The organism is Paenibacillus sp. JJ1722 (assembly GCF_048282685.1).
Lineage (GTDB): Bacteria > Bacillota > Bacilli > Paenibacillales > Paenibacillaceae > Paenibacillus > Paenibacillus polymyxa_B.
Genome location: NZ_CP182500.1, coordinates 242,843 through 358,185, shown reverse-complemented (window position 1 = coordinate 358,185; position 115,343 = coordinate 242,843). Strand labels below are relative to the sequence as shown.

Here is a 115,343-nt window from a genome sequence, read left to right as displayed (position 1 = left end):
GGGTCTGTTCTATCTGCTGGCCTCCAAGTTTAACTGGAAGCGAAAAGCAGTAACACTGGTAGGATCAGCAGTTGTCCTCCTGATCGTATCGCTCTCCTGGGCAGTCGTAGTGGACTCCACTCCGGCAGATGAACGCCCTTATATGGGGAGTAGCGGTACGAACTCTGTGCTGAATTTGGCCTTTGGTTATAACGGCCTGTCCCGTCTGACAGGAGATCAGGGTACAGGTGGCAATCGTGGCGGTGAACGCACGGATCGGAACAATAACGCTACAACGAATAGCAGCGATACGAACACAGATCAAGCTCAGACGACTACAACATCGGACAGCACTACCACTACGGATGACTCTGGTGCCAACAACATGGCAGCAGGCGGATTCGGTGCAGGTGGTCAAATGCCGCCGGGTGGATTTGGCGGCAACGGACAAGGTGGTCCTGGAGACGGGCAAGGTGGCCAGGGTGGTCCAGGCGGTGGACCGGGAGGAAATTCCGGTGGCGGCATGTTCGGCACTGGCGAAAAAGGACCTTTGCGGTTGTTCCAATCTTCCCTGTCAGGTCAAGCCAGCTGGCTGCTTCCATTCGCATTGATTGCTTCCATCGGTCTGCTTGCAAGCATTCGACGTCGTAATATCACACAAAAACACAAAGAGGTCATCTTCTGGCTGGCCTGGTTGATTCCCGTAGCTGCGTTTTTCAGCGTAGCAGGATTCTTTCATCATTATTACCTGATTATGCTCGCGCCACCAATTGCAGCGCTCTTTGGAGCAGGATTCGTAGAATTGTGGAAGCAGTATCGTGAGCGTTCCAACTGGCTCTCCTGGCTGTTACCCGCAGCAGTATTGGCAACCTCGGTATTTAGCTGGTTTGTTTTGCAAAATTACAACGATACCATTGGCAGCGGCTGGTCCATCGCGGTATTGATCCTAGGGATCATCGGCACGGTGCTGCTGATAGTAGCACGAATGAAATCTGAGAAGTTCACAAGATTCGCCATCATTGCAAGTGTACTCGCTATGTTTATCGGTCCTGCATACTGGGCATTGACACCGATCATCTACGGGGGGAACAGCATGATTCCACAAGCCGGACCCACTCAATTTGGCGGTGGTGGTGGCGGAATGCCGGGCGGCAATGATCGCAATAGAGGTCAGAGCGCCAATGGACAACAAGCCGAAGGAACTCAAACGAATAACCAGACCAATAATGCAGAGAATTCCAGTCCTGATGGAAATACTTCAAGCACACAAACAAGTACAGACACGGAACAAAAATCTTCTACCCGTTCCAGAGGAATGGGGGGACCCAACGGTAGCCAAAGTTTAGATCAAAAAACGTTGAGCTACTTGCAAAAAAATAACACAGGTGAAACCTACCTTTTCGCAGCAAGTAATTATTCAACGGCTGCTCCTTACCTGGTCGAGGCCGGACAAAAAGTAATTATTATGAACGGTTTTGTATCTTCCGATCCAGTCTATACCGTCGATAAAATCAAGGCGCTGGTCGAAAGCGGCCAAGTGAAGTACTTCATGATTTCTGGTGGAGGTGGCGGACCAGACGGCGGTAACTCTGAAGTCACTGCATGGATCAAAGAACACGGCAAAGTGATTCCTACAGATGAATGGAAAACAACAACAGGCGAAACAAGTACAGACGTTAAAGCAACCGAGAGCGGAAGCGACACCACGAACAGCAATGCGAACGCCCAGGATGGTCAAGGTGGCCCTGGCGGAGACGAACGTGGCGGAAGCGGTACTTTATACGAAATCACATTATAAATGAGGAGGAACTACGAATGAGTGAACCCATCCGTTATTCCATAGTTATTCCGATGTACAACGAGGAAGCCGTTATTACGGAAACCTACCGGAGGCTGAAACAAGTTATGGGCTCGATGGGTGAGCCCTACGAGCTGATCTTCGTAAATGATGGAAGTTCGGACCGCAGCGTCCAATTGATCAAGGAATTCAGTCTCAGAGATGACACCATTGTATTGATTGATTTCTCTCGCAATTTTGGTCATCAGCTAGCGATTACTGCCGGGATGGATTATGCGGTGGGGGAGGCGGTCGTCGTCATTGACGCCGACCTCCAGGACCCGCCGGAACTGATTGTTGAGATGGCTAACAAGTGGAAGGAAGGCTATGAAGTGGTCTACGCCAAACGACTCAAACGCAATGGCGAGACTCGCTTCAAGAAATGGTCTGCCAGCCTCTTCTACCGTGTACTTAAAGCATCAACGGATATTAATATCCCGGTCGACACCGGGGACTTCCGCCTAATGGATCGCAAGGTCATAGAAGAATTGAAACGGCTACCGGAAAATAACCGATTCGTTCGTGGACTGGTCAGCTGGATCGGTTTCAAACAAACTGCTGTAGAATATGAGCGCGACGAGCGGCTCGCAGGCGAAACCAAATATCCGTTGAAACGAATGATCAAGCTCAGTCTGGACGGGATCACATCCTTTTCGATTAAACCGCTCAAGCTGGCAGGGTATATCGGTGCACTTCTATCCATGTCCGGCTTCCTGTATCTGATGTACGTACTGTTTCTCAACTTTTTCACCGACTCCTATGTGATGAAGGGCTGGTCGTCTATGATTAGCATCAGCCTGATCTTCGACGGGGTGATCCTGATCATTCTCGGTATTATGGGTGAATATGTTGGACGCATTTATGACGAAACCAAAGCACGTCCGCTTTACATTGTCCGTGAGCATCTGGGTGGACAATACGAAAACGGTCCGACGCATGCTATGAAAGTCCCTGAACCCCGTGACTCCCTGTACATGAAAGGAGCCCGTGAGAGCCTGATTTCGACAGGACGCACAGTGCGCGGCAACAGTGCGGTATATACCGGACCCAAATCCGGTCATGGAGCCTAACCCATGAAAAGTCGCATGGCCCAGCTGCTTCCTATGATCCGATTTGGCATCGTAGGTCTGGTGAATACGGGTGTAGATTATATCATTTTTATGCTGCTGGCTTGGGGCGGAGTGCCGGTCATTGTAGCGCAGGTCATTTCGTACAGCTGCGGCACAGCCAACAGTTATATTTTGAACAGCAAATGGACATTCAACAAACAACTATCAAACAACACTAATAAGGGTCAATTACCTAAATTCATCATCATTAACCTCATCGTATTGGGGATAACCTCCTTATTACTGCAAGTGCTTCACACTGGAACCGAGTTGCCACTTGCTTTAAGCAAGCTGATCGCGACTGCAGCCGGAATGATCATCAATTATATCGGGAGCCGATACTGGGTATTCGGTTCCCCATCCCGAAAGGAAAGTGAGTTTCTATGAGAAAAATTACAAAAGCTGTTATTCCAGCCGCCGGATTAGGAACCCGTTTTCTACCAGCTACGAAAGCTTTACCGAAAGAGATGCTTCCCATCGTAGACAAGCCGGCTATTCAATATATCGTAGAAGAAGCCATCAAGTCCGGAATTGAGAGCATCATTATCGTAACGGGGCGTAATAAAAAAGCCATCGAGGATCATTTTGACAAGTCTGTGGAGTTGGAGCAGGTACTGGAGAGCAAGGGTAAATATGATCTCCTACGTGAAGTTCAAAGCATCGGGGGTAAAGCAGTCATTCACTATATCCGTCAAAAAGAACCCCTCGGCTTGGGACACGCGGTAAGCTGCGCTCGTCAGTTCATTGGCGATGAGCCCTTTGCCGTGTTGCTGGGCGATGATATTATGAATTCCTCCATCCCGGCGATTCGTCAAATGATGGATGTTTACGAAGCGACTGGCAAGCAAGTGGTCGGCGTGCGCACAGTGGAAGAACAAGATGTGAGTAAATACGGCATTATTGACTCCACTCACCAGAACGGTCTCATTCACGAAGTCGGCGGACTTGTTGAAAAACCATCTCCGGCAGATGCCCCTTCGCGGCAGGCAGTCATTGGTCGGTATGTATTGGAGCCTTCCATTTTCTCCATATTGGAAAACCTGTCCACTGGAGCGGGCGGTGAATACCAATTGACGGATGCTCTTCATCAAGTAGCGTTGCAGAACCAACTGCTCGCATTAGAACTGGAAGGCACACGTTATGATATTGGAGATAAAGCTGGATATCTGGAAGCCGTGCTCCACATGGGTATGCAACGCGAAGATTTGCGTCCAATGCTTGACTCCATGATGCGCGAGTGGGCGCTTGCTTCAATGATAAAATAGGGGGATTTCCTCCCTCCGAAATCCGACGGGTGCTGTGAAATCACGAGAGTAGATGGATGAACATGTAAAATTGTACACTATAGGAGTACAGCAGCATTTGAGTCTACACGGCCGCCCGGTCGATACTAAGGAGGAAAAGAACCTATGATCCCTGAAGGAAATCTGCAAAGTAATGTGGATCGTTTCAACGGTTTTGCCGACAACTACGATCAGCACCGCCCGGAAGCACCGTCACTCGTCGTGGAAATCATCAGCCGCTATCTGGAGCGAAACGTAGAGCTAGTTGCCGATATTGGCTGCGGTACAGGACTTTCAACTTTCATATGGGAAAACGCCGCTCGGCAAATCGTCGGTATCGAGCCTAACCCGGACATGAGAGGAAAAGCGCAGCACAAGCTGGAGACGGCAGGAACGACAAGGGCAGGAACCATTTCCTTCAAAAGCGGGTTCTCCAACAACCTGCCCTTTGAGGACGGAACTGTAGACGTCATCACCTGCTCTCAATCCTTTCACTGGATGGACCCCGAGAGCACGCTTCAGGAAGCGGGCAGGGTCTTGGCTCAGGGCGGCGTGTTCGCGGCCTTTGACTGTGACTGGCCTCCGGTGCTGCAATGGCAGATAGAGCAAGCTTATACAGAGCTTATCACCAAAGCGGATACCCTTTTAGAGCAGGAAGCCCCAGTAGAGCAACAAGCTCATAAATGGAGCAAGAATCAGCATTTGGCTAATCTGCACCGCAGCGGACAATTCCGATATACCCGGGAGATTGTCTTCCATAACCGTGAGCAGTGTGACGCAGCTCGTTATACAGGGCTCGCTCTAAGCCAAGGGGGTATTCAAAGTCTCTTCAAACTTGGCAATCGAGCGCTTGACGTCGATATAGCCCGCTTCGTGAAGCTGGTAGAGAATCATTTTCAGAGCAGAACACTAGACATCCTGTTCAGCTATCGTATGCGGCTCGGCATCAAGTAGAAAGGAATCAAGGTCATCGTGGATGATACGCTCTTCGGCTTAGGGCAAAAAAGACTCTCCCTCGCCTCGTAAAAACGAGTGCGTACAGGAGAGTCTCTTTTGTTCAATAAATAGCCACAGTCATATCCTTGCAAACCCTTAGTCACAGTTCCAATGTGTCTTCGACTTAGGAAGAGCGAACAGCCAATAAGTGCGCCAACCGGTCAGGATAGTCCGTGATGATGCCGTTCACCCCGGCCTCCAGCAGACGCTTCATTTCTTCTGGCTCATTCACCGTCCATGGGTGGTAGACGACGCCTAATGCCAAAGCCTCTGATACAGCTTCTGGCGTAACAACTTGTTTGTAGGCATGGAGTGCTGTTACCCCGAATTGGGTTGCATACTCGGATGGACGAACCATAATTTCGATATACAGCGCCCCCGTCTTGATTTCAGGAGCAAGCTGCGCACAGAGCGCCAGCGATTCGTGATTGAAGCTGGATATGATTACCCGCTGTTCCAATCCAAAACGCTTCACGGCAGCAATGACCTCTTCCTCCATACCCGGATAGAGATAAATGCTGTTTTTCAACTCCAAATTAATAATTGTATTCGAGGACTGGGCTAGTTCCAGTAGCTCATCCAACATCGGGACCCGCTCACCTCGGAATTTCTCATCAAACCAACCGCCCGCATCCAGTTTATTTAATTCTTCCAGCGTAATATCCCTTACATCCAGTGAGCAACCTGTCGTACGCTCCAGCGACTCATCGTGAATCAGCACCAGATGCCCATCTTGGGTACGCTGCACATCCGTTTCTATACCTGTTGCTCCCAGTTCCAAGGCGTGGCGGAATGCCGCCATCGTATTCTCAGGACATACACCTGAAGCTCCGCGGTGTGCGAAATTAATCACCTTTTCGGTTACAGTCACAACATAACCCCTCCTGTCATTTCACAGGAACATTATACCTGCTCATTGTTTGGGCTGTATAAAATATTCGTCACAGCTACCACTTCTTCTATGCCGTTTGAACAATTTTCCCGATCCAATCGGAATAAAACGTATTCCCGTTCCGTCGATCAAAATCAGCCGCCGCTGACTCTGCCAGTGGCCTAAAATACGCAATGATTTCTGTCAATGTGCGATCCTCTTTACCCCATTCCAAGGAAGCCGGCAACCGGATCAATCGTTTTTCTCCCGAAGTATCCAACTTTTGTAGCAGACTCACCATCGTCGCGTAAAAATACATCTGCTCCAGCCCGCTCTCATAGTCTAGCGCCATATGTAGATGACGCTCTACCACTTCGATTCCTTGAATCGGATCAGCAACCGCCAGATATTCGATATGCTCCGCTATCGTTTTCAGGAAGTCGCGGTCATCCCGAATTAGGCGATAGCCTTTGCGATGATTGTCCTTTGCCTGATCAACCTCGCCTTGACGATAAAGCGGCAACAGCACCTGCGAGAGCGTCACATGTGGTACTTCTGCACATTTCATCCGTCCCGACAAAATCGGTTTTGCCACGGCAAGCGCCTGCTCGTTTTCTCCAGTCAAGTAATAGAACCGTACCATCTGGCTCTGCTCACAGGCCTCACAATCACTCATACTGTCCGACTCAATCAAGCGGAAGGTATCCAGATACCGCCGTGCTTCATCCAGTTCACCCATGTCCATCGCGATGCGGAACTTATAATAGTAATATGGACGCTCATTATACCCGTATTCGGCATAACGTCTGCGCATATCCTCCGCCAGATCTTCTATTTGAGTCTTCGATATATTGGAAAAGCTGCACACCTTCCCGAGTATCCATTTGTAATTCCACAACAGCTCATCTGCGTCGTATTCCTCTGGATTTTGATCAAATTGGCCCAACTGCCACGAAAAAGCAATCAGCGACTTCAATGGATATCCGTTAAAAATAGCGCAGTCTACAATCTCTCCCCGGATTTCATAAGCGAGTTCCTTCAATCCGGAAGTATCTGCCAAGCGAACTGCTTCTTCCAGAATCGCCAGCTTTGCCGCCCCTCCGGGCAGATCCTGCGCCTGCTCCATCAAATCATATATCGTATCTTCCATTTGGCTCCCCCTATAATTACGCAATTACGAATTTTGTCCGTTCCCTAATCCCCAATTGATAAAATGTAGTACACTCCGATTCATCAGTCCCAACTCACTGCGGTTCATCGGGTAGTGCCCCATCATAAGCGCATTCACATACATCATTTCTGTAGCAGCCGTGACCATCTGCGTATCGGTAGCTTCAAGAATCCGCGCCACCACTGGGTTGTTCAGATTAAAGTATAAGGTGGAATAACCCGAATTCTGCTGGACTCCTGCTTTCAGACTATCAAGCACATTGGAAAAAAGTGAGGTTGTCTCCTCAACCGTGTTTTCCATGGAGCGCAAGGTCAGTGCATCCTGAGAAATGGTATACAACACTGGCAAACTCGCAGGCTCAAAACGCTTCAACTCAGCGCGGCAACGCATCGGCTGCAAAGCAGCATCCATGACACGTAGCACACCGTAATAATTCTCGCGTTCTTCCTGTGTTAGCCCGGTAAATGAAAGAGATACTTCCTCAGGGCTAAGACGCTCTGTTTGTAGGTTAGAGTCAATCCAATGCAGCTTTTCCAAAATGTCTGAATCATAAATATAGCCGCCATTGATCACCAACATGGATTGCGCCGCCGCCACATGCGTAATCTGACGATACTCATCTACTGTCGATGTGTAATGCAGTGGACGTCCGTCCGCCTCTTGGATCAGTTCTTTCAGCTCACGCCGCCCAAATGTACTTTCGAAGGAAAACCAACGGTACATTATCCGCAAAAATTCATCATCCTCCACGGCGAGCGCCTTCATGGACAGCTCATGCAAACGAATCCAGTGCTGCAAGCGGTCTGGCTCATACTGCGCCATGCGTAGCAGTTCTTCCCGAATACAGGTACCCAGTTCAGAACGAACATCGTCAAGCTGCTCATTTTCATAAAAATACTCACGTGATGCCGTTGGTTGCAATTCATCTGTCCAAATTAGGCTTTTAATGAAGAATGCCCATTCCGGCAAAACATTTTCCGCCTTGTCCGACACCAGCATATGCTTCAGATACACCCGATGCAGCCGCTTGCTGTTCAGATTAACACTGCGAGGCAAAATGAATGCAATCCCGCCTGTTCTGCCTGATGCCGTCCGCAACGGTATAAAATCACTGAAGCGCTCGCCCATCAGGCGATAGCCTAAATCCAGCACCTCACTACGGCGACTCCGCAATTGTTCGGGATCCTGCATCCAGCTCGTCGATGGAAGATTGACGCGCTTGGTCTCCCCGTCTACAGACAGCATGACCGGATACGGCAGCAACGCACCATAATAGATTAAAGACTCCTCTACATGCGCTGGCTCATAATAAAACTCACTTCCCGGCTTGCAGCGCAAATAAATTTGCGTCCCTACAGGCAGCTCGGTTTCCAATCGACGAATCGTATACGTCCCATCCGGCTTCCCTCTCCATTCCATGGAGATGCCTTCCTTCACCGAGCGGGTCAACACTACAATTTCATCGCTCACCATAAAGCAGGATAGTAACCCAATCCCAAAGCGTCCGATAAACGAAGTCTCAGAAGCCAGCAAATCGGCTCCCTTCTTGGAAGACTGACCAATAATCGACAAAAAACGGTGAATGTCTTCTTCTGACAATCCAATGCCGTTATCCTGAATCATCAATACCTGATGCTCCCCAGAACCAGATAACTCCACGATGACTTTACCTTCATAGTCGTTACTCTCAGAAGCTGTATCTCCAAGAGCCTTGTCTTCTTTCAATACTTTACTTTCAGCAGCAACCTTCCGCAGCTCCTTGCGAGCCGTGATCGCATCTGTTGCATTTTGCAAAACCTCACGTATAAACACTCGTGGACTGCTATATAAATGATTGGCCAAAATATCAATCATACCGCCCAAGTTCACTTGAAAACGATATTGGTCTGTCTGACTCATACAGATCATTCCTTTCTCGAAATGCTACAATCATCATCTGGTTTTAAATAGACTGTCTTTTAAAGTATAACGTGGATTTAAGTCGGATTACACACCCTGCATTTCAGATATCAATACGTTGACAACGATATAACAGGGTCTTTTTTCACCTAGGAAGTCTGGAACTGGGTCTAATTAACTTCATAAAAATGTACGGAGTACGAGCACTTAGTGAATAAAGGTCATCTTTGTCTAGTTAAATTTAGTAATAAACATAATATTTATTTAAAATCCACCCTTCTCTTAGAAACCTATATCTATGGAGGGACAAATGGCTCATTTTACGCAAAAAGCTCGCATTGCCGCTCTTGTAATACTCTTACAAGAGAGAATGCGAGCTTATTTAGATACAGTCGAAGCTGTACCTTTTACAGAAAGGAATTAATGAGACTTAGCGAGACGGATAACGTTCCACGATGCTTTGCCCAAATGAGCTTTTACAATTCCGTCTTCAAGCTTGGCGTTGCCGCCGTTGTGAGGCGTAACTTTTTCACCGGCTGGACTGTTGGTCGCTTTAAGATCATCATGCTCCAATACAGTATGCTCGACAATGCGGTAGCCTTCAAAACTGCGTACATCTACTGTCAACTCCAGCGATTCAGACAAATGACGGTTCACTGCAAAGACAGTCAGTGCGTCTCCCTCTTCATCATAAACTACAGCGCTGTCCAGATAAGGAATGTCTGTGAAGTCCTTGGAATCGTATTTTTCCGAATCTACGACAGGCATCAGCGATACCCCACGACCATAACGGGAGGCATGCAGATACGGATAGAAAATCGTTTGTTTCCACGCCTTTCCGTTATTCTCGGTCATGATTGGCGCAATAACATTGACCAGTTGGGCGAGGCAAGCCATTTTCACACGATCCGCGTGGCGCAGGAACGTAATCAACATGCTGCCTACCAACAATGCATCCTCAAAGTTATAGATATCCTCAAGCTGCGGTGGTGCCACAGACCACGGATCAATTTTTTTGTCCGCATCATTGGAGTGATACCATACGTTCCATTCGTCAAAGCTGAGCATCATTTTTTTCTTGCTGCGTTTTTTTGCTTTGATATAGTCACAAGTCGAAATGACCGTATGAATAAAATGATCCATATCCATAGAGCGTGCCAGATAATTAGCCGTATCATTGTCATGATTGCCGTAGTATTGGTGCAAGGAAATATAGTCCGCTACCTCATAGGTATGATCCAGCGTGGTTGCTTCCCATTCTGGGAACGTCGGCATCGTAGAACTGGAGCTGCCACAGGATACAAGCTCAATGTCAGGATCGATCAGCTTCATGGCTTTTGCAGATTCTACAGCCAGACGACCATATTCTTCTGCTGTCTTGTGACCAATTTGCCATGGGCCATCCATCTCGTTACCAAGACACCAGGTTTTAATCTTATGTGGTTGCTCTACACCGTGACTACGACGTAGATCACTCCAATAGGAGCCACCTGTGTGGTTGCAATATTCCACCAGATTACGCGCAGCATCAATTCCGCGCGTACCCAGATTAACCGCCATCATGACTTCGGAACCTACATCCTTGGCCCACTTGAAAAATTCATTCGTACCCACTTCATTCGGCTCGACCGTTCTCCACGCCAGCTCCAACTGTCTAGGTCTGGACGCGACAGGGCCGACACCGTCCTCCCAATTGTAACCGGATACAAAGTTGCCTCCCGGATAGCGTATAATAGGAACATCAAGCTGTTTTACCAACTCTTTAACATCATTTCGGAAACCGCTTTCATCACTAGTTGAATGAGTAGGCTCGTAAATGCCGCCATATACGGCACGCCCGAGATGCTCTACAAAAGAGCCATAAATGCGTTTATCGACTTCAGCAATACGAAAAGATTTGTCTACAATCATCTTTGCTTTTACAGCTGCTGCCACCTAAACCATCCTCTCTGAATGCGAAAATAAAATCCGTTGTACCACCAAAACTAAGAAGCCGTTTTATTTACGGTTTTAATATAACACACCATATTTATCATAGTCAACATTATTATTAAATACTTAATATATTTATTAACGTTAATGATAAACGATAAGCAATTGGTTACGTACTTCAAAATATTTCGTTTTATAAACAAACTTATTGAGTGAATAACCACTTTGCTAAATAGTAATAGTTGTTCTGCTGTTCATATTTCCATTAGAGTAAACGGAGGTGCTTTTTTGAACGATAGCGTTTGTCTGAAAGCACCCTCCTAATTTTCGTACTATACACATAATAGCCCGATCATACTGCAATATTCACCTTCGCACCTGCAGTCTTAGCTTCGTCTTTAGCTGAGTCCATATAGGCATGGAGCTCTTGTTCAGTCCACCTCCTACCAACCTCTATACTTGCTTCCTTCTCATCCTTTGGTTCATCTCGATCTGTTATCGTAGGTTCCTTATTCACTGCTTCACTAATGCGCTCGTTAATGTTCAAGGAAATCCCCATAATTTTCCCATTAATACCTTCTGCCTTCTCACGCAAAGTAGCTGACCTTGCAGGGTTAGTATTTTCCCAACCCTTAGCTTCGCTTTTTAACGTAATTTGTGCCATTTTATTGATTCCTGAATTCTTTAACTCGTTGTTTGCTGACACAATACTATGCATCGTATAAGTGATTAGACTTTGCTTTTGCTCCTCTGCAGTCTTGTGCGTATATTGTTCCTTTTTACCTTCTTGAGCTTCTCTTTTACTTTCCTCATCCATGCTAAAAAGTTTTTTTTGTTCTTCCATTAATTGTTTCTGAATGTTCTCGTCAATTTGTTGAATCTGCATATCTATCTTTTCCATTTCAGCTTTTACAGCCTCCGGACCGAGGCCACGTTTTAGAGCATTACTTATATAGTCCGAACGCCTCTCCATCAAATTTTGCTTTTGCTCTGTTAATTTTTGAATAACCTTGTTTTGCGGCTTACCTATACTCTTCCTTTCAGTCTGACTGGAAATGGGATGCCGTAGTTCAAGTCGATTGTTATCTGTGGTGCGGAACGGCGATTGGTGAGATGATGTAAACGATACATTCATCCTAAAACCTCCAATTCTCTTCTGATAAGTGATTCTAGAAATATATCGGTTTATTTAGTATTATTTTGTATGTTTTTTCATCATTTTCACAAATACTTTATTCTTGTTCCACTGCTAAGCAGTCCTTTATCGTCTAACAAACTGTTATATGTAAGCAACCCCTCCCAATATACGCTTCCTGTGTCTTCCTTGCTATCAAATATAATATCTCCGTTAGAGCTACAACGACTCACATCTACAGACTGAAAAGAAAAATTCTTACATTGTCCCATCAATATTATCTAACTATTAAATAAATATATACAAATAAGCGGAGCCCCTCTTCCAAAGAGAAGCTCCGCTGTTCGTTCTTGGGACTATAACTTGTGTATTCTACATAGTCTACTTCTCTAGGTAAAAAACAATACTGTTCGCAGTCCAAATATATGCCGGAATCCCTTTACACAGTTAGCGTGCATCATTAGTAATTAGCGCTTCCTGGAATGTATTAATTTCATCAGAGAATAAATCATAGTAAAGCCCTTGACTTTCAATTAGTTCTTGGTGAGTTCCTTCTTCTATAATCTGCCCCTTATCCAGAACTAAAATTTTACCTGCATATAAAACAGAGGTATAACGATGAGAAATGTAGAGGCAAAGCCTATCAATAACAAAATTTTGAAATTGGCGAAATACTTGTTTTTCTGATTCTGGATCAAGAAATGAACTTGGCTCATCTAATACGTAAACGTCAGCATCTTTGAAGAGCGCTCTGGATATAGCTATCTTTTGCCATTGCCCTCCTGAAAGCTGTATACCCCCTTCAAAGTTTCTTCCTAGCTGTTGTTCTAATTGATTAGGCAAATCTCGTATTACCTTATCTACTCCTGTTTGTTGTGCCGATTTCCATATCCTAGTATCAAAATCAAGATGTTCTATACTGCCAAAACCTATATTTTCTCTTACTGAAAAATCGAATTGAACAAAATCCTGAAAAATAACACCTATTTTTTTATAAAGTACTTCTTTATGATAATTTCGAATCGAGATAGAATTAATTAAAATATCCCCTTTAAAATCTTCATATAATCCCATTAAAAGTTTTATCACCGTTGTTTTCCCTGATCCATTCCTACCCACTAGAGCAAGAGGTTCACCACACTTCATTTTAAAACTTATATCTTTTAGGGCCAATTCTTTTTGATCTGGGTAGGCAAATGAAACATTTTTAAATTCTATGCATTCTATCGTAGAATCAGCTTGTATATCTGATTCTCTTAGCAACATACTAGAACTGTCTTGTTTATGTTTTATGTTAAAAAAAGCGAATAATTCATCTAGATACAGATTATGATCACACAATGAAATCAATCCTTGAGATACTGTGTTAATATTTTGATTAGCTAATAATACTGCTTGAACTAATGCATAAATACTGCCAACGAGAAAATCTTCTTTCCACGCTATTTGTATAATCGAAATCAAAGCAATGGCTATAAATAATGTACTTATTACTTGAAAAGACAAATATAACGCAATACGTTTTTTGGCTAAATACTTATCCTCTTTGTAGAAAACATCAAAAATCCCCTTATATTTTGCTGTAAAGTAGTCACTAAGTTGATACAATACGATTTCTTTAAAAGACTTCTCATTAGTCAATAAGTAATTAATATACCTGGATTTACGTTGTAAAGGAGCCCGTTTTTTCTTGGCTACATATTGAATTTGCGTGAACCTCAATAAAGAATAAAAAGATGCTAGGGGGGAAACAACAAGAATGAGTAAGATCCACCATCTGAATGCTATTAAAATGGCGATACTAGAGCATAACGTAACCATGGAACTTAACAAATTAATGAGTTCTTTATAAATCTGAATAGGTCTATCTATTGAGTCGTTTTGTACTCTTTTGAGTTGATTATGTACTTGCGGACTTTCAAAATCCGCAAGACTAAATGTTGATGTTTGTGATACTATTAATGTTTGTAATTTATTTATCAGTGAAATTTGGAACAATTTATCCGAATATTCAATTATACTTGAAATGAGCAAACCAGAAAACATCACAAGAATTACAGGGAACACTGCGCTTATTTGAAGAGTATGCGATAATGTTCTAGTCTCTATTTCAGAAACCAAATACTGTATGGAAAGAAGGTTGGCAATCGGGAGTATTCCTTTTAGAAAATAACCAAAAATGATGATAATAAAATAGATAGGTTCTGTACTCCATAATAACTTAGTTAACTTCGGCCAATATTGGAATGAATGAAATATAGCTCTTATATTCAAATGGTCTGCCTCAGGTTCCATGCATTCCATCCCTTTCTTTTATATCTATTATTATCGGTTCTTCACGAAATCCCGCTATTTTAGCTCTCAGTCTCCCTGAAGTGTATAGACATTTCCGGGATTTTTTCTGCGAACTTCCACAACAATATCACTTTTGACGCGCCTAAATACGTCCACTTGCTCATTGGACAAGTGAGTTGATTGCGGCAAAATGTAATCAATCCACTTACTAGCCCAATCCATCCCACGATTGAATTCTAAGAGCTTATTTGAATAAATATTAATTTGAAGTTCATTATGATGGTGTACTATTATTTCCGGTTCGAGTGATGACATGGAGTGCATTCGGGTGATTTGCAAGGTATAGCGAACCGGGTGTGTCTCCTTTTTCTTAGCCACTTGATACAGCGTTTCAAAGAGGGTGGCAAATTGCTTTGCTTGATACGAACTAATCCCCTTATACTCTACTTGTGTTTGTCCCACTGTTATTTTTTGAAACGATGATGTCTGTACATTCTCATTAAATAGCCTCTCATATCCCCACACGCCAATCAGTAGGCTACAGGCAAGGACAGTACTAATCCAAGGGATTATAGACTTTTTGCCGCCTCCGCGCCGACTGGATAACAATGTGCCTAATCCGTAAAATAATAAACTACATCCTAAGAGTCCAAAGAGATTTCGCCAGTTGATCATATAGGGGTTGAATATATTCACTACAGGAGATATGTAACGAAATTTTTCATTAAAAGACCAGGAAACTAAACCTATAGGAAGGTAAAAAGCAATGAGAAAAGTGAAGGCCAACCCATAATGCTTTACTACCTGCCCCAACAAGAGACCCAACATCGACGAAAAAACGCTAGAAAAAAATACAATGATAACCAAATTCCATAATGACACATGAGCGAATGATTTCCATAAAAGTCCTACCATCATGAGCAAGAGAGGAAACGAAAGAATTAAAGAAACATAAAGCTGGTAAATGATTAGACGGTAATTAGGTAAAACAGAAATATATATATACGGTTCTGTACGATGACGATTATGTATACTCGCAATCTGCAAAGAAAAGAAAGCTACAAACAACAAGTTAACACTATAAGTTACTGAAATACCTTCATTCATAAATAAATTAAATAAAATAACCACACTTAAGGAAATGAGCAAGATTACTGCTTGTTCTCTTCGGAGCAAAAGCTGCAGCCAGAAACGAACTATAATTCCATTCATTCTTGTACCCTCGCCATCCATAGATGATTACTGACTTTCATCAATACCCACATAAGCAAAAATAGGAATATTCGCCCGAAAGCAAACGACCGTGTAAAGAAATTGGAAATAATCCAATCTGGATTAAACCAGATTGAAATGTAGGGCAAGTTGATAGTAATACTGGTTAAAAGGTAGACGAGCATTACAATGTTCACATACAGTTGTTTACGTAAGAGCAAGTTCAATATGACGGTAACTTGAACAGAATATCCCATAGTTGCTACACCCGCTACTGTTAGATGAAGCAGCGTCAAGAATGGAGCCTTACCATGAGTCGTCCATTGAACTACACAAATCATAGCTAAAGCGACAAACTGAAATAAGCAAACCACTCCCCATAATACACAACTCTTACAATAAAAATATTGGGCTCCTTTATGCAATTTAGGCATAATAACAGAAGAGATCATTTTTTGCTTCTCGCCATCATAAAGAACAGAATACATTAGCGGCATTAGTAATATGGTAAAGAACATTTGTCCATGATGCAAAAATATCCATAACTCGTTATTCTTATTCCCTGCTCCTAGATATAAAAATAAAGGAATTAAAAAACAAGAGAACGTTAGTGCTATAAAAAACACTACACTTTTCTTCATTAGCAAAACTTCAAATTGAACTAGGGCTCTGGTTACTTGTCCCATTCTGTTAACTCTCCTCCAGATCGGAAATGTACAGATACGCATCCTCAAGATTAGCCGTTTCAGGTGTGACTTCTGTACAACAATCTGGAGGGTGGTTACACAATAATCGAGCCTGAATTCTTCCTTCCTTCCGCACAATGGAGGTGATTCGAGCTTGTTGGCTTAATTGTTCCAATTGACGCTTTCCAACATCAACCAACCATACTTTACCCTCGACAGTTCGAATCATATCGTCTATAGCCCCTTGATACAGACAACGGCCTTCTTTTAAAACGAGTAGTTTGTCACATGTGCTTGAAACGTCAGGAACAATATGAGTAGATAACAATATAATCCGGTCTTCTCCATAATTCTGAAGCAAGTTCCGAAAAGCAATTCGTTCTTTGGGGTCCAGTCCAACCGTAGGCTCATCAACAATTAACAACTTAGGCTGTCCTAACATAGCTTGGGCAATTCCTAAGCGCTGCTTCATTCCCCCAGACAGCTGTTTTATTTTTTTATGAACTTGATCGATAAGTCCCACCTCAATTAATCGCTGTGATGTCTCCTCTTGAATATGACGCTTACCTTGAATACCTTTTAAAGCCGCAAAATAGTTCATAGATTCCATAATCGTTACATTTGGAAAAAAATCAAAATGCTGCGGCAAGTAACCCAGTAAAGAACGAATAGCATCCGGTTCTTTTTTCAAAGAATGTCCGAATACTTCAACTTCCCCTCGGTCGAATCTAAGTAAAGTGGCAAGAATTTTCATTAAAGTGGTCTTACCCGCCCCATTGTCTCCTAGCAGTCCGAATATACCATTATCAATGTGGAAATGGAGCTCGTTAAGTACTTGGTGAGAACCATATGACTTACTTAAAGCTTGAATATCAATTGTCAAATGAGACATCCTCCAATAGTTGCTCTCGCTGCCGCTTAGCAGAGAACAGGTTTTTCTTGTCTTCTTTAGTTAATCGTAAATACAATTTCATACAATCCATTATTGTACTACGAGTAAAGTTACAGTATCTATTCACCGGCTCATTAATCGAACCACTAAGCACCATATTTTCTTGAGGACAACCTCCACCACATAGATTCTTAGCCCAACATTCTCCGCATACAGTTCTCTTCTCTAAACGCATCTCACTAAGCATGCCACTCTTCTTTCTTACATCCACCCCTTCTCTTACATTCCCTAAAGAATAATCCTTTTCATTAACAAATCGTTGACAAGGATAAAGATTACCGTGCACATCAACGGCAAGCATATGCGAGACCGCCCCACAAAAATAATCTCGCTTAGAAGAAGAATGAATCATCTTCAAGTATTTTAGAATGTTCGATATTTGACGTGCTTCCCCATATTTTTTAGCCTGAAGTAAAGATTCAAAATGAACAACCAATTTGGTGAATTCCTGTGCATACTTCTCAAAGTCTTCCTCACTAAGCATCTCGACTGCAGGATACATCGCAACTTGGCGAATACCAATCCCCATTAAATGTGTAAGTGTATGTGTTATATCCAATTGTACTGGTGAAATCGTAGCTCTTGCTGTTATGACACCTTTTTTCCTTAAACTTTCTGTTCTATTTAAAATGATTTCATAGGTACCTTTTCTGTTCTGATAATATCGATTGAAATCGTGCGTCATTTGATCACCATCTAGACTTATCTGAATAGAAACATGATGATCTAATAAGAAGTTTTCAATTTCTTTGGAAATCAAGGTGCCGTTCGTTGTCATACTATATGTAACACGTTTATTTGATTTTTCTTGTTTTAGCTTAGTGTAGGCTACAACTTCTTTAATAACTTCAATGTTCAGAAGTGGCTCCCCTCCAAAAAAGCAAATATTCAGCTCTTCTTCTTCGCCAGCATGATCAAACAGATAATCAACTGCTTTTAATGCTGTCTCTGTGTCCATTCGTCCTCGATCATTATACTCTCCGTCTCCTCCATAACAGTAAGAGCATCTTAGATTACACTCTTGAACCAGCATAAGAATTATAGATGATAGACTTACTTGCTCATCATTGCAACTTTTACATTCCTTTTGAATAGACGAATCTTTATTATGATATATAACCGATGCTTCTTCCAGACTGGCTAATAACCTATCTACCTCTGCTCTACCGGAACGATGCTTAAGTAATTCATATATTTCTTCAATTTCCTTACCTTCGCTATTACATATATCTACTACGACATCATCAATCTGAAAAAGCCCATTTGTTTTTATATTATATAAGTATAAATTTTCGTTTTCTTCTATGATTTTGATGGGATTTATTTTAAATGGAACACTAAACACCATTAATCACCCTTTCAAAGTTAGAAAATAGGAGGAAGCCCAAGAAAATCAGTTCCCAGACCTCCTAATTGAATGCCTTGTGTTTGAAAGACCTATTGTTGTGAGTGTTACTTCAATCAATCACTATCATTATTAGTACACCAATGGCCACTTTCTTTGCTACAAAACCAATCCCTAGCATCACAATTTACACAACGATCATGTGTATCACAAAGAACGCAAGTCATAGGAGAAACACTGCCTTCAGCTGCTTGGTTAATAGGATCGAACAATTTGATTCACCTCATTTTTTATATTTTTTTCATTTATTTTCCAATATAATCATTTTTTTCGTTACACTCTATACTTTTTTTGAAGTAATTATGTAAAATTTGTTAACATATTATTTTTGAAATATTTTCAATTAAATATAATAAAAGTATAGTTTGCTTTGCCGAAAAATACCGGGTCGTTGTTAATGTAATGCATACCCTAATGATTCTGGAGGCCGCAACTTTTATTCACCTTCGTAACACGCAATCTGAATTCTAAATCTTTCGTTCTCCCGTTCTCCATATATAAACAAAACCTAATGCAGCTTTTAAGAATGAATGTGAGCTGGTCAGGATTTTCTAATTTTTCTATAAAACAAAAACACAAAAAAAACGGAGGGCTTCTTTGGATTAAACTTTGAAGTCTCCGCTTTTTTTGTGTTTATCAATCATACTACACTATTACTTAATCCCCGAAATCGTATAGTTCTCAATAATATACTTTTGGAAAACAATGAAGATAATCATGATCGGAACGACCATGAAGGTCGAGCCTGCCATTTGAAGAGCAAATTGACTTTCGTTCTGCCCCTTGAGCAGTGACAGCCCGACGGACAAGGTGTACAGCTTCTCATCGTTCGCAATAATGAGCGGCCACAGGAAGCTATTCCATCCACCAATAAAGGTTAAAATGGCCTGTACTGCCAGAATTGGTGTCGAGATAGGCAATACGATTTGCAGAAAAGTACGGAACTCCCCTGCTCCATCAAGACGTGTCGCCTCCAGCAGTTCTTCCGGGATATCGGACATGAACTGCCGGAACAGGAAGATCGCGAACGCACCTACCAATCCAGGAAGGACAATCCCTAGCATGGAATTGGTCAATCCCATCTGGTTCAGGATCAAATAGACGGGAATCATCGTCACTTGACCTGGAATCATCATCGTTGCCAGTACCAGGTAGAACAGAAACCCTTTGCCTTTAAATTGGAATTTGGCAAAGCCATAACCCGCCATGGCATTCAGGAATAATCCGAAGAAGGAAGCTAAAACAATGATCAGCGTATTCGTCAGATAGGTTCCAAAAGCCATGCTATCGAATAGTAATTTAAAATTATCCAGTGTAAAATGCTGCGGCCAGATGGTCGGAGGAATTTTGGTTACCTCACCCTCTGTCTTAAAGGAGGATAGAATCATCCACGCAAAAGGCAGCACCATCAACAGACCTCCCACGGTCAGGAGAATCGCCACGAACCATTGAAATGTTTTTTCACCACTGCGCGTATTGGCGCGGGCTTGCTGAACAGCTGTTTTCACGCTCATCACCTCTCTCTATCAGGACTCCGCTTTATTCTGCAAACGGAACTGAATCAGCGTCACCGCGATGATCGCGAAGAACAGAATGAACGATCCCGCCGCGGCATACCCGAATTTACTAAATTGGAAGCCGTTATTGTAAATGAACAGGGATGCTGTCAGCGTGCCATCGAGCGGCTTCCCTTTAGTCATGACAAACGGTTCCTCGAAAAATTGCAGCCAGCCAATCATCGTCGTGATGGACACGAAGAAAATAGCGTAACGAAGCTGCGGAAGCGTAATATAACGAATTTGCTGCCATGTATTGGCACCGTCAAGCTGAGCCGCTTCATAATAAGAACCCGGAATCCCTTTAATAGCCGCAATAAAAATAATCATGTTTAAGCCTATGCCCCGCCAAACTGCCAACACAATCAACGAAACCTTCGCTACTGTTGGATCGGTCAGCCATGGGACGGGACCTAAATTCATTAAACCAAGTACATAGTTGAATAATCCAAGCGTCGGATTATATAGATAGCTCCAAACGACTGCGACCGCAACCACATTCGTTACGGACGGTAGATAGAACACGACGCGGAATACTTTAAAAGCACGTGATTTACCCATGTTAATCAGAATCGCGATGCTAAGTGAAAATATCAGCACCAACGGAACACCGATGATGACGAAGAACAGCGTATTACCAAGGGACTTTATAAAGGAAGGGTCCAAAAGCACGTTCGTGTAATTTTCCAATCCTATAAAGCGAATACTTTCATAATTAACGAGTCCGGACAGATCCATATCCGTGAAGCTGATCACGAGCGCCAGTAGTATCGGCAACAACGAAAACAGCGTTAACAGGATGATGGAGGGACCGATAAACAAGTATGGCGCAAGCTTCTGCGAGCTTCCTTTCATGCCTTCACTCCCTTTGACAATGGCGGATATGGATCATTATTTTTTCATAATACTTGCAGCCTGCTGATTAAAGTCATCCATTTCCTTCTGTACGTCCGCTTGACCACGGTAAACACGCTCAAAGCTCTTGATGAATTGTTGAGAAACCTCTTCCCATGCTGCCAGTTGCGGCAATGCTGCGGAATGGTCCAGCTGTTTACGAATAGTTTGAAGCATCGGATCACTCTTAAGCTTGGCGTCTTCCCACGATTTAGTAGCCGCAGGCAAGTTACTGGACAGTTCCATCCATTTTAGCTGCGTTTCTGGTTTGCTCATGTAAGCCATGAATTTGGCCGACTCCTCTGGGTGCTTGCTGAATTGCATAATTGAAAGGTTCGCTCCACCCAAAACGGACAGGTTGTTTACTTTGCCAGGAAGCTCCGCTATATTCCACTTACCTTCCAGTTCTGGTGCCTTGCTCTTGATTTCTTTAATCATAAAAGGACCACTGATAAACATTGGAACGATACCATCACCTTGCAAACCTTGAACAGAATCAATTCCAATATCCACTGCGTTAGAGCCATTTTGGAAAAAGGTATTCAAATACTTCACAGCATCTACAAACGGTGGTTGGTTGAACAGCGGATTGCCCTGCTCGTCAACCAGTTTGGAACCGTTCTGGAGAGCAAACATAAAGCCCATAGACTGCTCCTTTGCACTAAAGGAGATACCATATTTGCCTTTGCCCCGAGCCGCCAGCTTTTGGGCAGCATCGGAAAGCTCTTCCCACGTTTTAGGTGCTTCATTATATCCGACTTGTTTCAGTAGGTCGGAACGATAGAACAAAACTCTCGTTTCAGTGTACCAAGGCACACCGACCGGTTTCCCTTCAAATTTTGTCGTACCTACAGCACCCTCGAAGAAATTCTTCGATTCCAGTTCAGGATACTTGCTGATATAAGGGGTAATATCCGTCAATGCACCCGCAGACGCAAGCTCCGGTACCCATGACGTGCCCAATTGGACCACATCCGGACCAGACTTCGAGGCAACAGCCGTTAGCAATTTATCGTGAGCGTTATCCCAAGGTAACGCCTGTACATCGACGTGAATATCTGGATTTTCTTTCTCAAAATCTTTTACAATTTCAGGCAGCAGCTTTCCTTCCGCTCCCATGCCCCACATGGTGATGGTCGTCTTGCCGTTCGCATCTTTACCGGACGAATCATCCTTGGACGAACAACCTACCAGCGCGCCCCCCAGTAATAAGGTGCTTGCCAAAATGATCCCCAACGTTCTTTTCATCATACGAATTCCTCCCGAGATGATCGGTTTACCGATCATGCAATATGATAACGGATTCAAATACGAGGATTTTGCGAAAATACAATTAGCGACTTCCAATGAACAATATATAGAACGAAATGGTCTCGTTCATCTATATATTGCATTTTGGAGCGACTGGAATCGAATCTTGCAAAATCCTGATGCATGTAAATACATAGCGATTAAAGCATACCGCTATAACACTTATGTTCAAAGCACAAGGACCATACCCGTCAATAGAAACGTTTCGATAGTCATTATAGAACAAATTGAAACCGTATTCAATAGGAATATTATATTTTATTCGCTCAGAATCCCGACTTTTTTTCGTTTATATCATCTTTATTACGTTATTTAGCCTATGAAAACCCCCTGAATTGGATTTGACTCTCCATTTGAAAGCGTATATAATCCAACTGAGTTCAACAATAGAAACGTTTCGATTAATAATACGACAGAATATTATGCTTCTATACTAGCTATTAGCCTGTTCAGCACTTTTTTGAATCAATTTTATCCAAAAAATCTCATGAATCTGAAAAAAAGAGCTGTCCACCAACAATACAGCTTATGGAGGATTATGATGGAACAACACCTGAATTCCTATTTAGAAAACATGACGCTTGAAGAAAAAGTCGATCAACTGCTACAGCTTGTGGGTGCCTTCTTTGAAGAAGCGGGAACGGATAGTCAAATTACTGGCCCCATGGCTTCTCTCGGCATCACAGAGGAAAATGTCCATAACGTCGGTTCCGTGCTTGGTATCGCAGGGGCCAAGGAAGCGATTCGTGTTCAGCAGGCTCATTTGAGTAAAAATCGTCTGGGTATTCCGCTTTTAATTATGGCAGATATTGTACACGGCTTCAAAACGATTTTCCCTATCCCGCTGGCCATTGGTTGCTCATGGGATATGCAACTTGCAGAAGAGAGCGCTACCATTGCAGCCCGCGAGGCGGCTGTATCCGGTGTTCACGTCACATTCGCTCCTATGGTCGATCTGGTGCGTGACCCGCGCTGGGGCCGTGTGATGGAATCTACAGGGGAAGACCCTTACCTCAACAGCGAATTTGCTCGTGCGTTTGTGCGCGGGTTTCAGGGTAAAGATCTGACGAACGATACCGACCGGGTGGCCGCATGCGTGAAGCATTTTGCCGCATATGGAGCTGGCGAAGGCGGACGGGATTACAACACTGTAGATGTATCCGCCTGGCAGCTGCGAGAGTATTATCTCCCCTCCTACAAAGCTGCTTTAGATGAAGGCTGCGAAATGGTGATGACGTCCTTCAATACCGTAGAAGGCGTAGCCGCAACGGGCAATAAGCGCCTGATGCGTGATTTGCTTCGTGATGAATGGGGCTTTGATGGTGTACTCATCTCGGATTGGGCCGCCATCAAGGAGCTTATCCCTCACGGCATCGCCGAGGATGAGCGCGAGGCAGCGATGAAAGCACTGCTGGCTGGCGTAGATATTGAAATGATGACCTCCTGCTATAACGGGCATCTGCCTGAGCTGGTTCGCAGCGGACAACTGGATGAAGCGCTCATTGATGAAGCCGTGATGCGTATATTGAAGCTCAAGCAAAAGCTGGGCTTGTTCGAAAATCCGCTACGCGGCGCAGACCCTGAGCGTGAACGTGAAGTTGTGTTCTGCGAAGCTCACCGTACGGTTGCCAAAGAATTAGCTATTAAATCTTGCGTGTTGCTCAAAAATGATTCCGTTCTTCCATTGAATCGCAATCAACATATTGCGTTGATCGGACCTTTTGCAGAGAGCGGTGATATCCTGGGCTCTTGGTCGTGGAGTGGTTCACAGGAGGAAGCTATTCGCGTTGTTGACGGATTCCAATCGAAAATATCCTCCTCGCTGCTCACGGTTGCGGCAGGTTGCTCTATCGACGATATAACTGAGGAGCAATATGCGGAAGCTCTGCAAGCAGCCAGCCAAGCAGAGGTTATCGTGTTGGCGCTTGGTGAGCGCTCCGATATGAGTGGTGAAGCAGGCAGCCGTTCCAATATTCGCCTGCCACAAGCCCAGTTGGAACTAGTGAAGCGCCTGAAGACGCTGAACAAGCCTATGGTAGCCGTATTATTTAATGGTCGTCCGTTGGATCTGCACGGTGTCATTGAAGAAGCAGACGCCGTATTGGAAGCCTGGTTCCCTGGTGGTGAAGGCGGCGCGGCGATTGCCGAATTGTTGTACGGTGATGCCGAACCTACGGGTCGCCTGACCATGTCATTCCCGCAATCGGTCGGACAGGTGCCCGTGTACTACAATCATTTTAATACGGGACGCCCGCAGTTAGATCCGAATACAAAAGAACGCTACGTGTCCCAATATCTAGACGTACCAAACGAACCTTTATTCCCGTTCGGCTATGGACTGAGTTACACCGATGTAGCCTATGACAGCGTACAGCTTTCCGGCGATACCCTTATACCTGGTCAGGAACTGACCATTAAAGTGCAGGTAACGAACACAGGAACACGTCCGGTCGAGGAAACCGTCCAGTTCTATGTTCGTGATATCAGCGGTGATACGGTTCGTCCAATGAAAGAACTGAAAGATTTCTGCAAAGTCCTTCTTGCCCCAGGCGAAAGCCGGGAAGTTGAATTTGCATTGACCGAGCCTCAGCTGCGCTATCATCATGCAGATTTGAGCTTCAGTAGTGACAGCGGTGAATTTGCCGTCTTTACAGGACCTAACAGCCGAGATACTAGTGAAAGCCGTTTTCGGTTAATGAAATAAACAGGAAAGTGAGGCGTTCCCTTTGATGAATACAAGTCTGGATCAAAATATTTTGCTGCGAGCTGGCGACCTGTCTTTTACCTTCTTGAGCAGCGGTGATGTGTATAAGATCGCCCACGGCTCAACGATGATCAACCAACTGTTGACCAATTCAGTCGACGGTTCCTTGAACAATCTGTACTTGAGATTGTACCGTCCGTCCGGTGTAAGTATCACTCCCCTGCTTGGAATTCGCTCACCGGGAGTCATCCGACAAACGGATCAGCAGATTATTTGGGAGGGTTTCACCGCTGGTGTAGGCTATCAGGTGACCTTCACGCTAAGCCGCCTGGGAGTATGGTTCTGGGATGTAACCCTACAGGGCGATGACGTGGAAGCAGATGTCGTGTACGGTCAGGATATTGGCATTGCCGATACCGCCGCTGTGCGCAGTAATGAAGCTTATTTGTCTCAATATATTGACCACACCGTCTACCATGATGAACAAAGAGGCTACACCGTTTGCTCACGTCAAAACCAGCCTCAAAGTCAGGCGTTCCCATACATTCAACAAGGCTCGTTAACCCGCACTGTTGGTTACTCGACTGACGGATTTCAGTTCTTTGGACTTTCGTACAAAGAAACGAATGAGCCGGAAGCACTCCATCGTGACTCGCTCGCCAATGAAGTGTACCAATACGAATTCGCCTATACCGCGTTGCAATCTGAGCGGGTGAAACTTGCAGGGGAAGCTCGCTTTACTTTTTACGGTCTGTTCCAGCCCAATCATCCAGCCGCAGTGACAAAGCTGGAGTATCAGGAGCTGGTGACAAAGGCACGTGACGAAGTAGCTACCGTTCTAGCGGACGCTTCCGAGACCAGTATACCGGCACACGCGGCAAGTGATCTTCAGGCAGGGCGTGTGGCTCCAGCTCAAACCATCGGTGAGCCGCTGCGCACGCTGGACTTAACCGCTGCCGAAGTGAATCAACTTTTCCCGAAACGGCAGGAAGAAGAACGGGATGGCGATGAACTACTTTCCTTTTTCACGGACAGCTATGAGCATGTCGTACTCAAATCCAAAGAGCTTCGTGTAGAGCGTCCCCATGGGCACATTTTAATGGGCGGGCATTACTCAGGAGGCAAGGAAGAAACCATTACAACCACCTCCTATATGTACGGGGTGTTCAATTCCCAGCTCGTGATCGGCAATACAAACTTCAACAAAATGATCACCAACGCGCGTAATGCGCTCAATATTCCCAAGACATCCGGTCAGCGTATCTATGTCGGAATCCAAGGGAAATACCGCCTGCTCACGATGCCTTCCCTGTTCGAGATTGGCTTTAATTATGTGCGCTGGTACTACAAAACGGCTGACGATACATTCATTATTACAAACCATACGAATGCTGATAGCCCAGAAGTACGGCTTCATATGCGTGCGGCAAGCGGCAAAACCTATCCGTTCCTCATCACTCAGCAAATGTCTATGCATGTGAACGAATATGAGCTTCCGTTTCATATGGAACATGAAGGTGACGCCCTGCTCTTCCGGGCAGACTCTGCTTCCCTGAGTGCCGAAGCCTATCCAGACCTGCTGTACCGAATGCACGTCGAGGGCGCTCCATTACAGCAGGTGAGCGACGCTCACGTACTGCTACAGGGTACAGCTTCCGCTGATGCGTCCCTAGTCGTGCTGGAGCTGGGTGACAGCAGCGAATGGACCTGCACCGTGCAGGGTTGGCTGAATGGGCTTTCAGCCGGGCAAGAATCAGCGCACAAAGAGCGTCACGCTTCCTTTGAAGATGAGCGCGAGCGCTATCGGGAATATTTTGCCGAGCTTATGAACGGTTTCCATCTGTCGCTGGGTCAACATGAAACGAGTGAGCTATTCCGTGTGAACGCAGTGGCTTGGTGGTACACCCACAATATGCTCGTTCACTACTCTGTGCCTCACGGTCTGGAGCAATACGGCGGTGCAGCCTGGGGAACACGTGATGTGTGTCAGGGGCCTGTGGAATATTTCTCAGCTACGCAAAAGTTCGACGAGGTTCGTTCCATTCTGCTGACTGTTTTCAGCCATCAGTACGAGGACAGCGGAAACTGGCCGCAATGGTTTATGTTTGACAACTATACTCACGTGCAGCAAGAAGAAAGCCATGGGGATATTATCGTCTGGCCGCTCAAGGTACTGGGCGACTATTTGACCGCTACCCGTGATTACAGTATTCTGGGAGAAAATGTACCTTACACCCATCGGCATACTTTCGATTATACCAAGCAGACCGCGACTCTCATGGAACATGCCCTGAAGGAAATCGAATATATTCGGGAGAATTTCCTTCATGATACGTATTTGTCGGCCTATGGCGACGGCGATTGGGATGATACCCTCCAGCCAGCCAATGCTCAGCTGAAGCAATACATGGCGAGCAGCTGGACGGTTGCACTCACCTACCAAGTTATTAGTAACTTTGCTGCTGCTTTGGAGCAGGCCCCCGCGGGTGTAGTAAGCGAAGCCGACAAGATTGCACAAGATCTACATCAAATGGCTAATGGCATCCGTAAAGACTTTAACCGCTACATGCTGGAGAGCGGAATTATTCCGGGCTTCGTGTATATGGAAGAGCCCGGCCAACCTAAGCTGATGCTCCATCCGTCTGACACCGAGACAGGAATCCATTATCGGTTGCTGCCAATGACACGCAGCATGATCAGCCAGCTGCTCACGCCTGAACAAGCATTGGCTCATGAGCAGCTCATCCGTGAGCAGTTCCTCTGCCCGGATGGTGTGCGTCTGATGAACCGCCCTGCACAGTATGATGGCGGTGTGAGCTCGCACTTCAAGCGTGCAGAGCAAGCGGCCAACTTTGGACGTGAGGTCGGGCTGCAATATGTGCATGCCCATATCCGCTTTGCGGAAGCGATGGCCAAGTTGGGACGCAAGGATGACGCTTGGCACAGCTTGAAGCTCATCAATCCGGTCGGCATCCGTGCGTCCGTACCGAATGCTGAATGGCGCCAAAGCAACGCCTATTTCAGTAGCTCGGACGGTAAATTTAACACCCGCTATGAAGCACAGGAGCGGTTTGGTGAACTGCGTGAAGGAGCCATCCCCGTCAAAGGCGGCTGGAGAATCTATTCCAGCGGTCCGGGAATCTACATGAATCAGCTCATATCGAATGTCCTTGGTATTCGTCAATCGGGCGAAGACCTGATCCTGGACCCTGTACTGCCGGATCATCTCGACGGATTGGAATTTGAATTTTCCTTTGCAGGAAAACCAATTACCTTCGTCTACCGCATGCTGCAAGAGCGTACTGGTAGTGAGCAAGGCCGTGCAGTATTGAACGGGACACCACTGGAAAGCGTGCCAGCCGATGATAATCGCTACCGCTCTGGTGCCTTGCGCATCAAACGTGAGATTTTCGAGCAGGCCTTAGCAGAACATGACGGTGTACACCGTCTGGAGATTATTTTATAAAGAGTTTTTGATGCTAAATCTGGTATAGGCAACAAAGGGATGGCGATCTTGCGGGATCGCCCTTTGCTGCTTATGTGTAGAACTACGACATTTGGAATAGATATGTGGTTAATAATGAATATACAATAGCAATTATAAGACGGACGACAAGGAGGTGACGATGTGGTCAGCATTAAAGATATCGCCAAACAGGCGGGCGTTTCCATATCTACCGTTTCATATGCCTTGAATGGTAGCGATAAGGTAACAGAAGAAACTTGCGCACGTATTTTAGCGATTGCCAAAGAGCTTAACTATGTGCCCAATGCCGCCGCACGTAATCTCAAGAAAAGGCAGACCAAAATTATTGGCGTTTTCCTGACTGATTTTCGTGGAGACGTTTATGGAGATTTACTGTACGGCATCAAGGAAATTTTGAACCGCAAGGGTTATGATCTCATCGTATGCAGCGGTAAGCAATCTCACCGAATGCTGCCGGAACGCATGATCGACGGCGCCATTGTGCTGGATCAGACGTTTGAAAGTCAGGAGCTACTGAACTATGCCGAGCGAGGACATAAAATTGTCGTATTGGACCGTGAACTGAATCATCCTAACATTAACCAGGTGCTGCTGGATAACAAAGCGGGCGCCGCTCTCGCAATCGAACATTTATTGGAATTGGGACACCGTAAGCTATATGTGGTTACCGGACCAGAAGGTTCTTACGATTCATGGCAACGGATGCAGGCGGTCAAGCAGACCATTGAGCGTAGCGGCGTCGCTGAAATGATCGAAATTGACGGCGATTTTGAGAAATCGGGTGGCGAACAGGCGGCTGAAATCATTTTGCGGCAACAAGATGGCCCGGGTTCGGAACCTGTAGCCGTATTTTGTCTCAATGATGAAATGGCAGTGGGCTTTTACAATCGAATGGCTCAATCAGAACTGACAATTGGCAAGGATATTCATATCGTCGGCTTTGATAATATCGAGCTGGCGCAATATATTCAGCCCCGTCTGACAACGATTGACTATTCCAAACGTAAATGGGGCGCTGTAGCTGCCGAACAAGTTCTCAAAATCATTGCGGGGGAAGACGTGGAGCATGAACGTTTATACGTTACGCTTGTCCAAAGAGAATCGGCAGGCGCAGCATTCATCACCCCAGATCAACATAATCTGTGATGAACAACGCAGAAGTAACCTGCTCGCCAGCCTCAAAAAAAGAACTTCCATAGTCCCAGAACACGGGTTGGAAGTTCTTTTAGTTATACTTTTTTAACCTAACAAATCCTCAATTAAATTCGTCAACGACCGTAAGGGATTGCCAATCATTTCCTCCGTCTCCAGCTCCACCTGTAACGCAGCATCAACCATAGACAACTGTGCTACAGCCAGACCTCTGCTTGGATCAGCCTTCCTCAGCTCATACAGCGAACGGACCAGCAATTCCTTATACTCGTCTTCACGTCCCTGCATAATCAGTTGAAAAGCGTCCTCCACCACCTTAACCTCTATCCAAGAAGAGATATCTGGTTTGCCTAACAGAGCAGCCGTATGATAAAGACGCTTCATCGTTCCCTCTACAGTAGCCGGATTCGTGAATACCAAGGTCCGTGGCAGCAAATCATCGCATATCTCATGAAAAAAGGGCTCATCCAGCGCAATTACTGGTGTAGACATGGTCAATTGAGCCTTTTCTGCCAAAACGATATAATTCGTGCACGTTATCAAAATAACGTCTATGTCGCTTTGGGCAATCCAGCTTAGTTGCTCTTCTACCTTGCGACTGGCATCGTCCGCAGAAAAATGCGGGTCTGACGAGATCCGGCGCATAAGCCCAGGGTCCACAAAATGTATCAGCTCCACCTCATAAGAAGCAAAAGCTCGTTCCACATAGGCTATGTTCGAGTGATGTGCATGCAGGCAGCCCACACGCTGCTTCAAGCCTTCCATCGTTCAACCCCCTGTTATATGTTTGCATCATTTTAACAGGAACAGGACGGTTGGGAAAGCGTGCAATCAGGCCATACCCCAAACGCACTTTTTCTTAAAACTTGCCGTTTGTATTTTTCCACTCTGTTTTAGCTGGAACCTCCTGAACTACGTCCCAATGTTCTGCTACCTTACCGTTCTCTACCCGGAACAGATCATAGACAGCGGCTGAAGTTCCCTTAGATGATGTCAATTCACTCACAACCAGCACGAAGTTGCCTTCTCCAATAACCATGTGAACCTGACCATATCCAAAAGAAGCTCCTTGGCTTCCCGCTGCGGAAAATGCTTGCTTCAAATTGGATACACCGTCACCAAAAAGAGGATTATGCTGGATGTAATGATCACCGTTATAGTAGCTTTCCAGTGCGGCGCGGTTCTTGCCAACCAGGATATCATCCACAAACTTGCGGATTAACGTTTTGTTCGTCTCGGTTTGGTTGAGATCCGTGATCTGTGTTGTTCCGTCAATCATTGTACGTCCGCTTGGATTAGCTGGAGCCGAGTCCTGAATATTGTCCCAATGCTCAACAATTTTACCATTGCTATCGAAGCGGAAAATATCAAAAACAATGCTCGTTTTTCCTGCAATGGACTCTTTATAATGAACCGCTACATAATTGCCATCCTGAATTACACGTTGGATTTCAACCTGTACATCGGCTCCCTTCGACTGGCTAATCCCTTGCAGCAAGGCATCTCTTCCGCTGGCAAAGCTCAGATTGTGCTGAATGTACTGATCTTTGCTGATCCAGGTCTCGGCCGCTTTCGTATCTCCGGTTTCAAAGCTTTTCACGATTTCAACGACCTTATCCTTATTACTCACCCCGATTTGCACCGTTTGGCTGGCCGGGTCCCAAATCACTTGCTTGCCCCATGCTTCTTTGACGACATCAACCGGTACATAAGTTACCCCTTGTTTGGTCAATAGGGTCGAGGTGGATAGCGGTACCTTAATCCCGTTGATTTGCGCTTCCGGACTGCCTGACACCAGTACAACCGTCGCCTGATCATATCGGATAGTCGTGCTTTGTCGCGCCGTATTGAACGTAATATGCTTGGCATCCATTGGAATTCCCAAACTGGAGGCCAATTGTCTCAAGGGAATTAAGACCTGCTTATTTCTCACGATAGGAGCAATTTTGTAAGCCTCCTTCTTGCCATCTACCCAAACCTGAATACCCGTAGTAGGTTTTACCTCGGCTGCTAAAGCCGGTACAGCAGAAGACAGAACAAGCAAACCAGCGAGTGCAGCAGTAACCGTATGTTTTTTCATGAATGTGAACCCCTCTCAACCTATAAAATAGAATATGGAAGACAATTTCCTTTTATGTAACTTATATAGTTACACCTAATCGCAAAAAGCAACTTTTCCCCGCCTATCTAACTTTAAACCCCATTTAAATCTTTTGAAACCTCAATAACCCTCCTTTCAAAAATTTATAATTGTACTGCTACAATGCAAGCCACAAGCCTTAGAATAAAGGATATGGGGAGCAATAACAATGTGTGATAAATTGCTAATGCCGAAACTCAAAAAAAGCGGCTCCTATCGCCAAGCGAATGAACGCTTTTTGAATAGTAAGCCGCTGTTAATCCCATTGCTATTGTTATACGGATAACGTTCTCCGAAACTTGATAAAGCTCCCGATTCGCCAGATTGAGATATACACCAGCGCCATCGTAATCGCCAGCATACTAACTTCAGACGTACCCAGACTACTGAGGTACTGGGTCAAAACAACGCGAATCAAGATAATAGCGATAATAATATATTTAAAATATTGGTTTGGCTTCGGATAAATACGACCGTCATCCCGTCTTTCATACGCCGTATGCAGCAAAATAACATAGCCAAACAGAGCCCCTAATAGCCCGGCAACCAGCAGTTCCCAAAAGGCAGGGGGCGCATACGTTTGACCAGGAATATGCATTAATTGGTACACAGACATCATCATAAGCGGGAATGCGATAAACAAGGGGAGCAGAATCCGGATTCCGTTTCCTTTTACCGGCCCCCCTCGTCTTTTGGTTCTCAACCAGATCACCAGCCCCACCAAAACAGCCAACAATGCATATATAAATATCGTCGTCATGGTGAAACTCCTTCCTCATAGATCCTATAGATACGCTAGCCTAAATCGACAGTTTTTTCTCCAGTAGATAAGCGCTCAAGCGGATTAATACATATGCAGCAACCCAACTGATCAACACCGCAATCGGGAAATGCCAGGTAAAAGAAAACCATTGTCCTGTTTGAACATGGTCAAACTGCTCATAAAGCCCCTGATCGCCTGACCAATAAAAGACACTCCCGCCACCCATCAAAAGAATCCAGAGTATCGGGCTAATCGGCCGCAAGGTGCTGTATTTGGTACTGGCCGTCAGCAGACCCAGCGCAATAACCAACGGTGTGAAGGCGATAATCATCACAAACCAGTTCAATCCAGCTATAATAAAGGACGCTGCATCCGCAAACGTATAAGGCTGGATGGTGGATGAGATGAACAGCGCGTACAGAGAACCTACCACAAACAGGGACAAGGTCACGACCACGGCTTGTAAAATAGCAGCAATCCATTTGGCGCTAATCAGCCGCATGCGCGGATAGGGCAGAGTCAGCCACCATCCGTAGGTGTCATTCTCCCATTCTCTTCTCAGACTTCCCACACCCATGAAAATGATCATGTAGGGCAAGCCCAAGGTGACATACCACAGCCTTGTCAATTCGAGTTGGTTGTGAAGCGCGAAATACAAGGAAATAACGAACGCCACAATTAGAAATAGTGAGAAATATACAAGTCTCCACGATCTGGGCAGTCGATTGCGGCTCTGCTTTCTCCAGCTTCCTTTATTTCGAAATTCATGGCGTATCAAATCTTTGAACAGCCCTGATGAATTCACGCCTTCCACTCCTTTTTGTACAAATTGCGGAACACCTGATTCAGCGAGCCATGCTCTGCACGCAGATCATCCGAATCACCAGACCATATGACCCGTCCGCGGTCCATCATGACCGTGTAGTCAAACAAGCCTTCCACTTCCTGAATATCATGCGTGCTAATGAGTATAGACTGCTGGCGGCCCTCCAAATAATCAATAATCCCGGCCACGATCGCTTCTCTGGAGAGGACATCAATGCCCGCAAACGGTTCATCCAGGATCATGAGCGGAACCTCACGCGCCAGACATAAAATCAGTAGCACACGTGCCTCCTGTCCGCGACTCAACCCGGCCATTTTCAACTCCAACTCTACGTCCATATGATCAGCAAGTTTATAGGCATCTTTTATATTGAAGCCAGGCAAAAAGGATTCCCCCCACTCCAGTGTCTGCTGCACCGTATGATTAGGGTACCAGCGAGCCCGGTCAGGCAGATAGGATATGCCACGATTGGTTTCCCAACCTGGCTTTTGCCCCAATACCTGAAGCTCGCCCCCATCCGGCCGAATTAATCCGGTGATTGCTCGAAAGAAGCTGGACTTCCCACAGCCATTGGGTCCAAGCACCCCTACAATGCGTCCCGCCGGAATGACGACATCCAAGTGGTCCAGCGCTTTTTTACTTTCATATTGCTTCGTCAGATGACTCGCAACCACAATAGATTCCGTCATGCCCCTTCGCCTCCTCCCTCGTCATTTCCGTCCTGTTTGCTTCGTATATACTGCTGTACATCTTCCCACGATAACCCCAGGCTGCTCATCTGTCCGAGAAACTGATCTATATACGTTATAGCCAATTGTTCCCTAAAGCTGGCAATCCGTTCACTGGACGAAGTAACATAAGTGCCTAACCCGCGCCGCTTCTCAGTCAATCCGTCCCGCTCCAGCTCCTGATACGCCCGCATCACAGTATTCGGATTCATGCGTAGTTCCTGCGCCAGATCACGAACAGATGGCATTTTGCTTCCCATTTCGATCTCCCCTTTAGCAATGGAGCTTCGTACTTGATTTAATATTTGCTCATATAATGGCTGACTGAAGTCAATTAAAAACCGGAACGAGCCAACCCGTTGTTCTTCCATGGGTGTTTCCCCCTAATCGGCTGCATCTATCGTGCCTGTAGTGTATTATATCACTTAATACACGTAATACAAGTACCATCTTACTAAAATGTTAGTCATGCTTCCAAATTTCATTCAGTAAATGCTCAGCTTGCACTCAGATAGCATTCAAGTTGATCCCTTATGATGTATCACGTACCAAACAAACCATAACCGAAAGGTGGAAAATGAAGATGAAGAGCACCAAGAAAGCAATTTTGGCTGGAACGATGGCCTTGGCATTTTTAGGAGGCGGTGCACTATACTCCACAAGCGCAGCCCATGCTGCTTCAACTACACCTGAGAAGGCTCCCATTGCAGACAAAGCACAAGCACCTAAGGGTAACCCCGGAGATGCTAACGGCCCTAAAATGGCAGGAGGAAACTATGCTGAGAACAAAGCTCTCCTGAAATTATTGAAATTGTCCTCCAGTCAGTTGGATACACAATTGAAAGCAGGTAAATCCCTTGCTACAATCGCCAAAGCACAAGGTGTGAGCGTAAATTCCGTTATTGATGTGATGGTTTCAGATATGAAAGCGAAACTGGCTACGGAAAAACAAAACGGCAAGATTACGGCAACTGAATATAACCAACGTGTCTCTAATCTAAAAAAAATGATGACAGATATGGTGAATGGCGTAAAACCCTCCAAGCCACCAGTAGATGGCGGTAAAGCGGATGCAGGTAAAGCTCCTGCTCAAGGTGATGCAGCCAAGGCTACTGCTAAAACCAATGCAGCTAAAGCCTCTGCTAAGCAGAAATAGCTACATCCACCCATGTATAATAAATCTCCATCCGGCTTCCCTGTACGGATAGAGAAATCAATAAGCCTGTCCCCTGCTGCGATACAACATAAGGAGACAGGCTTATTTGTCATGTAAACAAGATAATATGTGGTAGACTAACATGATCCAGAGGTCATTTTTCACTAAAATTCATAATAAGGAGAATGTAATGAAAATAAATAAACAGGAATTTGATATACGAGGAATGAGCTATACGATCAGATCTGCCATGATTCAAGATGCGAAGAATTTGTCTGAAATCCGTTTGCTGATTGATGGAGAGACTGAAAATTTAGACAGAGAGAAGGGAGAAGCGTTTATAAGTACATCCGGTTTTGAACAGCTCATTGAATCAGATACAGAGAATAACAGAAACCTATTTTTAGTTGCGGTAGTTCATGATAAAATCGTCGGCTTTTCAAGATGTGAGGGCCATGTTCTGAGCAGATTCTCTCATAAAGTTGAATTTGGCGTATGCGTACTAAAGGATTTTTGGGGTTATGGGATCGGGACGAATCTTTTAAAAAAATCTATTTCTTGGGCTGACTCCAATGACATCAAGAAAATAACTCTACAAGTTTTGGAAACGAATGATAAAGCCATTGAGCTCTATAAAAAACATGGATTTGAGATCGAAGGGTTATTAAAAAACGATAAGGTTCTTTCAGATGGAAAATACTACAACACCATAATCATGGGGAGATTTCATAAATAAAAAAAGACCCTGTTCAACAGGATCTTTCATCTTTGTATCGCCACACATCCCCTAGTAGCGATAATCATCATAAGGATTGCGATTACGATACTGATCACGCGGCTGCTGGGCTGCGGTAATCATCAAAAATATGCCTGAGATCAAATGCATCAACCAGCCCACAATCGGAATCCATCCAATAACCGAGGTCACGATCCCTAAAATAGATCCATAATAAGACTCTCTATTCGTCACCGATAGCACCAACGTAACAATGTGGAAAATCAGCATAAAGAACAATATAGTATACGCGGAATTTACGACGAGCAGCCCGCCCAAAACGGGAATAGCTAAAAACAGCTCCAATCCGCCTGTAATCCATTTTAATGTTTTTGATGGTGTCATTGTTCCACTCTCCCGATGCTGTTTCATTCCATAATTATATCCCATCCCTATCTAGGATGACATACATTTTTTAACATAATATATGCTTATATCGTGACAGTCTCATCCCTTTTTCGAATGAGCTAAGCCCTGGCTACATATATGTGAGAGAGAATGAAATTTCGTGATTTCTAAAGGGGTGAACACGATGGGATATTATATTGAGGTGGAACGCGGCGTGAAGCTGTATGTCGAGGATATTGGAGAAGGCATCCCTGTTCTGATGGTTCACGGCTGGCCGCTGGATCACCGAATGTACGAATATCAGGCCGCCTTGTTGCCTGCTTACGGGTATCGCTGTATTCAGGTTGATCTTAGGGGGTTCGGCAAGTCTGATCGACCATGGCATGGATACAATTATGATCGATTGGCGGACGATCTGCTGGCTGTTATGCAGGCGCTTCAGTTAAACCAGGTACGGCTGATCGGTTTTTCGATGGGGGGAGCTGTGGTCACACGCTACATGAGCAGGCACCGAGGATTTGGCGTCAATCAGTTGATCTTGATCGGAGCAGCTACGCCCCGATTCACCCCAACCAGCGACTTCCCTTACGGTACTCCTGTCACAGAGGTAGATAAACTCATCAAACAAGCCTATACAGATCGTCCACAACTGGTAACTTCTTTTGGCGAGATGTTGTTTGCTAATCCCGTTAGCCAGAGCTTACGCGATTGGTTACGTGATCAGGGTTTCGCGGCTACAGTTCATAGCATGGCTTGTACTTTGTATTCACTGCGTGACTCTGATTTGCGCGCTGACCTACCATGTATACACGTGCCTACTTGGATTCTACACGGCAAGCTGGATCGGGTCTGTCCTTTCCCCCTGGCTGTCCAAACTCAAAAAGGAATTGCCGGATCAAAGCTTATTCCTTTCGAACGAAGCGGGCACGGTGTATTTTACGAAGCGCTACCCGAATTTAATTCTATCTTACTGAGCATACTAGCCCCATCCTCCACACCATAATTGAAAACCTGTTCATTCTTATGTATAATTCATATTTATAAAAAACAAAAAAGACGCCTCAGCGCCGTTAATGGCTATGGGGCATCTTTCACTACAAACATTTATCCGTTTAGGATTGTTTGGTATGATTAAAGCTCGTATTATTTAAAACAGCCAGCTTTTTCTCGCCCTTCACCATGGCAGAACCGCAAATGGGGCATGTCGGCTCGACAGAAAAAGCGAAGTTATCCCGCATCCAGCCGTTACATGTATCGCTGGCGCAATTCCAGACAGTTGTAATTTCCTCAGGAATCTCATCCATTGGCTTTTTCCGTGAATTGTACATAAACATCCCTCTTTCTTCATGATTTATAAAGCGATAAGATGTAATCAGTTCAAAAACGGTCTTGTGAACAGATAAAAACAAATGCCCCAAACGCTATGTTCGGGGCATCTGAAGTAGGCTGTAATTTTAAATTACAGTTTTACAACGTTCTCAGCTTGTGGTCCACGGTTTCCTTCAACTACGTTGAATTCTACGCGTTGGCCTTCGTCCAAAGATTTGAAACCTTCGCCTTGGATTGCGGAGAAATGTACGAATACGTCGCTTCCACCTTCAACCTCGATGAAACCGAAACCTTTTTCTGCGTTAAACCATTTAACTGTACCTGTTTGCATGGAATTACCTCCAAAATGTATTTATATGACCTTTATTTTTGACAAATAAAAATTCACATATTGCACAAGGTTATTTCAACCTAAAACAATAACCCTCTACAATATGTGAATCTCAGGTCACAATTTCAATATACTCATATTACCATAAGTGTATTGAAAACGCAAGCACTGGAGAATTTAATTTATGCAGAGTGCTTATGTCTTCTATTGCTGCTTCAAAGCTGTGTTCATTCGGCGGGAGTGAGTCATTAACGCCTACTTAAAACATTATATCCGCAGTTGCTTCCTATTATACCAGCAATCAAGAAATAAATATACAAAACATTGTGCAGGAGACGAACTTCTTACTAAAAGCTCATCTCCTGCGTTTATTTGCTCATTTTGAATTACAATTCTGCCAGTGCTTTAATTTCCTCTGCTGTCAGCGCTTTGTTATACAATTGAACTTCATCCAGGCTGCCATTGAAGTAAGCATCGGCGGCAAAACGGCTTTTGCCAAGATAAGCTTCGCTCGTCAGCAACTCATTGGGATTAAAGGTAATGCTGTCATTAACGGCTACTTCCTCACCATTTACATACAGCTTTCCTGTATTCCCTTCCAGTGTAACCGCTACATGCGTCCACTGGTTTAGAGGTAATGATGATTTGGAAAGCAAGCTTTGATCCGTACCCTCATGGATTGTAAACTGGAGCACACCGTTTCCTTGGGAAGGGGTAAGAAACATATGCCGGGCTTGGCCGTTGCCGAAGTCAAAAATCCGTTGCCAAGCTGCACCGCCCTTCCAGTTCACCCAAGCGGAAAAGGTAAAATCCTTCGCATCTGTTACTGTATTTGGTAGTTGCACGTAACCATCCTTACCGTTTAGGACAAGCGCACCGCCAAGCTTCCCGTCTTTATCCCATGCAGCACCACCATAGGTCTTACCATTGAATTGATTGTATGTGCTGTCGACAACCGAAGTTCCTTGATCTTCACTCCACGAATAGCGTGCGAGCTGAGGACCTTGGGCCTGCCCGGGAACAATGGCTGTAAAGTTTTTCTTAGCTGTGGCTTTGTCCTTTTTGATGGTCGCTGTCAATGTAACTGTTACAGGCTGAGAGCTGGCTTCTGGACGGTATACTTCACCTGTCACAGAAATATTCTCCGGGTGGGTGGATTCCCATGAAATAGTGGTATCTTGTGCTGCTTGAGTAGGTAGCGTCAGATTATAAAGAACATTGCTCGTATCGCCCAGGCTCAGATCCTTCTGCACAGCAGCTACAATCTTGCTGGCCTTCAGGTCAGGCTTTAGCGAACCCCATACCGCAACACCCTTGGAGGACAACGCGGTAAAAGCAAGCGTCTTGGCACCTGTGTCTGGATCACGGTGCCGCAGGAATACACCTTTGTACTTCGTGCCCTCTGCTGTAATTTCCAGCTGATTGCCTGCCCCCAACTTCCATGTACCGTTCACTCCACCAGACAGCTTGCCGCCACTATCCAGACTGACGTTAACGGCTTGCTTAATATTTGCCGAAATTTCCTTCCCGTGATTTACATACGAATATTGACCGAGGACATCCTTTTCTGACAGCTTTTTCAGTGAATCTTCATCTCCCGAATAACGATAAGGAGCAACCACAGGCCAACCGTCAGCGTTCATGAACATTTCATGTACCCGCACTTCAAACTGTTCGCCTCTCCCCGGGAAACGGGAATGGAAAATGACAAAATGCTTTTTCGTCTTGGGATCATAATAAGCCGAGTTGTGTCCGGGTGACACATAACCTGCACCCAGTCCAGTACCCGGATCACCAATTTCTCTTGGAATCAGGTAATTACCTATCAGTTTGACACCGTATGGTTCAATGGAAGCGTCATCAAAAAGTGGTTTGTCAGGATTCGCCTTGACCTTGATCATATCATTGCCTTCAGCATCGTAGAAAGGACCATCCGGTGTTTTGGACCGAGCCACCCGCAGGTTGTATCCGCCATCCGCTGACAATCCACCATAGGACAGGAACAAGTAATAGTAGTCCGTTTGCGGACTGTATTGTATGTACGGCCCTTCCATACGAGCATGATTACCGCCTGTCAGCTTTTTACCGTAGCCTTGACCAGGGAGCGGCTTCCCTGTTTTTTCATCCATCTGCATAATGAAGATGCCTCCTGAGTAGGAGCCATATACCATCCACAGTTTGCCGTTCTTATCATAAAAGGTGTCCGGGTCTACGGCATTTGGATGCTTGGTTGCGTCATAGATCGTCCCATCCTCACTCGGTTGGTCCCACATGCCGGATTTTAGAAAAATGCCTTTATTCTTATAAGGCCCTTCAATTTTATCAGCAACTGCTAGGCCCATTGCTGAACGAGGTGAGTCACCCTTGCAAGCGTTATAATACATATAGAACTTGCCATCTGCCAGTTGAATGACATCAGCTGCCCACAGGGTGTCTGTCTGTGCCCAATCCAGTGCTTCCTTTAATTCTTCTTTGACGTTGGGAATCAATGTATTACCATTCGCCACTCCTGTAGCAATCGTATCCCAATTCATGAGGTCTTTGGACTTGGCAGCCGCCAGATGTGAGCCGAAAATGTAAAATGTGTCTTTCACTTTCAGGATGGATGGATCATGTACGGAAGTCTCCTTGAAAGAGACAGCCTTTTTACTTTGAATTGAAAAGTTTTCTAGGTCTTGAGCTTGAAGGGAAGTTTGCCCCACATTTTGAATTCCATCTGTATCTGAATTGAGTGTTTGCTCGGCGCCTACCAAAGAAGCAGGCAACAACAGCGCACCTGCCAGTGAAGCTGCCGTTACTTTACGAACAAATGATTGCTTCATAAATCAATCTCCTCTCGTTTTGAACATCCCTGATAACATAAAAAAATATTGAGAAAGCGGTCAGGATTATGTTTGTATTAACTTCTTCAGCCTCGAATTTAATGTTGCTCATCCCTCCTTTTCATCATTAAAGCGCTTTCACTTGATTTGAAAATAAAAGCACCTTCTGTTAAGAAGGACGTTTCAAACCTGGCGGTTAACCGTACCTCTATATTATTCAATGGATATGGAAAATTCAATATGTAATTTTATATTTTTATAAATTATTCATCGAATTATTAACATTAATAAATGTATTGCGTAAATTTCTAGTTTAAAGTTATAATTTTACAAGTAAAATTTTATATGTTTCCTGCCGATATACCTAAAAGGACAATTTTACGGATACTGTAAAGAACCGTTTAGATTTTATAAGGAGGTGAAAAATATATGCAATGGTATTTAAATGCATTAAAAAACTATGTAGGATTCCAAGGTAGAGCAAGACGTACAGAGTATTGGATGTTTATCCTATTTAGTGTAATCGTTAGCTTTGTAATCAGTCTGATCGATAGTCTTGTTGGCTTATCACCGATATTGACTTACATTTATTCTTTGGCTGTCCTGCTGCCATCCTTGGCCGTCCTGGCCCGTAGACTGCATGATACAGGCAGAAGCGGATGGTGGATTCTAATCGCTCTGATTCCTCTGGTAGGGTCAATTATTTTGATTGTATTCACATGCCAAGACAGTCAGCCTGGCGACAATAAGTATGGGAAAAACCCTAAATTGTAATGGTTGTAGATGTCTAAAACCTCTTTCACTTTTGTGAAGGAGGTTTTTTTCATATCTGTATCTCCCCCATCGAAATTTCAGCAGTAAGTTTATCTGGAGACCCCTGCGTCCATACTGGATTAAAAAGTATCCTCAAAGAGAGGGAGAACGTTCATGCGTTTTCGGAAAAGAACCCCCCCTAACAAAGTTAAAAAGCCGCCAGTCCAGCACAGCGAAAGTAAGTCTGAGCATTCAGGAGAGCAGCTCAGTGCGAATATCGGAAGCAATCTTCAGCAAATCAGACAAGCACTCGGTAACAGCACTGACATCATCATAAGAGAAATTCGTATCGGCAAAGATGGTGACCAGCTCATTGCAATTCTCTATACGGACGGTTTGGCGGACAAAAATATAGTCTCCGACTTCATTATGGAATCGATGATGCTGGATAGTAGCTTGTCCAGAGACGTAGAGTGCAGGCTCCAGAACTCCTCTAGTGTCATGCAAGTATTGAAAGATTATGCCCTAACCATTGGAAGCATCCGGGAGATTATCGACTTTGAAACCTTATATAACGCGCTGTTGTCCGGGGATGCTGTCATTTTGATTGACGGTGAGACACAGGGAATAGTAGCCAGCGCACGTGGATGGAAGGATCGCGGTGTCACCGAGCCTGCCTCGGAAAATGTCGTCCGTGGGCCGCGGGAAGGATTTTCTGAGACACTGCGCACGAATACGGCATTGATTCGGCGTAAGATTAAAGATCCGAATTTGTGGCTGGAAACCAAACAAATCGGTCGTGTAACCCAGACCGAAGTCGCTGTCATGTATATCAAAGGGATCGTGAACCCTAAATTGGTCGAGGAAGTGCATGAGCGATTGAATCGCATTGATGTAGACGGCATTCTCGAAAGCGGTTATATCGAGGAGTTAATCCAGGACGAAACTTTCACCCCTTTTCCAACAGTATATAACTCCGAACGTCCAGACGTCATCGCCGCCGAGCTGTTGGAAGGAAAAATCGCGATCCTGGTGGATGGGACCCCGTTTGTGCTTGTCGTACCTGCGCTGTTTGTTTCCTTCCTGCATGCGGCGGAGGATTATTATCAGCGTGCGGACATCAGCAGCTTCATCCGGGTTCTTCGTTACACCGGAGTTTTTATCTCCCTGTTAGGTCCGTCCCTATATATTGCCATCACTACGTTTCATCAGGAAATGCTGCCGACCTCACTGCTGATCGGTCTGGCAGCACAGCGGGAGGCCGTTCCCTTCCCCGCCTTTATCGAAGCACTCATGATGGAATTAACTTTTGAAATATTGCGGGAAGCTGGAGTTCGTATGCCGAAGTACATCGGGGCAGCCGTCTCTATCGTAGGCACACTCGTCATCGGGCAAGCTGCCGTCGAGGCGGGCATCATATCTGCAGCAATGGTTATTGTCGTATCGATTACGGCGATTTCAAGCTTTGTTCTCCCTGCCTATAATATGTCCATCGCTTTTCGTATGCTGCGGTTCCCCTTGATGGGACTTGCCGCTTCCTTTGGGCTGTTCGGGATTATCGTTGGAGGCATTGCCCTGGTCCTGCATATGTGCAGCCTTCGTTCGTTCGGTGTTCCCTATATGACTCCTTTTGCACCTCTAATACCGACGGACACCAAAGACACCATATTTCGGTTTCCTCACTGGATGATGACTTCACGTCCACGGTTAGTCGATCAGAAGAATGTCAAACGTCGAAACAGCGCTCCACCTCGCAAATCAAGGGAATAAAAGAAAAGAGAAACAGTCGGAAAGGAGTGGATAATCATGAAGCGGAAGATAGCGATTCTGTGCCTGATTCTTGCACTCGTTTTACTTCTGACGGGCTGTTGGAATCGCAGGGAGTTGAATGAACTTGCCATCGCCGTTGGTATGGGGATTGATAAACAAGGAGATCAATTCCGGGTCTCTCTCCAAGTGGTGGACCCTGGAAAAGCATCGGCCAAAAAAGGAGCAGGCGGTGGTGCTCCAGCCACCTTGTATACAGAAGAAGCGGATACCATATTTGAAGCGATCCGAAAAATAACAACGATTAGCCCCCGGAGAATGTATTTTTCTCATCTGCGTATATGTGTAATCGGTGAATCGATGGCCACCGAAGGAATGGCGAAATCTTTAGATTTACTCTCCAGATATCATCAGTTCCGAACCGATTTTTATATTGTAGTGTCCAAGGGCACTAGTGCGGAGGATACGTTAAAAATTATGACACCTTTAGATCCGATTCCCGCAAACGACCTTTTCTCCTCTCTGGAAACATCACAAAAAAACTGGTCACCCAGTACGACAGTAACTTTGGATGAATTGGTATCAGCACTCACCAGTGAAGGAATGCAGCCTGTCTTGACAGGACTCCGAATCGTTGGCAATAAAGAAACGGGAGAAACAAGCGGCAATGTGCAAGAGATCGCCCCATCCGCCCGATTACAGTATTCCGGACTTGCTGTATTTAGAAAAGATCGATTAATCGGGTGGTTAAATGAAACTGAAAGTAGAGGCTACAATTTCATCCGCGGCAAAGTGCAGAGCTCTGTCGGCTTTGTAGCTTGCCCCAGAGGCGGCAAAGTCGTTTCGGAAATCATTCGTACCCAAACAACTATAAAAGGGAACGTTTATAGGGGGGAGCCCCAGGTCAATATAAAAATGCAGGTTGAGGCCAACGTGGGAGAAGTCGAGTGTAATGACCTGGATCTGACCCAGGTGGGGACGATTTATGACATTGAGAAGAAAGAGGAAGAAAAGATAGAAGAGATTATGAAAATGGCTGTCAGAAAAGCTCAAAAATCATACAAAGCTGACATTTTCGGATTCGGTGAAGCCATTCACCGCGCTGACCCGAGAACCTGGAAATCCATTAAAAAAAATTGGGATTATGAGCACTTTGCAGAATTACCCGTAAATATCAAGGTCAATTTCAAGATTCGGCGCTTGGGCACGATTGGCAGCTCATTTTTGAATGATATTAAGGAGTAAATCCCTTGTCAGATACGGCGGGGGATCTGGCTCCTGTATAGAACCTTACCCTACAAAAGAAGGTGTTTCCCAAGATGCTATCTCATATGGTGAAAGTTCTGGGCATATTACTAACCGCTGCTGCAATCAGCTTGATCGAGGTCCCCTACATGTGGAAAAAGGGGTTAAAAAAAGAGCTTTGGTTATTCTCCATCCTTCTCCTTTTTGCCGTCGGAATTTGCTGCGCCAAGGCATTAAACTGGCTTATTCCAACTCCTCTGGATTGGATAACAGCGGTATATAGACCTTTCAGTGATTTCCTGACCCATATCGGTCTAATAAAATAAGACGAGGTGAAATAGGTGCCCGGACAGATCAAAATCTCAGCACGCCAAATTATGATATTAACGGCTCTATTTACGATCGGGAGTGCAATCCTCATCATTCCTTCAGGCATGGCGTTGGTAGCCAAACAAGATGCGTGGATTGCCGCGCTCGTCGGGGTCGGGGCCGGGCTCCTTGTCTTGTATTTGTACAGCAAGATTGCAGCTCTGTATCCAGAGATGACTCTGATTGGGATTATGGAAACCCTGCTCGGAAAATGGTTAGGCAAAGCCGTCGGTCTTCTGTTTTTCACCACACTTTTCATCAATGCTCCCGCTCCCGTTTTATTTTATTTAGGGAATTTTATGACTACTCAAATGATACCAGAAACACCAATTCTAGCGGTAAATATCCTTTTTGCGCTTATTATATTGTTGGCTGTTCGGCTGGGGCTGGAAGTGCTGGTCCGTTCTGCCGAACTGATGTTTCCGTTATTTACTCTTCTTTATATTTCTTTTACAGGTTTAGTGGTGTCCAATATTAAATTAGAAAACATTCAACCTGTATTAGAGGCGGGATTGGGACCTATTTGGCCTGCTGCCCTGTCCTTTGTTAGCACTGTGTTTATACCTCATATTATTCTGCTCATGATCTTCCCGGCTTCTGTAAATCGTTCCGATCAAACCCGTAAAGCTTTTTTCATAGGCAGCCTGATTGGCGGATTAATGTTGGTCGTGGTGGTTGCACTGGCAGTTTTTGTATTAGGTCCTGATTTAACGGCAAGAAATATTTATCCTAGCTATGCGTTAGCCAAAAAAATTAGCATCGGCAATTTTTTACAGCGTATCGAAGCAATTATGGCTACCATGTGGTTTATTTCACTCTTTTTCAGAATCACGCTGTACATGCACACTACTGTGACAGCAATAGCCCAAATCTTTCGTTTGAAAAACGACCGGCAACTGGTGCTTCCTCTCGGGATGATTTTAGTCATCATGTCCGTCATCGTGTATCCCAATGTCCCATATCAACAAATCTATGATACAAAGACGTGGGTTCCTTATTCACTATCAATCGGGTTGTTTCTTCCCTTACTGCTGCTCAGTATACATGCCCTGAAAAGGTTGGGGACAAAGAAGAATAACAAGCCGGATGATAAACGTGAAGATAGAGGTGAAGATAGAGGTGAAGATGGTGCCTAAGCAAGTTAAAATCTCCACACGGCAATTGTTGATCTTAACGATATTATTTACAATCGGCACTGCAATCCTCGTCATCCCTTCCGTTATGGCCGCCACTGCTAAACAGGATGCATGGATCGCAGCACTCGTCGGAGTGGGCTCCGGGCTGCTGTTGATATGGCTGTACAACACGATAACCATCCTGTATCCACAGATGACCCTGATTGAAATCATGGAGACCCTTTTGGGCAAGTGGTTGGGGAAGTCTGTTGCTCTGCTGTTTATGGTTATGTTTTTTCTGGGGGGTCCTGCTGCGGTGTTGTATGATTCGGGGAATTTTTTGACTACTCAAATGATGCCGGAAACGCCGATGCAAGCGGTCAACATCCTCTTTGCGCTCATTGTATTGATGGGCGTGCGCCTGGGACTGGAAACGGTAGCCCGTTCTGCTGAACTATTGTTTCCCTTGTTCATTTTGCTGTATACAGCTTTTGTCATTTTAGTCGTATCCAATATCAAACTGGAGAACGCCCAACCGATGCTGGAGAAGGGAGGCGGACCTGTTTGGTCTGCCGCCTTGTCCTTTATTAGTATTGCGTTTCTGACCCATATTGTTTTTCTCATGATTTTTCCGTTTGTCGATCAGCCCGATCAAGCGCGCAGGGCTTTTTTAACAGGGGGACTGATTGGCGGGTTGATTTTGGTTGTGGTCATTGTATTGGCCGTTTTGGTTTTCGGCCATGAATTAACAGCAAGAAGTATGTATCCGAGCTATTCATTAGCCCAAAAAATAAACATTGGAAATTTTCTTCAGCGTATTGAAGCGATCATGGCCGCTATGTGGTTTATTTCGCTCTTTTTCAGGCTGGCTCTGTATATGCAATCGATTATGATAGCCATTAGCCAAATCTTTAATCTAAAAGATGATCGTCCGCTGATCTTCCCTATCGGAATGATCCTGATCGTCATGTCGGTGATCATATACCCAAATGTCCCATACCAGCAATCCTGGGATGCAAAAATATGGACACCTTTTTCCTTATCTATGGGCCTTTTTCTGCCTCTCCTGCTGCTCTGTATGCATGGGATACGAAAAATCTGGTCAAAGAAAAAAATAGGGACCGAAGGATAGATCACATCCATCGTACGAGCCCTCCTACGAGCATCGGTGAAATTTTTTTGCTGTTACCTGTTTACATCCTCCTCTTTTAGTTTATTTTAAACGAGTATTAAGCTGGCGCTAAGATTGGGTGTGTATGATGTATATTAGAATCTGGTAACTACATAAGCCGGATCGGCTAAAGGCATAAACATTACTCCCGTTGGATATCCATATAAGACTCCACCCTGGCAGAAATTGAATGAAACACAAAGGAGATTTACACTTATGAATCGAAAACGAATTATGGTCATCTGTACACTGTTGCTGGCGTTATCTATTGGGCAGTCTTCTACTTGGGGAAGTCGGGCTAATGCTGCTACACTGGCTCCAGAGAGAGCCCCTCAGGTACAGGATAATGAAGCTTCCAAGGATGATGAACTTTTGAAAACACTGGGCGCATCCTCGGATGAGCAATTGTATGATGCGTTATATAACGGTCAAACCTTGGCAGATATTGCACAATCCAATAAACAGGACGCACAGGCTGTTGTTGATTTACAGGTAGCTCAGTTAACGGAGCAGTTGGATCAACGACTGGCCAATAAGAGCATTACGCCTGAGCAATACGAAGCCCATAAGGCAGAATTGACACAGGTCGTTGCTAAAAGTGTGTTCGGGCTGTAAGCAGTGACACACTTGGCCCGCTTTACGCCGTAGTCCATGCCCCCTCAGAGATGCTTCCGAATTCATGTCAAAAAGGCGCTGAACCCATGGAGGGCCAGCGCCTTTTGGCTTGTCTATATTTTGTTTTAACTTACACTTGATATACTCGGATCAAGTTCGTAGTACCTGCCTCAGCGACAGGAACACCTGCCGACAGAACTACAGTATCCCCTTTATGGATATATCCTGCATTCAGGGCGTTACGGATGGAGGATTCGAACATTTCATCCGTTGTAGCTACTTTATCCCCTTTGATCGGGAACACACCGGATAACAGGCAAATTTTAGCGAATACCGTATTATTCGGAGTAACCGCAATAATAGGTGCCTTCGGACGATATTTGGATACCATACGTGCCGTAAATCCGCTGGCAGTCGACGTAATAATCGCTTTCGCATCCAGCTCCAGGGACGAACTCACCGCTCCCTGACTAATCACTTCGGTAATGTTGGTGCTTTGACGCGCTCTGCGCTTATCGAACTGCTCCTGATAATCGAATTGTGATTCTGCTCTGGCAGCTACAGCGGCCATGGTCCGTACAGACTCGACAGGATATTTACCTGCAGCAGATTCGCCCGACAGCATAACAACATCGGCTCCTTGCATAACAGCATTAAACACGTCACTAACTTCGGCTCTCGTCGGACGTGGGTTCACCTGCATGGATTCCAGCATGTGGGTAGCTACGATAACGGGCTTGCCGACCAGATTACACTTGTCGATCATTTCTTTTTGCATCACAGGCACATCTTGAATCGGCACTTCGACGCCCAGATCGCCACGGGCTACCATAATACCATCGGAAGCTTCGATAATATCATCCAGGTTTTCCATGCCTTCAGCATTTTCAATTTTGGAATAAATTTGTACATGCTCAGCATGATGTCCCTTCAAAATTTCACGGATTTCACGGATATCGTCGCCTTTACGCACAAAAGAAGCCGCAATAAGCTCAACACGCTGCTCCACCCCAAATTGGATGTGCCTCACATCTCGCTCCGTCACGCCTGGAAGGGTCGTATGAATCCCTGGCAGGTTTACACCTTTTCTTGGCTTCAAAATACCGCCACTTACAATATTACAAATCATTTCCGTACCCTCGATGGAGGTTACAGTCAGATCAACCAAACCGTCGTCAATGAGAATGCGGTCGCCTGGTTTGATGTCCTTCGGCATATCCGGGTAATTCACTGAAATACGATGCTCGTCCCCTAGAATCTCTTCTGTGGTCAGAATGAGCTGGCTACCTGGTTTCAACAGACAAGATGCCTCTCTCAGCTTGCCAATCCGTATTTCTGGTCCTTTAATATCCATCATGACAGGTATAAAGGTATTCATTTCCTTCGCAGCCTGCCGCACATTTTCGATACGTTTAACGTGATCTTCCAGTTCACCGTGAGCCATATTCAAGCGGGCTACAGTCATACCAGCCTGAATCATTTCTTTTAACAAATGAATGGAGTCACAGGCAGGTCCCATAGTACAAATAATTTTCGTTTTAAGCATAGTAATGTCATCCTCCTGAATGTCTTTACTGTATGGTTTTCTATTCCACTTTGCTTCTCTATCTACATTAAACTTATATGGCTCTATTCTACCTGTACCCGTGCACCAAGACTATGAACTATAGTATGATGAATGTACTACAGTATAATGAATGTTGAAGACATCGGGGAGTGAGTTTCGTGATTACATTGGTGGATATACGGCAGGACAACGGTGTGGACTGGTATGAAAAGGCTAGTGCAAATAGCGACAACGATGACTTACTGTTCATTTTAGTCACCTTTGGCAAATGTGTATATTGGGTGAACGATTGCAAATTCATTCTCGGTAAGGGTGAAACACTGCTTTTACCCGGTCATCTGGATTACTATGGCAAGAGCATTCCTACGCTTTTTCATACCAAGTATGTGATACATTGCCGCAAAACATGTACGAACAGCACACTTCCCATACTGAATACTGACAAGCCGTTGTTGATCAAACCTGGATGCTACGATATGCTGCATGAACGGATCAAATCGATGTACTTTCAATGGACTGAACACCCAAGCTACTACACCATGATGGCTGACTGTCTGCTGACCGAGGCCATGATATATATGAATCAGGAATGGGACAAAGGCGCCATTTCTTGCGATCGAGAGCGACATGTAGAACATATGAAACAGTATATCCAGAACCATTACCGGGAAAAGGTAACCAAGGAGGAGCTTGGCGACGCCATCCGTAAAACCCCCAATTATGCCGCGACGCTGCTGCGTGAGGTAACACGCCAAACGATCAGTGAGCATGTACATACACAACGTATTAAAACCGCCATCTACATGCTGACCGAGTCCCGGCTAACGATTCGTGAAATTTCGGAGTATGTGGGATATAGTGATGTTTCCTATTTTCATCGAATCTTCAAACGGTTGACAGGCTGCTCGCCGTCCGAATTTCTGGATGAACGTTCCTCAATCGTTTAGAACTACAGAAATAGGATTATGGGAAGATGATACGAAGCAATTTTAAATTTGAAGCTAGAAAAAAGAACGCTCATTTTTTCGAGCGTTCTCTGGGAAAATTAGTTTTCTTCCTCTTTTTTTTCGTAGGTGAAATTTCTTAAAATGACCTGCTTTGTTTTAGTAGTTATTTCTTCCCCCTTATTATCCAAATTTGCAACCTGATCGCTTTGAAACTTGTTTGGGACCTTAACGGGATAAAAATCTCCGTGCTCAGTTAACAGGACATGGGGTTGTTTAGATTGAGCTAGATGAGTTAGTTCTTTCTTTCTCTCTGGTGAGAGCCAGTTAGAATCATCGGTTGCCTTAGTCTCAGTTTTGGTTACACTGGTTTTAGAATCGCCGGTTACTTTAACCTCAGTTTTAATTTCATTAGCAAAAGTTTGGCTTTGAATGACGGTTATAACCCCTCCGATAAGAACAGTTAGACCTAAGACAACAACACTTGTTCTTAGTCGCTTGTTCACACGCACACACCTCCCTTCCCAAAAGATGTATTACGTATTTTAAAAAATATTAGTATTACAACGAGTTCATAAAAAAACATAATAATCGTTAAATAAAATAGTATTAAAACGTAACGTATCCATTTCCTGAAATCGTATAATCATTGAGGTTAAGTACCATTACCTGATATTGTCCAAAACCTGGAGCTTTAATTTGAAAATCCCTATTTTCATCTGTATATCTTCCATAAACGGCAAAAACCTCTCCCAGATAATTTTTGTTCACGAGCAGGTAACCTACTTCAGGGCTAGACCAAGAACTACCATCTGCCCATTGTACTACATGGAAATTCAGGATAGCTGCGTTATTAACCGAAAACTTATTAGAGTAAATAGCCCCATCGTCTCGAGAATGGTGACTAAATGACCATGCTCCCAATGACATAGGAGAAATCTTTTGATCGAGTTGAGTCTTTTCTTTTTCAACAGCAATTGATTCTATGGGTTTCGCATTTTTGATAACTTCATTATATTCTTCAAGCGTCAAACCGCTCAATAGTGAATCCGAATTAGCAATTGAAGAATATGCTGGAAAAAAAGACTGTGGGGAAGATTCTTTAGCCGATGAAGAGGAATCTGCATAGGAGCTTGCTGGGGTCAATCCGATGGCTACCAGCATGACAACTAATCATAGTTACAAGAAATTTTTTTCACGAATAATTGAATCCCAAATACTAAATTTTAACAACATTTATATAATAACACGCAAAATACTCATAGTGTGCATACTATTTGTAATTTTTACCTCATTGACACAATATTTTGTCTCCTTCCAGAAGTCTGACAGATAAAAATGGACAACCATTCAGCATAAGGGAACATTTTCAGTCTATTGAGCGTTTGAAAACGGACTAACGTCCAAAGTCCATTTCATTGAGATGCTCTGAAACTCATTGCGTTATGAGCCGACTGTTGGCCAAAGTCAAATTACGTAACCGGATACGTAATGATAAAGTCTATAAAAAAAGGTCTCCCCACCTGGAAGCTTCTCTAGCATCCCTTTTCAACAAGGGCCAAGAGCGCTCCAAAGTAGGGCGACCGTTATAGTTCATTCATATGCGTATCCGTGCTTATTTTGAAATGATATTAAGTTGAAGAACCCGCTGTTTTGACCTCTTCCAACATTTTATCGTTATAGCCAAACATCCAGGTCAGGACAAACGCTACAACCATAGCAGCCAAGTTCGCCAAAATGTAAAGCGGAAGCTGATGATTCATGTAGAGCAACGTGCCCGGAATGACCGTAACTGCCATACCTGTAGCCGCCAAATGGAAGACTGAAGCGATAAAACCGCCAACCGCACCACCGATGAGGCCCATGACAAAAGGCTTCATGTATCTCAGGTTGACCCCGAAAATAGCCGGCTCCGTAATCCCTAGAAAAGCAGACAACGAGGAAGGAAGTGCTAACGCTTTCAGCTTGCTATTCTTCGTTTTCAGTCCAACCGCCAGACAGGCAGCACCTTGAGCAGCCATAGCGCAGGTAATGATGGCGTTAAAGGCGTTTGCGCCGTTCTTTTCAAGCAATTGAATCTCCAAGAAATTAAATATATGATGCACACCTGTAACGACGATAATCTGATGCAAGAAACCGATGACAATCCCTGCAATACCGAAAGGTAAATCCAGCACAAACGTTGTTCCGTGCAGCACCCATTCTTCGAGTGAATGGAAAATCGGACCGATGGCAAACAATCCCAAAGTGATCATGATTAACAGTGTTAAAAACGGTGTAAGAATCAGATCTAGCGCTTCAGGCACCCGTTTGCGCAGCGCCCGCTCCAGCTTGGCTCCGATCAAGCCCACGAAGAAAGCTGGCAATACTGAGCCTTGATAGCCCACCACAGGAATGAATCCGAACATCGTCAACGGGTGAGCTGAGCCGTCCGCAACACTATAAGCGTTGGGCAAGGCCGGGTTTACCAGCATCAGACCAAGAACGATACCCAGTACTGGACTGCCACCAAATACTCTAAAGGCTGACCATGCGACTAACGCTGGCAGAAAAGCAAAGGCCGTATCCGTTAATACTTGTGTGTATAATAGAAAATTGGGTGAAATGTCCTGTGGCGTCATGCCGAGTAGAGCGAGAATTTGCGGCTGAGTGAGCAAGCCACGTAGCCCCATGAACAGCCCCGTAGCAACCAGTACAGGAATAATCGGTACAAACACATCGCCAAAGGTACGGATGGAGCGTTGGAAGACGTTTCCTTCTTTTTTCGCCTGACTCTTCACCTCTTCTTTAGATGAACCGGTTACGCCAAGCTTTTCGACCTCTTCAAAAATTCGATTTACCGTACCCGTACCAAAAATAATCTGATATTGCCCGGAATTGAAAAAAGCACCCTTGACCTTGTCGATCTCCTCAACTTTTTTCTGATCAATCTTCTCCTTGTCATGCACCATAATTCGCAAGCGCGTCGCACAATGAGCAAAAGATGCAATATTTTCTTGCCCCCCGATTGCCTGGATCACTTCTTTAGCTATTTCTCTGTTTTCCGCCATGATGTTCATCCTCTCGTTCATTCCGTTATGTTTGATGATTAACGAACCACTTGATGTTTTAGCCTACTCATGTAAAATCCCATTTTACCGCCTGGAAGAGAGCCTCTCCCTTGTCGGCAAAAAAGCGTATTTCGTCACTCTCTGGATGCGGAAAAATACGACTGGTGAACACCTCTTCCCCATCATTGACGAAAATCTCAACTGAAGACGTATCTACAAACAAATGTAGTTTGATATGATCTTTATCCCATGAACACTGCCGTACCTCACCATACGAAGTGGCTACAGGCTCACCTGATTGCGAACGGTCCAATATTAGTTTGCGGCTGACGGCATTATATTTAATCACCGTTTTCTCAGTCTCACTCGCACGGAATTCAATACCAAACACCTTAGCGCTCAAAAGATCTACCTCACAGATCAGCTCATAGGCCGTACCTGTAAATCCTTCATAGGTTTTGCTCTCTGAGAATAACGTGTCAGCTACCCGATCCTCACGATTTCTACGTAGCGTAGTTAGCTCAGGGATCGGCCGCTGCAAGAGTTTGCCCTCATGAAGCGTAAGCTCCCTTGGTAATGTCAGACAATGAGCCCATCCGTTCGGATCTGTGGGATATTCGATATCCGGCAGGCCCATCCATGCCACCATAATACGCCGCCCCTGTGGGTCAATCATCGTCTGTGGCGCATAGAAGTCAAAGCCTCTATCGAGCTCGTGGAATGCACCGTGCTCCAGTCTTCTTGTCCCGGTATCCAACGGCTTGCCGATTACATAGCCCGATTGATAAATATTGTGATTTTCATCCCCAGAAGGCTCCAAGCCCTGAGGAGAAAAGATCAAGACCCCCGCTTCGTTCAGTTCAAAATAATCTGGACATTCCCACATGTAGCCAAACGATTCCAGGCCTGTGCACAATTCTCCCTCAAACTGCCACGTACGAAGGTCGGTTGATCGGTAGAGGACGGCGCAGCCTGTTAAATTCGTTCTCTGGGCACCAATCACACAGTAAAAGCTATCGCCGTCTTTCCATAGCTTGGGATCACGAAAATGGTCTGTATACCCTTCTGGCACATTGGAAATAACGGGGTGCTCCCATTTAGTAATGTGACCTTTATAGTCCATAACAGCCATGCATTGATAAGGATGTCTGATCCAATCTTCATCTCGTGCATTTCCCGTATACAGCATATATAACTTGCCCTCATGCTCCAGTGCGCTGCCCGAATAAGCCCCATGCGAATCAAAATAATCCCCAGGTGCAATACCAATGCCCGCACTATTCCATGTGACCAAATCTTTGGATTTCAGATGATACCAGTATTTCATCCCATGATCCGTTCCGAGCGGAAACCACTGATAAAATAAGTGGTATTCACCTTGGTAATATGAAAAGCCATTGGGGTCATTGAGCAAACCTGTCGGTGGCTGGATATGAAACACCTGCCGCCAGTGACATTGCTCCACTTTCTCCTCCAAGCTGGCTATTTCACCGGGCTCTGCCTGCTCGATCATTCGATACTTTTGTTCTCTTGTCATTTTCATAGGTGTACCTCATTTTTATTAAAACTTTCGCTTCAGGAACCGGTTCCAAATCAATGAAAAAAACATTCTATCGGAACCGGTTCCCATGCGATTAAAAAAATATACTCATCCATGGATTTGCAACCGATTCCATTTGTGCCCGAATGCTATGGAACCGGTTTCGAAGAAATTATAATCCACTTGTTCAGCGTTTGTCAACGCTTTCTCTTTCGATAAGGGAATAATTCATGACCGTCACTTTTTCTACCGATTTATGTTCTACCAGCCGCATAATATTTTGCGCTGCTACACGTCCAGCCTCCATATACGGATATTGAACGGTTGTCAGGGCAGGGTGAATGACCTCCGTAATATCGTATCCCCCAAAGCCAGTTACCGACAAATCCGACGGAATGCCAATCCCTCTGGAATAAGCCGCATTGATTACGCCCAGCGCGATATTATCCGTAGCACACACCATTAACGATGGCTTGAAATGGTCCAAAATGGCGGATGCAGCAATCCGTGCATCGGACATTTTAAATCCGGTCTCATAGTATCTGATATCATACCCTGCTGCTCGCATCGCATCGTCCGTATGAGACTCAGCAGGCAATGCATCGCGAACAGCCTGCCTAAAGCCCTCCTTGCGCTGCACACCGACGGCAACATCCTTTTCAGTAACACCAACGTAGGCAATTTCGCGGTGTCCCTGTGACAAAACATACGTGCCGATATCATATCCTGCACGATAGTCATCATGGATAAGGCTATGAAGCTGCTCGTGCTGCTGGCCCACCAGCAACACCGGAATACCGATGTCACGAATCGCGGTCAGATGGTCGTCTGTAATTTGAGCAGCCAGCAAAATGATACCCGAAATCTTTTGTCGGCCCAGCTCATAAATAGCTTCAATTTCACGCTGTACATCCTGGCTCGTATTAGAGATCAGCATCTGATAATGCTGAGAACGCAGCTCCTCATCAATCCCCATCAGCGTATGGGATGTCGCAAAAGAATCCAGACGCGGCACAACGGTGCCGATAATGTTGGTCCGCTTCGCCTTAAGACTCTGGGCAAAGGCATTGGGCACATAGCCCGTAGCTTTAACCACTTTTTCAATTTTACGTTTCGTATCCACGCTGACAGACCCGCCGTTCAAAAAACGAGATACCGTGCTCTTGGATACACCAGCCATTTGGGCTATATCTGCAATCGTCTTATTCATGAAGTCCCCCGGAGATTTTTCATATTCATATGCTTCCAAAACGTCTCTTTTCACATAACCCTATAATACCATATGGCGGGATTGGATTGCTGTGGCTCCAGACCCATCATGCACAAAACGCCGTCCCTTCTGAAGAAGGAAACGGCGTATCATAATGAACGTAATTTTAAAAATCAAAGTTATCTGGATCTGGACCTACTCGAAGATCGGCATTTAACGCCTGAATTCGATCCATATCCTCGCGCGTCAGTTCGAAGTCAAAAATGTCGGCATTTTCGACGATCCGATGCGCCTTGGTAGACTTGGGAATGGTGACAACTCCCTGCTGCACATCCCAGCGTAAAATCACTTGCGCCACCGATTTGCCATACTTGGTCGCTATGTCTTGCAGTACCGGATGATCGAGCAATTGGCCTTGCATTAACGGAGACCAGGCTTCCATTTGAATGTCGTTCTTTTGACAGAATTGCAACAGCTCGGCTTGGGTTAATTGTGGATGGAACTCCACCTGATTGATCATTGGCTTAATTTCAGCATCCTTCATGAGATCTTCCAAATGACGAATCTGGAAGTTGCTGACTCCAATCGCCTTAATCCGTCCTTCTTTATACAAGGATTCCAAAGCTCTCCAAGCTTCTTTATACTTTCCTTGAACTGGCCAATGAATCAGATATAGATCCAGATATTCCAGACCCAGCTTGTCCAGACTGGCTTCATAAGCTGCTCGTGTCTCTTCATAGCCTAAATCTGCATTCCACACTTTGGACGTGACGAACAGTTCTTCTCTGGACAGATTATTTTCCTGAAGGGCTTCCTGAATAGCCTGCCCTACACTGCTTTCATTCGCATAGATTGCAGCTGTATCTATACTGCGGTAGCCATGCTTTACAGCAGCCTTTATAGCATCGACCAGTTCCGAACCTTCTTCCACTTTAAATACCCCAATGCCAAACCAAGGCATGTGAACTCCGTTGTTTAACAATGTTGTGCTTTGTAAGTTTTGTGTCATTTTGTATCTTCCTCTCTATTTTTTAAAAGCTTTAACCTGTAATGGTGGTTGTATCCCTTTTTTCGAGCATACGACTCCAGCCTGTGAGCAAAACCGCAACGAAAACCATAATGCTCCCGATCCAGGCCGTATGAATGAGACCGAGTGAATCCGTTACAATCCCGCCTACATAAGCTCCGATGGCTATCCCTGCGTTGAAAGCTGCAATATTAACAGCAGAGGCAACATCGACAGCTTTGGGTGCAAACCTTTCGGCCAACATGACTACATATACCTGTAGCCCGGGCACGTTCATAAACGCAAGCAATCCCATAAAGAAGATCGTAATCAGTCCTGCCGTTTTAAAAGGTGCCGTGAACAACAGGAGAAAAAGGATCACTGCTTGAATCAGAAACATGTAAAACAAAGCTGAAAGCGGCTTGCGGTTGGCTGCTTTTCCGCCAATAACATTCCCGATGGCAATCGCAATTCCATACAGCAAAAGTATAAACGTTACCGTACTTTGTTGAAATCCGGTTATGTCGTGAAGTAATGGAGATAAATAAGTAAACACCACAAATGTGCCTCCATACCCCAAAGCTGTAATGATAAATGCGAGTAGCAAGCGACCATTGGTAACCAGTTTGACCTGCTCGCGGAAAGGAGTCTTGTTCCCTTTGCGCAGCGTAGATGGCAGCAGAATCAGATTGGCGATGAGTGCCACTACACCGACGACCACAATCGCCATAAATGCAGCCCGCCAACCCCATTGCTGCCCAATGTAGGTACCCAAAGGTACACCTGTGACTGTGGCTACGGTCAACCCGGAGAACATAATGGAAATAGCACTCGCTCGCCGATCATCCGGCACAAGATCGGCCGCGATGGTGGAACCGATAGACATGAACACCCCATGGGCGAACGCTGAGATCACACGCGCAATCAGCAGCAAGGCTATTCCGCTAGAGACCGCAGCGAGGCTATTACCTGCAATAAATATAATCATGATCCACAGCAGCAACGTTTTACGGGGAACACTTGATGTTAATGAGGTCAAGACAGGTGCCCCGATGGTAACTCCTAGTGCATATAGCGTTACAGTTAGTGCAGACATCGTTACAGATATGTGCAAGTCTTCAGCAATCAGGGGAAGCAGTCCCACGCTGATGAACTCGGTTGTTCCAATCGCAAAGGCGCTTACGGCTAAAGCCAGTAATGGCCAGATACTTCGTTTTGATTCTGACGACATGTTTTTCACTCCTATCTATAGAAATCTTCGACCAGCAGATGTTATTATGAGTTATTCAAGCAAATATGAACAGTACGTACTTTTTAGTGATATAGGTACTAAAAAGTACCCTAAATAAAGTTCTTTTTGATTAAAACAGGCTGTTAAGGTATGTATAACAGAAAGCGATACACATGGGGGGATCTGCATTGGGGAAGAAAAAATACAACATCTCTGTTGAGGCGACGTTAGAGGTGATCGGCGGGAAATGGAAATGCGTGATTCTGTGTCATTTGACACATGGAAAGATGCGGACAAGCGAATTAAAACGGATGATGCCTTCCATAACACAAAAAATGCTGACTCAGCAGCTTCGTGAATTAGAGGAAGACGGCATTGTCAATCGGATTAGCTATAATCAGGTTCCACCCAAAGTGGAGTACGAGCTTAGTGAATATGGATGTAGTCTGAAAGGCATTTTAGATTCTCTTTGTGCTTGGGGAGAAAGACATATTATTAAAGAATACGGGGATAAGTCTGCGGTTTTGGAAGATAACATTCTGAATAAGCTGTAAAGCCAAAAAGAGCGCCTGCAATACATCAGCAGGCGCTTCTCTCTCCGAATTCCAAGGGTTACGAATTGGACATCATTTTAATTTGTGAAATCGATGACCATGCGTCCTTGGATTTTGCCCTGCTCCATCTCCTCGAAGATCTCATTAATGTCTTCGATCGGACGTTTTTGTACAAGAGGGACGACTTTACCTTCTGCAGCGAACTGGAACGCTTCTTTAAGGTCTTCACGAGTGCCGACCAAGGAGCCAATAACTTGAATGCCGTCCAGAACCAGACGTGGAATGTCCAGATCCATCTTATCAGTTGGAAGACCTACAGCTACAACACGCGCGCCAGCCTTTACAACGTCGATGGCCTGGTTGAAAGGTGTTTTGGCAACAGCAGTAACCACGGTTGCATCCAGACCAGCACCGTTTGTTAGCTCCTTAGCTCGGGCGACCGGATCTTCTTTCATGCTGTTAACGATATAGTCAGCACCAATTTGTTTAGCCAGTTCTAGTTTTTCATCACTGATGTCAAAGGCTACAACTTTAGCATTGAATACATTTTTGGCGTATTGCACAGCCAGGTTACCCAAGCCGCCAATGCCGAAGATACCGATCCATTGTCCTGGTTTGATTTCACTTACTTTAACTGCTTTATATGTTGTAACCCCTGCGCAAGTTACACTACTTGCAGCAGCAGGGTCAAGACTATCTGGTACTTTGACCGCGTAGTCAGCTGTGACAATACATTGCTCTGCCATTGCACCGTCTACCGTATATCCGGCATTTTTAACTTCACGACACAGCGTTTCCCGCCCGGTTAGGCAATATTCGCAGTGACCGCAGCTTTCGAACATCCAGGCAATACTTACGCGATCACCAATCTTAAGACTGGTTACTCCTTCGCCTAATTCAATGACTTTTCCAATACCTTCATGCCCCAGAACTCTGCCTGTGACATCACCGAAATCTGCATTTTTCACATGTAAATCTGTGTGGCAAACTCCACAGTATTCGACTTGGACTAACGCTTCCCCATGCTTCAGGGAGCGTAAAGGTTTCTCTTCTACACTGACTTTCTTGTCTTTTGTAACAATTGCTGCTTTCATGTAGATCTCTCCTTTAATTAGATATGGAATTATTTTGTAATGCACACTTCATTATTATAGTAATTTTTGCCCAAAAAGGACAAATATAAATCTAACTTAAAACTATTTAATCGAAAAACGCTTCTTTCTAAGTCCTTGGACCCTTGTAGGAACTTTGTACAATAATTTACAATGTAAAAAGTTTCACATACTCTATTTGGAAGAAGGATAAAGAAACATGAAAAAAAACTGGAAAGGTTGCCTGTTCAGCATATTTGCCATTATCTTGGTCGCGTCGGTAACAGGATGCAATTCACAGCCCGCCATTTCTAGTACCACCAGCACTTCATCCTCATCGGCTAACAACGCTCATGCAGTTGTTCAGAAAGGCCCACACTGGTCCTATGCAGGAGAAGAGGGACCCGAGCATTGGGGAGAGCTGGAAAAAGATTTTGTTGCTTGTGGTAACGGCCACGAACAATCTCCTGTCAATATAGAGCATACCCATCTTGAAGCATCGCAAACGCAGCAACCTCTGCAAGTTCATTACACCAATACGAAAGCATCCATTTTAAATAATGGGCACACTGTGCAAATCAGTGTTGCCGATGCCAACAATAACATCGTGCTGGACGGTACTAAATTCACTTTAAAGCAGTTTCATTTTCATCACCCGAGCGAACACCAAATAGATGGTAAAAATGCTGAAATGGAGCTTCATTTTGTCCATCAAAGCGACAACGGAAGCACAGCAGTCTTAGGGGTCCTTATCCAAAGTGGCAAAGAAAACAAGGCTTTCAACCGCATCTGGTCCAAACTGCCGAAAGATATTTCCCAAGAAGCAGCTCTGGATGAAGAAATAAATCTCGCTACGCTGCTGCCAAAAGACCTGCACTCCGTTCGTTACAACGGATCGCTGACTACCCCGCCATGCACAGAACATGTCAATTGGACAGTGCTGGAGCAGCCTATTGAAATGTCCGCAGACCAAATCAACCAGTTTGCTGCCATTTTCCCCGATAACCATCGTCCTGTACAACAGCTGGGAACCCGGGAACTGACTGCCGATAAATAATAAAATAAAGTGCCGTAAGATGTAAGGTGCATTCTATATATAAATACAACCCAAAAGCCCCCTCTATTCATCTAGTTAGAGAGGGCTTTTCGGTATTAAATTTACTGCTTATTACAAGCGCACCAGTTCCTCCACCTTCACCGGCTGACCTGTACGCATAGAACGGTTGGCGGCGATGCCTGTTAAAATGGACCATGCACCGTCGATATGTGAGGCCGCACGATGAAACCGATCCTCTGCTGGCTTATCAAAAATATCACGCAGCATAACTGGATCTCCTCCGCCATGCCCACCCTGGCCTTCCTCCACTTCGACCTCATAAGGTGCTGCAAAGTGGGGATAGATGGTGATGGTCTTCTCTTTTAGCGCACCCTCATCTGCCTTGCTGCCGCCGGAATTAACATAAGATTGCTCGGATACCCGAACCTCCATCCGTCCCTTCGTGCCGTTAAATACGATGATAAAGCCCTCCCAAGGCATGTAAGCATTCAGTGAATAGTTCATCACCGTCTTGTTCTGATACTTCACCATGACACTCAGCGTATCTTCAATGCTGATATTGTCGCCAAATACGCTTTGATCCCGCACATAGCCATCCTCATGCTCAGCATCCAGATACATGCTTTTTAGATGTTCGTTACGGTCCAGATGTAGCGCAAAGGGGTCATTTTCCGCTGCCTTGCTGCCGTAAGCTCGTTGATAAAAATCCGTCACGCCACGCTGCTCCGCATTTTCCCGTCCGTAAAATTTCAGATCCCCCATCGCATACACCGTCTCCGGTTTTGAGCCAAGCCAGAAGTTCATCAGATCAAAATGATGCGTCGACTTGTGCACCAGCAAACCGCCGCTATTGCGCTTGTCTCGGTGCCACCGACGGAAATAATCCGCGCCATGCTGTGTATTCAGCAGCCATTCGAAATTGACCGACAGCACCTCTCCGAGCGTTCCGTCCATGATGACCTCACGGATTTTCGTATTGTGTGGTGCATAGCGGTAGTTAAAGGTGACGCGCAGTTTCCGTCCCGTGCGGTCTATGGCATCCAAAATGTCTTGGCATTTATCTTCATCCACCGTCATCGGCTTCTCGGAAATGACATCACAGCCCAGTTCCATCGCCCGGATAATATACCGATGATGCACCCGGTCAATGGTCGTGACAATGACGATATCTGGCTTCGTCTCCGCGATCATCCGATCAAACTCGTGAGCTTTATAGGTCGGAATCGGCTCATGCTCGTATTTCTCCTGCAACAGCCGATTGGCATAATCCATTCTCGTCTGATTGACGTCACAGAACGCGATCAGCTCCGAGGTATCTTTGAAAACGGTAACAACTTCACCGTAAAAAAATTCGGCTCTTCCTCCGGTACCCACAAGTGCATATTTGATTTTAGGCAATTGGTTCACACCCTTTACATGAATTGCTTTTATTTTATAGTATAAGAAAGAGCGAAATCTTCGCTTTTATTATGATTTTTCCCATAAAGTGTACATATATTATCCTTATGCATTTTTTATTAAAGGAGACTATCGATATGATCGCTACACCCCGTTTTGCCATCGAGCAAGCGCTACGGACGGTGCCGTTCAGCATGTCCACTGACCATGTCCACCAAGCGCACGAAATCTATTATTTGCTGGCAGGAGAGCGCTACTACTACATTAATCAGCGGGTTTACGCACTCCAGAAGGGCGATCTGATTTGGATCAGCAAACATGATTTTCACCGTACGAGTAACAAGGGTAGTGGTAGCCATGAACGGATTTTGATTAACTTTGATGAAGAATTTGCAGCCTCGTCAATGAATGTCTCTCCCTCCAGCGATCAGAACCAGCTTCTTCTGCCAGAAAAAAGCTTTCTGCTTCGCCCCTCCGCGGAAGAACAATGCGAGCTGGAGCATCTATTCCGGCAAATGCTAGATGAATACCACCAAGAACATGCCTACCGCCAACTATATCTCCAAAGCTTGCTACTCCAGCTCCTTATCCGCATCCGGCGCATACAATCGGCCACTGCCGATACCATTGCACCGGAACGTAGCGAAAAGCAGCAGCGCGTGTACTCGGTCATTGCATACCTGCATGCTCATTATGACGAGAGCCTGTCGCTAGATCAGCTGGCTGAGCATTTTTATATTAGCAGCACGTATTTGTGCCGTATTTTCAAGCAGACAACAGGTTTTACTTTAGTAGAATATCTTCAGGATGTGCGGGTGCAGCAGGCTCGTGCGTATTTGAGAGAAACGAGCTGGAAAGTAACCTCCATTGCTGAAAAAACGGGCTTTGACAGCATTGCTCACTTTGGTCGTGTATTCAAGCATCTTACCGGGCACACCCCGCTACAGTACCGAAAAAAATACAAAAAGGAGTAGAGGAATGCCCCTACTCCTTAACTCCCATCAAGGTGATGCCTTCAATAATTTGCTTTTGGACAATGATGAAGATTTCGATTTAAGATATTTTTTGTAGCTTGGTAAGCGAATAGGTGCGGCCACCATCTGAAGTATAAAAATAATTGAATGGACTTAAGAACTCGCAAACCTGGAATGTGTCCAAATTAATAACGATGTAATTAGGACCATACGAAAAATCGGCTTCCCCTGTTCCAAAGGTTCTCGGAGTTTGAAGACCCGAAGGATCGGTGTAATCCATAATATGGGTTACATCTCCTTTTACATTACGATAATAGCTGTTACTATACAGCCATGACCCCTTATTGATTTCAATCAGTAATGCATTTGGAGCAGAATAGGGTGCACTACTGGAGAACGACCCCAAATATACGCCCTTTACTTCAGCTACTGAAATGCTCATATCTCTAGCGGAATACCCATTTGGGGTATACCAGGTTTCGTGGTTTTCCCAATTGAGTCCCGTTAAGATATTATCTCCGTTGCTGCGGATCGTTGAAAGATCATAATACAATACGACTCTGGAAAGGTCAGCTGTACAATTGATAATGGCAGAGGCACCCGATGGATTGGAAGCATTCCACATCAATTTATAGCTGCCTTTTTCTTCACCTGTCGCAGAACCAATTACAATCGCATATTTACCTGCCGGGATATTAATGTATGCTTGACCTCCGTTTGCTTTAACACCCCATCCAGTAGAACTGCCTAACGAGCCGTTGGCATTGACATTGTACAGAATAGCCAACAGATTTGGATTGCTGGAATCCAGCTTTAGGAATGATAGCTGCTTTGCAGTGAGAGAAACCGCGTAGCTATCAAATGAATCACTGAGAGTGCCATCTCCTACAAATACAGGTTCAGAGATACCCCATGCGCTTTGCGGTTTAACGGTTCTGCTCTGGGTTGAATCTGTGGAAATCTTTTTCGCTTCGTCCGGAGATATTTCATCTAGATTTTCAAATTTTTGAGTATCCATTGCAGAATACGGTATCGAGGACATGGATTGAATTTCTGCCTTCTTCGTCTCTTCCTTAGCCGCTTGCGACGTTGTTTCACTTGCCGCGAAAGAGGGAACTACTGAAACACTGTACATGAGCAGTATTGCCAAAATAAAACTAACACTTTTTCTGACAAATTTCATAATGTACTCCTTTCACGATTGAGATACTTATTTTCAAAAAATTAGTAAGCTTCGTTCTAGGAAGTCATCTACATGATCATCTCTAAGATGCATAACGTAAAAGTCTATATCACTCGCATTCTCCTTTCGTAGTTTTGAATATGAGTCAATCGTTTCTTCTGTTGTGTCTAGATTATTAAATAGTACAGAAGAAATTTCAATGGACTGGCGTAGATAGTATGTTGATGTCGTAAACAGCATGAAATACGAGTAAATTTCCGTCCGGACAACTAAAAGAGGGTGTCGCAAACCAGCTGTAAATTAGCTGTTTCGCGGCACCCTTCATTAATTTGGGCATGCCTTTCTGATGATAGGACTGATTACGCCAAGGGTATCAGTACGACGCTACATTTCGTTCAAAAGACTTCAAGGAAGCATACTGTATTTATAATATTCACTGCAATACATCATCTGAATATACCTCAAGCAGGTTAGTAATATAATTCCTGCTCACAGGGAGATTGGTAATCTCATGACCATTAAAAATATCGACGGAATATGGATAAGTTATTTTTACTCTGTAGATTTTAGATTTTGCAATTACATACGACCTATGTATCTGGATAAAATTTTCACAGCCTAATAACTGCATCACTTTGTTTAAGGTTCCTCTAAGATAGATTTCCTCTTTTGTTGTATGATAGATTATCGTATGATTATTCACTTCCACAAAAACTATATCACTTTGACGAACACTATTTATGGTGGACTCTGCTATGATAGTGAACACTCGCTCCGGTTTTTTTTGCTTCACTACTCTATCCAAAAATAGCGAAAGTCGCTTCTCGTCAATAGGTTTTTTCAAGAAGCCCATTGCTTCCACTAAATATCCGTCAATAGCACGAGCAGAATCAACAGTAACAAAAATGATAGGTACCCGATTGCCCATTTTTCGGATATGCTTTGCTGTAGTCATCCCATCAATATCTTCTTCACTACTTAGCGAAATATCGAGCAAAACTACGTCTATATCTATGTGAGCATTAAGATATTGAATTAATTTCTGGGACGAATAAAAATCAGCACATTGCAGCTCTATATTTTTATTTAAAGCCCACCGAGATATAGACGCTTTTAACGCATCGCGCCAATAACATTCGTCTTCACAAATTACGACCTTCACGGCATACCACTTCCTTCATTTGTACAGTTAAGATACAAGTGTTGAAAATTTATGGTCGGTGGCTACAGCCTGCGGCGCTTTACCGAATTGCTTGATATGTGATTCTATGACGGGGACGGGCAATTCATCTTCAGACGGGTTTCCTTCATAATACGGCGTAGCACGAGACGACTTATTTGGAATCTTTTTTCCCTCGACAACAACAACTTCTACATGGGCGACTCAAATTCCTTGCTTGTTTTTAAGGCGAAACTCTGACTTTTTAAGGGGTAACTAATCAGAACCTGGAAAACAATTTTTAACAAAAGCTTAACAGACCCAGAAGCTGGGGGCCAATGAAAAGGCAGCCCCACAGCGCTTGATGCTTTTTCTGCATCTTGTCACCTTCCTCCCCGGTCACAGCCCATCCCGTGCCTACTTGACCGCCTTGGATATGATCTGATTCAACTTTTCAATGGTTGCCGCAGCATCCTGCTTGCCCAGGAACATCAGGTCGATGGTTTCCGTGATATCCGAGTTCAACCCCGGCACCTGAGCATCATAGGCCAGTGCAGATCCATGAGCATGCCCTATTTTACATCCCTCAGTCAAATAGCTTGAATGCTCAATTGTCGCCTTTTTCTTAATGCTCTCATCGGCCGCAGCAAGTGTACCCATGGCATTTCCGCCTTCAACCAGCCGCGCCTCCTGCCCCTTCACAGAGACGTAGAATGCTGCCAGCTTCATGGCCTCTTGCACATGCGGACTATTTTTGTTTACAGCTACATAGGCAACCGGAATGGCGACTGGCTCATTCTTACCGGTATTGGATGGCCAGTAGATATAATCGAAGTCGAGGCTTTTATTTTGACTAAACAAGGGCTCCAGCCATCTTCCCGCCGCCAGCATGCCGACTTGATTGGACATGAACATCGCGTCAGCCCCTTGCCCTTTGGGAAGCGAGCCGAGATATACCGCATTTCCCTTTTTCACCATATCGTACATAAAACTGAAGGCTTCCTTGCCCTTTTCATTGTGGTCCAGCACATATTTGCCTTGTTCATCAAAGATCTGACCGCCATTCGACCACACCCATGAATACCAGTGAGCCCACCAGTTTTCCGCAATATAACCCTGCTTTCCAGCTGCCTTCAGCTTGGATGTAACCTCCTCAAAAGCATCCCAGTTCCACTTGCCTTCGTCATAGTATTCTTGCGGCGTCTTCACGCCTGCTTCCTTAAATACCTTTTTGTTGTAATACATGACCATCGGGTTGGAGTCGGGAGTGACCCCATAGATTTCCCCGTCACGCTTTGCCGGTCCCCACAATCCTTCCGGAAAATCCTCAGCCTTCACATCACTCGCATCACTATTTAAAAACTCACCCAAAGGCTGCACCTGCTTCGCCCCGATCAAACGCGCAATCGTCGGTTCATACGCATAAAACACATCCGGTCCGCGACTTTCCTGAAGCTGTGTCAGCAGCTTTTGCTCATATTGGTCTCCCGGCACAGGCACCAGCTTAACCTCGATATATGGGTTTTCCTTTTCAAATGCATCCAGCGCCCGCTGATACACCTTCACCTCCGCAGGATTACCCCAAGCCAGCATCGTAAGCCGCACTTTTTGCCCGTCTGTGTTCTTTATTTTGGGAGAGGTACTGCATGCCGCTGCAAGCAAAAACAGAACGCTGAGGAAAAATCCAATCTTTATCCAGCTCATGTAATTGTCCACCTTAACCGCCTCCTGTAGCTTCACTTGGTTGTATGTCTTCTTTTTTTGAAACGCTTACAAAACTTTCCCTATCATCATATGTAGGAGGGCGAGACACGATATCCCCATTTTCATTTCTATATAAAATTTATTGTTCTCGACGAGATCTGCATATCAATGTTGCTGTAAAACGAACAAGGCAGCCTTTGAAGCAAGGCTGCCTTGAATATGCTAATAAGCTACAAAGCGGACAACGTTCCCTCAGGTTGCTCCGCTCTGACAAGCAAAGCTGCTTGGGCAGCGGCAATGCGGGCAAATGGCACCCGGTACGGTGAGCAACTGACATAGTCCAGTCCGCTGCGGTGACAAAAGAGAATAGACTCACTATCCCCGCCATGCTCGCCGCAGATACCTGTCTCCAGAAAAGGCTTTTTTGCCCTGCCTTTGACAACAGCCCATTCGATCAGCTTGCCTACGCCATCCTGATCCAACACCTGAAAAGGGTTCGTTTCCAGTATGTTTTTTTCCATATAGGAGCCGAGGAATTTACCTTCAGCATCATCTCGACTGTAACCAAAGGTCATTTGCGTCAGATCATTGGTTCCAAAGGAGAAAAAGTCCGCGTACTGGGCCACGCTATCTGCCAGCAGGGCTGCTCTTGGAACCTCAATCATGGTGCCCACCCGATACTTGAACCACTTAAATTCCTCGCTAAGCACCTGAACGGCTACCTTATCAACCAGTTCCCTCATTTGCTTGAGTTCATTGGAGTGACCGACCAGCGGAATCATAATCCCCGGTCTCACATCCACGCCCCTGCGTAGTGCCGCTTCCGCGGCCTTAAAGATCGCTTCAATCTGCATGTCGTATATCTCTGGAAACAGAATGCCCAGCCGAACACCGCGCAGACCCAGCATAGGGTTAATTTCCCGTAGTTCATGAACCTTGGAGATAGTGCTTTTAAGACGTTGGAGCTCCTCCGCATGGCCGCCGGAAAGCACAAGCTCCCGATGTCGCTCCTGAAGCTGTTCCAGATTCGGCAGGAACTCATGTAACGGCGGGTCCAGCAGGCGAATCGTCATCGGTAAACCGTCCATCGCACTGAACATAGCCTCAAAGTCAAATTGTTGCATTTGGAGCAGACGATTCAAATGAAGAATCCGCTCCTCCTGATCATCGGCCAAAATCATCGCCTGAACGATAGGTAGACGATTGCCAGAGAAAAACATATGCTCCGTCCGACATAGCCCGATGCCTTCGGCTCCAAATTCACGGGCTTTGACTGCGTCGAGTGGCGTATCCGCATTAGTGTAGACCTTCAACGTCCGAATGCCGTCCGCAATCTCCAGCAGCTTCAGTAACTCCGGTGTAATAATCGGCTCATTGAGCGACAGACTGCCTTGGTACACCTGTCCGGTGGTCGAATCGAGTGAAATATCCTCCCCTTCCTGAAAGGTCAGGGTACCGATACTGACGCTCCGACTGCTCAGATCAATGCTCAGCGCGTCACAGCCGCAAATGCAGGGTTTACCCATGCCCCTTGCAACCACAGCAGCATGGCTGGTCATCCCACCTCGACTCGTCAGCACCCCTTCGGCGGCAATGATTCCGTGAACATCATCGGGTGAGGTCTCCACACTGACCAGGATGACTTTTTGCCCATCCTTCGTCCAGTTCACTGCCGTATCCGCGTCGAATACAATACGCCCACTCGCTGCGCCAGGCGAGGCTGGCAAACCTTGGGTAATTGCCTCCAGCGGTGTGGAAGTATCAATGGAGCGATGCAGCAGCTGGTCCATGTGGGACGGTTCGATCCGCTGGATAGCCTCCTCTTTGCTGATAATCCCTTCCTCCACCAGATCCACAGCTATTTTTACAGCCGCCTGCCCCGTTCTTTTGCCGCTGCGCGTCTGTAGCAGATACAAATTGCCTTTTTCAATCGTAAATTCGATATCCTGCATATCCCGGTAATGACACTCCAGCAATGAGGCCAGCTCTTCCAGATGATCATAGACTAGCGGCAGCTCTTCCAAAAGTTGTGGAATAGGGTTAGGCGTTCTTATTCCTGCCACGACGTCCTCTCCCTGAGCATTTACCATATACTCACCGTACAGTTCCTTCACACCTGTGGAGGGATTGCGGGTGAAGAGCACTCCGGTTCCGCTATCGTTGCCGAGATTGCCAAACACCATGGCCTGAATGCTCACTGCTGTTCCTTGTTCATCTGGAATGCCGAAAGCCTTCCGGTAAACCTTGGCACGCATATTGTTCCAACTGCGGAATACAGCCTCCACCGCCAGTTGCAGTTGCTGATACACATCCTGTGGAAACGGCTGTCCACTCCGCTCTGCGACAAGATCTTTATAATTTGCGATCAGTTCCTTCCATTCTCCTGCGCTAACCTCTTGGTCACTGACACGCCCGTTGGTTTGCTTGCTCTGCTCCTGAAGCTGATTAAAATGGATGGAGTCTATCCCTAGCACGACCTCGCCGAACATTTGAATAAATCTGCGGTAACAGTCATAGGCGAAGGTTTCATTTCTCGACTGTTCTGCCAATCCACGCACGGTTTCATCATTCAGACCCAGATTCAGAATCGTATCCATCATACCGGGCATTGAGGTTACCGAGCCTGAACGGACAGATACCAGCAAAGGCCGCTCCGTATCTCCGAATATAGCCGACTGCGCTTCCTCAATGTCGTGCAGGGCGATTACGATCTCCCCCAATAAGCCCTCCGGAAGCTTGCCGCCTGAAGCAAAGTAGGCTCGGCACGCCTCGGTGGTCACCGTGAAGCCGGGAGGGATCGGGAGACCCAGTGTCGTCATTTCCGCGAGATTAGCGCCTTTTCCTCCTAGTAGCGCTTTCATCCCCAACTTACCTTCGTTAAATGAGTACACTCTTTTCAGCATTAAATTCATTCCCTCCACTTATCGAGATACATGCCTGAATTAATCTATATGTCTATTTAAAGTTGTAACACAAATCAGGAGGAAATTTCAATATATATGACGTAATATATACCTATAACATTCATTTATGATGTTTTAATTAATGAATAAACTTATTTATAAAACACTTTAATTCGGAATTAGACGTATATCGGGATAGAATGACACGACTTAAAAAAACAAAAAGGACATCTGTTTAGACGTCCCTTTGCTCAGCTCAGATTTTATTTTTCTACATCTCTGTTAGCATCTTTTCAAAAATATTATAGCCGTTCGTTTCGCCTATATACGTATAACCGCATTGTGTGTAAAACTCGCTAAGCTTGTCATTTCCCGCAATACAGTCTAAACGGATTCGATCCTTGCCTGTGAAGTGGATGCCTTGTTCAATCCATTGCATCAGCTCACGGCCTAGCCCCTTCCCGGTGCTATCGCGATCCACAACCAAACGATGCAGATATACTGAGGTTCCTCCTTCAGAATCCGTTTCGTCTAGTCCCCACAACTTACGGTCCCATGCACTGGGCTGCTGCTGCAAGATCACTGCGCCTGCCAGGCTATGGTCCTCCGATGCTCGGAAAATAACCACTTCTCCGCGTGCAATAGCGCCGCCCAAGTTGTGATCATCTTTTCCTTTTAGTAAGCGTCCCCATTGTGTGGAGCCTTTGCTGTGCAGCCATCTGGCCGTCTTTAAAATTAACTCCTGAACCTCAGCCTGATCTTCAGTGCTTGCCTGAAAAGCCATTAATTCTGGTGTGACGGATGATTTGACAATAGTCATTGATGTCATGCTGCACCTCAACTCTCAAATTTTCCTTATGTATAAAATATAGCATAAAAAATGAGCGTCTAAATCTACAAAATCATCCTCTTCATTACCTCTATAATATAAATACGGCTATACTCTTATCGATCATTTATGGTGAAAAATGTAACCTTTCTAATCATTTCAACCGATGATATCCGTATGAGAAAAGATGGAAAGGTTGTGAATGAGGTGCCAAGCCGTAATCCATATCTCCTCAAAAAGATATTTGGCATAAACAAAGAACGTATACTCATCTTCGCGCTGCTGCTGATCCCGGCTATCGCTGCCTTTATTGGAACACGGCCTATGCCTGCACAGTATATTTTGCAAGGAGAAATGCATCCGGTCAAAGATCTTGGCGTTCAGGGAAGCGTGTTTTTTGCATCTGTTCAAACGGGTATTGCTAACAATCTCCTGGAGCGTTGGAATGTATATTCCAGTGAAAATGTATCCGGGGGAGCGATTACATTTGAACCCCTTGCCCCTGATGAAGTGGACTCTTATTTGAAGGACCTCACAGAGACGGACACGCTAAAATATTCTGCCATGCAAGCCGTACATGCAGCGACGGAATTAAGCGTAGAGAGCGACACAGCTGGGGCTACGGCGACGTTCTCGAATCTTAGCAAATTGGAGGATGCTCGCTATGCGGAGCTATTGACTCATTTGCAGGATCTTTCGGGAAATTCTTTGGGTCTGATGACAGGCATCGGACTGTATGAGGAAGCCAATAACATCGACTTTTCAGATGGAGGACGTCACAAAATCGCAGGCTCTGGCACGATGGAAGAATACGGAGAGGTCGGATCGGTCGGTGGGCTGGAGCAAAAGCTGCTGGGAGCCGAGGCCGCAAAGGTTGATCTATTTTTCGTACCGGCAGATTATGAATGGTACGGTGAGGAAGGCAACGAAGCAGAAGCTGCCCGAGTCCAAAAGGAGCATGGACTCAAGCTACGCATTATCCCCGTAGAAACACTGGAGGATGCTATCGTGTATTTGAAGCAACTAGACTAGGAGGAAGTACATCTTGAATGATTCAGATTCCAAAGCATTCCCGTCCAAGACGGCTGGCAGTGTGCATCAAGCCTTACTAGCAGTGGGCACTATGGGTGAATTTCTCATCCTTATTTTTACGTTAGTGTATATTTACGCAAATGATTTTTATTACGATCATCTATACGAGCTGGAGCAAAAATTTACAGTTTTTAGCTTTGTTTTATACTACATGTGTTTTGTAACCTATCTGATCTGGCTAGTTCAAGTACATAAAGCCATCCGGCAAAAGCATTCCGATTATCCGATTCGTACCGTGGGAGCCATTGCTCGCATGATTCCTTTTATTAACTTGTGGGGATTCTCCAATACATTCACCCATATTTATAGCTACTTTGCGCTCCACCCCGGATTGGAGCGCAAAGCGCGTTATATTCAAAAGATGATTGTTCCGCTATATTTTGTCTGGTTTGGTGAAGGGATTATTAACCGGATTCTTATCTTACATTTTTCCCATATGGAGTCGATGTCCATGTTGCTGGGAGCTATCATGCAAACCACCAGAATGGCCTTCTTTTACTGCATGACACGGGTCATTCACAATAGTCTGATCATGCTGAATAAAAAAGATGAAGAAGGATTGCATTAAAAAAACGAGCTGGCCTTTACGGTCAGCTCGTTTCAATCTCCGGTGAAGTGTTTTACTCCATAAACAATATTTAATTCGTCTGTGCAGCAGGTACAATTCGGTATAATCCTGAAGTCTCGCCAGCCGCGGGACGTACTTCCTGGATGAACCAGCCTAACGACAGCACTCCCTCCAGCCGATCATACTCAGCCTTCGTCAGTTCGGATGTAACAGCTTCGCTTCCTTCCTCCAGTGACAGCTCAGGCTCCCGCCCGAACGCAACGGCAATCCACGAACGGATGCCCCGGATCGTATTGTACTTGATCTGATATCCGTCCGTTACCGCGCTGACAAACACCTCCGGCTCTTTGGACGCCAGTCCGGTGACAAGCTCTGTATAATCAAAATCGGATGGTCCGTCCGTTGGCAGCTCATTTTGCTGCACCCGACGGATTAATTCGTCTTGGGACCAGCCTAAAGAGCGTAATGATTCCAGCAAGAGTGCGTCCCATTGGGAAATACGTACTCTTTTCGTCAATTCAGTCATCGTTTTTTACCTCCTTTGGGTCATGCACATCGTACAACCGCTCTTAACCCTAACGGTTAACCGGGTATGCTACATAATGGCCGGGACTGATTTCTCTCAGCTCGGTTGCATTGTTGTTATCCTTGTCCCATACTAATGAGCCGTCTGGTTGGGCCAAGCCCCCCTCCAGTCCCTCCCGCTCTCCGACTGCTCTCGGATCAGGCACAGGGATGGAGGACAGCAGCGCCTGCGTATAAGGGTGAGCGGGCTGCTCATACAACTCATCTGCATCAGCTACTTCTACCAGTCGCCCATGGTACATCACACCGATTCGGTCTGAAATATGCCGCACCATCGACAAGTCATGGGCGATGAACAGGTACGTCAGCCCGAACTCCTGCTGGAGATCCTCCAGCGTGTTAATGACCTGCGCCTGGATGGACACATCCAGTGCCGAAATCGGCTCGTCACAGACGATGAACTCGGGGTTCACGGAGAGAGCACGAGCGATGGAAATCCGCTGGCGCTGCCCGCCGCTGAACTCGTGCGAGTAGCGATACAGATGCTCCCGCTTCAGCCCTACCTTTTCAAGCAAAGCCACTACAGCATCCTTACGCTCACTCCCCTGATGCAATCTGTGAATATCCATCGGCTCACCGATCAGGTCAAGCACGTTCATACCCGGATTAAGAGAGGAATATGGGTCCTGAAAAATGCTCTGAATGCGCCGACGCAGCGGCTTGAGCTGTTTGTCGTTCAGCTTGGAAATATCCTGACCGTCAAAGCGTACCGTACCTTCTGTATAATCGTATAACCGTGTCAGACAGCGTCCAACCGTTGATTTCCCACTACCTGACTCACCGACCAGTCCGAACGTCTCACCACGATTGATTTGAAAGCTCACGCCATCCACCGCCTTGAGCACCTCAGAGCTACGCCCTAACAAATCCTTTGCGGTCACAAAATGCTTCTTAAGCTGGTGTACCTCTACCAAGGGCTGATGCTCACCCAATACATCGTTTGCTTCACTCACCGTTATTCCCCCCTTCCGCTTGCCCCGCTTCGGGCATCTCGTAGACTCCAGCAGGCACTGCGTCCGGCTCGTTCAACCAGCAGGCTGCTCGCTGATCCGGGCGCAGCTCCACCATCGGCGGCCGCTCCACACAGCGGGCAAACGCATGCGGGCACCGTTCCATGAACGGACAGCCCGATGGCGGGTTCAGCAGGTCTGGCGGCGTGCCCTCAATCGGCACCAGCCGCTCGCGGAAGCCGTTCGTGCGCTGGGGCACAGAACGCAGCAGGCCCTGCGTATACGGGTGGCCCGGACGATAAAAGATATCGTCCACGCGCCCCTCCTCCATCACCATACCGCCGTACATGACGATGACACGGCTACACACCTGGGCGACGACGCCCAGGTCATGGGTGATCAGAGCAATCGACATGTCGGATTGCTGCTTCAGCGTCTTGAGCAGCTCCAAGATTTGCGCCTGAATCGTCACGTCCAGCGCTGTAGTCGGCTCATCTGCAATCAGCAGCTCCGGGCTGCACGAGAGCGCCATGGCAATCATCACCCGCTGGCGCATCCCGCCACTGAATTGATGCGGGTATTGGTTCATTCGGCGCTCCGGCTCGGTAATGCCTACTTGTCGCAGCAGTTCTACAGCTGCTTGCGTAGCCGCTTCCTTGCTCAGTCCTCGATGTCTGCGGATCACCTCAACCAGGTGATAGCCAACCTTTTTGACCGGATTCAGTGAGGTCATCGGGTCCTGAAAGACCATCGCAATCTGGTTTCCGCGTATTTTGCGCCATTGCTTTTCCGTCAGAGCGGTCAGACTTTGTCCCCGATAACGGATATCGCCGCTCAGCCGCTTGCCCGGCGGGGCGATCATCGACATGATCGCTTTCGCTGTAACACTTTTGCCGCTGCCGGATTCTCCTACGATTCCTACCGTTTCTCCAGCATCAATATGAAAACTAACCCCTCGAACTGCCTGATTTTCCCCTTCACGAGTGAAAAAGGAGACTTCCAGCTGTTCGACGGACAGTAGATGTTCTGTCATTGTGTTTTCGCTCCTTCCTGTCGCTCCTGGAGCCATTTGTAATGGATCTGTGCTATGAATCATCGTTTTACTAATTTGGGTTCAAAGCCTACACGAAGCACATCCCCCAAAACATTAAAGCTCAACACAGTCAGTAAAATAAGTAGACCCGGGAATAATGCCATATATGGGGCCTGTGCAATATATCCTTGGGCATTATTCAGCATACTGCCCCACGTAGCATTCGGCAGCTGAACACCAAAGCCGAGGAAGCTCAGTGACGATTCCATCATAATCGCTGAAGCGATATTGTTCGTCGCCCCTACGATAATTACCGGAATCAGATTCGGTACGATGTGCTTCATAATAATACCAAACGTACTTTGTCCCGAAGCTTTGGCGTATAGTACATACTCCCGTTCGCGCAACGTCATTGTCTCTGCACGAACCACCCGGGCAATGTTCATCCACATGAGCAGGGCGATAATGACAATGATATTGCCGACGCCCGGCTTCAAAAACACACTCAGCAGCAAAATAACCAAGAAAGACGGAATCGACATGATCAGCTCCAAAACCCGCATAAGCAGATTGTCGATCCATCCTCCAAAATATCCGCTCACAATACCTACCACTGCACCGATACTGGTCGCAATAATCATGGACGCAAAGCCTACCAGCAATGATACACGTCCACCGTACAGTGCTCTTGTAAAATAGTCCCGCCCATAATCATCCGTCCCAAACCAGTGTGCCGCTCCCGGCGGTTGGAGACGCTCTAGCACGTTCAACTTATTTGGGTCCTGCGGCGATAAAAATGCGAAAATCGCCCCCAGCGAGAATACGATCAATAGTATGAGGGCGACGGCGCCCATTTTGCTCGTCATCAGCTCGATCCCGATGTTGCGCCATTTGCTCCGATTCATGAATTCACCTCGTTGATTTAATTCTCGGGTCCGCAATGCTGTATAAGATATCTGCAAGCAGATTACCCAGGATCAGCAGCAGAGCGGAAAATAAAGTAATCCCCATGATGACGGGATAATCCATCCCTTTCACCGCCGTCATACCCAGCGAGCCAATGCCCGGCCAGGAAAATACTGTCTCCGTCACAATGGCTCCAGCCACCAGGTCCGCAACCGACATTCCGAGCAGCGTAATGATGGGCAATAGCACATGCTTGAGCACATGTCGAAACAAAACCAGTCTTTTTCCAGACCCGAACGCGTATTGAATCTGCACATACTCTTCCTTGAGCTGCGTAATCGTGCTGGAACGGATGTACCTCACATACACAGACAGAAAGCCGAAAGCCAGTACAAAACACGGTAAAATTCCATGCTTAATCACATCCAGCACCGAGTCCGTACCGATGGTACGCATCCCTGTACTCGGAAGCCAGTGCAGATAAATCGCAAACAAATAAATAAGTAAAATACCGAGCCAAAACAGCGGAACAGAAATCCCGATGTACGACATCAGATTAATGAGCTTGTCGATCCAGCGATTCCGATTAGCCGCAGCCGTCAAACCGAGTGGAATTGCAATCAGCACAGCCAGTATGATAGATGCGCCCATTAACCCGGCTGTAGCCGGTAGACGATCGAGAATCTGATCCAGCACAGGCTGGTGATTAATTAGCGAGTAGCCGAGATCACCCGTTAGGCTCTTTTTAAGCCATAATATGTACTGCACATAAGCGGGCTGGTCCAGCCCCAAGCTATGCCTCATTCGTTCAATGTCTTCCAGATGCATATTCGGTGTAACAAAAGAGAGAACCGGATCACCTGGAGCCAGCTTGATCAAGCCGAAGCAGACGATGGACACAAAAAATAGCATCGGTATAACTTGCAGCAACCTTCTGGCGATGAGTTGTCTCATACGTTTCCCTTCCCCTTGCTGTTTTCGAAAAAAATAAGCTGGTTAGCCCAGCTTATTTTTGAAAACCCTGTCTTATTTGTGATAAATTTTGGACAAATCCTCGAAAATCACGACCGGCTTCAACACAGCCTGATCAATACCGCCATACTGCTTGTCGAAGGCTACAATAGTCTTGGTGTAAGCAATCGGGTAGATGACAGCATCCTCAGCCAGCAGCTCTTGTACCTTTTTATAAATTTCTCCACGTTTAGTCGTATCCGACTCACCCGCGCCCTCTTCCAGCAGCTTATCCACTTCTTTATTTGAATAATGCGAATAATTGGAGGACGATCCGGTGCTATACAAAATACGATACGCGTCAGGGTCATACCCCATGATATAGCCGCTGATCGCCAGATCGAAGTCCTTGGCATTCGTATCGACGAACTTTTGCGACCATGCCGAGGAATCCATGCTGTTCACGTCCAGCTGAACGCCTATGTCCTTTAACTTCTGCTGGATATAGAGCGCTTGTGCTTCCTGTACCTTGTTGCCGCCCGGAATGATAATGCGCAGCTTCAGTCCTTCAGCTCCAGCCGATTTCAGCAGCTCCTTCGCCTTGTTCACATCATTATTGAAAAATGCAACGTCGTTCGTGTGATACAGTACATCCTGTGTCAGAGCAGATTTCGCAGTATCTGCATAATCCTTGGAGCCATAGGATACCTGAATCAATTCATCCTGATTCAATGCATAAGAAAGCGCCTGACGCACTTCTTTTTTGTTCAACTGCTTCGTATCACTGTTTTCATTAAACATCAGATAAGCCAAGCGACCTTCGCTGTAAGGGAAAATGTCAAACTTATCTGTTGCCTTAATGGTCTCTACATTTTGTGGATCGAGATAGTTTACATTGATCTCACCATTTTGAAGGGCCAAATTCGCAGCATTCGAATCTTTAACAATCCGGTATGTTACTGAATCCAGATGCGGCTTGCCGCCAACATAGTTATCGAACCGTTCGAGTGTAACGTACTCACCAGTTTTGTACTCTTTAAATTTGAAAGGACCTGATCCAATCGGAGAGTTGTTTTTCGTGCTTTTCTCAATATCCGCTTCATTCTCGAAAATGTGCTTCGGAATCGGGGATACCTGTACCAGTGCTGCCTCAAAAGCAGGAGCTGGCTGAGGAAGCTTAAAATCGACCGTTGTATCATCAACCTTGCTCGCCTGTACCGGTTTGCCATTAACCATAAAATTACTTCTCAAAAAGCTGTGCTGCTTCTCGTCCAAAATTTTGTTAATGGTGAAAACGACATCGTCAGCTGTCAGCTTCTCGCCATCATGCCAAGTCAGATCTTTTTTCAGTTTTAGTGTATAAGTCAGCTTGTCTGCTGAAGGAGTCAGACTGTCTGCCAAATAAAATGTCTTTTTGCCATTGTTCACTTGAAACAATGGTGCGAATATCGCCTGGTCTATCGTCAGACTTACCCGGTCACCCGCATAGTTCGGATTCAGCACCACCGGATCAGCTTGTACGCCAATGATCAGGCTGCCGCCATCTTTAGGCTGTCCGTTATCAGCTGTTGTGGTAGCTGTATCGGGCGTATTCCCATTCGTCTCAGACGTAGATCCAGAATTCCCGCCGGAGCATGCACTTACAACCAACATTAATACAATTAATACCAATACACCAGTCAAATTACGACGCATCGCTCTAGCCCCCGTGTCCTCTTAGTATGTAATAAATTTATTATAAATCGGAATAGTGGGATTTACAATCGATCAAAAACTGTTTATTCCCCTTGTCATTAGCATTCCAGACATTATGTGATCGAATCTAGAAAAAAGACACCCGGTATGGGTGTCTTCAGAGTATCCACAAACTGATCAGTGCCAGGATGGCAGGCAGGCCTTGCTTTAATAAAATAGACTTATTAGCAGTTAATGCACCATACAACGCAGCTACTACCACACAAATGACAAAGAATAATTGGATTTGCCGCCCGATCACAGTATCCGGATAGAACAAGCCCCACACCAATCCGGCTGCCAAAAAGCCGTTGTACAGCCCCTGATTTGCAGCCAAGGATTTGCTTGCTTCCGCCAGCTCCTTCGAGGTGCCGAACGTACGCATCGCCCGCGGAGTCGTCCACAGAAACATTTCCAATATTAGAATGTACACATGCTCCAGAGCTACAATTCCGACCAATATTGAACTAAGTAAGCTCAAGTATATTCCTCTTTTCCACATAAAGTTACTATGAGGTGATTTTTAGATCTATTCTCGAAAAGTATAGTTCATCTTCCAAAAACAGTAAAGAGACCGAGCCTAAGGCCCGGCCTCATTTCTACATGAAGCCTTACATCGTTCTTGCAAAATCCAACAAAGATTTGGACATGCTGTTGATCTCGTCCGTAGACGCATTCACTTGCTGCGTTAGCGCGGCTTGTGTCTGTGTCAGCGTAGACATGTTACCGATATTGTGCAAAATCCGCTCGATGAGTGTCTTCATTTCGTCCAGACTGGTCTCGATATTTCCGGTTGCATCAGCACTGTGAATGGCGAGTTTTCTCACTTCATCTGCGACTACCGCAAAACCCCGCCCCTGCTCGCCCGCACGCGATGCTTCAATGGCAGCATTCAGACCCAGCAGATTTGTTTGATTCGCAATCTCTTTAATGAAGTTGGAAATATTTTGGGTTTCTTCTGCACTGACTTTGGCTTGATTCGCTGCCTCTGTCGATTGCTCCTGAGCTGTTGCCAGCTCCTGCGCCTGGTTACTAACCGAGTTAACGCCGTTCACCATTTCCGTAATGGAATCGGAGAGATGCTGGATTTTGAGCGTAAGCTCATCCGCGACAGCCTGCTTTTCCTTTTCCACTGTGATATCACGAATGGTCCCGGCAATACGAATAGGCACTCCCTTGCTATTGCGTATGCTTCTTCCACTGTTTTGATACCAGCGATATTCGCCATTTTTACTTTGCAAGCGACACACCATGTCATATGGCGTACGATCTGAATAGTCATTTAAATGATCAACTACAGCCTTAAACGCATGCTCGGCATCGTCAGGATGTATACGCGAACTCCAACTGCTTAGTACACTCGGGAAGTCCTGCTCATCCTTAAAGCCCAAGGTGTGGCGGAATTGCTGGGACCACCAAAATATATTATCCGGGTTCTCAATGTCTCCATCAGCCAGAATGACATCATATGGAGCCTCCACCAAAACACGATTGATGAGATCATATCTTGTAACTAGAGCCTGCAACTCCTCGGACTTAATCTTCTGGTCGTGCACATCCAATAGAGCACCCGCAATTCGAAGCGGCACTCCCTGCTGATCGCGGATCGTCGTTCCGGTAGCCCGGAACCAGCGGTATTCTCCATGCTTCAGCTTCAAACGATACTGTACGTCATAAGGAGTCTTTCCCGTAAAATCCAGCAAATGATCTGACAAAGCCGCCAATGACCTGTCATGATCTTCGGGGTGCAGCCGGGATGCCCAGCTGTTTAATACATTGGGGAAGTCCTTTTCGCTCTGATACCCCAGCATAGCACGAAATTCTTCTGACCATGTGAACGTATTACTTGGATTGACGGGATCACCCGCAACCACCTCCATGTCCCATAAGCCAATCTCTATAGCCTTGGTAACAAGCTTCAGACGGATGTCAACATGTTGAGCATCCTTTTTCATGGACTCAAGCGCTTGGTTGACATTGTTTGCGATTTCTTGAACCTCGGAAGATTTGGTTGAAACTTGTATTGCGGCGGAATAATCCTTCTGCTGTATTCTTTGTGAAAGTTTGCGGCTTTCTTCTACTAAAGGAGCAAGTGAGTCGGTCTCATTTTTTTTAAAAAACATATATGCTCTTCCCTTCTAAGCCAATATATAAAACGATATAGTTTAATATCGGAATTTTATTAAGAATCATTATAAATAAATCTAAAATTGCATAGGTAATAAGAATCATTTTTATGTCCATATACCTATATATTCATACAAAAAACATCGAAAAATGTCGAAAAAGGAAAGGTCTTAATAAGTCTGGAAACGAAAAGAGCACCTTCGCAATACTTCACAAAGGTGCTCTTTCTGTCAACTATTCAGTTCGTCGCATCTTATTTAATTGAAGCAACGTATTCTTCGCCCTTTTCTTTATCATATTGGCCTTCCCATTTGGACATGACCACAGCGGCAAGCGAGTTGCCTAATACATTGACTACCGTACGCGCCATATCCAGAATGCGATCAATACCAGCGATAAAAGCCAAACCTTCCAGCGGGAGATTCACTGCTCCAAGTGTAGCAAGCAAAACGACAAAGGAAGCACCCGGCACCCCTGCAATACCTTTGGATGAAATAATCAAAACTAGCACCAGCGTGATTTGTGTCGTGATTGGCAGGTCAATGCCGTACATTTGGGCAATGAAAATCGCAGCCAGTGCCTGATACAGGGTGGAACCGTCCAGATTAAAAGAATACCCAATCGGAATGACAAAGGAAGTAATTCCTTTAGGACATCCGAACTTCTCCATCTTCTCCATGATCTTAGGCAGAACACTTTCCGAACTGGCCGTCGAATATGCAAGCAACAGCTCACTTTTCAAAATTTTAATCATGGTCCAGAGACGGGTACCGCAAAGCTTGGCGATAATTCCGAAAACAATCACAATGAACAGCGCCATGGAGCCGTACACCGACAAAACAAGCTTCAATAATGGCCATAACGACGCCAATCCAAACTTGGCCACTGTCGTTCCAATCAGTGCGAATACTCCGAACGGAGCCAGGCGCATGACCTGATTGGTTACCCAGAACATGGCGTCGGCTACGCCTTCAAAGAAATTCAGCACGGGCTTGCCCTTGTCACCAATCGCCGCTACCCCTAGTCCAAACAGTACGGAGAAGAATATAATAGCCAGCATATCTCCCTCACCCAGAGCTTGAATAATATTGGTAGGAACAATATGCACAATCGTATCTATAAAGCTATGGCCTGACTTCTCTGCAGTCTCCACATAGGAATGAATATCACTCTTGGCCAGGTGGGACATATCCACGCCGTCACCCGGTCGAACCAAGTTGGCAACAAGCAGTCCGAAAAGGATGGCGATTGTCGTTACAATCTCAAAGTACAGAATAGACTTGCCGCCAAGTTTACCTAGTTTTTTCATGTCTCCCACGCCGGCAACGCCGATAATGAGCGTCGAGATCACAATAGGCACGACAATCATCTTGATCAAGCGGATGAAAATATCGCCGATTGGCTTTAAGTAGACTTCCACCCCTGAATTGCCGTAAAATAAGGCACCAATAATAATACCTAAAGCCAGACCGATAAAGATTTGCATCGTCAAATTAATCTTTTTCACTTCGTGTCCCCCCTGGCTGATTTGTATATTTTTGCAGTATGCTGTTCTTAATATTCAAATGATGTTATTTATACTACAATCTGATCTATAAAAAACGACAATTATCTACAGCCACATTTATTTTTTTCTATAAATTCACAAACTTTAACGGCGAGCCTGTGAATTTAGCTCACATTGCCTTTCTGACTGAATACCCAGGAGGTGAATATGGATGAAGTTAAATACACTCCTTTTCCTACTCATGCTTGTATTTGTACCGCTCGCAGGTGAGCTGAATATTCACCCGTTCGCTAATACATTCCGTCTTAGCTTTGGTACGCCTGTATTTTTTTTCTTTCTGTTATCTATTCGTCATATTCCGCCTGCATTATCGGGAGTGCTTGCAGGGATAGCTGTAGTGGCCTTTCGCATCTTACTCAATCATTACACTCAGCCCGGTCTTCCCTTCGAAGAGTTGTTGACACTACATGGCCCTACCTTTTTTTATTACATGGTCTACGGTCTGCTCTTCCAGGTCCTTAACATTAATGCTGAGCCTTACCGCGCACTCCGCGTGGGCATCCTCTCTGTAGGGATTGAGGTTGCCGCAAGTGTGTCGGAACTTAGCGTCCGGTGGAGCATGGACGGCGATTTCTGGGACATCATTAAGATCAGCAAAGTAGCTTTCATGGCTATGATCCGCAGCTTCTTCGTGCTTGGGTTTTATAATATGATTCGGTTAAATCAATCGGTTCAGCATGAAGAGGCACAAAGGCAGCAGACAGAGCGAATTTTACTCCTTGTATCGGACTTGTATGAGGAGTCGGTCCAGTTAGGCAAAACACTATCACATGCAGAACAAATCACTCGTGAAAGCTACGAGCTGTACCGTGAGCTACAGCAGGATGAATCTCTGAAGGATAGAGAACATTACGCCAGACAGGCACTTCGTATTTCCGGACAGGTTCACGAGATCAAAAAAGATAGCCAGCGGATTTTTGCTGGTTTGTCCAAGCTGATTGATGCCGAAAGCGGAGTCCATTACATGGCTTCTCAAGAGCTTGGGGAGCTAATCATCCGAACGAACAGCAAATATGCGCAATCGCTGGACAAGTCTATTCGTTTTACCCTAGATGTCGATCCTTTGTTACCCAAGCTGCATGTTTATACCGTTTTGACACTTATTAATAACCTGACAGCCAATGCGGTTGAAGCAATGAAGGACAACGGAAGGATCGACGTTTCCATTCGTTGTCTCCCGGGAAAAGAGGATATAGCTTCCTTTAGTGTTACCGACAACGGTCCGGGTATTCCTCAGCGGAAACGGGAAACGGTCTTCACACCGGGGTATACGACCAAGTATGATGAGGAAGGACAGCCGTCGACCGGTATGGGATTGTTTTATGTGCGTGAGGTCGCGGAGAGCCTTGAAGGAACGATTGAACTGCAACAGGATGAAGAAGAGAATACAGATAGATTACAGACCACTTTTAGAATTACATTGCCTTTACGGAAACTGACGGAGAAAGGAAGATAGCCCGGATGCGTTTTTATATTGTGGATGACGATCAGGGAATTCGTTCTATGCTGGCAGATATTATTGAAGACGAAGGTCTAGGGGAAGTCATCGGGGAAGCAGAGGATGGTACCTACGTGAATAGCGGCCTCCTGGAGTTGAACCGGATTGATGTATTGCTGATTGACCTGCTGATGCCGCTTCGTGACGGCATTCAGACCGTGCGTGCACTCGGCGATCAATTCAGCGGCAAAATCATTATGATTTCTCGCATCGAATCCAAAAACATGATCGGCGAGGCGTACTCGCTCGGTATTGAATATTATGTGGCCAAGCCTTTGAATCGACTGGAGATTATTGCAGTTATTCATAAGGTGGCTGAGCGTCTGCGCATGCAGCAATCGATTACGGATATCCAGCGCACGCTTCAAGGGTTGTCGATGTTCACATCGAATAACCCAACGGCAACAATTGAACCGACCCGAAACATCGTAACTTCCGGGCAGTTTCTGCTCTCTGAAATGGGGATGATCGGGGAAGCCGGGAGTATGGATCTACTGGACATGCTGGAATTTCTGGACCAGTATGAGGAGGAAACAGGCAATCTATCTCCCTATCTGTTCCCGCCGTTGAAGGATATATTTGCCAATGTGGCGTCCAAACGGTTGGGGGCTTCAGCCTCAGCAGTAGAGCTGAGTAAGGAAATCAAAGCATCGGAGCAACGTGTCCGCCGCGCTATTTTCCAGACGCTAAGCCATATAGTATCGCTCGGATTGACCGACTATACGCATCCTAAATTTGAAAATTATGCATCCAAATTTTTTGATTTTACAGAAATCCGCAAAAAAATGCTGGAGCTGCAAAACAATGTGGAGCCTTCACTGTCCCAAGCCCGCATTAATACGAAAAAGTTCGTACAGGTGCTCTATATGGAAGCAAAACGGCTATTACACTAAGCATTTTGCATAAATCCCAAGAGTATTCACAAATCAGCAATATATAGATCGGAACGGGTTAGTCCGTCTAAATATTGTACCTTCGAGCGTTGGGAATCGAATTATGCAAACTGCTGACATTAAAAGAAAAGCACCTGCATCTCCCCATGTATCTATTACTTGGAGATTAACAGGTGCCCATCGTTGATGATTCGATATCCCTTTAGTCCAGACTCTTGTCCTGCCACTCCATAGCTTCCAAGAGATCTACACCATCGGACAGCAGACGTTTCAAGACATTCAGTTCTTCCGAGCTATAACGATTTAAAAATTGAAATAACTGCTGCTGTACCTTAACATGCAGTCGTTCATGCACAAGAAAGAGTCTTTTCCCCAACGGGGTTAACCGAAAATAAATTTCTTTCTTGTTGTCGTTAAGCTGGGTTCTGCGAATCCAGCCTTCCTTGAGCAGCTTGGTGCTGACTTTCGAAACTGTACCCTTGCTCAGCTCAATTCGATCCGCTAATGTCGTAACATTAATCGGCTCATGCCTCCCGATACAGTCAATGACGTGCACATCCGTCAGATTGAGCGAAGCAATTCCATCAAAATGCTCGTGGATTTCTTCGAGAATAGTCATGCTCTCTCTCTGCTGATGCTGCTCCAGCTGGTGATTCATCTTAATGAGCAAATCATAAACATGCTGAACTGATGTCGCTTTCTCCATACGAACAAATGGTCACTCCTTTGGCATACTCCTCCTTTCATTATAGCCCATTTTTGTTTCATAGAAAACAATATATGTATACGGAAAGCTCCCCTTTAACATTTCCGTATATATACAAAATATATCTAGTGTAGATACTTTGTTTCCCTTGAAACAATTTTATTTTAGTGAAATTGAGAATGATTATCAACCCTTTTTTAAAAGTTATTTCTGTTTCACTCCAAACTAAGTAGGTATTTTCATTTTGAAAAATATAATTGTATAATCGTAAAATGAGAATAAGCTAGAAACAAGTTCTCCATAGAAGGGATGATGATACATGTCGGATGCAAACCAATTATTCGGTCAAGCACTGGTTAAATCACTGGTCGGGGAACGTGGACATATTCGAGTAGCTCGGGCTTTACCAGACATCGACGTCGAGCTGGCAGGGAAGAAAAATGCAGAAATGCCTTACAGCATTTACCAACTGCTGAAGCATATGATTTACTGGCAGCAATTTATGTTGGAGCATTTGGAAGGACGGAAGCCCCAGCTTCCGGGGAATGTCATGGAAAGCTGGCCCGAAGAGACTGGACCGCAAAGCGAAGAGGCATGGCAGGCTGTTATTAATGAATTTTTACAGGGCGTGGATCAGGCTGTGCAGATTGCCGAAACCGCGCAACTGGATGATTCACTAGCTCATTTCCCAGGTGAAACGAAAGCAGGACTTCTGCGGAATATCGCTTCCCACAATTCATATCATTTGGGTGAAATCGTACTGCTACGCCGGATTTATGGAGCTTGGCCACCACCAGGAGGCGGCTTTCCCGCTTAAGGCAACACCACGCTCTAATCAAGATTTCCCCCATCCGCTGCTTCATACCTCCATCATTGCATTGGGATTTAGGCACCACGAGGAACTCGCTTGCGTACCCTATATGGGAACCCGCTAACTCGACCTGAAGCCGTTTATCCGTAATCAGGTGCAATCCGAATAACGGTTCCCATGATGCAAGATCAAAGAGAGGTTTCGAGGTTATGGTGAGACACTTATATTTAAATCGTAATATCGCCTGTATGATCGTGATCAGCCTTATTGCTAACATGAGTGGGAGTATGATCCTTCCACTCTTTGCTATTTATGTAGAGCAATTCGGGATATCTACACTCGGCATGAGTATTTTATTTTCTCTGTTTTATGTGGGAAGATTTCTTGGTGGAGGCATGGCAGGACGAATTTATGAAAAGATTGGCGCAAAACGCTTGGGGTTGAGCCTACTCATTGCCGAAATCGCTTGTATGCTCCTGTTTCCGATTGCAACAAGCTTCATCATTCTATCCATACTGAGACTCCTCCAAGGCTTGGTAGCTATAGGGCTAACCGTCTTTGTAAGAGTCACGATCAACCATATGAGCACCGCAGAGAATCGAGGCACGCTCAATGGATATATCAGCAGCAGTGAAGGTGCCGGTATGATTTTAGGGCCTCTTATGAGTGGAGCTATTGTTTCTTATTTTTCTTTATCCATTCCGTTTTATTTCGTTGCTATTTTCTCATGTATATCCTTCGTTGCCGTTTCAAGAATGACTTTCCTCAGTTCTCCCTTAAAGCCACAAGAACAGCATTCGCCCCCTCTGAAACCCAAAGGAAAAACCATGTTAACGAAACCGTTACTTGTCTATTCTACCGTTCATTTTCTTGAAATGAGTGCATTCGCTATATTTTTAACGTACTTCTCTGTATATGCAACCTACAAGCTCCATTGGAGTCCCGCAGAAATTAGCTTAGCTTTTACAATTATCGGCATATCAACCTTCATATCAGCACCCTTTATTGGCAAAATATCTGATCTACTTAAGGATCGCTTGATGCTTTGTATCATCGGTCTATTGTTGATCATGGTGGAAATCATCTTATTTCTTTGGTTCACAGAACCATGGATCGTATACTTAGCGATGTTCATCGGAGGTATAGGAGGAGCCAGCTATCTGGATTCCTTTTACTCGCAACTAGGGGATGTTATTCCTGAGGAAAATAGAAGCTCATTTATCGGCAACGTCGTATCTTTGTCCGAATTGGGGGCCATTGTGTCTCCGATCATCGCAGGTGCACTCATGGAACGGTTTAGCATCAACACTCCCTTTTACTACAATTTGATTTTGGTGTTGATCGCTATAGTTATCCAATATGTCATTCGATTTAAGTCGAAATCTATAAGAAAAAGGCCAATTGCATAAGCAACTGGCCTCCTTTCTTCTCATCACAGCTCCAACTCAACTGCAACCCCAAAATGATCCGATACAACTGGTCCTGTTTTTCCGTTCAGTACAACGGTTGAGGATTGTACCTGTGCAGCCTTATTGGAGAAGATAAAGTCAATGCGGAGCGGCTCCGCATTACTTTCCCAGCCAGCAATAGCTTTAATCACCGTGTGGCCTTCATCACGTACTGCTGCATTCGGATAGGTGTCCGACCAGCCGGATTGCAGTACATAGTCATATCCTTCTCCGCGTACTTCAGCCGCGTTGTTGAAATCACCCATCATGAACACAGGAGTCGGAGCAAAAGAATTTAGCACTTTTGTTGTACGATCCCATAGTCCACGGAAGGATTCTTCATCATTCCACCAGTTATAATGTCCACTTACAAACCAGGTCTGCACTCCGCCCACCACAGTTTGAATGCCGACAATTTTACGCGAGCGGTAGTTGTCATAATCCTGTAGCGAGGAAACATATTCGTTCACCGTAGCTGTAATTGGTGTTTTGGACAGAATCGCCAAACCCTCGTCGTATTTGGCAAAACCAACATGCGCGGGAGCCCACGTCCAATGATAGCTATCAGACAATAGCCCGTTCAGCACATAAGCATAGTTATCACGCTTAATGACAACTTCAGGATCTGCGCTATAGTAAGCGCCCAAATCGTCCGGCGACAAAGGAGTCTCTTCCATGGACTGGTTCACTTCCTGCAAAGCAATGACATCAAACTGCTGTTCATCAATAAAAGCAGCCAGTTGCTTTAGCTTATCGTGCTGGTTTTCTTCCATCCAAGCATGTGCATTTAAGGTTAACAACTTCAAAGTAATCACCTGTTGAGTATGTCTTGTATATCTGATTTAAGCACATCGGCCTTCGGTCCGTAAACCGCCTGCACCCCATTATCTACTTTTATCAAGCCCAAGGCACCCAGCGCTTTCCACGTCTTTTCGTCCCCAACGGCATCTGTATCCTTCACCGTCACACGCAGACGGGTCATGCAAGCGTCCACCTCGACAATGTTCTGCTCACCCCCAAGCGTCTTGATGATATCCGTAGCCAGTTGATTTTGAGTGGAAACAGCTGCCACACCTTCTGTCTTCGTATTCCCCACCTCGGAAGTGCCCTGAGGCTCCTCATCCGTATAGTTCCCCAGTCTTCCCGGCGTAGCCATTTTGAATTTACCGATCATAAAATAAGCGATAAAGTAGGTTGCTACCGCAAACACCACACAAGTCAGCACGAAGTTAATAATATCCTGCACCAAACCCGCATTTATAGACAACGGCAATCGGGTCAGCAGTTCAATCATACCAAACGAATGTAAACGCAAATGTATGATGTCGGCCATTCCGAACGCAATACCGGTAAGAACAGCATAAACCACATACAGCACAGGTGCTACGAACATAAACATGAATTCCAGTGGCTCCGTTACCCCTGTTAAAAAGACAGCTGCGGCTGCCGAAAAGATCATCGACTTGTACTTGCTGCGTTTATCTTTGTCTACACGGCGATACATAGCCACCGCTAGTCCCATAAGGATTCCTGCTCCACCGATCATTTGTCCTACCTTGAAGCGGGCAGGCGTCACGCCTTCCAACAAGCTATTGTAGGCTGTCGGATCGGTACCACGAAGCGCACTCAGGTCACTTGCCCAAGCCAGCCACAGCGGGTCTTGCCCGGCAACGACGCTTCCTGCCCCGGAACCCGTAAGTGTCGTGTAAACGCCACCAAGTTGAGTATAGTTAATAGGAACAGTCAGCATATGGTGAAGTCCAAAAGGAATCAGTAGTCTTTCCAGTGTACCATAGACAAATGGCGCTACAAAAGGAGCCGACTCTCCCGAAGTCGCCAACCAAATACCGAACTGATTAATCCCCCCCTGAACAAATGGCCAGATGGCAGACATGATCAAACTTACGATGACAGACCATAAAATCACGACAAAAGGAACAAAACGTTTACCGTTAAAAAAGGCTAAAGCGTCTGGCAGCTTACGGTAATTGTAGTACTTGTTAAATACCACGGCCCCGACAAATCCGGAGATGATACCGACAAACACACCCATATTAAGTGCAGGCGCCCCTAAGACAGAGGTAAAATAGCCACTAACCGGAATGGATGCACCAAAAAGAGTGTGGGTGGTGGCACCTTCCTGGGTTAGCATTTTCGAGGACACACCCAAAATCGTTCCTGTTGAAATATTAATGAGAATAAAGGCAATTAAGGCAGCAAAAGCCCCGCCCGCTCGTTCCTTAGCCCAGGAACCACCAATCGCCACTGCAAATAGAATGTGTAAATTATTGATAATACCCCAACCCAAATTCTCCATGACCCCGCCGACAGTCAACCAGAAATGGATATCGCCAGCCAACATCGCCACTACTTTACCGAGCGAAATCATAATCCCTGCTGCCGGCATGACAGCAACAACCACTAGCAGTGCTTTCCCGAGCTTTTGCCAAAAATCAAATGATAGAAGTTTTTTCATGCTCCTTCAATCTCCATCCCTTATAGTATGTACAGCGTTGTTCGTACCCTATAAACATTATGCAATCGGTTGCACAATTATTATAATGATATCGCTTTCTATTGGCAATACCCTAATTGTAAATATCTTGGTTAATGATGATGTAAAAACTCGAAAAAGCCGCGAATTTGTTGATTTTCGAGCAATATCGTATGATAGAACATAATATTTCCTGCTTGAGATAGCAAAAGGAGACGAAGACGATGGCAGTAACCATCAAAGATGTCGCAAAACGTGCTAATGTTGCTACTTCCACCGTATCCCGTGTCATTCAAGACAGCCCCAAAATCAGCGAAGCCACCAAGGCACGTGTCCGTAAAGAAATGAAGGCGCTTGGCTATGAACCCAACTATTCAGCTCAGAGTCTAGCTAACCGTGTCACACAGTCGATTGGCATTATTATGCCTGAATCGGATGTGGCAATCTTTCAAAATCCCTTCTTTCCGGAAAGCCTTCGCGGGATCAGCGAATGGGTGAATGAGCACAACTATACACTGTCCATTGTCACAGGAAAAACGAGTGATGAATTGCTATCCCGCGTGAGGCTGATGAGCCGGACCGGACGTGTTGACGGCTATATTGTTCTGTACTCCAAGCAAAAAGATAGCATCGTGGAGTATCTTCATCAAGAAAAAATACCTTACACCGTAATCGGTAAGCCTCAGCAATTTGTCAGTGAAACTACCCATGTAGACAACGATAACTACCAGGCTGCTAAGGATGTGGTCACTTATTTGACTGGGCTGAATCATCAGCGCATTGCTTATGTTGGCGGTGATCATGAACAGATCGTGAATATTGAAAGACTCCGAGGCTACCAGGATGCGCTGCGAGAGGCGGGCTTGCCTCTACCCAAGGAATACGTGGTCAGGGAGCCATTTAATCTAGAGGACATGCGCACATTATTGCAGGCTACCCCGCCGCCTACCGCGATGATCGTTAGCGACGACCTTGTAGCCATGGCAGTACAGAAAATGCTCTCTCAGCTCGGCGTGTCCATGCCAGAGCAGTTATCCATGGTGAGCTTCAATAATCTAATGCTGGCTGAGCTGATGAATCCCCCTCTCACTTCCGTGGATATTGATATCTTCACTCTAGGTTATCAGGCAGCCAAAAGCCTGATTGAAAAAATCGAAGACCCCAAAGAGTTGACCAAACACATCATTGTTCCCCACCGAATTGTGGAACGCGAGTCCAGCCAGGTACTATGATTCTCTGAGGAATGAACAAGAACTGATTTTGTGGAAACCCATAAAATCAGTTTTTTTGCGTTGACAGGGCAAACGGTTGCACTATATACTGAACTCGCTCATATACTGGTTTCGTTAAAACAACGATCTCATTTTCCGAGAGGGGTACACAATCATGGTTTACAACCGATTATTTGACGTAGATAGCTGGAAGCTGACAACACACACTCTACATAGCACACACATGCGATTACAGGAAAGCATAACGTCCATAGGCAACGGTTATATGGGCATGCGCGGCAATTTTGAAGAAGCTTATTCAGGTGATCATCATCAGGGAACGTATATCTCCGGTGTATGGTTCCCCGACAAAACAAAGGTCGGCTGGTGGAAAAACGGCTATCCTGAATATTTTGGCAAGGTCATCAATGCCATGAACTTCATCGGCATCCGTCTGATCGTAAACCAAGAGGAAGTAGACTTATTTACGGCATACGTCAGCGATTTTGTGCAGGAGTTGGACATGAAACAGGGCATCCTGCGACGCACCTGCACCGTGAACGATCAGGTCCGTATCACTACGGAGCGTTTTCTGAGCCTCACCACTCGTGAGCTATGCCTGATTGATTACCAAGCTACGAATATAAGCGAGCAGCCTCTAACCATAGAGCTTGTCCCCTATCTGGACGGCAATACGAAGAATGAAGACACGAACTATGATGAGGTTTTTTGGTTGGAGGAGGCCCGAGAGGTTCAAGAACAATTCATCAGCCTGTCCACAACAACTATAGATAATCCCTTCGGTATTCCGCGCTTTACCGTAAACGCTACCATGGGTATTGTGACCGAGGGGCAGGATCAGCAGACGACGGAAGAGAGCTTTTTGTATGCTGCACGCCACTATCAATACAGCGTCGCTCCGGGCGACAGTATCCAGCTGCAAAAAATTGTGGCGGTTACCACCTCACGGGATATGGAAAAGGATGCACTGATTCCACAAGCTGAACGCATCGCCGTGGAGGCTGTGAACAAAGGCTACACTTCGCTCAAGCAGGAGCATGTCGCAGCTTGGGCCAGACGTTGGGACAAAGCCGATGTAGAAATCGAGGGCGATACAGAGGCCCAGCAGGGAATACGCTTTAACATTTTTCAGCTGTTCTCTACGTACTACGGCGAAGATGCCCGTCTGAACATTGGTCCCAAAGGCTTTACAGGTGAAAAATATGGCGGTGCCACCTATTGGGATACAGAAGCATATGCCGTACCTATGTACCTGGCGCTTGCTGACCCGGACGTAACGCGAAATCTGCTGCTGTACCGTCACCAACAACTAGAGGGTGCCAAGCATAACGCAGCCCAGCAAGGGCTACGGGGTGCACTATACCCTATGGTCACTTTTACAGGTGTGGAGTGCCATAACGAATGGGAGATTACCTTTGAGGAAATTCACCGTAACGGGGCCATTGCGTATGCCATCTACAATTACACCAACTATACGGGGGACCTGAGCTATTTACGGGAATATGGAATAGATGTACTGGTCGAAATTAGCCGCTTCTGGGCCGACCGGGTTCATTTTTCCAAAAGCCAGCAGCAGTATATGATCCACGGGGTTACCGGGCCGAACGAATACGAAAATAACGTCAATAACAACTGGTATACCAACACGCTGGCTGCATGGGTTTTGAAATATACATTATCGGTCTTACCTCAAATTTCAGCAGAAAAATCGGAGCATCTAGCGGTTACGGCTGATGAGCTTGCACATTGGCAGGATATCATCACTCACATGTATTATCCCTATGATGAGGAGCGGGAAGTCTTCGTACAGCACGATACCTTTATGGATAAGGATTTGCAGCCTGTATCCTCCCTTGATCCCAGCAACCTTCCACTAAATCAGAAATGGTCATGGGATAAAATCCTTCGTTCCTGCTTCATTAAGCAGGCAGATGTGCTACAAGGGCTGTATTTCTTTGGAGACCAGTTCACGCTGGAAGAAAAAGCGCGCAATTTTGCATTTTACGAGCCAATGACTGTTCATGAATCCAGTCTGTCCCCGTCCATTCACGCCGTGCTGGCTGCCGAACTCAAAATGGAGGAAAAGGCAGTCGAGATGTATAAGCGGACGGCCCGTCTGGATCTGGATAACTACAATAACGATACCGAAGACGGACTTCATATCACTTCCATGACGGGAAGCTGGCTGGCGATTGTACAGGGATTTGCCGGGATGAGAACGTATCGTGAAACATTAAGCTTCTCCCCCTTCCTGCCACAGGGCTGGAACAAATATACGTTTAAAATCAACTATCGCGGTCGCTTGTTAAGTATTCTCGTACAGGAAAATGAAGTGATCATTACCCTGTTGGACGGAGAACCGCTGACGCTGGAGCTGTATGGAGAGCCAACGCACATTACCAGTGGGCAGTCGTTAATGACGAACAGCGTTTCATAAATCGGGCAGACAGGGGGAAACCAAATGAAAGCAGTCATTTTTGATCTGGACGGAGTCATTACAGATACAGCTGAATATCATTTTCAGGCATGGGGCAGCTTGGCGGCAGCGCTGAGCATCCCTTTTGATCGGGAATTTAATGAACAGTTAAAAGGAATCAGCCGTACGGAATCGCTCGACAAAATACTGGCGCGCGGTAACCTGTCCGATAAGTTTTCAGAAGAAGGCAAGCAAGAACTGGCCACACGGAAAAATACGGAGTATCAGCGGCTCATTTCAGCTGTAACGCCCTCGGACATTCTTCCAGGCATTAAAGCGCTACTGACAGAACTTCGTGAAGCCCGAATCGGCATCGCGCTGGCCTCTGCAAGCAAAAATGCAACGTTTATCCTGGAGCGACTGGAGCTAGCCTACTATTTTGACAGTGTGGTGGATGTTACCGCCATTCGACATGGCAAGCCTGACCCGGAAATTTTCCTCACCGGAGCCGCAAATCTGGGCGTTCAGCCTGCCGACTGTATCGGTATAGAGGACGCACAGGCTGGCATACAGGCGATCAAGGGTGCCGGGATGTTTGCGGTCGGTGTAGGAACACCTTCGCAAATGCAAGGTGCGGATATCGTGGTAGCCACTACTGCCGAGCTTTCTCTGAGCATGTTGGAGTCACATTTTATCAGAGGATGAAAAAGCAAAAAAAGATTATAAGGATCATAAAGACCGACTCTTAATGAATCGGTCTTTTTTGTCTGCTCCAAAAACCAGATGAGATCCGCCGCTAGGTCACCGTCTATTTTCTGTCTGTAAAGGTATACTTCTTTTTAACAAACAATTAATGGTTGCTTGGTGAAGATGAATAGCAAATATCATTTTTCTTCAGTAGCATCACTATATTGGAGTTTAATTGACAAAAGTGTGTCAGTAGCTATTTGTATATTTCTTCAGAAATAATATCGCCTGTTAAAAATTGATTGGTAATGTTGTAATAGCCCGTCAGGCTAACTGCATCGGGATTAATTTGTAAATCAACTTGCCAGATTTCAACTCCATTTTTGATGGAATTTTGAACGGTTTGCATAACATAACCGCTGTGTTTCCCAGAATTCCCAACTTTGAATCCATTGTTTTCATAAACTAAACAAACAATCAAAATCGCACGTTCATTTATAGATAAACTTCCACTGAGTTCACCCATGTGCTTGATAAAACGTTCAAAAGAATTAAATTCAGCGTTTTTTTTGATTACAATATGATCGCCCATCTCGACATGTAAAGTGGTTAATGGCGTTTTGACCTCTACATAAGTTTGATCCACCAGAAAATCCAGTTTTGAATTACCAAGCTTCGTTTCCCGGATGACTGTCTGGAAATCGCCAATCATATCTTTAAATTGACCACTTGTGATGAAATGTTCGATATACCGATTGGCCGCATTTTGGTTAATCCCAATCCATGACTTCGATTCAACGGATGGTAGATCCAGTGAAATGGCTTCAATGGTGAACTGTGTTTTTCTTTTAGGGTCATTACTACGCGAAACAAGACATGGGATATCATGAAAGACAATGTTTCCTATACTGCCTGTAGCAGGACAATGGCAATCGTGTAGCTCCCCATCCAGTTCAACCATCATAACAAATCGATTTTTCTTTTTTCGAATTACACCCTCAAGAAGAGGAGAAGCAAAATGAAAATGACTGCTTATATTCTCCATTACAGTTAAGCTCCTTCATTTCAGCGATTTTGGATCGTCTACAGAAACCACATGGAACTGTGTACCCCTCATAAAACTATACTGCTCGTCTCCTGACAACAGTGTGTCAGGAGGGTGATGGTAGGACGTATTTTCCGGCGGTGAGGACTGCACTATTGTTACCTTTGATGTTCAATACCGTTTTAATTATCTTTCCGTTTAAAAAGCGCGGGGCAATAATAATCTAGGATGACAACCGGGAATCATTACTTTCTATAGACCAAATTCTGATGGAGAGAACACTACTGACATACAAGTGTCAGTAGTGTTTTTTTATAGTGATTAAAAACAATTAGGTTTATAAATACAACTGAAACACAGGAGGGATGGAAATTGAATAAAACCGAACGGCAATTAGCGATTTTATTGGAGCTACAGCGTAGGAAGGTTCTAAAGGGAGAAGAACTAGCGGAGAAGTTAGAAACCAGTGTACGTACGATTTATCGAGACATTCAGGCTCTTAGTGAATCTGGCGTTCCGATTATCGGTGCACCTGGACACGGCTACTCTTTAATTGAAGGGTATTTCCTACCCCCGATTAGCTTTACGGTGGAGGAAGCGGTCTCCCTTTTACTTGGAGCCGAATTCATTGAACAGCGATTTGATAATCAATATAGTCAAAGTGCTCAGTCCTCTCGGGGAAAAATTGAAGTGATCTTACCTGACCCCATTCGTCATGAAACTGATCGAATCCGCAGTGGTATTCGTTTTCGACTTCAATCTGAAGACCCTGAATTAGGTGAAAGGGAAAAATCCAATATAAAAACGATTCGTATTGCCATGATGGAGGGAAAGAAAATACATTTCAAATATACGAAGCGAATATCGGAATCGGAGAATAGTCGTGAAACGATACGAACAGCCGCACCTTTAGGATTAGTTCTTGTGCAAGGAGGGTGGCTGCTTGTGGCTCAGTGTGATCTCAGAGGAGAGCATCGACATTTTAAAATATCTCGCATGAGTGATGTGAGTACAATGATCGAAAGTTTCGAATTACCTCGGGACTTCAATTTGCATACGTATCGTCCGGCAGATGATCGACATGTAACCATTCGAACCGTATTTAAGCCCGAGGTTGCAGATAAAGTCGATGAATCAAAAATATATTTTATGGAACATGCTGAGCTTCTTCCGAGTGGCTATTATGTAGACTTCCGTGTTCGATATGCTGAGGAATTATTGCATTGGATTTTGAGCTGGGGATCTAATGTTAAAGTATTGAAACCTGAATCCTTTCGAAGTCGTGTCAAAAAAGAAGTGGAAAGTATGTTGAAGAACTACTGACAAACTGTTGTCAGTAGAAGGCTTGTATATTGTAATTATTCCAACTGAAAGCGAGGTATTCAACATGAATACAAATGAAAACAACAATGCACTGGTGATCGCAAAAGCTTATTTTGAAGCGATGGCAAATAAAGATATCGAAAAGCTGATGACGCTGGTTTCGGACAAAGTCACTACGACCTCTCCCTTAGGTAACCTTGAAGGTAGAGAATCATTCCAAAATTTTGCAGAAGGATTTGCCCGGATGATTAACAAGCTAACACTCATTACAGCATTTGGAGATAATAAGGAGGCTGTGATCGTATATCATTCCAACACTATTCCAGTTCCGGATGCAACGGTTGCCGAATACATCGTCGTAGAGGATAACAAGATTTCCTCCGTTCAAGTGATCTACGATGGAACACCTTTTGCTGCTTACGCTGCAACTCAATCCAAACACTAAACCATTGGATCTATATAAATAATAAGCTTTGATACTTGAAAGGAAGAACCTACTGTGAACCAAAATAATACATCTAATTTTGAGAACGCGGAAGAAGTTATTGAGAAAATATTGCGTGAACGACATGCTACCAAAGAGTATAAAACAAACGTATTCATCCCAGAAGAAACGTTGAATGAAATTTTTGAACTTGCCGCGACAGCTCCTTCAGCCTGGAATCTTCAACACTGGCGCTTTCTGGTTATCCAGAATCAAGAACAAAAAGATCGAATCAAACCGATCGCCTATGGACAGCAACAGATTTCAGATGCTTCTGCTGTTGTTGTCATTCTCGGTGATCTTGAGGCAAACCGAACTGGCAGAGAAATGTATAACCGTCTTTATGAGTCAGAATTCATCTCGAAAGCAGTGCGAGACATCTTGTTCTCCCAAATCGAAGGAGGCTATCAAAGCCCTCAATTCGCTAGGGATGAAGCAAACAAAAATGCAGCTCTCGCAGCTATGCAACTCATGTTAGCTGCCAAGTCGAAAGGCTACGATAGTGGTCCAATAGGTGGATTTAATCCTGCAGGACTGCTTGAAGCTCTGAATATTCCTGGGCGGTTTATCCCTGTCATGATTGTCACCCTTGGTGTAGCCGCAACCCCTGCACGTCCAACAACACGTTTCTCCCTTAATGAATTAGTTATTCATGAATCCTTTTAAGTATTCGCGACAAAGAACCATCTGTCTCAAGATGGTTCTTTTTAGTTCATTCTGCAAGAAGGTTGGAGAAAAAGTGATCTAGTGGCGCGAAGACAATGAAGGCAACCAGCCTAATATCCTATTACAACAAAAAAACGAATACCAAGGCTGGTTACATCTTCGAGCTTATCCCCGCATCCTCACGCAGCCACTGAAGCACATCTCGCTGGTTATCTGGTGAGACACCGTGATCCGTCGGGTATGTTTTGAATGTGGAGTGAGAAGTCCTGGTCTGGAAATATGCCGCCGTCTCATGGCCGATGCTCACTGGAAATACAGAATCGTATTCGCCGTGGGAAATAAATACGGACACGTCCTCTGTGCTTTGCAGCGCGTATTCCGTTTTCACAAAGTCAGGCACATAGCCGTTCAACGCTACAATCCCCTTCAACTGATTGCCAAGGGTAAGCGCAAGTGACATCGACAAAATCGCTCCCTGACTGAAGCCGAGGAAATACCGTTTCTCAGGATCAACCGGATATTTATCTGTGGCATACTGTACGAACGCCTGAAGCTGTTTAATAGACCGATCAAACTGCTCACGCAGCGGATTACCCAGACTTTTCAGCTCATAATATTGGAATCCTCCACTCATGGGAAGGTCTCCACGAATGCCGATGATAATAAATTCCTCTGACAACGGCCCTACAACTCCGAACATATCCTGCTCATTGGACCCTTTCCCATGCAGTGTAAAAATGGTTGGATACTTACGGTTGGGATCAAGCTGGCTGGGCAGGTGAATATCATAGCTATATAAAGACGACATATTATTTCCCCCTCTTAACAATAAGTTTATTGCATACCTCCACGGATACAGTTCACTACATACCATTCCTAAACAGGATCATCAAACCTAAAATATTAGTAATATTTATTTTATATTTATAATAGAAATGTACTCTTCAAAAGGAAACATGTCAACCCGTATGAAAACTTTCCAACTGCTCCCTCCACTCAATTTATATTCGTGAACTGATATAATGGAAGAGTTAAGCTACTACCCGATCAACTATTCTCTCTTAGGAGACTAATGCATATGAAACCAACTTATCTTATGGATGATATACAGTGGCAACAGCTTATTGAAAACGTGGCTGACCATTTTAATGACGTGACGATCAAACGAGGTTTCCAGTATTTTAAGCAAGGAAAGGTAAAAGAATTTGCAATGCCTGATGCCGACCATATCGCAGCTGTCGTGGATGGAAGCGAGCTATACGAGGTGGATCTTCACTTGAGTGCTTTTGCTGCCAGCAGATGCACATGCCCTGTCCACACCAACTGCAAGCATATGATCGCCGTACTACTGAATTACGCGAATGAACAGGAACGTTCTGTACATGCTTTAGTGAACGCTCATTCGGCGGGATTCACCCGATTGGCGGCAAAAGCTGACACGCGTACCACACCTCCTTCCCGGTCGAATCTTTCACCGGATCACAGGGAAGCAACAAGAAACGCTCTCAGTAAAACAGCAAGCAAGATACCAGACATGCCCATTTCAGAGTGGCATGATCTGTTCGATCAGTGTATCGCACTTAACCATGTGAACACACAAAATTCCCAATATGTCCAAAGCGCTCTAGCCTCGATCTATGCTGTGAAGCCGCCACTTTCACCCGGCATGCAACAGCTATACGGACTGCATGCTCATCTGCGTGTGCTGGAAAAGCTGGTACCTCAGTCTCCCATGCCGGGCTATCCCTCTCATACCTATATGGGGTATTACACGCAAATCGCTGCCGATGAGCTTAAAGAAGCTATCGAGCGTGATTTTGAGAGTCCACTGGAGCTGACCGATGAACCGATGCAAGAAGCCCGTATGGCAGAAACCTTAGCCTATTTACGCCGAAAAATGCTGACAGAATCGCGTAACGGTACTTATTTTTCAGACGCGTATTATCAGTTATGGCTGCACTGGGTGCACAGGGGGCATCACGAAAGGCAGGACTCCAGCATATATACGGAGGAATTACAGCATTTACAGGCGGCTGAGGAGGAGCTCGGCACAACTTTAGCACGGCTTCCGTGGATGTTAGCTCGCAGCTGGATGCATATTTTCCAATCGCACGATAACGAAGCCTGGGTACTGCTTCAGGAGGCGGAACGGGCTTTTCCACTAAAAGTCTCTTCCAGTCAGTTGCTTTTGTTCTTACAGGCGCTGCGTAAAGCCGAGGATTGGGCACGTCTCAAGGACGGACTGCGACATATCGGCCCCCTGCTTCACAGTCATCGGGATGACCATTTACAAGATTATATACATGATTGGGATCTGGTTTTGCGGCACCTCCCAGAAGCGGAGCAGGACATGTGGGACACGCTGGTGGGTATGCTTCCATTTGCCGGAGGAATGTATGAAGAGGCGCTGCTTGCTCACGAAAAATGGCGGTCATGGATCGACTATCAGCTAAGCATACGCAGTGAGCCTTTGAGTTTTCGAGTGAGCGTGTTACAGCCCATTGAAAAGAACGCGCCTGAGTTACTACTCCCCTTTTACCATCAAGCGGTAGAACGTTATGTGCTAGAAAAAAACAGAGCCAGCTATAAAGCAGCAGTCAAGCTGTTAAAGCGGCTGTTCAAGCTGTACAAGAAAATGAAGCAAGAATCACGCTGGGAGCTGTTCTTCACGACCTTCACCAGCCGTCATAGCCGCTTGCGGGCGCTACAGGAGGAATTGCGGAAAGGGAAATTGTTATCATGAGTCAATATACCGAAACGATTACCGTCCATATCCAATTAACTACCTATGGAGACGCGCTGATCTATGGCGATTCCTCCATGAACTATAGCATTTCCGGCCAAATTCTGAAGCAGCGTTTGTTTGCTTGGCATGAGGATTCGTTTTATGGCACCGAGCTGGAGATTCAACATGTTCAAGACACGGATATTATCCTGCTGCCCTCGGAGCAGGTGATTCCTTTTCTGGCAGAGCGCGAGCTTCTGAAGCATATTGAATGGATCTGGGACGAGGCCAATGCCCCGTGGCTCCGGCTGATCCCTTTACTTGCTCACTGTATTGAGGCGAAAGCATATGTGCCCAGCTTCACGGCGTTCCAGACGGGGAAGCTGCAATGGAAGTGGGATGCGGAAGCATTGGAAAACATCCAACCAGCAGAGCTTGCTTTGCTCGACCACTTGGAGAAGGACGAGCAGGAAGGGCTGATAGCGGCGTTCTCGGCTGCCGTATTTCAGCGCTGGTACGGCACCGAAGCGGAAGCCGCCGATTTGCGAAGAGAATATCCGATTCTCTTCGCCCCCAATCGCCCGGCGGCGGGTCTGGACGCGCGGGCCTGGCTCATCGCCATCGGCTGGAAAGCCGATACCGCGCCATTTCGGCCACTTCTGCAACTGCTAGAGCCAGAGCTGGAGGACGACGAGCCGTCCTGGCAGCTCAAGCTTGTGTTGCAGGACAAGCAAGACCCGGCGTTGCTGGTGTCTGTACAGCTCGCCGATGATGGGTACGCATCCGGCTCATGGCCCGATGCCTGGACAGCACATGTCCGTGAGCGCTCTGCCGGGTGGCTAGAACGCTTGACCTCGATTTTGCCCGCCGGGCAGCGTGCCGGAAGCCGCGATGACGTGCTGAATCGCCCGCTCTCCGACGAAGCGGCGTGGCAATTCCTGACGACCGACAGCCAGCGTCTGCTGGAAAGCGGTTGGCAGGTGCTGCTCCCGGCTTGGTGGGAGGCAGCTACCCGCAAGAAGCCAAAACTGCGGGCCAAGGTACGCCCGGGCGAAGGGGCGGGAGAGCGCACGAAGGGTAGCTCGCTGTTCGGACTGGACTCGATTGTCCAGTTCGATTGGCGTGTTGCCATCGGTGATGCCGATCTCAGCGAGTCGGAATTCGCCGAGCTGGTCGCTCGCAACGAGCGCTTGGTGCGCTTCCGCGGGCAATGGATCGCGCTCGACCCCGCGTTGCTGGCGCAGATCCGCCGGGCCATGGCCGGGATCGACAGTGCTCAGGGATTGTCCTTTCAGGACATCCTGCAGCTACACCTGCTCGGCAACGCCGACGAGCCTGAAGGCGACGCCTCGGGCGAGCAGCCGGAGGATGCGGCACGCTTCCGACTGGAAGTCGAGCTGAATGCCCATCTGCTGAAGCTGATCAGCCAGCTCGGACGGCAGTCGGAATGGCCTGCATTGGACGTGCCGGACGGGCTGCAAGCCGAGCTGCGGACGTATCAGCGGGACGGGTATGCATGGCTTGCTTTTTTACGTCGCTTTGGACTGGGTGCCTGTCTGGCCGATGATATGGGACTCGGTAAAACAGTGCAGTTTATTACTTATTTACTGCACCTACAGGATATTGCCGCCGAGACGGGCGTCCGCTCCAGTTCGCTGCTGATTTGCCCGACTTCGGTGCTGGGCAACTGGCAGAAGGAACTCAGCCGCTTCGCCCCTTCATTGAAGGTGATGCTGCACTATGGAAGCAAGCGGGAGCAGGGAGACCTGTTCCGCGAAGAAGTGGAGCAGGCCGATGTCATCCTGACCTCCTTCGCTACGGCAACCCTGGATCAAGAGCTGCTACAAAGCATGACCTGGGATTCAGTCTGCCTGGATGAAGCGCAGAACATTAAAAATGCGCAAACCAAGCAATCCACAGCCGTGCGCAGCTTTCCTGCACGTCATCGGATTGCGTTGACTGGGACACCTATTGAAAATCGCTTGTCCGAGCTATGGTCCATTTATGATTTTATCAATCCAGGTTATCTGGGCAGCTCACGCGCCTTTAGCAATCGCTTCATTAATGCTATTGAGAAGGAACATAACGAGCAGCGCACGTTAGATTTGCAAAAGCTGGTTCAGCCCTTCATGCTGCGGCGCAAGAAGAAGGACCCTGCTATACAGCTTGATTTGCCTGACAAGAATGAGATGAAAACCTACATTCATCTGACCTCTGAGCAGGGCGCGCTCTATGACCAGATTGTCAAAGAGTTGATGGAACGGATGCAGAAGCTGGAAGGGATTGAGCGGAAAGGAGCCATTTTATCCGCCCTTACCCAGTTGAAGCAGCTTTGTGACCATCCTGCCCTCTTAACCAAGGAGGCGCTCCCAGATACCGTGGCTTCCGGTTATAGTCAGGCCGATCTTGAAGCGGTCATTAGCCGTTCATCCAAGCTGGAGCGCATTCTGGCTATGGTCAAGGAACTGCGGGAGGAGGGCGAGCGCTGCCTTATTTTTACACAGTATATTGGTATGGGGCAAATGCTCCAACGGGTACTCGCTCAGGAGCTGCAAGAGCCCGTGCTCTATCTGAACGGCAGCACATCCAAAACGGCCCGTGACCGAATGATTGATCAATTCCAATCTCACACACTCCCCCCTGCCGAGCAGCCATCCGTGTTTATTTTGTCGCTCAAAGCCGGAGGGGTAGGTCTGAATCTGACGGCCGCCAACCACGTCTTTCACTTTGATCGCTGGTGGAATCCGGCTGTTGAAAATCAGGCCACAGACCGAGCCTATCGGATGGGACAAACGAAGGATGTACAGGTGCACAAATTTATCTCGCTGGGCACGCTTGAGGAACGCATTGATGAAATGCTGGAGAGCAAGCAGCAGCTTAGCGACCAAATCATAACCAGTACCGAGGGCTGGATTACTGAGCTGTCTACAGACGCGTTAAAAGACCTCTTTACGCTACGACGCGATTGGGCATAAGGAGGTCCCAAATCGAACTATAATGTACATGAGTGCCATTTCGAGTTCGATATATACCTATTTATAAGAAGTCGTAGTTTATAGCACAGTCCAAAACTCCTTTGTGTGCATTTACTATCTCATCACAACAAAGGAGTTGATTTGAAGTGGCCATTCGTCCTCCACAAACATTGAAATCTACGGGCAGGAAGGTTCCTGTTACGAGATATCGCAATGTGAGTCCAACACAAACCCTGCGCCGATTTACGGTCATCTGGGCTAACACAAACGGTGTTCCTTTTAACACAACTGGATTTTTTGCTATACTCCGGCGTCTAGATGGAAGCTTTGTGCAAGCTGCAGGCTTCGATGGTTTTGGTACTGCCCGATTCAGCAGAGTCCGTACACCTACGAACCAGGCTTTTATTCTGCGTACCTTTAGAGACGATGGAACGCTATTCCGGGTTAGAACCGTACCTGCTGGCGTGTCCTCGTTTGTCGTTATTGGTTAAGTTCGTACCGAACGCAGCCTTAACGTAGGTAACCAAAAAAGCAGCCAGAAACAGAGCATATCTGTCCTGGCTGCTTTTTTATATGGCCTACCTATTCGGAATCTTCTTCCACTATTGCATTTTTCGTAACGGACGTATTGTACACCGTTTTGAGCCAGCTTTCACTCGACCAGTTCAGCTTGCCTGCACCCGCTCCATCCTTGGCCTGCAATTGAGCAACCAGGTTAGCAGGGTCTTCGGCAGTATAGCTGTATGGCAACGTTGTGAATCCATTCCACGAGAAGCTCTTGGCCTTCGCAGGATAAGGGGCTAATGGGCTATTCGCTTCTTCGCTGCCTCCTCTGAATACGGTACCGTTGTCGGAGAAGATGACGTCTTCAGCCTTGATTTTTCCTGTGTAGTCATCTTTTTTAGGATCTTTTTGATTATTACGCACTGGAGAAAACACATCAATTAAATAAGACTTTTCTAGCAACACCGCACCGTTTTCTGTTGAAATCGCACCGTTACCCACGACGTCAAAATGGTATCCTTTTGCGGCAATTGCTTTAGCCATGTCAGAAGTGATTCTTTTTTTGGCTCTGGCCAATCCAGCATCGTCCATAACGATGTTATATGCATGAGCATTACCAGCACGCAGACGAGGCATACGATCCTGAATATCCAGGTAGTAATTATGATGCAGCGTTACCTCTAGGTCTGCATTGTCGGAAGCCATTTCCGTAGCACCAATCAGATGAGCCTTCTTTTGTCCTGCTGCAATATCAATGATATCTTCTTTACTCATGCCTACTGCACTGCTTCTCAGATAAGCGTACATAGGATAGGAAGACTTGTCTGCTTCCATCGCGTTGACTTGTTGGGTTACCCAGCTGTTGGAGCTGCGGTCATCTCCTTTGAACAAAGACCAAGAAATCGTAACTCCGTTACTACCTTTTTTCACATCTACCAGACCATCATAGGCTTTGTTAAATGTGCAATGGTCAATCCATACCTTGGAACTTGTACCTTCGATGGTAACATAATCCCAGTCATTCTTATCATAGTTCCCTTTGGTTGCTTCATCCCACTCCCAAAGTTCATCAAATTCGAGGTTACGGAAAATCAAATTGGAGCTTCTTTTGATAACAAAGCCGGCATGTTTGATTTTCGCACCATTGGCAGAGAAAATCGTAACCCCATTCATATTTTCGATATAGACTTTGCTCACACCTGTCTTTTTCAGAACAGGATGCGTCTGTACAGGGTTGTTGGCACTAAAAGGCATTACTTTGGCAGCACTAGGAATTTCATTCCAACCGAGATCAAGATCGTTCATAATCTCAATCACTTTGACTTTGCTGCCTTTCTTCAGTGCTTCGTTGAGATCTACAGCGTTATAAACTTTTTTGTAGTTGGCATCTGTATCCGCAATATTGCCACCACCTGTATTACCATACGAAAAGCCAGTCAAATTATAGTTATTTTTAGAGGTTACATCAGGGTCCACTCCAGGAGTCGGTTGTTCTGTACCTGGTGTTGGGTTCACAGGCGGTGTTCCTGGATCTACCTCAGAAGAAGCACCGGATACAATCACATTATCGAATTGGGCAGCTGTTTTAGAAGTTACCAAACCAATGGCTCCAGCAGTGAGGCTGGTGTCTGTTGCGGACAGCTCCAGTTGATCATTGACATACATTTTGATTTCCGAACCGGATAGTTCCAGCTTGACTCTGTACCATGTATTCGTGTCCAGTTTGTATTTTTTATTGGTAGCCAGTGTCTTCATAGAGCCTTTGACTTTTTTTCGAATCTCAAGAGCTCCGTCTTTCTTGTTGTACAACGATGCTGCATAGAAGTTGTTGGAATCTGTGTATCTACCTGCAACGTAGACTCGATTAGAGCCATTAAAATCATTTACATATACATCTGCTTGCACGCTATAGTTCGTCCATGAGGCATTACCTTTGACGGAATGGCTTTCGCTTCGACTAGATTGTTGGTATGTAGAACCATTCCCATCCTTGACCACAGACCAGTTCCCCGAACCTGCGGTCCAGCCTTGAGCTTCTCCTTGCTCAAAATCGTCACTTATCTGTAAATTTCCATCTGCATGTGCATGACCTAGCAACGGTAATGATAAAGACAGTACCAACGTACTGCTTAACATTACACTTGCACATTTTTTTAACAAACTCGACTTCATATAACAATCCCCTTCTTGATTAGATTCATGAATACTAAAGCAAAGGTTGCACCGTTCATCAGACATGACATGTCCAAACGGTATATAACGTACTGATGAAGGGAATAATATCCCAACACCAATGAGGGGCCCCAAGCGCTATACTCCAATAATTATAGGCTTTTAAATAAATATTAAAATATGTCTAATTACTTATCTTTTGTCTTAATTTTTCTATTAATTTTGCATCCTGTTTCGTGAACACGTCAAATGATGTTTCATAAAATCACAAAAAACGATATTTTTTTATTTTTGAATAAGACATACAGTTGTCATGTTGAGAATGGTACATATAAAGGAGTGAGTATCATCCATATCATTTAAAGGAGCGATTAGATGTCCAGCTACGACTACGCTTCCAAATTGGAGTTAAAAGAAGCCATTCATGCCTCCTACTTACGATTTGACAGTGAATTCCAGGAGATCGACGAGAGCCAAAAGGATATTCGTATCCCCGAAGTAGATAAAACACCCGCAGAAATGATCGCCTACCAGCTCGGATGGCTTCATCTTGTCATGACATGGGACAGGGACGAACGGGAAGGAAAAACTGTCATCATGCCCGCTCCCAATTATAAATGGAATAGACTAGGCGAACTATATCAATCATTTTACAAGACCTATTCCCACCAATCTTTACGTGAATTACGTGATATGTTCAAGTTGACTGAGCAAAAGTGGCTGGATTGGATCGACACACTTAGCCATGAAGAGCTCTTCACTCAAGGCGTTCACAACTGGACGGGTACTAACCCGAACTGGCCCATGGCAAGATGGATTCACATCAACTCGGTGGCACCGTTTAAAACATTCAGAGCCAGGATACGGAAATGGAAGAAATACAAAGTTCAACAGTGATGAAAAAAAGTGTGCATTGTGCTACAATACTTGAGTTGTATCGGGATACATTTAGGGAAGGGTAAGTGAAACGCCATGCTTATTATTGGTATTGCCGGCGGTACAGGTTCCGGTAAATCGACGGTAGCACGCGCCGTCGTTGAGCGTCTGGGATCTAATAAAGTGACTTTCATATCTCAGGATAACTATTATAAAGACCATTCACATCTGAGTTATGATGAACGTGCTTTGGTCAATTATGATCATCCGTTTGCCTTTGACAACGAATTGCTTATTGAGCATCTCCAATGTCTGAAAAAAGGACAAGCGACACAAGCGCCAGTGTATGACTTTACGGTTCATGCACGCTCCACGGACGAGACGGTAGAGCTTCTGCCAAATCACATCGTTATGTTGGAGGGTCTGCATGTGCTGTCAGACGAAAAGCTCCGCAGCCTGCTTGACATCAAAGTATTTGTGGATACTGACCCTGATGTGCGCATTCTCCGTCGGGTTCTTCGCGATATTGAGGAACGCGGCCGCACCATCCATTCGATTCACGATCACTATTTGACTACGGTTAAGCCGATGCATGAGGCATTTATTGAGCCTTCCAAGAAATACGCTGACCTGATCCTTCCTGAGGGAGGACACAATGAGGTTGGTATTCAACTGCTGTCTATTTTGACTGAAAAATATTTGGCAGGAGATCGGACATGGGGTACTGTATAAGGTAATCCTGGTCGTTTAGGCTGTCGAGATTTTCTCGGCTGCCTTTTTTGTTGTTTTATATGCCATTTGGACTAAATTATTTTGGAATCCCCGTGTGGTTTATGTTAGCATGTAAAGATTAAATGCTTTAGATTTAAGCCAAGTTGGAAGCGTTGTCAAATATGTGCCTCAGATGATATGACGTCCACGTGATGGGGGTCTTTTTTGAATCAGGATTTTTGCAAAATCCTCGAATAGGTATAATTACGGAGAGTGCTGCCATGAATGAGCTATGCAACATTTTGATTGTCGATGATGAGATATTGGTACGGCAAGGGATTAAACACCATTTATCGTGGGAACAGTATGGATTTCGAATTGTAGGTGAGGCTTCTAACGGGAAAGAAGCATTGGAGCTGATTGAAACCTTGCGCCCTCATATTGTCATTACAGATATCGTAATGCCGATCATGGATGGCGAGGAGCTGACGCGCATAGTCAGACAGAACTATCCAGATATCGAAGTCATCGTGCTTAGCAGTTACGGTGAATTTAATTACGTGCGATCCACCTTTCAGCAAGGGGTTGCTGACTATATTTTAAAGCCCAAGCTGGACACGGATGAGTTGCTCCAAGTACTCCAGAGAACCGCTCGCAAAATTCCATCCATTCAATATCAGGCAGATGCTAATAATAGTCAAATTACAATAGATCATGTGATCGAAAAGCTGATCTCCGGGTATAGCATGGACTATGACGCTGAGTTGCTGAAGCAAGCATTTCCTTATAGCCGTTTTGCGCTCATAGGCGTGGAACAGTCAGCACCGCAGAATAAAGGACGCTCTATCTCTGCCTCGGACCTATTTTCCAAGCTATCAGATCAAGTGTCCTCTGCCTGTGAGCACATCGTACTGCGACAACTGCCGTCCGATGTCTATGCGGCTGTGTTTTTAGCCAATCTTGATCCTCGTGAAGTAGACGCCTGGATGGCTGCGATTAGGGAAGTTGCTCAGGAGACAAAGCGGGTCGATCCACAGACAGGCTGGGCAGTTAGCCATTTATTTGATGACTTCAATCAGATTAGTGACGTCTATCAGGATGAACTGCCAAAACTGCTGAGTTACCGCTTTTATTTCCCAGGAACAGCGCTGCTAATAGAAGACGAACTCCCTCCGCCTGTACAGGTGAACAGCTCGTTCAACTTAAAACAGTTTACAGAAGAGATGAAGCGTGAGCATTTTGATACAGCTTTTCAGGATTTGAGATCCTATGTAGCCGCCATGTCCGGCAACTATACCTCTACCGCTTTTGAATTCAAATCGCTTCTCGGAAATATCGTGTTCAACATTACGATTTTGCTTGGGAATCAGGGGTATGATATGAAGGAGCTGGATGCGGCGAAATATTCCTATTTCAAAACAATTAATGATGCCCCTCATGTACATGAAGCCGTGCGCCTTCTGGAGACTTTTTTGGAGGAAGCGAACAGACAGATCATGGCTAAAACGCAGCAAGGAAGTAGCGCAAGCATGAAAAAACTGCTGGAGTATATTGAGGAGCATCATGCTGAAACACTCAATTTGACGACACTTGGGCAATATTTTCATTTTAACCCTTCCTACTTGTCCAGTTATTTTACAGCACACCATACAGAGGGTTTTAGCGAGTATCTAAACAAAATTCGGGTCGAAAAAGCCGCGGAGTTACTACGGTCGGGGACGATGTCCATTTCGGATATTAGCAGCACGGTAGGCTATTCGGACCCCAGCTATTTTACCAAAGTGTTCAAAAAAGTGAAGGGCTACTCGCCCAGTCAGTACCGCCGGGAGCATCTCTATTAGGGAGTAAGCCACATCTGCCAGCAGAAAAGAGATTGATTATGAAAAGGTATATCCATAAGATCAAATATCAAGGTCTGTTCTTCAAAATCTTTATTGTTATGGTGGTCAGCATCACTGCGGTGTCCTTGCTGACCTCTTTGGTGACGATTCGGATGTCTGAACGACTTTTTGCTGAGACATTCAGTATTACAAATGCCAAGGTACTCAGCCAGATTCAATCCAGCTTTGAATCCTTCAATGATTCTATCGTGAATGCCGTAACCCATGCTTCGGAAAATGGAACGGTCAAAAACTATCTGACTGGCGGTCAATCTGACTCGATTAACTCGGCAAGAATTTACTTCGGAATGGCACAGCAAATGAAGCAAATTAAATCGAACGTCGATGCCTATGATGTCGGTGTCGCTGTAACAGGTCTGAACGGCCGGAGCTTTTACTCCGACTCGTCCTATTGGCCTGTAACTGCGGAAGAACTTAAAAGCAATGCTATTACAGCCCGAAGTGTAGCACGACCGGCACAGCTTATGTATCAATTGGATACTGAATTATTTCAGCAACAAATGAATAATACCGCGCAAAAGCCAACACCCTATATTATCGCCTCCAAACCATTTATGGAGCGGACCAGCGGCACCCTGTACGGCATGATCTACATCGCTATCCGGGAACCTGAATTTCGCCGTTTCTACAACAATTTCACAAGCAACGGTAATGATGTGCTTATTTTGGACAAGTCGGGACTGATTGTATCGAGCAACCGCCAGGACCTGATCGGACAACGCTCCAGTGAGCTGCTAGGCTATGCCACAAAAATCAATGAACAGGGGCTTAACTACATTAATGCGGATGTGATGAATAAGGAAAGTATCCTCCTTTCCAACTACATCCCTTCATTTGATTTTTATCTGGTGAACATGATCGACAGACAAGCGGCGATTGGGCAAATTATTGACGTTAAATCCGTTGTATGGATCTGCATTGCCATCGTACTGATTGCTTTGGTGATCGTTTTTCTGATATCCCGTCGACTGATTCGTTCCTTGACTCGACTGGTGAAGCAAATGTCGACCATACGCGAGAAAAATTTTGATAATTATATCCCGGTAACGGGCAGCTATGAGGTTAGACAATTAAGTCATGCTTACAACTACATGCTGGATGAACTAAATGACTATATCCGTAAGCTTTTAGAGACGCAAAAGGGTCAACGGAACGCAGAGCTTGCTGCACTACAACGGCAGATCAATCCGCATTTTCTGTACAATACACTGGCTTCGATCAAAATGCTGGTGCTCAAAGGAAATAAGGAAACAGCCGCCGAGACGATCAATGCACTCATTTCCTTACTGCAAAATACAATCAGCAATGTGAGTGAAACGATCACCATTGAGCAGGAAATGGCCAACATGCAAAATTATGTGTTCATTAACCATGTGCGCTACGGGCAGCGGGTACAAGTGAATTATTTTGTATCACCCGATTGTCTGGAGTACCATGTGCCCAAGCTCATCATTCAGCCTTTTATCGAAAACTCTTTTTTCCATGCGTTTAATGAAAAAAACGTAGGGCACATCTATATATTGGTGTCCAAAACGGAGGATACATTGATCTGTGAGGTGGTCGATGATGGAGACGGTATGGATTTGGACGGGCATACGGCGCAAGACGGACTTCCGAATCCCAAGAGCAAGCGCCAACTGTTCACAGGCATCGGCATCCAGAATGTGCACAACCGCATTACCCTTTTATATGGAGAAGAATACGGCGTGACCATCTCCAGTAAAAAGGGCGAGGGCACCAAAGTCAGAATGACCCTGCCATTGATTTTGAAATCAAACGAGAACGACTCCACTAAATAAATCTATACACTGAGCTTCAACCTAAAAAAAGTACCTAAACCAAAACAAAATACAAATGTAAGCGGTACCTTTTTTGATAAATCATAATAATAAGACCAATCCGTATAAAGATATTCCTAACACCGACAAAGTATGGATGGTACACTAGATTTATAAATGAGGTAACCGCTTTCATTCAAGAGGTTTAGAACTAGCAAGCAACATATAAAAAAAGAGTAGGGGTTGAACAAAATGAAAAAAATGACTTTCCTTCTGCTGATTGCAAGCTTGATCTTGCTATCCGCATGCTCCAGCAATTCCGAGAAAGCAGCTACTACCACAGATTCAGGCAAAAAAGAAATCACCGTCTGGGCTTGGGACCCGAACTTTAATATCGCAGCCCTGAAGCTGGCAAAAGATCGCTACGTTGCCAAACATCCAGATGTAACCGTAAACATTGTTGAATATGCTCAAAACGATATCGTACAAAAAATGAATGCCGGTCTTAACTCCGGTTCTACCAAAGGACTACCGAACGTGGTTCTGATCGAGGATTATCGGGCACAGAACTTCTTGCAAGCCTATCCCGATTCTTTCCATGATATGAGCAGCACGATCAAAGCAACCGATTTCGCTGATTATAAAATCGGACCGACTAGCTACAACGGCAAACAGTATGGTGTTCCATTCGACTCCGGTGTTATGGGACTGTATGTAAGAACGGACTATCTGGAACAAGCCGGCTACAAAGTAGCGGACCTGACTAATATTGATTGGGACAAATTTATTGAAATTGGTAAAGCCGTAAAACAAAAAACAGGCAAAGAAATGCTGACTCAAGATCCAAATGACCTCGGTCTGATCCGTGGTATGATCCAAACTGCAGGTTCATGGTACCTGAAAGAAGACGGTAAAACACCAAACCTGGCTGGTAATCCAGCTCTGAAAGAAGCGCTCTTGACGTACAAATCCTTGTTCGACGCTAACATTGTTAAAATGAATGCCGACTGGAGTCAGTTCCTGGCCGCATTCAACAGCGGTGCAGTTGCTTCCGTACCTACAGGTAACTGGATTACACCTTCGATTAAAGCAGAAGCTTCGCAATCGGGTAAATGGGCCGTTGTTCCTTTCCCTAAGCTGAAAAATATACCTGAATCCGTGAATGCTTCCAGCCTCGGCGGCAGCTCCTGGTATGTCCTTAACTCGGACGGTCAAGATACCGCTGCTGATTTCCTGAAAGAGACATTCGGAACAGATCAAGAGCTGTATCAAGATATGCTGAGCAAAATTGGAATTGTCGGTTCATTGAACGCAGCTTCCAGCGGTAAAGCTTATGACGTGGAAGATCCGTACTTCGGAGGCGACAAAGTATATAAGAAATTTGCAGAATGGACTAAGCAAGTTCCAAAAGTCAATTATGGCCTGCACACGTATGCCATTGAGGATATCATGACCGTTGAAATTCAAAACTATCTGAACGGAAAAGATGTAGACGCAGTTCTGAAAGATGCTCAAGGACAGGCGGAAGCACAGCTTAAATAAGACAGTCCATCTAGCCAAGGCTAAACAATAAAACGATAAGCACTTAAAACCTTGGGCTTGCGAGTTCAAGGTTTTATTGCTGCACAGGGAGTTGACATGGTATGAAGACAGCCGCGCCCAAAATAACTACAACACGTCTCAAAGCAGGTATGACAGGATGGTTGTTCATATCCATCGCAGTGATCATGATCGCCGCTTTTTATTTCTATCCGATGATTCAGGCGCTTATCTTGTCCTTTAAGACAGGTACAGGGTCTAATCTGAGCTTTAACGGCATTGATAACTACAAGCGACTCTTCACCGATAAAATGTTTATAACCGCCGTGAAGAATACGTTTATCTATTTAATTTTCCAGGTACCTTTGATGGTCATTCTGGCTCTGTTCATTTCGGTATTGTTGAATGATAAAAACCTGAAATTCAAGGGCTTTTTCCGCACAGCTATCTTCTTGCCGTGTATCACATCCCTTGTAGCATATTCGGTTGTCTTCAAGTACTTGTTCTCGTCCGACGGTCTGGTAAACTCCTTATTGCTGAATCTGCACGTGATTGGCACGCCCATCCAATGGATTACAGATCCTTTCTGGGCCAAGGTTACGATTATTATCGCGATCACATGGCGCTGGACTGGTTATAATATGATCTTTTACCTATCCGGTCTTCAGAACATTGACAGTTCCATCTACGAAGCGGCCCGTATTGACGGAGCTTCCCCTATCCGACAGTTTTTCAGCATTACAGTTCCACTGCTTAAGCCGATTATCCTGTTCACTTCGATTACATCAACGATTGGTACACTCCAACTCTTCGATGAAATTATGAATATTACCAAGGGTGGGCCAGGGAACGCGACATCTTCAATTTCGCAATATATTTACAATCTGTCCTTCAAATATTCATCCGACTTTGGTTATGCGGCGACCGTATCTTATTCCATCGTCATTATGATCATTATCTTGTCGATTATCCAGTTCAAAGTGGCAGGTGAGAAAAAATGATGAAAACAAAAAGAGCATTTACGTACGCCTTTCTGATCCTTGTGTCGTTCGTTTCGATTTTCCCGTTCCTCTGGATGCTATCCAGCTCCACGAACCTGTCGGTCGATGTGACCAAAGGCAAGCTTCTGCCTGGCTCCCATTTGATGGATAACATGCACAATTTGCTTGAAAAAGTAGACATCGTTACCGCACTAAGTAACTCTGCAAAAGTCTCCATCTCAACTACGCTGCTGGCTATGCTAATCGCATCACTGGCCGGTTATGGCTTTGAAATTTACAGAAGTAAAGCGAAAGACGTTGTCTTCAATATCCTGCTGATGTCTATGATGATTCCGTTTGCGGCGATCATGATCCCGCTCTACCGGATGTTCGGCGGTATTTCTAATGTCATACCGTGGATCGGTATTGATACACTCTCTTCTGTCG

98 protein-coding genes and 1 pseudogene (2 of these 99 running past the window's edge) are annotated in these 115,343 nt (G+C 45.5%); 46 read left to right on the top strand and 53 right to left on the bottom strand.

What is annotated here, in order from left to right:
- The 5 genes from ACM1ND_RS01490 to ACM1ND_RS01470 form a co-directional block, all read left to right on the top strand.
- Positions 1 to 1,777, top strand: the 3' portion of a protein-coding gene (locus tag ACM1ND_RS01490; RefSeq protein ID WP_316243203.1) for a glycosyltransferase family 39 protein. The gene continues 575 nt to the left of window position 1, outside the view; only the last 1,777 of its 2,352 coding nucleotides appear in the window; the start codon falls outside the window, past its left edge; it ends in the stop codon at positions 1,775 to 1,777.
- 17 nt (positions 1,778 to 1,794) lie between these two features.
- The gene (locus tag ACM1ND_RS01485) at positions 1,795 to 2,886 is read left to right on the top strand and encodes a glycosyltransferase family 2 protein (RefSeq protein ID WP_160788965.1); all 1,092 of its coding nucleotides are present in this window, start codon (positions 1,795 to 1,797) and stop codon (positions 2,884 to 2,886) included.
- Between the two features lie 3 nt (positions 2,887 to 2,889).
- Positions 2,890 to 3,312, top strand: a complete 423-nt coding sequence (locus ACM1ND_RS01480; RefSeq protein ID WP_071559449.1) for a GtrA family protein — start codon at positions 2,890 to 2,892, stop codon at positions 3,310 to 3,312.
- Positions 3,309 to 4,190, top strand: coding sequence for a UTP--glucose-1-phosphate uridylyltransferase GalU (galU, locus tag ACM1ND_RS01475; RefSeq protein WP_071559450.1), 882 nt, complete (start codon positions 3,309 to 3,311; stop codon positions 4,188 to 4,190). Before ACM1ND_RS01480 ends, galU begins: the two co-directional genes overlap by 4 nt.
- Positions 4,191 to 4,334: 144 nt before the next feature.
- On the top strand, positions 4,335 to 5,162 hold the full coding sequence (locus ACM1ND_RS01470; RefSeq protein ID WP_023986635.1) for a class I SAM-dependent methyltransferase: 828 nt from the start codon (positions 4,335 to 4,337) through the stop codon (positions 5,160 to 5,162).
- A 166-nt stretch (positions 5,163 to 5,328) separates the two neighbouring features.
- Here ACM1ND_RS01470 and ACM1ND_RS01465 read toward each other — a convergent pair whose 3' ends face one another.
- The 13 genes from ACM1ND_RS01465 to ACM1ND_RS01405 all read right to left on the bottom strand — a co-directional run bounded on the left by ACM1ND_RS01465 (position 5,329) and on the right by ACM1ND_RS01405 (position 22,463).
- A complete protein-coding gene (locus ACM1ND_RS01465; RefSeq protein ID WP_069080765.1) occupies positions 5,329 to 6,075 on the bottom strand; it encodes a glycerophosphodiester phosphodiesterase in 747 nt (248 codons plus the stop codon).
- A gap of 88 nt (positions 6,076 to 6,163) precedes the next feature.
- Positions 6,164 to 7,225: a hypothetical protein gene (locus ACM1ND_RS01460; RefSeq protein ID WP_023986633.1), complete on the bottom strand. Its 1,062-nt coding sequence runs from the start codon at positions 7,223 to 7,225 to the stop codon at positions 6,164 to 6,166.
- A 24-nt stretch (positions 7,226 to 7,249) separates the two neighbouring features.
- A complete protein-coding gene (locus tag ACM1ND_RS01455) occupies positions 7,250 to 9,145 on the bottom strand; it encodes an HSP90 family protein (protein WP_338533132.1) in 1,896 nt (631 codons plus the stop codon).
- A gap of 420 nt (positions 9,146 to 9,565) precedes the next feature.
- Positions 9,566 to 11,080: an alpha-N-arabinofuranosidase gene (locus tag ACM1ND_RS01450; RefSeq protein WP_025723872.1), complete on the bottom strand. Its 1,515-nt coding sequence runs from the start codon at positions 11,078 to 11,080 to the stop codon at positions 9,566 to 9,568.
- A gap of 349 nt (positions 11,081 to 11,429) precedes the next feature.
- On the bottom strand, positions 11,430 to 12,212 hold the full coding sequence (locus tag ACM1ND_RS01445; protein WP_418026959.1) for a muscle M-line assembly protein unc-89 Uncoordinated protein 89: 783 nt from the start codon (positions 12,210 to 12,212) through the stop codon (positions 11,430 to 11,432).
- A 447-nt stretch (positions 12,213 to 12,659) separates the two neighbouring features.
- Positions 12,660 to 14,507, bottom strand: a complete 1,848-nt coding sequence (locus ACM1ND_RS01440; protein ID WP_418026958.1) for an ABC transporter ATP-binding protein — start codon at positions 14,505 to 14,507, stop codon at positions 12,660 to 12,662.
- 66 nt (positions 14,508 to 14,573) lie between these two features.
- The gene (locus tag ACM1ND_RS01435) at positions 14,574 to 15,719 is read right to left on the bottom strand and encodes a hypothetical protein (RefSeq protein WP_418026957.1); all 1,146 of its coding nucleotides are present in this window, start codon (positions 15,717 to 15,719) and stop codon (positions 14,574 to 14,576) included.
- The gene (locus tag ACM1ND_RS01430) at positions 15,716 to 16,405 is read right to left on the bottom strand and encodes an ABC transporter permease (protein ID WP_316243193.1); all 690 of its coding nucleotides are present in this window, start codon (positions 16,403 to 16,405) and stop codon (positions 15,716 to 15,718) included. Before ACM1ND_RS01430 ends, ACM1ND_RS01435 begins: the two co-directional genes overlap by 4 nt.
- Positions 16,406 to 16,409: 4 nt before the next feature.
- The gene (locus ACM1ND_RS01425) at positions 16,410 to 17,297 is read right to left on the bottom strand and encodes an ABC transporter ATP-binding protein (protein ID WP_418026956.1); all 888 of its coding nucleotides are present in this window, start codon (positions 17,295 to 17,297) and stop codon (positions 16,410 to 16,412) included.
- On the bottom strand, positions 17,278 to 18,705 hold the full coding sequence (gene papB, locus ACM1ND_RS01420) for a PapB family radical SAM/SPASM ranthipeptide maturase (RefSeq protein ID WP_316243190.1): 1,428 nt from the start codon (positions 18,703 to 18,705) through the stop codon (positions 17,278 to 17,280). The genes ACM1ND_RS01425 and papB overlap by 20 nt, the downstream gene beginning before the upstream one ends.
- Before the next feature lie 710 nt (positions 18,706 to 19,415).
- Positions 19,416 to 20,270 (bottom strand): carbohydrate ABC transporter permease, encoded by an 855-nt coding sequence (locus tag ACM1ND_RS01415; protein WP_023986622.1) that lies wholly within the window; start codon positions 20,268 to 20,270, stop codon positions 19,416 to 19,418.
- Between the two features lie 18 nt (positions 20,271 to 20,288).
- Positions 20,289 to 21,173 (bottom strand): carbohydrate ABC transporter permease, encoded by an 885-nt coding sequence (locus ACM1ND_RS01410; RefSeq protein WP_023986621.1) that lies wholly within the window; start codon positions 21,171 to 21,173, stop codon positions 20,289 to 20,291.
- Between the two features lie 36 nt (positions 21,174 to 21,209).
- Complete coding sequence (locus ACM1ND_RS01405) at positions 21,210 to 22,463, bottom strand: sugar ABC transporter substrate-binding protein (RefSeq protein WP_034094959.1); 1,254 nt, start codon at positions 22,461 to 22,463, stop codon at positions 21,210 to 21,212.
- Positions 22,464 to 23,064: 601 nt separating this feature from the next.
- On the opposite strand from ACM1ND_RS01405, the gene ACM1ND_RS01400 reads away from it, so the two are divergent.
- The 3 genes from ACM1ND_RS01400 to ACM1ND_RS01390 all read left to right on the top strand — a co-directional run bounded on the left by ACM1ND_RS01400 (position 23,065) and on the right by ACM1ND_RS01390 (position 29,860).
- Entirely contained in the window at positions 23,065 to 25,227 is a 2,163-nt protein-coding gene (locus ACM1ND_RS01400; protein WP_418027971.1) for a glycoside hydrolase family 3 N-terminal domain-containing protein, read from the top strand.
- 25 nt (positions 25,228 to 25,252) lie between these two features.
- A complete protein-coding gene (locus tag ACM1ND_RS01395) occupies positions 25,253 to 28,693 on the top strand; it encodes a GH36-type glycosyl hydrolase domain-containing protein (RefSeq protein ID WP_023986617.1) in 3,441 nt (1,146 codons plus the stop codon).
- Between the two features lie 162 nt (positions 28,694 to 28,855).
- On the top strand, positions 28,856 to 29,860 hold the full coding sequence (locus ACM1ND_RS01390; protein ID WP_418026955.1) for a LacI family DNA-binding transcriptional regulator: 1,005 nt from the start codon (positions 28,856 to 28,858) through the stop codon (positions 29,858 to 29,860).
- A gap of 93 nt (positions 29,861 to 29,953) precedes the next feature.
- Here the strand turns inward: ACM1ND_RS01390 and ACM1ND_RS01385 are convergent, their stop codons facing one another.
- From ACM1ND_RS01385 to ACM1ND_RS01360, 6 genes are all read right to left on the bottom strand, one after another.
- A complete protein-coding gene (locus ACM1ND_RS01385; protein ID WP_418026954.1) occupies positions 29,954 to 30,631 on the bottom strand; it encodes a hypothetical protein in 678 nt (225 codons plus the stop codon).
- Positions 30,632 to 30,725: 94 nt separating this feature from the next.
- Positions 30,726 to 31,946 carry a stalk domain-containing protein gene (locus ACM1ND_RS01380; RefSeq protein WP_418026953.1) on the bottom strand — a complete coding sequence of 407 codons (1,221 nt, stop codon included), beginning with the start codon at positions 31,944 to 31,946 and terminating at the stop codon, positions 30,726 to 30,728.
- 334 nt (positions 31,947 to 32,280) lie between these two features.
- The gene (locus ACM1ND_RS01375; RefSeq protein ID WP_418026952.1) at positions 32,281 to 32,766 is read right to left on the bottom strand and encodes a CcdC protein domain-containing protein; all 486 of its coding nucleotides are present in this window, start codon (positions 32,764 to 32,766) and stop codon (positions 32,281 to 32,283) included.
- 40 nt (positions 32,767 to 32,806) lie between these two features.
- On the bottom strand, positions 32,807 to 33,574 hold the full coding sequence (locus ACM1ND_RS01370) for an ABC-2 transporter permease (protein WP_418026951.1): 768 nt from the start codon (positions 33,572 to 33,574) through the stop codon (positions 32,807 to 32,809).
- Positions 33,571 to 34,284, bottom strand: coding sequence for an ABC transporter ATP-binding protein (locus ACM1ND_RS01365; protein ID WP_023986611.1), 714 nt, complete (start codon positions 34,282 to 34,284; stop codon positions 33,571 to 33,573). The genes ACM1ND_RS01370 and ACM1ND_RS01365 overlap by 4 nt, the downstream gene beginning before the upstream one ends.
- Positions 34,281 to 34,694 (bottom strand): GntR family transcriptional regulator, encoded by a 414-nt coding sequence (locus ACM1ND_RS01360; RefSeq protein WP_023986610.1) that lies wholly within the window; start codon positions 34,692 to 34,694, stop codon positions 34,281 to 34,283. Before ACM1ND_RS01360 ends, ACM1ND_RS01365 begins: the two co-directional genes overlap by 4 nt.
- 212 nt (positions 34,695 to 34,906) lie before the next feature.
- On the opposite strand from ACM1ND_RS01360, the gene ACM1ND_RS01355 reads away from it, so the two are divergent.
- Positions 34,907 to 35,479, top strand: coding sequence for a hypothetical protein (locus ACM1ND_RS01355; protein ID WP_418026950.1), 573 nt, complete (start codon positions 34,907 to 34,909; stop codon positions 35,477 to 35,479).
- Between the two features lie 190 nt (positions 35,480 to 35,669).
- Positions 35,670 to 36,215 carry a GNAT family N-acetyltransferase gene (locus ACM1ND_RS01350; protein ID WP_418026949.1) on the top strand — a complete coding sequence of 182 codons (546 nt, stop codon included), beginning with the start codon at positions 35,670 to 35,672 and terminating at the stop codon, positions 36,213 to 36,215.
- 51 nt (positions 36,216 to 36,266) lie between these two features.
- Here the strand turns inward: ACM1ND_RS01350 and ACM1ND_RS01345 are convergent, their stop codons facing one another.
- Complete coding sequence (locus ACM1ND_RS01345; protein WP_013308359.1) at positions 36,267 to 36,599, bottom strand: hypothetical protein; 333 nt, start codon at positions 36,597 to 36,599, stop codon at positions 36,267 to 36,269.
- A 187-nt stretch (positions 36,600 to 36,786) separates the two neighbouring features.
- Here ACM1ND_RS01345 and ACM1ND_RS01340 point away from each other — a divergent pair, with 187 nt between their 5' ends.
- The gene (locus tag ACM1ND_RS01340; RefSeq protein ID WP_023986607.1) at positions 36,787 to 37,605 is read left to right on the top strand and encodes an alpha/beta fold hydrolase; all 819 of its coding nucleotides are present in this window, start codon (positions 36,787 to 36,789) and stop codon (positions 37,603 to 37,605) included.
- Positions 37,606 to 37,714: 109 nt separating this feature from the next.
- Here ACM1ND_RS01340 and ACM1ND_RS01335 read toward each other — a convergent pair whose 3' ends face one another.
- From ACM1ND_RS01335 to ACM1ND_RS01325, 3 genes are all read right to left on the bottom strand, one after another.
- On the bottom strand, positions 37,715 to 37,930 hold the full coding sequence (locus tag ACM1ND_RS01335; RefSeq protein WP_013308357.1) for a cold-shock protein: 216 nt from the start codon (positions 37,928 to 37,930) through the stop codon (positions 37,715 to 37,717).
- A 131-nt stretch (positions 37,931 to 38,061) separates the two neighbouring features.
- Positions 38,062 to 38,262, bottom strand: a complete 201-nt coding sequence (locus ACM1ND_RS01330; RefSeq protein ID WP_007428290.1) for a cold-shock protein — start codon at positions 38,260 to 38,262, stop codon at positions 38,062 to 38,064.
- A gap of 386 nt (positions 38,263 to 38,648) precedes the next feature.
- Positions 38,649 to 41,084, bottom strand: a complete 2,436-nt coding sequence (locus ACM1ND_RS01325; RefSeq protein WP_418026948.1) for a LamG-like jellyroll fold domain-containing protein — start codon at positions 41,082 to 41,084, stop codon at positions 38,649 to 38,651.
- Positions 41,085 to 41,513: 429 nt separating this feature from the next.
- On the opposite strand from ACM1ND_RS01325, the gene ACM1ND_RS01320 reads away from it, so the two are divergent.
- The 7 genes from ACM1ND_RS01320 to ACM1ND_RS01290 all read left to right on the top strand — a co-directional run bounded on the left by ACM1ND_RS01320 (position 41,514) and on the right by ACM1ND_RS01290 (position 48,119).
- Positions 41,514 to 41,858, top strand: coding sequence for a DUF805 domain-containing protein (locus ACM1ND_RS01320; protein ID WP_023986605.1), 345 nt, complete (start codon positions 41,514 to 41,516; stop codon positions 41,856 to 41,858).
- A gap of 153 nt (positions 41,859 to 42,011) precedes the next feature.
- Entirely contained in the window at positions 42,012 to 43,607 is a 1,596-nt protein-coding gene (locus tag ACM1ND_RS01315; protein WP_053324435.1) for a spore germination protein, read from the top strand.
- Between the two features lie 36 nt (positions 43,608 to 43,643).
- Positions 43,644 to 44,849 carry a Ger(x)C family spore germination protein gene (locus ACM1ND_RS01310; protein ID WP_023986603.1) on the top strand — a complete coding sequence of 402 codons (1,206 nt, stop codon included), beginning with the start codon at positions 43,644 to 43,646 and terminating at the stop codon, positions 44,847 to 44,849.
- Between the two features lie 74 nt (positions 44,850 to 44,923).
- Positions 44,924 to 45,175 carry a hypothetical protein gene (locus ACM1ND_RS01305; RefSeq protein ID WP_023986602.1) on the top strand — a complete coding sequence of 84 codons (252 nt, stop codon included), beginning with the start codon at positions 44,924 to 44,926 and terminating at the stop codon, positions 45,173 to 45,175.
- A gap of 15 nt (positions 45,176 to 45,190) precedes the next feature.
- Entirely contained in the window at positions 45,191 to 46,354 is a 1,164-nt protein-coding gene (locus tag ACM1ND_RS01300; protein WP_418026947.1) for a GerAB/ArcD/ProY family transporter, read from the top strand.
- Positions 46,344 to 47,465, top strand: a complete 1,122-nt coding sequence (locus ACM1ND_RS01295) for a GerAB/ArcD/ProY family transporter (protein ID WP_254349149.1) — start codon at positions 46,344 to 46,346, stop codon at positions 47,463 to 47,465. The genes ACM1ND_RS01300 and ACM1ND_RS01295 overlap by 11 nt, the downstream gene beginning before the upstream one ends.
- Before the next feature lie 255 nt (positions 47,466 to 47,720).
- Positions 47,721 to 48,119 (top strand): hypothetical protein, encoded by a 399-nt coding sequence (locus ACM1ND_RS01290; protein ID WP_023986599.1) that lies wholly within the window; start codon positions 47,721 to 47,723, stop codon positions 48,117 to 48,119.
- A gap of 130 nt (positions 48,120 to 48,249) precedes the next feature.
- Here ACM1ND_RS01290 and pyk read toward each other — a convergent pair whose 3' ends face one another.
- Complete coding sequence (gene pyk / locus ACM1ND_RS01285) at positions 48,250 to 49,665, bottom strand: pyruvate kinase (protein ID WP_023986598.1); 1,416 nt, start codon at positions 49,663 to 49,665, stop codon at positions 48,250 to 48,252.
- Positions 49,666 to 49,844: 179 nt separating this feature from the next.
- On the opposite strand from pyk, the gene ACM1ND_RS01280 reads away from it, so the two are divergent.
- Positions 49,845 to 50,633, top strand: coding sequence for a helix-turn-helix domain-containing protein (locus ACM1ND_RS01280; protein ID WP_023986597.1), 789 nt, complete (start codon positions 49,845 to 49,847; stop codon positions 50,631 to 50,633).
- Between the two features lie 98 nt (positions 50,634 to 50,731).
- Here the strand turns inward: ACM1ND_RS01280 and ACM1ND_RS01275 are convergent, their stop codons facing one another.
- The 7 genes from ACM1ND_RS01275 to ACM1ND_RS01245 form a co-directional block, all read right to left on the bottom strand.
- Positions 50,732 to 51,136, bottom strand: a complete 405-nt coding sequence (locus ACM1ND_RS01275) for a hypothetical protein (protein ID WP_023986596.1) — start codon at positions 51,134 to 51,136, stop codon at positions 50,732 to 50,734.
- A 103-nt stretch (positions 51,137 to 51,239) separates the two neighbouring features.
- Positions 51,240 to 51,794, bottom strand: coding sequence for a hypothetical protein (locus tag ACM1ND_RS01270; protein WP_081391277.1), 555 nt, complete (start codon positions 51,792 to 51,794; stop codon positions 51,240 to 51,242).
- A 467-nt stretch (positions 51,795 to 52,261) separates the two neighbouring features.
- On the bottom strand, positions 52,262 to 53,680 hold the full coding sequence (locus tag ACM1ND_RS01265; RefSeq protein ID WP_023986594.1) for a sucrose-specific PTS transporter subunit IIBC: 1,419 nt from the start codon (positions 53,678 to 53,680) through the stop codon (positions 52,262 to 52,264).
- A 67-nt stretch (positions 53,681 to 53,747) separates the two neighbouring features.
- Positions 53,748 to 55,223: a glycoside hydrolase family 32 protein gene (locus ACM1ND_RS01260; RefSeq protein ID WP_254349121.1), complete on the bottom strand. Its 1,476-nt coding sequence runs from the start codon at positions 55,221 to 55,223 to the stop codon at positions 53,748 to 53,750.
- A 184-nt stretch (positions 55,224 to 55,407) separates the two neighbouring features.
- Positions 55,408 to 56,430 (bottom strand): LacI family DNA-binding transcriptional regulator, encoded by a 1,023-nt coding sequence (locus tag ACM1ND_RS01255; protein WP_418026946.1) that lies wholly within the window; start codon positions 56,428 to 56,430, stop codon positions 55,408 to 55,410.
- A 166-nt stretch (positions 56,431 to 56,596) separates the two neighbouring features.
- Positions 56,597 to 57,439 (bottom strand): aldo/keto reductase, encoded by an 843-nt coding sequence (locus ACM1ND_RS01250; protein WP_418026945.1) that lies wholly within the window; start codon positions 57,437 to 57,439, stop codon positions 56,597 to 56,599.
- A gap of 31 nt (positions 57,440 to 57,470) precedes the next feature.
- Positions 57,471 to 58,667 carry an MFS transporter gene (locus tag ACM1ND_RS01245; protein WP_418026944.1) on the bottom strand — a complete coding sequence of 399 codons (1,197 nt, stop codon included), beginning with the start codon at positions 58,665 to 58,667 and terminating at the stop codon, positions 57,471 to 57,473.
- A 188-nt stretch (positions 58,668 to 58,855) separates the two neighbouring features.
- On the opposite strand from ACM1ND_RS01245, the gene ACM1ND_RS01240 reads away from it, so the two are divergent.
- Positions 58,856 to 59,221: a winged helix-turn-helix transcriptional regulator gene (locus ACM1ND_RS01240; RefSeq protein WP_013308345.1), complete on the top strand. Its 366-nt coding sequence runs from the start codon at positions 58,856 to 58,858 to the stop codon at positions 59,219 to 59,221.
- Positions 59,222 to 59,298: 77 nt separating this feature from the next.
- Here ACM1ND_RS01240 and adhP read toward each other — a convergent pair whose 3' ends face one another.
- Positions 59,299 to 60,315, bottom strand: a complete 1,017-nt coding sequence (gene adhP / locus ACM1ND_RS01235; RefSeq protein ID WP_023986589.1) for an alcohol dehydrogenase AdhP — start codon at positions 60,313 to 60,315, stop codon at positions 59,299 to 59,301.
- A 217-nt stretch (positions 60,316 to 60,532) separates the two neighbouring features.
- On the opposite strand from adhP, the gene ACM1ND_RS01230 reads away from it, so the two are divergent.
- Complete coding sequence (locus tag ACM1ND_RS01230) at positions 60,533 to 61,369, top strand: carbonic anhydrase (RefSeq protein ID WP_053324430.1); 837 nt, start codon at positions 60,533 to 60,535, stop codon at positions 61,367 to 61,369.
- A 111-nt stretch (positions 61,370 to 61,480) separates the two neighbouring features.
- Here the strand turns inward: ACM1ND_RS01230 and ACM1ND_RS01225 are convergent, their stop codons facing one another.
- Positions 61,481 to 62,767: a Gfo/Idh/MocA family protein gene (locus tag ACM1ND_RS01225; RefSeq protein ID WP_028541935.1), complete on the bottom strand. Its 1,287-nt coding sequence runs from the start codon at positions 62,765 to 62,767 to the stop codon at positions 61,481 to 61,483.
- A gap of 137 nt (positions 62,768 to 62,904) precedes the next feature.
- Between ACM1ND_RS01225 and ACM1ND_RS01220 the strand changes: the two genes are divergently transcribed.
- Complete coding sequence (locus ACM1ND_RS01220; RefSeq protein ID WP_053324428.1) at positions 62,905 to 63,741, top strand: helix-turn-helix transcriptional regulator; 837 nt, start codon at positions 62,905 to 62,907, stop codon at positions 63,739 to 63,741.
- Between the two features lie 79 nt (positions 63,742 to 63,820).
- Here the strand turns inward: ACM1ND_RS01220 and ACM1ND_RS01215 are convergent, their stop codons facing one another.
- From ACM1ND_RS01215 to ACM1ND_RS01195, 5 genes are all read right to left on the bottom strand, one after another.
- The gene (locus ACM1ND_RS01215; protein ID WP_023986585.1) at positions 63,821 to 64,924 is read right to left on the bottom strand and encodes a hypothetical protein; all 1,104 of its coding nucleotides are present in this window, start codon (positions 64,922 to 64,924) and stop codon (positions 63,821 to 63,823) included.
- A 433-nt stretch (positions 64,925 to 65,357) separates the two neighbouring features.
- Positions 65,358 to 66,086: a LytR/AlgR family response regulator transcription factor gene (locus tag ACM1ND_RS01210; protein ID WP_023986584.1), complete on the bottom strand. Its 729-nt coding sequence runs from the start codon at positions 66,084 to 66,086 to the stop codon at positions 65,358 to 65,360.
- 414 nt (positions 66,087 to 66,500) lie between these two features.
- Positions 66,501 to 67,799: an ABC transporter substrate-binding protein gene (locus tag ACM1ND_RS01205; protein ID WP_418026943.1), complete on the bottom strand. Its 1,299-nt coding sequence runs from the start codon at positions 67,797 to 67,799 to the stop codon at positions 66,501 to 66,503.
- 218 nt (positions 67,800 to 68,017) lie between these two features.
- Entirely contained in the window at positions 68,018 to 70,690 is a 2,673-nt protein-coding gene (ppdK, locus tag ACM1ND_RS01200) for a pyruvate, phosphate dikinase (protein ID WP_418026942.1), read from the bottom strand.
- A gap of 271 nt (positions 70,691 to 70,961) precedes the next feature.
- On the bottom strand, positions 70,962 to 71,519 hold the full coding sequence (locus ACM1ND_RS01195; protein WP_418026941.1) for a GNAT family N-acetyltransferase: 558 nt from the start codon (positions 71,517 to 71,519) through the stop codon (positions 70,962 to 70,964).
- Positions 71,520 to 71,696: 177 nt separating this feature from the next.
- Here ACM1ND_RS01195 and ACM1ND_RS01190 point away from each other — a divergent pair, with 177 nt between their 5' ends.
- Together ACM1ND_RS01190 and ACM1ND_RS01185 are read left to right on the top strand one after the other, a co-directional pair.
- Complete coding sequence (locus ACM1ND_RS01190) at positions 71,697 to 72,551, top strand: hypothetical protein (protein WP_418026940.1); 855 nt, start codon at positions 71,697 to 71,699, stop codon at positions 72,549 to 72,551.
- A gap of 13 nt (positions 72,552 to 72,564) precedes the next feature.
- Positions 72,565 to 73,179 (top strand): hypothetical protein, encoded by a 615-nt coding sequence (locus ACM1ND_RS01185; protein ID WP_418026939.1) that lies wholly within the window; start codon positions 72,565 to 72,567, stop codon positions 73,177 to 73,179.
- Between the two features lie 70 nt (positions 73,180 to 73,249).
- Here ACM1ND_RS01185 and ACM1ND_RS01180 read toward each other — a convergent pair whose 3' ends face one another.
- The 9 genes from ACM1ND_RS01180 to ACM1ND_RS01140 form a co-directional block, all read right to left on the bottom strand.
- The gene (locus ACM1ND_RS01180; protein WP_418026938.1) at positions 73,250 to 73,705 is read right to left on the bottom strand and encodes a hypothetical protein; all 456 of its coding nucleotides are present in this window, start codon (positions 73,703 to 73,705) and stop codon (positions 73,250 to 73,252) included.
- 49 nt (positions 73,706 to 73,754) lie between these two features.
- On the bottom strand, positions 73,755 to 74,717 hold the full coding sequence (locus tag ACM1ND_RS01175) for an ABC transporter ATP-binding protein (RefSeq protein WP_076265108.1): 963 nt from the start codon (positions 74,715 to 74,717) through the stop codon (positions 73,755 to 73,757).
- Entirely contained in the window at positions 74,710 to 75,747 is a 1,038-nt protein-coding gene (locus tag ACM1ND_RS01170) for an ABC transporter ATP-binding protein (protein ID WP_071559474.1), read from the bottom strand. Before ACM1ND_RS01170 ends, ACM1ND_RS01175 begins: the two co-directional genes overlap by 8 nt.
- Positions 75,748 to 75,806: 59 nt before the next feature.
- A complete protein-coding gene (locus ACM1ND_RS01165) occupies positions 75,807 to 76,652 on the bottom strand; it encodes an ABC transporter permease (RefSeq protein ID WP_013308329.1) in 846 nt (281 codons plus the stop codon).
- A 4-nt stretch (positions 76,653 to 76,656) separates the two neighbouring features.
- Entirely contained in the window at positions 76,657 to 77,607 is a 951-nt protein-coding gene (locus tag ACM1ND_RS01160) for an ABC transporter permease (protein WP_023986565.1), read from the bottom strand.
- Between the two features lie 72 nt (positions 77,608 to 77,679).
- On the bottom strand, positions 77,680 to 79,299 hold the full coding sequence (locus ACM1ND_RS01155; protein WP_023986564.1) for an ABC transporter substrate-binding protein: 1,620 nt from the start codon (positions 79,297 to 79,299) through the stop codon (positions 77,680 to 77,682).
- Positions 79,300 to 79,456: 157 nt separating this feature from the next.
- The gene (locus tag ACM1ND_RS01150) at positions 79,457 to 79,819 is read right to left on the bottom strand and encodes a DUF1304 domain-containing protein (RefSeq protein WP_023986563.1); all 363 of its coding nucleotides are present in this window, start codon (positions 79,817 to 79,819) and stop codon (positions 79,457 to 79,459) included.
- 130 nt (positions 79,820 to 79,949) lie between these two features.
- The gene (locus ACM1ND_RS01145) at positions 79,950 to 81,461 is read right to left on the bottom strand and encodes a PAS domain-containing protein (protein WP_071559475.1); all 1,512 of its coding nucleotides are present in this window, start codon (positions 81,459 to 81,461) and stop codon (positions 79,950 to 79,952) included.
- Positions 81,462 to 81,718: 257 nt separating this feature from the next.
- On the bottom strand, positions 81,719 to 82,972 hold the full coding sequence (locus tag ACM1ND_RS01140; protein ID WP_023986561.1) for a cation:dicarboxylate symporter family transporter: 1,254 nt from the start codon (positions 82,970 to 82,972) through the stop codon (positions 81,719 to 81,721).
- A 211-nt stretch (positions 82,973 to 83,183) separates the two neighbouring features.
- Between ACM1ND_RS01140 and ACM1ND_RS01135 the strand changes: the two genes are divergently transcribed.
- Positions 83,184 to 84,488: a sensor histidine kinase gene (locus tag ACM1ND_RS01135; protein WP_076159906.1), complete on the top strand. Its 1,305-nt coding sequence runs from the start codon at positions 83,184 to 83,186 to the stop codon at positions 84,486 to 84,488.
- Between the two features lie 5 nt (positions 84,489 to 84,493).
- The gene (locus tag ACM1ND_RS01130; protein WP_023986559.1) at positions 84,494 to 85,423 is read left to right on the top strand and encodes a response regulator; all 930 of its coding nucleotides are present in this window, start codon (positions 84,494 to 84,496) and stop codon (positions 85,421 to 85,423) included.
- Positions 85,424 to 85,625: 202 nt separating this feature from the next.
- Here the strand turns inward: ACM1ND_RS01130 and ACM1ND_RS01125 are convergent, their stop codons facing one another.
- Positions 85,626 to 86,129, bottom strand: a complete 504-nt coding sequence (locus ACM1ND_RS01125; RefSeq protein WP_023986558.1) for a MarR family transcriptional regulator — start codon at positions 86,127 to 86,129, stop codon at positions 85,626 to 85,628.
- 319 nt (positions 86,130 to 86,448) lie between these two features.
- Here ACM1ND_RS01125 and ACM1ND_RS01120 point away from each other — a divergent pair, with 319 nt between their 5' ends.
- Together ACM1ND_RS01120 and ACM1ND_RS01115 are read left to right on the top strand one after the other, a co-directional pair.
- Positions 86,449 to 86,946 (top strand): DinB family protein, encoded by a 498-nt coding sequence (locus ACM1ND_RS01120; protein WP_023986557.1) that lies wholly within the window; start codon positions 86,449 to 86,451, stop codon positions 86,944 to 86,946.
- A gap of 203 nt (positions 86,947 to 87,149) precedes the next feature.
- Positions 87,150 to 88,349, top strand: coding sequence for an MFS transporter (locus ACM1ND_RS01115; protein WP_068938350.1), 1,200 nt, complete (start codon positions 87,150 to 87,152; stop codon positions 88,347 to 88,349).
- A 23-nt stretch (positions 88,350 to 88,372) separates the two neighbouring features.
- Here ACM1ND_RS01115 and ACM1ND_RS01110 read toward each other — a convergent pair whose 3' ends face one another.
- Complete coding sequence (locus ACM1ND_RS01110; RefSeq protein WP_023986555.1) at positions 88,373 to 89,194, bottom strand: endonuclease/exonuclease/phosphatase family protein; 822 nt, start codon at positions 89,192 to 89,194, stop codon at positions 88,373 to 88,375.
- 5 nt (positions 89,195 to 89,199) lie between these two features.
- Complete coding sequence (locus ACM1ND_RS01105) at positions 89,200 to 90,864, bottom strand: PTS transporter subunit IIBC (RefSeq protein WP_023986554.1); 1,665 nt, start codon at positions 90,862 to 90,864, stop codon at positions 89,200 to 89,202.
- Positions 90,865 to 91,106: 242 nt separating this feature from the next.
- Here ACM1ND_RS01105 and ACM1ND_RS01100 point away from each other — a divergent pair, with 242 nt between their 5' ends.
- The 3 genes from ACM1ND_RS01100 to pgmB all read left to right on the top strand — a co-directional run bounded on the left by ACM1ND_RS01100 (position 91,107) and on the right by pgmB (position 95,235).
- Complete coding sequence (locus tag ACM1ND_RS01100) at positions 91,107 to 92,114, top strand: LacI family DNA-binding transcriptional regulator (RefSeq protein WP_028541915.1); 1,008 nt, start codon at positions 91,107 to 91,109, stop codon at positions 92,112 to 92,114.
- A gap of 154 nt (positions 92,115 to 92,268) precedes the next feature.
- Positions 92,269 to 94,551 (top strand): glycoside hydrolase family 65 protein, encoded by a 2,283-nt coding sequence (locus tag ACM1ND_RS01095; RefSeq protein ID WP_068938353.1) that lies wholly within the window; start codon positions 92,269 to 92,271, stop codon positions 94,549 to 94,551.
- 24 nt (positions 94,552 to 94,575) lie between these two features.
- A complete protein-coding gene (gene pgmB / locus ACM1ND_RS01090) occupies positions 94,576 to 95,235 on the top strand; it encodes a beta-phosphoglucomutase (protein WP_068938354.1) in 660 nt (219 codons plus the stop codon).
- Positions 95,236 to 95,473: 238 nt separating this feature from the next.
- Here the strand turns inward: pgmB and ACM1ND_RS01085 are convergent, their stop codons facing one another.
- Complete coding sequence (locus ACM1ND_RS01085; RefSeq protein WP_023986550.1) at positions 95,474 to 96,262, bottom strand: DNA/RNA nuclease SfsA; 789 nt, start codon at positions 96,260 to 96,262, stop codon at positions 95,474 to 95,476.
- Positions 96,263 to 96,399: 137 nt separating this feature from the next.
- Here ACM1ND_RS01085 and ACM1ND_RS01080 point away from each other — a divergent pair.
- The 4 genes and pseudogenes from ACM1ND_RS01080 to ACM1ND_RS01065 form a co-directional block, all read left to right on the top strand.
- Positions 96,400 to 96,477, top strand: a pseudogene (locus ACM1ND_RS01080) (hypothetical protein); the annotation flags it as partial.
- A 157-nt stretch (positions 96,478 to 96,634) separates the two neighbouring features.
- A complete protein-coding gene (locus ACM1ND_RS01075) occupies positions 96,635 to 97,585 on the top strand; it encodes a helix-turn-helix transcriptional regulator (protein WP_028541912.1) in 951 nt (316 codons plus the stop codon).
- 64 nt (positions 97,586 to 97,649) lie between these two features.
- Entirely contained in the window at positions 97,650 to 98,030 is a 381-nt protein-coding gene (locus ACM1ND_RS01070; RefSeq protein ID WP_028541911.1) for a nuclear transport factor 2 family protein, read from the top strand.
- Positions 98,031 to 98,084: 54 nt separating this feature from the next.
- Positions 98,085 to 98,735: a nitroreductase family protein gene (locus ACM1ND_RS01065; protein WP_075153556.1), complete on the top strand. Its 651-nt coding sequence runs from the start codon at positions 98,085 to 98,087 to the stop codon at positions 98,733 to 98,735.
- Positions 98,736 to 98,886: 151 nt separating this feature from the next.
- Here ACM1ND_RS01065 and ACM1ND_RS01060 read toward each other — a convergent pair whose 3' ends face one another.
- On the bottom strand, positions 98,887 to 99,543 hold the full coding sequence (locus tag ACM1ND_RS01060; protein ID WP_075153555.1) for an alpha/beta hydrolase: 657 nt from the start codon (positions 99,541 to 99,543) through the stop codon (positions 98,887 to 98,889).
- A gap of 270 nt (positions 99,544 to 99,813) precedes the next feature.
- Here ACM1ND_RS01060 and ACM1ND_RS01055 point away from each other — a divergent pair, with 270 nt between their 5' ends.
- The 4 genes from ACM1ND_RS01055 (at position 99,814) to ACM1ND_RS01040 (ending at position 104,926) form a co-directional block, all read left to right on the top strand.
- Positions 99,814 to 101,478, top strand: coding sequence for an SWIM zinc finger family protein (locus ACM1ND_RS01055; RefSeq protein WP_075153554.1), 1,665 nt, complete (start codon positions 99,814 to 99,816; stop codon positions 101,476 to 101,478).
- Between the two features lie 370 nt (positions 101,479 to 101,848).
- Entirely contained in the window at positions 101,849 to 102,232 is a 384-nt protein-coding gene (locus ACM1ND_RS01050; RefSeq protein WP_226887851.1) for a hypothetical protein, read from the top strand.
- A gap of 124 nt (positions 102,233 to 102,356) precedes the next feature.
- Entirely contained in the window at positions 102,357 to 104,435 is a 2,079-nt protein-coding gene (locus ACM1ND_RS01045; RefSeq protein WP_226887850.1) for a DEAD/DEAH box helicase, read from the top strand.
- 146 nt (positions 104,436 to 104,581) lie between these two features.
- Positions 104,582 to 104,926 carry a hypothetical protein gene (locus ACM1ND_RS01040; RefSeq protein WP_023986544.1) on the top strand — a complete coding sequence of 115 codons (345 nt, stop codon included), beginning with the start codon at positions 104,582 to 104,584 and terminating at the stop codon, positions 104,924 to 104,926.
- Positions 104,927 to 105,017: 91 nt separating this feature from the next.
- On the opposite strand, the gene ACM1ND_RS01035 is transcribed toward ACM1ND_RS01040, so the two are convergent.
- On the bottom strand, positions 105,018 to 107,111 hold the full coding sequence (locus ACM1ND_RS01035) for a family 16 glycoside hydrolase (RefSeq protein WP_023986543.1): 2,094 nt from the start codon (positions 107,109 to 107,111) through the stop codon (positions 105,018 to 105,020).
- Positions 107,112 to 107,486: 375 nt separating this feature from the next.
- On the opposite strand from ACM1ND_RS01035, the gene ACM1ND_RS01030 reads away from it, so the two are divergent.
- From ACM1ND_RS01030 to ACM1ND_RS01000, 7 genes are all read left to right on the top strand, one after another.
- Entirely contained in the window at positions 107,487 to 108,008 is a 522-nt protein-coding gene (locus ACM1ND_RS01030) for a ClbS/DfsB family four-helix bundle protein (RefSeq protein ID WP_023986542.1), read from the top strand.
- Between the two features lie 75 nt (positions 108,009 to 108,083).
- A complete protein-coding gene (udk, locus tag ACM1ND_RS01025; RefSeq protein WP_013308305.1) occupies positions 108,084 to 108,719 on the top strand; it encodes a uridine kinase in 636 nt (211 codons plus the stop codon).
- Between the two features lie 260 nt (positions 108,720 to 108,979).
- Complete coding sequence (locus ACM1ND_RS01020; protein WP_069081020.1) at positions 108,980 to 110,539, top strand: response regulator transcription factor; 1,560 nt, start codon at positions 108,980 to 108,982, stop codon at positions 110,537 to 110,539.
- Positions 110,540 to 110,577: 38 nt separating this feature from the next.
- A complete protein-coding gene (locus tag ACM1ND_RS01015) occupies positions 110,578 to 112,398 on the top strand; it encodes a cache domain-containing sensor histidine kinase (RefSeq protein ID WP_418026937.1) in 1,821 nt (606 codons plus the stop codon).
- Positions 112,399 to 112,629: 231 nt separating this feature from the next.
- Positions 112,630 to 113,919 (top strand): ABC transporter substrate-binding protein, encoded by a 1,290-nt coding sequence (locus tag ACM1ND_RS01010; RefSeq protein WP_023986539.1) that lies wholly within the window; start codon positions 112,630 to 112,632, stop codon positions 113,917 to 113,919.
- Between the two features lie 101 nt (positions 113,920 to 114,020).
- Positions 114,021 to 114,917, top strand: coding sequence for a carbohydrate ABC transporter permease (locus tag ACM1ND_RS01005; protein WP_013308301.1), 897 nt, complete (start codon positions 114,021 to 114,023; stop codon positions 114,915 to 114,917).
- Positions 114,914 to 115,343, top strand: partial view of a carbohydrate ABC transporter permease gene (locus tag ACM1ND_RS01000; RefSeq protein WP_028541902.1) — the 5' portion only. It continues 395 nt past the right edge of the window; the window shows 430 of its 825 coding nt (coding positions 1-430); its start codon is at positions 114,914 to 114,916; the stop codon falls past the right edge of the window. Before ACM1ND_RS01005 ends, ACM1ND_RS01000 begins: the two co-directional genes overlap by 4 nt.

Excerpts from the sequence above, each read along its gene's own strand:
- ACM1ND_RS01485 (WP_160788965.1), top strand. The coding sequence starts at position 1,795 with ATGAGTGAACCCATCCGTTATTCCATAGTTATTCCGATGTACAACGAG.
- ACM1ND_RS01480 (WP_071559449.1), top strand. The coding sequence starts at position 2,890 with ATGAAAAGTCGCATGGCCCAGCTGCTTCCTATGATCCGATTTGGCATC.
- galU (WP_071559450.1), top strand. The coding sequence starts at position 3,309 with ATGAGAAAAATTACAAAAGCTGTTATTCCAGCCGCCGGATTAGGAACC.
- ACM1ND_RS01470 (WP_023986635.1), top strand. The coding sequence starts at position 4,335 with ATGATCCCTGAAGGAAATCTGCAAAGTAATGTGGATCGTTTCAACGGT.
- ACM1ND_RS01460 (WP_023986633.1), bottom strand. The coding sequence starts at position 7,225 with ATGGAAGATACGATATATGATTTGATGGAGCAGGCGCAGGATCTGCCC.
- ACM1ND_RS01455 (WP_338533132.1), bottom strand. The coding sequence starts at position 9,145 with ATGAGTCAGACAGACCAATATCGTTTTCAAGTGAACTTGGGCGGTATG.
- ACM1ND_RS01445 (WP_418026959.1), bottom strand. The coding sequence starts at position 12,212 with ATGAATGTATCGTTTACATCATCTCACCAATCGCCGTTCCGCACCACA.
- ACM1ND_RS01440 (WP_418026958.1), bottom strand. The coding sequence starts at position 14,507 with ATGGAACCTGAGGCAGACCATTTGAATATAAGAGCTATATTTCATTCA.
- ACM1ND_RS01435 (WP_418026957.1), bottom strand. The coding sequence starts at position 15,719 with ATGAATGGAATTATAGTTCGTTTCTGGCTGCAGCTTTTGCTCCGAAGA.
- ACM1ND_RS01430 (WP_316243193.1), bottom strand. The coding sequence starts at position 16,405 with ATGGGACAAGTAACCAGAGCCCTAGTTCAATTTGAAGTTTTGCTAATG.
- ACM1ND_RS01425 (WP_418026956.1), bottom strand. The coding sequence starts at position 17,297 with ATGTCTCATTTGACAATTGATATTCAAGCTTTAAGTAAGTCATATGGT.
- papB (WP_316243190.1), bottom strand. The coding sequence starts at position 18,705 with ATGGTGTTTAGTGTTCCATTTAAAATAAATCCCATCAAAATCATAGAA.
- ACM1ND_RS01410 (WP_023986621.1), bottom strand. The coding sequence starts at position 21,173 with ATGAAAGGAAGCTCGCAGAAGCTTGCGCCATACTTGTTTATCGGTCCC.
- ACM1ND_RS01405 (WP_034094959.1), bottom strand. The coding sequence starts at position 22,463 with ATGATGAAAAGAACGTTGGGGATCATTTTGGCAAGCACCTTATTACTG.
- ACM1ND_RS01400 (WP_418027971.1), top strand. The coding sequence starts at position 23,065 with ATGGAACAACACCTGAATTCCTATTTAGAAAACATGACGCTTGAAGAA.
- ACM1ND_RS01395 (WP_023986617.1), top strand. The coding sequence starts at position 25,253 with ATGAATACAAGTCTGGATCAAAATATTTTGCTGCGAGCTGGCGACCTG.
- ACM1ND_RS01385 (WP_418026954.1), bottom strand. The coding sequence starts at position 30,631 with ATGGAAGGCTTGAAGCAGCGTGTGGGCTGCCTGCATGCACATCACTCG.
- ACM1ND_RS01380 (WP_418026953.1), bottom strand. The coding sequence starts at position 31,946 with ATGAAAAAACATACGGTTACTGCTGCACTCGCTGGTTTGCTTGTTCTG.
- ACM1ND_RS01375 (WP_418026952.1), bottom strand. The coding sequence starts at position 32,766 with ATGACGACGATATTTATATATGCATTGTTGGCTGTTTTGGTGGGGCTG.
- ACM1ND_RS01365 (WP_023986611.1), bottom strand. The coding sequence starts at position 34,284 with ATGACGGAATCTATTGTGGTTGCGAGTCATCTGACGAAGCAATATGAA.
- ACM1ND_RS01360 (WP_023986610.1), bottom strand. The coding sequence starts at position 34,694 with ATGGAAGAACAACGGGTTGGCTCGTTCCGGTTTTTAATTGACTTCAGT.
- ACM1ND_RS01355 (WP_418026950.1), top strand. The coding sequence starts at position 34,907 with ATGAAGAGCACCAAGAAAGCAATTTTGGCTGGAACGATGGCCTTGGCA.
- ACM1ND_RS01350 (WP_418026949.1), top strand. The coding sequence starts at position 35,670 with ATGAAAATAAATAAACAGGAATTTGATATACGAGGAATGAGCTATACG.
- ACM1ND_RS01345 (WP_013308359.1), bottom strand. The coding sequence starts at position 36,599 with ATGACACCATCAAAAACATTAAAATGGATTACAGGCGGATTGGAGCTG.
- ACM1ND_RS01340 (WP_023986607.1), top strand. The coding sequence starts at position 36,787 with ATGGGATATTATATTGAGGTGGAACGCGGCGTGAAGCTGTATGTCGAG.
- ACM1ND_RS01335 (WP_013308357.1), bottom strand. The coding sequence starts at position 37,930 with ATGTACAATTCACGGAAAAAGCCAATGGATGAGATTCCTGAGGAAATT.
- ACM1ND_RS01330 (WP_007428290.1), bottom strand. The coding sequence starts at position 38,262 with ATGCAAACAGGTACAGTTAAATGGTTTAACGCAGAAAAAGGTTTCGGT.
- ACM1ND_RS01325 (WP_418026948.1), bottom strand. The coding sequence starts at position 41,084 with ATGAAGCAATCATTTGTTCGTAAAGTAACGGCAGCTTCACTGGCAGGT.
- ACM1ND_RS01320 (WP_023986605.1), top strand. The coding sequence starts at position 41,514 with ATGCAATGGTATTTAAATGCATTAAAAAACTATGTAGGATTCCAAGGT.
- ACM1ND_RS01315 (WP_053324435.1), top strand. The coding sequence starts at position 42,012 with ATGCGTTTTCGGAAAAGAACCCCCCCTAACAAAGTTAAAAAGCCGCCA.
- ACM1ND_RS01310 (WP_023986603.1), top strand. The coding sequence starts at position 43,644 with ATGAAGCGGAAGATAGCGATTCTGTGCCTGATTCTTGCACTCGTTTTA.
- ACM1ND_RS01305 (WP_023986602.1), top strand. The coding sequence starts at position 44,924 with ATGCTATCTCATATGGTGAAAGTTCTGGGCATATTACTAACCGCTGCT.
- ACM1ND_RS01295 (WP_254349149.1), top strand. The coding sequence starts at position 46,344 with ATGGTGCCTAAGCAAGTTAAAATCTCCACACGGCAATTGTTGATCTTA.
- ACM1ND_RS01290 (WP_023986599.1), top strand. The coding sequence starts at position 47,721 with ATGAATCGAAAACGAATTATGGTCATCTGTACACTGTTGCTGGCGTTA.
- pyk (WP_023986598.1), bottom strand. The coding sequence starts at position 49,665 with ATGCTTAAAACGAAAATTATTTGTACTATGGGACCTGCCTGTGACTCC.
- ACM1ND_RS01270 (WP_081391277.1), bottom strand. The coding sequence starts at position 51,794 with ATGCTGGTAGCCATCGGATTGACCCCAGCAAGCTCCTATGCAGATTCC.
- ACM1ND_RS01265 (WP_023986594.1), bottom strand. The coding sequence starts at position 53,680 with ATGGCGGAAAACAGAGAAATAGCTAAAGAAGTGATCCAGGCAATCGGG.
- ACM1ND_RS01260 (WP_254349121.1), bottom strand. The coding sequence starts at position 55,223 with ATGAAAATGACAAGAGAACAAAAGTATCGAATGATCGAGCAGGCAGAG.
- ACM1ND_RS01255 (WP_418026946.1), bottom strand. The coding sequence starts at position 56,430 with ATGAATAAGACGATTGCAGATATAGCCCAAATGGCTGGTGTATCCAAG.
- ACM1ND_RS01250 (WP_418026945.1), bottom strand. The coding sequence starts at position 57,439 with ATGACACAAAACTTACAAAGCACAACATTGTTAAACAACGGAGTTCAC.
- ACM1ND_RS01245 (WP_418026944.1), bottom strand. The coding sequence starts at position 58,667 with ATGTCGTCAGAATCAAAACGAAGTATCTGGCCATTACTGGCTTTAGCC.
- adhP (WP_023986589.1), bottom strand. The coding sequence starts at position 60,315 with ATGAAAGCAGCAATTGTTACAAAAGACAAGAAAGTCAGTGTAGAAGAG.
- ACM1ND_RS01230 (WP_053324430.1), top strand. The coding sequence starts at position 60,533 with ATGAAAAAAAACTGGAAAGGTTGCCTGTTCAGCATATTTGCCATTATC.
- ACM1ND_RS01220 (WP_053324428.1), top strand. The coding sequence starts at position 62,905 with ATGATCGCTACACCCCGTTTTGCCATCGAGCAAGCGCTACGGACGGTG.
- ACM1ND_RS01215 (WP_023986585.1), bottom strand. The coding sequence starts at position 64,924 with ATGAAATTTGTCAGAAAAAGTGTTAGTTTTATTTTGGCAATACTGCTC.
- ppdK (WP_418026942.1), bottom strand. The coding sequence starts at position 70,690 with ATGCTGAAAAGAGTGTACTCATTTAACGAAGGTAAGTTGGGGATGAAA.
- ACM1ND_RS01195 (WP_418026941.1), bottom strand. The coding sequence starts at position 71,519 with ATGACATCAATGACTATTGTCAAATCATCCGTCACACCAGAATTAATG.
- ACM1ND_RS01190 (WP_418026940.1), top strand. The coding sequence starts at position 71,697 with ATGAGAAAAGATGGAAAGGTTGTGAATGAGGTGCCAAGCCGTAATCCA.
- ACM1ND_RS01180 (WP_418026938.1), bottom strand. The coding sequence starts at position 73,705 with ATGACTGAATTGACGAAAAGAGTACGTATTTCCCAATGGGACGCACTC.
- ACM1ND_RS01170 (WP_071559474.1), bottom strand. The coding sequence starts at position 75,747 with ATGACAGAACATCTACTGTCCGTCGAACAGCTGGAAGTCTCCTTTTTC.
- ACM1ND_RS01165 (WP_013308329.1), bottom strand. The coding sequence starts at position 76,652 with ATGAATCGGAGCAAATGGCGCAACATCGGGATCGAGCTGATGACGAGC.
- ACM1ND_RS01160 (WP_023986565.1), bottom strand. The coding sequence starts at position 77,607 with ATGAGACAACTCATCGCCAGAAGGTTGCTGCAAGTTATACCGATGCTA.
- ACM1ND_RS01155 (WP_023986564.1), bottom strand. The coding sequence starts at position 79,299 with ATGCGTCGTAATTTGACTGGTGTATTGGTATTAATTGTATTAATGTTG.
- ACM1ND_RS01145 (WP_071559475.1), bottom strand. The coding sequence starts at position 81,461 with ATGTTTTTTAAAAAAAATGAGACCGACTCACTTGCTCCTTTAGTAGAA.
- ACM1ND_RS01135 (WP_076159906.1), top strand. The coding sequence starts at position 83,184 with ATGAAGTTAAATACACTCCTTTTCCTACTCATGCTTGTATTTGTACCG.
- ACM1ND_RS01130 (WP_023986559.1), top strand. The coding sequence starts at position 84,494 with ATGCGTTTTTATATTGTGGATGACGATCAGGGAATTCGTTCTATGCTG.
- ACM1ND_RS01125 (WP_023986558.1), bottom strand. The coding sequence starts at position 86,129 with ATGGAGAAAGCGACATCAGTTCAGCATGTTTATGATTTGCTCATTAAG.
- ACM1ND_RS01120 (WP_023986557.1), top strand. The coding sequence starts at position 86,449 with ATGTCGGATGCAAACCAATTATTCGGTCAAGCACTGGTTAAATCACTG.
- ACM1ND_RS01115 (WP_068938350.1), top strand. The coding sequence starts at position 87,150 with ATGGTGAGACACTTATATTTAAATCGTAATATCGCCTGTATGATCGTG.
- ACM1ND_RS01105 (WP_023986554.1), bottom strand. The coding sequence starts at position 90,864 with ATGAAAAAACTTCTATCATTTGATTTTTGGCAAAAGCTCGGGAAAGCA.
- ACM1ND_RS01100 (WP_028541915.1), top strand. The coding sequence starts at position 91,107 with ATGGCAGTAACCATCAAAGATGTCGCAAAACGTGCTAATGTTGCTACT.
- ACM1ND_RS01095 (WP_068938353.1), top strand. The coding sequence starts at position 92,269 with ATGGTTTACAACCGATTATTTGACGTAGATAGCTGGAAGCTGACAACA.
- pgmB (WP_068938354.1), top strand. The coding sequence starts at position 94,576 with ATGAAAGCAGTCATTTTTGATCTGGACGGAGTCATTACAGATACAGCT.
- ACM1ND_RS01085 (WP_023986550.1), bottom strand. The coding sequence starts at position 96,262 with ATGGAGAATATAAGCAGTCATTTTCATTTTGCTTCTCCTCTTCTTGAG.
- ACM1ND_RS01070 (WP_028541911.1), top strand. The coding sequence starts at position 97,650 with ATGAATACAAATGAAAACAACAATGCACTGGTGATCGCAAAAGCTTAT.
- ACM1ND_RS01060 (WP_075153555.1), bottom strand. The coding sequence starts at position 99,543 with ATGTCGTCTTTATATAGCTATGATATTCACCTGCCCAGCCAGCTTGAT.
- ACM1ND_RS01055 (WP_075153554.1), top strand. The coding sequence starts at position 99,814 with ATGAAACCAACTTATCTTATGGATGATATACAGTGGCAACAGCTTATT.
- ACM1ND_RS01050 (WP_226887851.1), top strand. The coding sequence starts at position 101,849 with ATGGAAGTGGGATGCGGAAGCATTGGAAAACATCCAACCAGCAGAGCT.
- ACM1ND_RS01035 (WP_023986543.1), bottom strand. The coding sequence starts at position 107,111 with ATGAAGTCGAGTTTGTTAAAAAAATGTGCAAGTGTAATGTTAAGCAGT.
- ACM1ND_RS01030 (WP_023986542.1), top strand. The coding sequence starts at position 107,487 with ATGTCCAGCTACGACTACGCTTCCAAATTGGAGTTAAAAGAAGCCATT.
- udk (WP_013308305.1), top strand. The coding sequence starts at position 108,084 with ATGCTTATTATTGGTATTGCCGGCGGTACAGGTTCCGGTAAATCGACG.
- ACM1ND_RS01020 (WP_069081020.1), top strand. The coding sequence starts at position 108,980 with ATGAATGAGCTATGCAACATTTTGATTGTCGATGATGAGATATTGGTA.
- ACM1ND_RS01015 (WP_418026937.1), top strand. The coding sequence starts at position 110,578 with ATGAAAAGGTATATCCATAAGATCAAATATCAAGGTCTGTTCTTCAAA.
- ACM1ND_RS01010 (WP_023986539.1), top strand. The coding sequence starts at position 112,630 with ATGAAAAAAATGACTTTCCTTCTGCTGATTGCAAGCTTGATCTTGCTA.
- ACM1ND_RS01005 (WP_013308301.1), top strand. The coding sequence starts at position 114,021 with ATGAAGACAGCCGCGCCCAAAATAACTACAACACGTCTCAAAGCAGGT.